This window comes from Microbacterium sp. GbtcB4 (assembly GCF_019091465.1).
Lineage (GTDB): Bacteria > Actinomycetota > Actinomycetes > Actinomycetales > Microbacteriaceae > Microbacterium > Microbacterium paraoxydans.
In genome coordinates, this window is sequence record NZ_JAGXJJ010000001.1 from 338,248 (window position 1) to 450,925 (window position 112,678).

The 112,678-nt window shown below is 70.7% G+C and carries 104 protein-coding genes and 1 tRNA gene (2 of these 105 running past the window's edge); 58 read left to right on the plus strand and 47 right to left on the minus strand.

Features of this window, described 5'->3' with window-relative positions; translation table 11 throughout:
* The 3 genes from KVS71_RS01525 to KVS71_RS01535 all read right to left on the minus strand — a co-directional run.
* Positions 1–919, minus strand: the 5' portion of a protein-coding gene (locus KVS71_RS01525) for a proline/glycine betaine ABC transporter permease (RefSeq protein WP_060923286.1). 41 nt of this gene lie to the left of the window's left edge; 919 of the gene's 960 nt are visible here — the first part of the coding sequence; it begins with the start codon at positions 917–919; its stop codon lies off the left edge, out of view.
* A complete protein-coding gene (locus tag KVS71_RS01530; protein ID WP_368874529.1) occupies positions 919–2,310 on the minus strand; it encodes a glycine betaine/L-proline ABC transporter ATP-binding protein in 1,392 nt (463 codons plus the stop codon). Before KVS71_RS01530 ends, KVS71_RS01525 begins: the two co-directional genes overlap by 1 nt.
* A gap of 331 nt (positions 2,311–2,641) precedes the next feature.
* Positions 2,642–3,835: a methyltransferase gene (locus KVS71_RS01535; RefSeq protein ID WP_217583156.1), complete on the minus strand. Its 1,194-nt coding sequence runs from the start codon at positions 3,833–3,835 to the stop codon at positions 2,642–2,644.
* Positions 3,836–4,039: 204 nt separating this feature from the next.
* On the opposite strand from KVS71_RS01535, the gene KVS71_RS01540 reads away from it, so the two are divergent.
* From KVS71_RS01540 to KVS71_RS01555, 4 genes are all read left to right on the plus strand, one after another.
* Entirely contained in the window at positions 4,040–4,429 is a 390-nt protein-coding gene (locus KVS71_RS01540; protein WP_060923259.1) for a GntR family transcriptional regulator, read from the plus strand.
* Positions 4,426–5,343 (plus strand): ABC transporter ATP-binding protein, encoded by a 918-nt coding sequence (locus KVS71_RS01545; RefSeq protein ID WP_217583164.1) that lies wholly within the window; start codon positions 4,426–4,428, stop codon positions 5,341–5,343. The genes KVS71_RS01540 and KVS71_RS01545 overlap by 4 nt, the downstream gene beginning before the upstream one ends.
* The gene (locus KVS71_RS01550; protein WP_060923261.1) at positions 5,343–6,029 is read left to right on the plus strand and encodes a hypothetical protein; all 687 of its coding nucleotides are present in this window, start codon (positions 5,343–5,345) and stop codon (positions 6,027–6,029) included. Before KVS71_RS01545 ends, KVS71_RS01550 begins: the two co-directional genes overlap by 1 nt.
* Before the next feature lie 175 nt (positions 6,030–6,204).
* The gene (locus KVS71_RS01555) at positions 6,205–7,323 is read left to right on the plus strand and encodes an aromatic acid exporter family protein (protein WP_217583166.1); all 1,119 of its coding nucleotides are present in this window, start codon (positions 6,205–6,207) and stop codon (positions 7,321–7,323) included.
* A 1-nt stretch (position 7,324) separates the two neighbouring features.
* Here KVS71_RS01555 and KVS71_RS01560 read toward each other — a convergent pair whose 3' ends face one another.
* Positions 7,325–7,915 (minus strand): transcriptional regulator, encoded by a 591-nt coding sequence (locus tag KVS71_RS01560; RefSeq protein ID WP_060923262.1) that lies wholly within the window; start codon positions 7,913–7,915, stop codon positions 7,325–7,327.
* Positions 7,916–7,985: 70 nt separating this feature from the next.
* Here KVS71_RS01560 and KVS71_RS01565 point away from each other — a divergent pair, with 70 nt between their 5' ends.
* A complete protein-coding gene (locus tag KVS71_RS01565; protein ID WP_060923263.1) occupies positions 7,986–9,284 on the plus strand; it encodes an MFS transporter in 1,299 nt (432 codons plus the stop codon).
* Between the two features lie 15 nt (positions 9,285–9,299).
* On the opposite strand, the gene KVS71_RS01570 is transcribed toward KVS71_RS01565, so the two are convergent.
* Positions 9,300–9,518 (minus strand): SCO4848 family membrane protein, encoded by a 219-nt coding sequence (locus KVS71_RS01570; protein WP_060923264.1) that lies wholly within the window; start codon positions 9,516–9,518, stop codon positions 9,300–9,302.
* Between the two features lie 119 nt (positions 9,519–9,637).
* Between KVS71_RS01570 and KVS71_RS01575 the strand changes: the two genes are divergently transcribed.
* Genes KVS71_RS01575 through KVS71_RS01590 form a run of 4 tightly spaced genes read left to right on the plus strand, consistent with a single transcriptional unit; the run spans position 9,638 to position 14,828 of the window.
* Positions 9,638–10,261: an RNA polymerase sigma factor gene (locus tag KVS71_RS01575; protein WP_231919551.1), complete on the plus strand. Its 624-nt coding sequence runs from the start codon at positions 9,638–9,640 to the stop codon at positions 10,259–10,261.
* Positions 10,258–10,713 (plus strand): hypothetical protein, encoded by a 456-nt coding sequence (locus tag KVS71_RS01580; RefSeq protein WP_025104190.1) that lies wholly within the window; start codon positions 10,258–10,260, stop codon positions 10,711–10,713. Before KVS71_RS01575 ends, KVS71_RS01580 begins: the two co-directional genes overlap by 4 nt.
* A 50-nt stretch (positions 10,714–10,763) precedes the next feature.
* Positions 10,764–12,335, plus strand: a complete 1,572-nt coding sequence (locus KVS71_RS01585; RefSeq protein ID WP_217583168.1) for a S8/S53 family peptidase — start codon at positions 10,764–10,766, stop codon at positions 12,333–12,335.
* Between the two features lie 48 nt (positions 12,336–12,383).
* Entirely contained in the window at positions 12,384–14,828 is a 2,445-nt protein-coding gene (locus KVS71_RS01590; RefSeq protein WP_217583170.1) for a CHAT domain-containing protein, read from the plus strand.
* Between the two features lie 257 nt (positions 14,829–15,085).
* On the opposite strand, the gene KVS71_RS01595 is transcribed toward KVS71_RS01590, so the two are convergent.
* From KVS71_RS01595 to KVS71_RS01615, 5 genes are read right to left on the minus strand one after another with little or no spacing between them, the layout of a single operon-like run.
* On the minus strand, positions 15,086–15,862 hold the full coding sequence (locus tag KVS71_RS01595; protein ID WP_217583172.1) for a DeoR/GlpR family DNA-binding transcription regulator: 777 nt from the start codon (positions 15,860–15,862) through the stop codon (positions 15,086–15,088).
* Positions 15,859–16,791: a class II fructose-bisphosphate aldolase gene (locus KVS71_RS01600; protein ID WP_217583174.1), complete on the minus strand. Its 933-nt coding sequence runs from the start codon at positions 16,789–16,791 to the stop codon at positions 15,859–15,861. Before KVS71_RS01600 ends, KVS71_RS01595 begins: the two co-directional genes overlap by 4 nt.
* Positions 16,788–17,732 carry a 1-phosphofructokinase family hexose kinase gene (locus KVS71_RS01605; RefSeq protein ID WP_217583182.1) on the minus strand — a complete coding sequence of 315 codons (945 nt, stop codon included), beginning with the start codon at positions 17,730–17,732 and terminating at the stop codon, positions 16,788–16,790. The genes KVS71_RS01600 and KVS71_RS01605 overlap by 4 nt, the downstream gene beginning before the upstream one ends.
* The gene (locus tag KVS71_RS01610) at positions 17,729–18,721 is read right to left on the minus strand and encodes an ROK family protein (protein WP_217583184.1); all 993 of its coding nucleotides are present in this window, start codon (positions 18,719–18,721) and stop codon (positions 17,729–17,731) included. Before KVS71_RS01610 ends, KVS71_RS01605 begins: the two co-directional genes overlap by 4 nt.
* A gap of 25 nt (positions 18,722–18,746) precedes the next feature.
* On the minus strand, positions 18,747–19,646 hold the full coding sequence (locus tag KVS71_RS01615) for a sugar isomerase (protein WP_217583186.1): 900 nt from the start codon (positions 19,644–19,646) through the stop codon (positions 18,747–18,749).
* Between the two features lie 282 nt (positions 19,647–19,928).
* Between KVS71_RS01615 and KVS71_RS01620 the strand changes: the two genes are divergently transcribed.
* From KVS71_RS01620 to KVS71_RS01630, 3 genes are read left to right on the plus strand one after another with little or no spacing between them, the layout of a single operon-like run.
* Positions 19,929–21,173 (plus strand): extracellular solute-binding protein, encoded by a 1,245-nt coding sequence (locus tag KVS71_RS01620; RefSeq protein ID WP_105948999.1) that lies wholly within the window; start codon positions 19,929–19,931, stop codon positions 21,171–21,173.
* Positions 21,174–21,204: 31 nt separating this feature from the next.
* The gene (locus tag KVS71_RS01625) at positions 21,205–22,176 is read left to right on the plus strand and encodes a carbohydrate ABC transporter permease (protein WP_217583194.1); all 972 of its coding nucleotides are present in this window, start codon (positions 21,205–21,207) and stop codon (positions 22,174–22,176) included.
* A 2-nt stretch (positions 22,177–22,178) separates the two neighbouring features.
* A complete protein-coding gene (locus tag KVS71_RS01630) occupies positions 22,179–23,105 on the plus strand; it encodes a carbohydrate ABC transporter permease (RefSeq protein WP_082750161.1) in 927 nt (308 codons plus the stop codon).
* Positions 23,106–23,221: 116 nt separating this feature from the next.
* On the opposite strand, the gene KVS71_RS01635 is transcribed toward KVS71_RS01630, so the two are convergent.
* Positions 23,222–24,385, minus strand: a complete 1,164-nt coding sequence (locus KVS71_RS01635) for an ROK family protein (protein WP_217583196.1) — start codon at positions 24,383–24,385, stop codon at positions 23,222–23,224.
* A gap of 122 nt (positions 24,386–24,507) precedes the next feature.
* Here KVS71_RS01635 and KVS71_RS01640 point away from each other — a divergent pair, with 122 nt between their 5' ends.
* The 4 genes from KVS71_RS01640 to KVS71_RS01655 all read left to right on the plus strand — a co-directional run bounded on the left by KVS71_RS01640 (position 24,508) and on the right by KVS71_RS01655 (position 28,618).
* Complete coding sequence (locus KVS71_RS01640) at positions 24,508–25,605, plus strand: ROK family protein (RefSeq protein WP_217583198.1); 1,098 nt, start codon at positions 24,508–24,510, stop codon at positions 25,603–25,605.
* A gap of 103 nt (positions 25,606–25,708) precedes the next feature.
* Positions 25,709–26,302 carry a short chain dehydrogenase gene (locus KVS71_RS01645; protein WP_217583200.1) on the plus strand — a complete coding sequence of 198 codons (594 nt, stop codon included), beginning with the start codon at positions 25,709–25,711 and terminating at the stop codon, positions 26,300–26,302.
* Positions 26,302–26,844 carry a GNAT family N-acetyltransferase gene (locus KVS71_RS01650; RefSeq protein WP_217583202.1) on the plus strand — a complete coding sequence of 181 codons (543 nt, stop codon included), beginning with the start codon at positions 26,302–26,304 and terminating at the stop codon, positions 26,842–26,844. The genes KVS71_RS01645 and KVS71_RS01650 overlap by 1 nt, the downstream gene beginning before the upstream one ends.
* A gap of 67 nt (positions 26,845–26,911) precedes the next feature.
* Entirely contained in the window at positions 26,912–28,618 is a 1,707-nt protein-coding gene (locus tag KVS71_RS01655; protein WP_217583210.1) for a long-chain-fatty-acid--CoA ligase, read from the plus strand.
* 9 nt (positions 28,619–28,627) lie between these two features.
* Here the strand turns inward: KVS71_RS01655 and KVS71_RS01660 are convergent, their stop codons facing one another.
* The gene (locus tag KVS71_RS01660; protein ID WP_025104206.1) at positions 28,628–28,927 is read right to left on the minus strand and encodes a chorismate mutase; all 300 of its coding nucleotides are present in this window, start codon (positions 28,925–28,927) and stop codon (positions 28,628–28,630) included.
* 62 nt (positions 28,928–28,989) lie between these two features.
* On the opposite strand from KVS71_RS01660, the gene KVS71_RS01665 reads away from it, so the two are divergent.
* Positions 28,990–30,216: an AI-2E family transporter gene (locus tag KVS71_RS01665; protein ID WP_217583212.1), complete on the plus strand. Its 1,227-nt coding sequence runs from the start codon at positions 28,990–28,992 to the stop codon at positions 30,214–30,216.
* Between the two features lie 165 nt (positions 30,217–30,381).
* Here KVS71_RS01665 and KVS71_RS01670 read toward each other — a convergent pair whose 3' ends face one another.
* The 11 genes from KVS71_RS01670 to KVS71_RS01720 form a co-directional block, all read right to left on the minus strand.
* On the minus strand, positions 30,382–31,302 hold the full coding sequence (locus KVS71_RS01670; RefSeq protein WP_060922328.1) for an ABC transporter substrate-binding protein: 921 nt from the start codon (positions 31,300–31,302) through the stop codon (positions 30,382–30,384).
* A gap of 34 nt (positions 31,303–31,336) precedes the next feature.
* Positions 31,337–32,056, minus strand: a complete 720-nt coding sequence (locus KVS71_RS01675) for an ABC transporter permease (protein ID WP_025104209.1) — start codon at positions 32,054–32,056, stop codon at positions 31,337–31,339.
* Positions 32,053–32,736, minus strand: coding sequence for an ABC transporter permease (locus tag KVS71_RS01680; RefSeq protein ID WP_025104210.1), 684 nt, complete (start codon positions 32,734–32,736; stop codon positions 32,053–32,055). The genes KVS71_RS01675 and KVS71_RS01680 overlap by 4 nt, the downstream gene beginning before the upstream one ends.
* A complete protein-coding gene (locus KVS71_RS01685; RefSeq protein ID WP_217583220.1) occupies positions 32,733–33,593 on the minus strand; it encodes an ATP-binding cassette domain-containing protein in 861 nt (286 codons plus the stop codon). The genes KVS71_RS01680 and KVS71_RS01685 overlap by 4 nt, the downstream gene beginning before the upstream one ends.
* A gap of 52 nt (positions 33,594–33,645) precedes the next feature.
* Positions 33,646–33,948: a DUF427 domain-containing protein gene (locus tag KVS71_RS01690; protein ID WP_060922325.1), complete on the minus strand. Its 303-nt coding sequence runs from the start codon at positions 33,946–33,948 to the stop codon at positions 33,646–33,648.
* Positions 33,949–34,083: 135 nt separating this feature from the next.
* Positions 34,084–35,520, minus strand: coding sequence for an NAD(P)/FAD-dependent oxidoreductase (locus KVS71_RS01695; protein ID WP_105948995.1), 1,437 nt, complete (start codon positions 35,518–35,520; stop codon positions 34,084–34,086).
* Positions 35,521–35,699: 179 nt separating this feature from the next.
* Positions 35,700–36,281 carry a biotin transporter BioY gene (locus KVS71_RS01700; RefSeq protein ID WP_217583222.1) on the minus strand — a complete coding sequence of 194 codons (582 nt, stop codon included), beginning with the start codon at positions 36,279–36,281 and terminating at the stop codon, positions 35,700–35,702.
* 75 nt (positions 36,282–36,356) lie between these two features.
* On the minus strand, positions 36,357–37,745 hold the full coding sequence (locus KVS71_RS01705; protein WP_217583224.1) for an MFS transporter: 1,389 nt from the start codon (positions 37,743–37,745) through the stop codon (positions 36,357–36,359).
* A gap of 69 nt (positions 37,746–37,814) precedes the next feature.
* Positions 37,815–38,918, minus strand: coding sequence for a beta-propeller fold lactonase family protein (locus tag KVS71_RS01710; RefSeq protein WP_060922321.1), 1,104 nt, complete (start codon positions 38,916–38,918; stop codon positions 37,815–37,817).
* Between the two features lie 5 nt (positions 38,919–38,923).
* A complete protein-coding gene (locus KVS71_RS01715; protein ID WP_060922320.1) occupies positions 38,924–40,210 on the minus strand; it encodes an adenylosuccinate synthase in 1,287 nt (428 codons plus the stop codon).
* A 481-nt stretch (positions 40,211–40,691) separates the two neighbouring features.
* Positions 40,692–41,831: a hypothetical protein gene (locus KVS71_RS01720; RefSeq protein ID WP_217583226.1), complete on the minus strand. Its 1,140-nt coding sequence runs from the start codon at positions 41,829–41,831 to the stop codon at positions 40,692–40,694.
* A 172-nt stretch (positions 41,832–42,003) separates the two neighbouring features.
* On the opposite strand from KVS71_RS01720, the gene KVS71_RS01725 reads away from it, so the two are divergent.
* Positions 42,004–42,705 (plus strand): Pr6Pr family membrane protein, encoded by a 702-nt coding sequence (locus KVS71_RS01725; RefSeq protein WP_368874530.1) that lies wholly within the window; start codon positions 42,004–42,006, stop codon positions 42,703–42,705.
* A 79-nt stretch (positions 42,706–42,784) separates the two neighbouring features.
* On the opposite strand, the gene KVS71_RS01730 is transcribed toward KVS71_RS01725, so the two are convergent.
* A complete protein-coding gene (locus tag KVS71_RS01730; protein ID WP_082750063.1) occupies positions 42,785–44,146 on the minus strand; it encodes an NAD(P)-binding domain-containing protein in 1,362 nt (453 codons plus the stop codon).
* A 151-nt stretch (positions 44,147–44,297) separates the two neighbouring features.
* On the opposite strand from KVS71_RS01730, the gene KVS71_RS01735 reads away from it, so the two are divergent.
* Positions 44,298–45,335: a DMT family transporter gene (locus KVS71_RS01735; protein ID WP_217583228.1), complete on the plus strand. Its 1,038-nt coding sequence runs from the start codon at positions 44,298–44,300 to the stop codon at positions 45,333–45,335.
* On the opposite strand, the gene KVS71_RS01740 is transcribed toward KVS71_RS01735, so the two are convergent.
* Positions 45,262–46,527 carry an MFS transporter gene (locus KVS71_RS01740; protein WP_105948988.1) on the minus strand — a complete coding sequence of 422 codons (1,266 nt, stop codon included), beginning with the start codon at positions 46,525–46,527 and terminating at the stop codon, positions 45,262–45,264. The two genes, KVS71_RS01735 and KVS71_RS01740, sit on opposite strands and share 74 nt — an antisense overlap.
* Positions 46,524–47,642 (minus strand): ThiF family adenylyltransferase, encoded by a 1,119-nt coding sequence (locus KVS71_RS01745; protein WP_158698488.1) that lies wholly within the window; start codon positions 47,640–47,642, stop codon positions 46,524–46,526. Before KVS71_RS01745 ends, KVS71_RS01740 begins: the two co-directional genes overlap by 4 nt.
* 319 nt (positions 47,643–47,961) lie before the next feature.
* Here KVS71_RS01745 and KVS71_RS01750 point away from each other — a divergent pair, with 319 nt between their 5' ends.
* The 10 genes from KVS71_RS01750 to KVS71_RS01795 all read left to right on the plus strand — a co-directional run bounded on the left by KVS71_RS01750 (position 47,962) and on the right by KVS71_RS01795 (position 59,376).
* Positions 47,962–49,041, plus strand: coding sequence for a MoxR family ATPase (locus KVS71_RS01750; protein WP_186326348.1), 1,080 nt, complete (start codon positions 47,962–47,964; stop codon positions 49,039–49,041).
* Between the two features lie 31 nt (positions 49,042–49,072).
* Positions 49,073–49,960, plus strand: coding sequence for a DUF58 domain-containing protein (locus KVS71_RS01755; RefSeq protein WP_144881608.1), 888 nt, complete (start codon positions 49,073–49,075; stop codon positions 49,958–49,960).
* The gene (locus tag KVS71_RS01760; protein ID WP_083370963.1) at positions 49,947–50,435 is read left to right on the plus strand and encodes a hypothetical protein; all 489 of its coding nucleotides are present in this window, start codon (positions 49,947–49,949) and stop codon (positions 50,433–50,435) included. The genes KVS71_RS01755 and KVS71_RS01760 overlap by 14 nt, the downstream gene beginning before the upstream one ends.
* Positions 50,426–51,412 (plus strand): VWA domain-containing protein, encoded by a 987-nt coding sequence (locus tag KVS71_RS01765; RefSeq protein ID WP_368874531.1) that lies wholly within the window; start codon positions 50,426–50,428, stop codon positions 51,410–51,412. The genes KVS71_RS01760 and KVS71_RS01765 overlap by 10 nt, the downstream gene beginning before the upstream one ends.
* On the plus strand, positions 51,409–52,461 hold the full coding sequence (locus tag KVS71_RS01770; RefSeq protein ID WP_060922013.1) for a VWA domain-containing protein: 1,053 nt from the start codon (positions 51,409–51,411) through the stop codon (positions 52,459–52,461). Before KVS71_RS01765 ends, KVS71_RS01770 begins: the two co-directional genes overlap by 4 nt.
* 214 nt (positions 52,462–52,675) lie before the next feature.
* Positions 52,676–56,179 carry a PKD domain-containing protein gene (locus KVS71_RS01775; RefSeq protein WP_254635344.1) on the plus strand — a complete coding sequence of 1,168 codons (3,504 nt, stop codon included), beginning with the start codon at positions 52,676–52,678 and terminating at the stop codon, positions 56,177–56,179.
* Between the two features lie 126 nt (positions 56,180–56,305).
* Complete coding sequence (locus KVS71_RS01780; protein WP_254635345.1) at positions 56,306–57,058, plus strand: hypothetical protein; 753 nt, start codon at positions 56,306–56,308, stop codon at positions 57,056–57,058.
* Positions 57,055–58,155, plus strand: coding sequence for a hypothetical protein (locus KVS71_RS01785; RefSeq protein WP_254635346.1), 1,101 nt, complete (start codon positions 57,055–57,057; stop codon positions 58,153–58,155). Before KVS71_RS01780 ends, KVS71_RS01785 begins: the two co-directional genes overlap by 4 nt.
* A gap of 27 nt (positions 58,156–58,182) precedes the next feature.
* Entirely contained in the window at positions 58,183–58,881 is a 699-nt protein-coding gene (locus KVS71_RS01790) for a phosphotransferase (RefSeq protein ID WP_217583234.1), read from the plus strand.
* 87 nt (positions 58,882–58,968) lie between these two features.
* Entirely contained in the window at positions 58,969–59,376 is a 408-nt protein-coding gene (locus KVS71_RS01795) for a pyridoxamine 5'-phosphate oxidase family protein (protein WP_060922018.1), read from the plus strand.
* Positions 59,377–59,397: 21 nt separating this feature from the next.
* Here the strand turns inward: KVS71_RS01795 and KVS71_RS01800 are convergent, their stop codons facing one another.
* Positions 59,398–60,105: a ZIP family metal transporter gene (locus KVS71_RS01800; protein WP_105948982.1), complete on the minus strand. Its 708-nt coding sequence runs from the start codon at positions 60,103–60,105 to the stop codon at positions 59,398–59,400.
* A 115-nt stretch (positions 60,106–60,220) separates the two neighbouring features.
* On the opposite strand from KVS71_RS01800, the gene argG reads away from it, so the two are divergent.
* On the plus strand, positions 60,221–61,666 hold the full coding sequence (gene argG, locus KVS71_RS01805) for an argininosuccinate synthase (protein WP_025105204.1): 1,446 nt from the start codon (positions 60,221–60,223) through the stop codon (positions 61,664–61,666).
* A gap of 52 nt (positions 61,667–61,718) precedes the next feature.
* Here argG and KVS71_RS01810 read toward each other — a convergent pair whose 3' ends face one another.
* Positions 61,719–62,423 (minus strand): GntR family transcriptional regulator, encoded by a 705-nt coding sequence (locus KVS71_RS01810; protein WP_217583261.1) that lies wholly within the window; start codon positions 62,421–62,423, stop codon positions 61,719–61,721.
* Between the two features lie 201 nt (positions 62,424–62,624).
* Here KVS71_RS01810 and KVS71_RS01815 point away from each other — a divergent pair, with 201 nt between their 5' ends.
* The 5 genes from KVS71_RS01815 to KVS71_RS01835 all read left to right on the plus strand — a co-directional run bounded on the left by KVS71_RS01815 (position 62,625) and on the right by KVS71_RS01835 (position 69,450).
* Entirely contained in the window at positions 62,625–63,251 is a 627-nt protein-coding gene (locus tag KVS71_RS01815; RefSeq protein ID WP_060922021.1) for a TetR/AcrR family transcriptional regulator, read from the plus strand.
* A complete protein-coding gene (locus tag KVS71_RS01820; protein ID WP_217583262.1) occupies positions 63,248–64,045 on the plus strand; it encodes a hypothetical protein in 798 nt (265 codons plus the stop codon). Before KVS71_RS01815 ends, KVS71_RS01820 begins: the two co-directional genes overlap by 4 nt.
* Entirely contained in the window at positions 64,042–65,877 is a 1,836-nt protein-coding gene (locus tag KVS71_RS01825) for a YhgE/Pip family protein (protein ID WP_060922022.1), read from the plus strand. Before KVS71_RS01820 ends, KVS71_RS01825 begins: the two co-directional genes overlap by 4 nt.
* A 133-nt stretch (positions 65,878–66,010) precedes the next feature.
* Positions 66,011–68,653, plus strand: a complete 2,643-nt coding sequence (locus tag KVS71_RS01830) for a penicillin acylase family protein (RefSeq protein ID WP_217583264.1) — start codon at positions 66,011–66,013, stop codon at positions 68,651–68,653.
* A 35-nt stretch (positions 68,654–68,688) separates the two neighbouring features.
* Positions 68,689–69,450: an alpha/beta fold hydrolase gene (locus KVS71_RS01835; protein ID WP_217583274.1), complete on the plus strand. Its 762-nt coding sequence runs from the start codon at positions 68,689–68,691 to the stop codon at positions 69,448–69,450.
* Positions 69,451–69,492: 42 nt separating this feature from the next.
* Here the strand turns inward: KVS71_RS01835 and KVS71_RS01840 are convergent, their stop codons facing one another.
* The 7 genes from KVS71_RS01840 to KVS71_RS01870 form a co-directional block, all read right to left on the minus strand.
* Entirely contained in the window at positions 69,493–69,972 is a 480-nt protein-coding gene (locus KVS71_RS01840; RefSeq protein ID WP_217583276.1) for a hypothetical protein, read from the minus strand.
* 702 nt (positions 69,973–70,674) lie between these two features.
* Positions 70,675–71,064, minus strand: coding sequence for a monovalent cation/H(+) antiporter subunit G (gene mnhG, locus KVS71_RS01845; RefSeq protein ID WP_144881617.1), 390 nt, complete (start codon positions 71,062–71,064; stop codon positions 70,675–70,677).
* Positions 71,061–71,330 carry a monovalent cation/H+ antiporter complex subunit F gene (locus tag KVS71_RS01850; protein ID WP_025105196.1) on the minus strand — a complete coding sequence of 90 codons (270 nt, stop codon included), beginning with the start codon at positions 71,328–71,330 and terminating at the stop codon, positions 71,061–71,063. The genes mnhG and KVS71_RS01850 overlap by 4 nt, the downstream gene beginning before the upstream one ends.
* Positions 71,327–71,920, minus strand: coding sequence for a Na+/H+ antiporter subunit E (locus tag KVS71_RS01855; protein ID WP_060922024.1), 594 nt, complete (start codon positions 71,918–71,920; stop codon positions 71,327–71,329). The genes KVS71_RS01850 and KVS71_RS01855 overlap by 4 nt, the downstream gene beginning before the upstream one ends.
* The gene (locus KVS71_RS01860; RefSeq protein WP_060922025.1) at positions 71,917–73,470 is read right to left on the minus strand and encodes a Na+/H+ antiporter subunit D; all 1,554 of its coding nucleotides are present in this window, start codon (positions 73,468–73,470) and stop codon (positions 71,917–71,919) included. The genes KVS71_RS01855 and KVS71_RS01860 overlap by 4 nt, the downstream gene beginning before the upstream one ends.
* Positions 73,467–74,045: a Na(+)/H(+) antiporter subunit C gene (locus KVS71_RS01865; protein ID WP_060922026.1), complete on the minus strand. Its 579-nt coding sequence runs from the start codon at positions 74,043–74,045 to the stop codon at positions 73,467–73,469. The genes KVS71_RS01860 and KVS71_RS01865 overlap by 4 nt, the downstream gene beginning before the upstream one ends.
* Positions 74,045–77,017 (minus strand): Na+/H+ antiporter subunit A, encoded by a 2,973-nt coding sequence (locus KVS71_RS01870; RefSeq protein ID WP_144881618.1) that lies wholly within the window; start codon positions 77,015–77,017, stop codon positions 74,045–74,047. Before KVS71_RS01870 ends, KVS71_RS01865 begins: the two co-directional genes overlap by 1 nt.
* Before the next feature lie 120 nt (positions 77,018–77,137).
* Between KVS71_RS01870 and KVS71_RS01875 the strand changes: the two genes are divergently transcribed.
* On the plus strand, positions 77,138–78,640 hold the full coding sequence (locus KVS71_RS01875) for a hypothetical protein (RefSeq protein WP_217583279.1): 1,503 nt from the start codon (positions 77,138–77,140) through the stop codon (positions 78,638–78,640).
* 13 nt (positions 78,641–78,653) lie between these two features.
* On the opposite strand, the gene KVS71_RS01880 is transcribed toward KVS71_RS01875, so the two are convergent.
* Positions 78,654–79,715 carry a LacI family DNA-binding transcriptional regulator gene (locus KVS71_RS01880; RefSeq protein ID WP_217583281.1) on the minus strand — a complete coding sequence of 354 codons (1,062 nt, stop codon included), beginning with the start codon at positions 79,713–79,715 and terminating at the stop codon, positions 78,654–78,656.
* A 60-nt stretch (positions 79,716–79,775) separates the two neighbouring features.
* Between KVS71_RS01880 and KVS71_RS01885 the strand changes: the two genes are divergently transcribed.
* Positions 79,776–81,014, plus strand: a complete 1,239-nt coding sequence (locus tag KVS71_RS01885; RefSeq protein ID WP_217583290.1) for an MFS transporter — start codon at positions 79,776–79,778, stop codon at positions 81,012–81,014.
* A 1-nt stretch (position 81,015) separates the two neighbouring features.
* Here the strand turns inward: KVS71_RS01885 and KVS71_RS01890 are convergent, their stop codons facing one another.
* Complete coding sequence (locus KVS71_RS01890; protein ID WP_144881621.1) at positions 81,016–81,660, minus strand: response regulator transcription factor; 645 nt, start codon at positions 81,658–81,660, stop codon at positions 81,016–81,018.
* Positions 81,657–82,853: a histidine kinase gene (locus tag KVS71_RS01895; RefSeq protein WP_217583296.1), complete on the minus strand. Its 1,197-nt coding sequence runs from the start codon at positions 82,851–82,853 to the stop codon at positions 81,657–81,659. Before KVS71_RS01895 ends, KVS71_RS01890 begins: the two co-directional genes overlap by 4 nt.
* A gap of 115 nt (positions 82,854–82,968) precedes the next feature.
* On the opposite strand from KVS71_RS01895, the gene KVS71_RS01900 reads away from it, so the two are divergent.
* Entirely contained in the window at positions 82,969–83,820 is an 852-nt protein-coding gene (locus KVS71_RS01900) for a GAP family protein (protein ID WP_217583315.1), read from the plus strand.
* A 35-nt stretch (positions 83,821–83,855) separates the two neighbouring features.
* Complete coding sequence (gene nucS / locus KVS71_RS01905) at positions 83,856–84,551, plus strand: endonuclease NucS (RefSeq protein WP_060923428.1); 696 nt, start codon at positions 83,856–83,858, stop codon at positions 84,549–84,551.
* 3 nt (positions 84,552–84,554) lie between these two features.
* Here nucS and KVS71_RS01910 read toward each other — a convergent pair whose 3' ends face one another.
* Positions 84,555–84,770 (minus strand): hypothetical protein, encoded by a 216-nt coding sequence (locus KVS71_RS01910; protein ID WP_217583317.1) that lies wholly within the window; start codon positions 84,768–84,770, stop codon positions 84,555–84,557.
* Positions 84,771–84,915: 145 nt separating this feature from the next.
* Here KVS71_RS01910 and KVS71_RS01915 point away from each other — a divergent pair, with 145 nt between their 5' ends.
* Positions 84,916–85,581: an HAD hydrolase-like protein gene (locus tag KVS71_RS01915; protein WP_217583319.1), complete on the plus strand. Its 666-nt coding sequence runs from the start codon at positions 84,916–84,918 to the stop codon at positions 85,579–85,581.
* Positions 85,582–85,671: 90 nt separating this feature from the next.
* Here the strand turns inward: KVS71_RS01915 and KVS71_RS01920 are convergent, their stop codons facing one another.
* Positions 85,672–85,878 (minus strand): cold-shock protein, encoded by a 207-nt coding sequence (locus tag KVS71_RS01920; RefSeq protein ID WP_017203899.1) that lies wholly within the window; start codon positions 85,876–85,878, stop codon positions 85,672–85,674.
* A gap of 481 nt (positions 85,879–86,359) precedes the next feature.
* On the opposite strand from KVS71_RS01920, the gene KVS71_RS01925 reads away from it, so the two are divergent.
* Positions 86,360–87,181: a shikimate 5-dehydrogenase gene (locus KVS71_RS01925; RefSeq protein WP_217583328.1), complete on the plus strand. Its 822-nt coding sequence runs from the start codon at positions 86,360–86,362 to the stop codon at positions 87,179–87,181.
* Between the two features lie 4 nt (positions 87,182–87,185).
* Positions 87,186–87,884: an aspartate/glutamate racemase family protein gene (locus KVS71_RS01930; RefSeq protein WP_217583330.1), complete on the plus strand. Its 699-nt coding sequence runs from the start codon at positions 87,186–87,188 to the stop codon at positions 87,882–87,884.
* 7 nt (positions 87,885–87,891) lie between these two features.
* On the opposite strand, the gene KVS71_RS01935 is transcribed toward KVS71_RS01930, so the two are convergent.
* Positions 87,892–88,329 (minus strand): SRPBCC family protein, encoded by a 438-nt coding sequence (locus KVS71_RS01935; protein ID WP_060923431.1) that lies wholly within the window; start codon positions 88,327–88,329, stop codon positions 87,892–87,894.
* Between the two features lie 150 nt (positions 88,330–88,479).
* On the opposite strand from KVS71_RS01935, the gene KVS71_RS01940 reads away from it, so the two are divergent.
* The 4 genes from KVS71_RS01940 (at position 88,480) to KVS71_RS01955 (ending at position 92,387) form a co-directional block, all read left to right on the plus strand.
* Positions 88,480–89,808, plus strand: coding sequence for a cytochrome P450 (locus tag KVS71_RS01940; RefSeq protein WP_217583338.1), 1,329 nt, complete (start codon positions 88,480–88,482; stop codon positions 89,806–89,808).
* A gap of 104 nt (positions 89,809–89,912) precedes the next feature.
* On the plus strand, positions 89,913–91,097 hold the full coding sequence (locus tag KVS71_RS01945) for a zinc-dependent alcohol dehydrogenase (RefSeq protein WP_060923317.1): 1,185 nt from the start codon (positions 89,913–89,915) through the stop codon (positions 91,095–91,097).
* Positions 91,098–91,167: 70 nt separating this feature from the next.
* On the plus strand, positions 91,168–91,413 hold the full coding sequence (locus KVS71_RS01950) for a hypothetical protein (RefSeq protein WP_105948967.1): 246 nt from the start codon (positions 91,168–91,170) through the stop codon (positions 91,411–91,413).
* On the plus strand, positions 91,410–92,387 hold the full coding sequence (locus tag KVS71_RS01955) for an SRPBCC family protein (RefSeq protein ID WP_217583346.1): 978 nt from the start codon (positions 91,410–91,412) through the stop codon (positions 92,385–92,387). The genes KVS71_RS01950 and KVS71_RS01955 overlap by 4 nt, the downstream gene beginning before the upstream one ends.
* A gap of 8 nt (positions 92,388–92,395) precedes the next feature.
* On the opposite strand, the gene KVS71_RS01960 is transcribed toward KVS71_RS01955, so the two are convergent.
* Both KVS71_RS01960 and KVS71_RS20210 read right to left on the minus strand, forming a co-directional pair.
* Positions 92,396–92,710 (minus strand): hypothetical protein, encoded by a 315-nt coding sequence (locus KVS71_RS01960; RefSeq protein WP_144881627.1) that lies wholly within the window; start codon positions 92,708–92,710, stop codon positions 92,396–92,398.
* A 137-nt stretch (positions 92,711–92,847) separates the two neighbouring features.
* Positions 92,848–92,982, minus strand: coding sequence for a hypothetical protein (locus KVS71_RS20210; RefSeq protein WP_255218720.1), 135 nt, complete (start codon positions 92,980–92,982; stop codon positions 92,848–92,850).
* 358 nt (positions 92,983–93,340) lie between these two features.
* Here KVS71_RS20210 and KVS71_RS01965 point away from each other — a divergent pair, with 358 nt between their 5' ends.
* From KVS71_RS01965 to KVS71_RS01985, 5 genes are all read left to right on the plus strand, one after another.
* Positions 93,341–93,607 (plus strand): hypothetical protein, encoded by a 267-nt coding sequence (locus KVS71_RS01965; RefSeq protein WP_217583354.1) that lies wholly within the window; start codon positions 93,341–93,343, stop codon positions 93,605–93,607.
* Positions 93,604–93,918 (plus strand): hypothetical protein, encoded by a 315-nt coding sequence (locus KVS71_RS01970; protein WP_217583356.1) that lies wholly within the window; start codon positions 93,604–93,606, stop codon positions 93,916–93,918. The genes KVS71_RS01965 and KVS71_RS01970 overlap by 4 nt, the downstream gene beginning before the upstream one ends.
* Before the next feature lie 27 nt (positions 93,919–93,945).
* On the plus strand, positions 93,946–94,419 hold the full coding sequence (locus KVS71_RS01975; protein ID WP_144881629.1) for a MarR family winged helix-turn-helix transcriptional regulator: 474 nt from the start codon (positions 93,946–93,948) through the stop codon (positions 94,417–94,419).
* The gene (locus tag KVS71_RS01980; RefSeq protein WP_217583364.1) at positions 94,416–95,219 is read left to right on the plus strand and encodes an SDR family oxidoreductase; all 804 of its coding nucleotides are present in this window, start codon (positions 94,416–94,418) and stop codon (positions 95,217–95,219) included. Before KVS71_RS01975 ends, KVS71_RS01980 begins: the two co-directional genes overlap by 4 nt.
* Positions 95,220–95,341: 122 nt before the next feature.
* Positions 95,342–96,484, plus strand: a complete 1,143-nt coding sequence (locus KVS71_RS01985; RefSeq protein ID WP_217583366.1) for a calcium:proton antiporter — start codon at positions 95,342–95,344, stop codon at positions 96,482–96,484.
* Positions 96,485–96,497: 13 nt separating this feature from the next.
* Here the strand turns inward: KVS71_RS01985 and KVS71_RS01990 are convergent, their stop codons facing one another.
* The 4 genes from KVS71_RS01990 to KVS71_RS02005 form a co-directional block, all read right to left on the minus strand.
* The gene (locus tag KVS71_RS01990; RefSeq protein WP_060923308.1) at positions 96,498–96,965 is read right to left on the minus strand and encodes a hypothetical protein; all 468 of its coding nucleotides are present in this window, start codon (positions 96,963–96,965) and stop codon (positions 96,498–96,500) included.
* Between the two features lie 64 nt (positions 96,966–97,029).
* Positions 97,030–103,755: a GEVED domain-containing protein gene (locus KVS71_RS01995; RefSeq protein WP_217583368.1), complete on the minus strand. Its 6,726-nt coding sequence runs from the start codon at positions 103,753–103,755 to the stop codon at positions 97,030–97,032.
* 121 nt (positions 103,756–103,876) lie between these two features.
* Positions 103,877–104,338 carry a hypothetical protein gene (locus KVS71_RS02000; protein WP_217583370.1) on the minus strand — a complete coding sequence of 154 codons (462 nt, stop codon included), beginning with the start codon at positions 104,336–104,338 and terminating at the stop codon, positions 103,877–103,879.
* Between the two features lie 83 nt (positions 104,339–104,421).
* Positions 104,422–104,504: transfer RNA gene (locus KVS71_RS02005), tRNA-Leu, on the minus strand.
* A gap of 144 nt (positions 104,505–104,648) precedes the next feature.
* On the opposite strand from KVS71_RS02005, the gene KVS71_RS02010 reads away from it, so the two are divergent.
* The 7 genes in view from KVS71_RS02010 to pknB are tightly spaced (at most 50 nt apart) and all read left to right on the plus strand, a layout consistent with a single transcriptional unit that may run on beyond the window.
* Positions 104,649–105,374: a DUF3662 and FHA domain-containing protein gene (locus KVS71_RS02010; RefSeq protein ID WP_060923298.1), complete on the plus strand. Its 726-nt coding sequence runs from the start codon at positions 104,649–104,651 to the stop codon at positions 105,372–105,374.
* Positions 105,371–105,892, plus strand: coding sequence for an FHA domain-containing protein (locus KVS71_RS02015; RefSeq protein WP_025102896.1), 522 nt, complete (start codon positions 105,371–105,373; stop codon positions 105,890–105,892). Before KVS71_RS02010 ends, KVS71_RS02015 begins: the two co-directional genes overlap by 4 nt.
* A 7-nt stretch (positions 105,893–105,899) precedes the next feature.
* Entirely contained in the window at positions 105,900–107,204 is a 1,305-nt protein-coding gene (locus tag KVS71_RS02020) for a PP2C family serine/threonine-protein phosphatase (RefSeq protein WP_060922719.1), read from the plus strand.
* Positions 107,201–108,586, plus strand: coding sequence for an FtsW/RodA/SpoVE family cell cycle protein (locus KVS71_RS02025; RefSeq protein WP_060922720.1), 1,386 nt, complete (start codon positions 107,201–107,203; stop codon positions 108,584–108,586). The genes KVS71_RS02020 and KVS71_RS02025 overlap by 4 nt, the downstream gene beginning before the upstream one ends.
* A 1-nt stretch (position 108,587) precedes the next feature.
* Positions 108,588–110,042: a penicillin-binding protein 2 gene (locus KVS71_RS02030; protein ID WP_060922721.1), complete on the plus strand. Its 1,455-nt coding sequence runs from the start codon at positions 108,588–108,590 to the stop codon at positions 110,040–110,042.
* On the plus strand, positions 110,039–111,784 hold the full coding sequence (locus KVS71_RS02035; protein WP_144881637.1) for a serine/threonine-protein kinase: 1,746 nt from the start codon (positions 110,039–110,041) through the stop codon (positions 111,782–111,784). The genes KVS71_RS02030 and KVS71_RS02035 overlap by 4 nt, the downstream gene beginning before the upstream one ends.
* A gap of 50 nt (positions 111,785–111,834) precedes the next feature.
* Positions 111,835–112,678 carry the 5' portion of a Stk1 family PASTA domain-containing Ser/Thr kinase gene (gene pknB / locus KVS71_RS02040; RefSeq protein WP_217583378.1) on the plus strand. 848 nt of this gene lie beyond the right edge of the window, so the window shows 844 of its 1,692 coding nt (coding positions 1–844); the start codon lies at positions 111,835–111,837; its stop codon lies beyond the right edge, outside the window.

Sequence of the window (112,678 nt, forward strand, 5' to 3'; positions counted from 1 at the left end):
CGGGCGCGGAGGCTGCGGGCTCCGACGCCACGGGGGCGGAGGGCCGGGACGAACCGCGACGCTTCAGCATGCCGAGGAGCGAGGAGCGATTCTCGCCGGGGGCACCCAGAGCGGCGGTCACCCGGTCGAGGAACACGGCGATGAGCACGACGCCCAGTCCCGCCTCGACACCCTTGGGGATGTTGATGGTCGAGATCGCCTCGACGACCATCTTCCCGAGCCCGTCGGCACCGGCCATGCCGGCGATGACCGCCATCGACAGGGCGAGCATGATGACCTGGTTGACCCCGGCCATGATGGTCGGCATCGCGAGGGGAAGCTGGATCCCGCGGAGGATCTGCCCCGGCGTCGCTCCGAAGGCGTGGCCGGCCTCGACGGTCTCCGCGTCGACGCCGCGGATGCCCAGCTCGGTCAGGCGCACGCCGGGAGGCAGCGCGAAGATCACGGTGGCGACGAGTCCGGGCACCACGCCGATGCCGAAGAACACGATCGCCGGGATCAGGTACACGAAGGCCGGCATGGTCTGCATGAAGTCGAGCACCGGCTTGAGCGTCGCGCGCACGGTCGCATTGCGCGCCGACCAGATGCCGAGCGGCACCGCGATCAGGACGGCCACGACGGCGGCGACGAGCACCAGGGCGAGCGTCTGCATCGCCGGGACCCAGAGGTCCATGGCGACGATGAGCCCGAACGACAGGATCGTGCCGATGGCGAGCTGCCACGAGCGCACGAGCCAGGCGATCAGCGCCGCGATCACGATGATGACGGCGAAGTGCGGCGTGAGGAGCAGACGGGTGAGGCCGTCTACGAGGAAGCTCACCACGAACGAGACCGCGTCGAGCAGGCCGTCGAGGTTGGCGGTGATCCAGTCGACACCGGCGGCGACCCAGTCGCCCACGGGGATGCGGAAACCGTCCATCAGCGCACCTCCTCCGTGTCGACCTGGGCCCCTGAGGCGAACCCGCCCTGGGTCCCTGAGGCGAACCCGCCCTGGGTCCCTGAGGCGAACCCGCCCTGGGTCCCTGAGCTCGTCGAAGGGCCGGGCTCGGCCGTCCACCCGTCGTCGAGCACGGCGTCGATCTCGGCCTGGGGCATGGGGGTCATCGGCAGCAGGATCTCCTCGGTCGCTCCGGGCCCGGGACCGAGCGCCGCGAGCAGCGTGACGCGCGGGATCACGCCCGCGAGGCGGCCGTCGGCATCCGTCACCGCGAGGGGCAGCGGCGACTCGACGGCGGGGACGAACAGGTTCATGAGGACGTCGTCCTCGCGCACGCTCTGCAGCACCGGCTTGATGATCGAGTCGAGGCGCGTGGCGCCCTGACGGACGAGCTTCACGGCGTCGCGATCGGTGACGACGCCCACGAGCTGGCGGTCCTTGCCGACCACGTAGGTCGCCGACATGTAGGCGTCGCGCATCTGGCGGAGCGCAGTGCGAGGACCGGCCGACTCGGCGACGACGGGGCGCGGACGCTCCATGACGTTCGCGGCGGTGAGCACCCGGGCGCGGTCGACGTCCTGCACGAACTGCTCGACGTAGTCGTTCGCCGGGTCCATGAGGATGTCCTCCGGCGTGCCGATCTGCACGATGCGGCCGTCGCGCATGACGGCGATGCGGTCACCGAGGAACATGGCCTCGTTGAGGTCGTGCGTGATGAAGACGATGGTCTTCTGGAGCTTCTGCTGCAGCTCCAGGAGCTGCTCCTGCATCTCGCGGCGGATCAGCGGGTCGAGCGCGCTGAAGGCCTCGTCCATGAGCAGGATGTCGCTGTCGGCCGCGAGGGCGCGGGCGATGCCGACGCGCTGCTGCATGCCGCCGGAGAGCTCGGACGGCAGCTTGTCGCCCTGGCCCTCGAGCCCGACGAGGGCGAGGATCTCCTCAGCCTTGGCCTGGCGCTCGGCCTTGCCGACGCCCTTGAGCTCGAGCGGGTAGGCGACGTTCGCGGCGACCGTGCGGTGCGGCAGCAGCGCGAAGTGCTGGAACACCATCGAGATGCGGTCGCGGCGGATCTCCCGGAGGCGGGCGGCCGGGATCCCGGTGATGGGGTCGCCCCCTACGGTGACGGTGCCGGCGGTGATGTCGTGCAGGCCGTTCAGCATGCGGATGATGGTCGATTTGCCCGATCCGGACAGGCCCATGATGACGAAGATCTCACCGCGGTTGACGGTGAAGCTGGCGTCGATGACGGCGGCGGTCCCCGCGTCGGCGACGGCGGCACGGCTCTCCCCGGCCTTCAGTCGACGGACGGCGGCGCTCGGATTCCTCCCGAACACCTTGTACAGATGGCGCGCTTCGAGTGCTGTTTCGGACACGTTTCCCCTGCGGCTCGGCCTTCGGGTGGCTGAGCCTGCTTCGGTCACGTCCGGGTGATCCTCACGAGGCCGTTCGACGTCTTCGCTGTGGCGGCACAGGCGGCGGATTTCGGATCCGCCGCAGAGGGGATCGACCGTACGCCCACGCCTCTTCGCCGCACAGCTCATCGAAGGAAGGACGTGACCGCGGACTGGTCTATGGGCCGTCAGGCCCGCCAACCAACGTAACGAAATGGCCGGTCAGCGGCAAATCCTGCGCCACGGAGCCGCCCGGGTTTCCGCCGCTGACCGGGGGATAGTACGAGCGCCTAGCAATCTCGGCGCACCGCGTTCACGGGCGTCGGACGGTGCGCGTCACGGTGAACTTCGGGGTGCGCCGGAGCTGCTCGGTGGGGCCGAGGAGCCGGGTCAGCTCGGTCCGATAGCCGAGGCTCGAGTTGTACACGGTGAACAGCTCGCCGCCGGGGCGGAGCAGACGCGCGGCGGCTTCGAACAGGCGGGTCGCGGCGCCGGTGTGCACGCTGGCACCGAGGTGGAACGGCGGATTCAGGAGCACCGTGTCGAAGCTCCCCGCGGCGAGCGCCGAGCCCGCGTCGTCGTGGATGACCTCGACCCGATCGGCCACCCCGTTCGCCGACGCGGTGGCACGGGCGGAGGCGACGGCGGCGGCCGAGCGGTCCGTGGCGACGACCCGGTCCCGCGGGGAGGCGAGTGCCCAGGACACGGCGAGCGCGCCGGTCCCGCAGCCGAGGTCGAGGACGCGGCGCCCGCCGTTCACAACTCCGGAAGAACGGCTGCTCTCGCCGCCGTTCCGCTCGTTCTCGGCGCGTGTCACCTCTGTTCTCCTGAGTTGTGGACCGCCCAGGCCGAGCACCTCGAGCAGGACCCGGGTGCCGATATCGAGGCGGGACCCGGCGAAGGCGCCGCCGTGGGCCACGAGGACGAGGTCGCCGTGCCGCGCGGAGACCGGGAACGGCGGCGACTCGGGCACCGGGAGCGGCTCGGAGGCGACGAGCAGCCGCGACTTCCGCTCGGCGCGCTGCGCCTGTACCTGGGCGAAGCTCCGCGCCAGGACATCGTTCTGCGCCAGAGTCATGTGCTTCACTCGACCGCCGGCGACGAGCACCACGTCAGGCGCAGCCCACCGGGCGACCGCATCCGCGATCTCCTCCAGTTCGGCGAGGGCCTTCGGGAGCTGCAGCAGCACCAGTTGTGCACCGGTGAGCAGGCCCTCGTCGAGTTCGTGCGGGGTGAACCCACCGATCCCGAGCTCCTCGGCGTTGCGGGCGAGCGCGCGGCGTCCGGTCGCGAGGTCCTGGTGCACCCGGATCCCGCGCCGCCCAGCCGCCGTGAGAGCCAGCGTGATCGCGCCGTACTCGTCGCCGATCACGACCGTCTCGGACCCCGGCACGTCGAGAGCGAGCGCCCGTTCCACCAGCAGCAGATCGGTCGCATCGTGGGCCTGGAGGTTGTCCGCCTCGACGTCGGGCCAGCGACGCAGACGACTGTAGGGGAACTCCGGCACCAGCCCACTGTACGCGGCCGGCCTCACCCCCTCCCCGTGCACAAGTTCGGAGCTGACGGCCGACACGCCGCCAGAACCGACCGTCGGGCGGCATGTCGACGGAGATCTCCGAAGCTGTGCCCGTCCACATCCAGAGGGGTTGACACCGTGGCTGGTTCCGTGGTTACTTAGTCAAGTAAGTAACCCAGCAACCACGGAGGACTCGTGATCGAAGAAGGCAAGCCGCTCTTCCTCCAGATCGCCGAGCAGATCGAGGACTCCATCCTCGACGGCTCGCTGGCCGAGGAGGCGCAGGCCCCTTCGACGAACGAGCTCGCCGCGTTCTACCGCATCAACCCCGCCACCGCCGCGAAGGGAGTCGCCATGCTCACCGACAAGGGAGTGCTTCACAAGCGCCGAGGCATCGGCATGTTCGTCTCGGAAGGCGCCAGGGACCTGCTCCTCGGCGAGCGCCGCGCGGCCTTCGCCGACCGCTACATCGACCCGCTCCTCGCGGAGGCCCGCACGCTGGGCCTCGGCGCGGAAGACCTCGCGGACCTGCTCCGTCAGCGCGCCGCATCCGCCCCCACCCCAGAAGGGAAGAACCCCGCATGACCGCCGTCATCGAGGTGCAGAACCTCACCAAGCGCTACAAGGAGAAGCGGGCGCTCGACAACGTGTCGCTCGCCCTCGAGGGAGGCTCGATCTACGGGCTGCTCGGCCGCAACGGCGCCGGGAAGACGACACTCATGTCGATCCTCACGGCCCAGAACTTCGAATCCTCCGGCACCGTGAAGGTGTTCGGCGAGCACCCGTACGAGAACGCGCATGTGCTCGGCCGGATCTGCTTCGTCCGGGAGAGCCAGAAGTACCCGGACGACGCGACCCCGCGGCACGCGTTCGCCGCCGCCCGCCTGTTCTTCCCGCACTGGGACCAGGGCCTCGCGGACGAGCTCATCGCGGAGTTCCAGCTGCCGATGAAGCAGACCATCAAGAAGCTGTCCCGCGGGCAGCTCTCCGCGGTCGGCGTGATCATCGGCCTGGCCTCCCGCGCCGAGATCACGTTCTTCGACGAGCCCTATCTGGGACTCGACGCGGTCGCCCGGCAGATCTTCTACGACCGTCTCGTGGAGGACTACGCGGAGCACCCGCGCACGATCATCCTCTCCTCGCACCTGATCGACGAGGTCGCGAACCTCATCGAGAAGGTCATCGTGATCGACAACGGCCAGATCCTCCTCAACGAGGACACGGATGCCGTCCGCGACCGCGCCGTGACCGTCGTCGGGGATGCCGCGAAGGTCGACGCCTGGGTCGGCGATCGCGAGGTGCTGCACCGGGACGAGCTCGGTCGCGTGGCCTCCGTCACCGTGCTCGGCGCCCTCACAGCCGACGATCGCGCGGAGGTGCGGGCCGCGGGCCTCGACCTCGCCCCCGTCTCGCTGCAGCAGCTCATCGTCCGCCTCACCCAGAAGTCGGAGACCCGCACCGGCACCAGAGCCGACGCCACCACGGAAGGAGTCCGCTGATGCGACGCACACTCAACGTCATCCGCCTGCAGCTCATCAACCGGCAGACCTTCGTCTGGGTGCCGCTGATCATCCTCGCCTCGGCCGTGGTGATCTCGGTCCTCATCTACGCGATGATCCCCGGCGACGCCCCCAAGTACGGCGGAGGCGGCCAGGCACCGCTGTGGTACTTCTTCGCGATCGGGCTGTCGGCCATGACGCTGACCTTCCCGTTCTCCCAGGCCATGAGCGTCACCCGGCGCGAGTTCTTCATCGGAACCCTGCTGACCGCGATCCTCGGCAGCGCGCTGCTCGGTCTGCTGTTCCTCCTCGGCGGCGCGATCGAGCTGGCCACGAACGGGTACGGCGTGAACGGCTGGGTGTTCCACCTGCCGTGGCTGTGGGAGGCCGGACCACTCGGAGCCTTCGTCGTCTACTTCACCCTCGCCCTGTTCTTCTTCGTGGTCGGGTTCACCGGCGCGACGATCTACAAGAGCTGGGGCCCGATGGTGCTCACCATCGTGGGCGTCGCCCTGGCGCTCCTCCTCGTGGGGGTCGTGTTCCTCGTGACGCGGCTCGAGCTGTGGGGAGACGTGTGGCTCGGCATCCTCGACCTCGGCGCCGTGGGCCTCGCCCTCTGGGGGCTCGTGGTCGTCGCCGTCCTCAGCGCCGTCTCCTTCCTCGCGTTCCGCCGGGCCACGCCCTGACGCAACGACCGGAATCCGCCGATGCCGCGGCCGCGCACCCCGCGCGGTCGCGGCATCCGCGTTCGGCCGCCCTCTACCCGGCGACCCGAGGCGGGGCAACCCGGTGGCCGCGCGCCGCCTGCCGCCCTATCCTCGCCAGAGATGGACCACCCGACCGCCGCGAGGAGAGGATGACGTGACGCCCGACCTTTCGCGCCTGCGCGTCCGCGAGCGCCGCTCGTACCTCGCCCGCACCGTCCGTGAGGCGGTCCGCCCCGCCCGTCTGCTCCTCGTGGCCAAGACGGCGCTCGCCGTCGGGCTCGCGTGGACGATCGCACCGCACATGCCGGGGGTCACCGACGAGTACCCGTATTACGCACCCCTGGGCGCGCTCGTGAGCATGTACCCCACGCTCATGGGGTCCATGCGGTCGAGCCTGCAGACCCTGTTCGGTCTGGCCACCGGCATCGGTCTGGCCGCGGTGATCGTGCTCACGGTCGGGCCGACGTGGTGGACGATCCCGCTCGTGGTCGGCCTCGGCGTCCTCGTCTCCGGCACCGGCTGGTTCGGCGTCGGCAAGGAGTACGTCCCGATGGCGGCGCTGTTCGTGCTCATCATCGGCGGTCAGAACGCGGACGACTACTCCCTCGGCTACCTGGCCCAGATGGGGGTCGGGATCGTCATCGGTCTGGTGGTGAACCTCCTCTTCGCCCCCGCCCCGCTCATCGGATCGGCCGAGGCGCGGGTGGAGGAGTTCCGACGACAGCTCGCCGGGCACCTCCACGACATCGGCTCCGCGGTCTCGGAGTCCTGGCCGCCGGAGACCGCACAGTGGGCCGACGATGCCGCGGCGCTCGCCGAGACCACCGCCGACCTCCGTGCCGCCCTGGCCGAGGCCGACGAGAGCGTCCGCTACAACCCGCGCGCGCGACGCCGGCATGCGGGCACCGCCCACATCCACGAGCAGCTCTCCACCCTCGACCGGATCGCGCACCTCATCCGGGACATCGCCGACGCGACGGCCGACACGATCTGGGAGCGTCCGGCGGCCATGCCCCTGGATCCTGCCCTGCCCGAGCCGTTGTCGGCGGCCTGCCACGCCGTCGCCGACGTCATCGCGGAGGACGACCCCGCCTCGAGCGCGGCGCATCGCCGCCGCGCGGAGGCGGCGCGCGCGATCCGGCTGCTGCTGGAGAAGGTCGACGACCGCACGTTCGACGTGCGCAGCTCGATGGGACCGGGCGTGCTGACGGCGATGCACCTCCGCCGCATCCTCATCCTCAGCGGCGAGCGCCTCGACGACGAAGACGAGTGAGTCAGATGGTGTCGTCGGCGACGACGATGTCCAGCTGCCAGTGACGGCCCGCGGGGTCGGTGTCGTCGTGCGCGTCGTCGGCGGCGGAGAGCACGTCATCGATCTTGTGCATCACGTCGTCGAACTCGGCCTCGGTCAGTCGGATGGTGCGCTGCACGAACGACGCGTGCACGTCGGCGGTGCGACCGGACACATACTCGGGCGTCCAGGCCACCACACGGCGGAGCAGGTCGACGTGGTCCTCTGCGAGCGCGGCCACCACCGCATCGCCGAGCGCCTCGTCCGCGACCGGATTCTCCGGACCGCCGACGGTGAGGGCGCCCTTGCGTCCCGTCCACACGCGGTCGCGACGGTCTCTGGCCTGCTCCGGAGCCTCCTCGATGAGCCCCGCCTCGGCGAGCACCCGCAGGTGGAAGCTGGCGCTGTTGGCCGGCACGTCGAGCGCGCCGGCGATGTCCGCGGCGCGCAGGAAACCGCGGCGCGCGATGAGGCGGAGGATCTGGCGGCGCAGCGGGTGTGAGTAGGCCTTGAGCATGGCCGACGTCATGAAGGCGGCGTCCTCCCGAGAGGTCTTCTCCGCGTCGTCAGCCATTCCCCGATCCTAGTCACGCAAATGCGCACGAACAGTTGCGCAATTATTCTTGCGGAACTATCGTCGAGCCATGAGCACGACGAGCACTCCGCACCGCCTGTGGCAGAACACGCGCTACCTCACCTGGCTCGTGAGCGACACGAGCAAGGGGCTCGCCTCGGCGCTCTTCGGGTTCGCGGTCCCGCTCCTCGCGCTCGTCATCACGAACGACCCCGCACAGGCCGGCATCATCGCGGGGGCGGGCATGGTGGCGCGTGTGCTGCTCACCCTCGTGGGCGGGATCATCGCGGACCGGCACCAGCGCATCGTGCTCATGCTCGTCGGCTCGATTCTGGGGATCGTGCTGGCCGGGGCCTTCACCCTGCTCGCCCTCGGCGGCGCCCTCACCTTCGCAACTCTCCTCGTGATCGACGTGCTGCTGGCCGCGCGGAGCGGCCTCTTCGACGTCGCCGGGGAGAGCGCGCTGAAGGAGATCGTCCCGGACGACGCGATGGGGCGCGCGCAGGCCGCGAACCAGGGGCGCGATGCGGCCCTTCAGCTCGCCGGCGGCCCGCTGGGCGGGCTGCTGCTCGGCGTAGGCGGCTGGCTCGTCGGCGCGGTCATGACCCTGTGCCACCTCGTCGCCGCCGTGACCGCCGGGCTCCTCGGGCGACAGGTCCGGCGCGCGGGCATCGCCGACGTCGGCGCCCTGGACGAGGACGACGGCGGCGCGCCCCCCGCGCGCCCGAACGCCTGGCGGGAGTTCCGCGAAGGCTTCGGCTGGCTGCTGTCCCGTCCCGACCTCGGCGGCGTCATGCTCATCATGACCATCGTGAACCTCGGCTTCAACGCCGCGATCACCACGGCCGTCTATGCGCTGCAGCAGGCAGGCCATTCCGAACTCCTCATCGGAACCGTCAGCGCGGCCATCGGCGCCGTAATGCTCGTCGGCGCGATCGTCGCCCCGCTCCTCGTGCCCCGGATCCCGGCGGGCGTGCTCACGATCGGCGGGCTCGCAGTGGTCGCCCTCGGCGCCGTCGTGCTGTCGTTCGCGTCGGCACCGTGGACCGTCTCCGCCGTCCTCGGTGCCACGGTGCTCCTCGTCCCCGCCCTGAACGCCGGGATGATGGGCTACTTCATGGTGGCCACGCCATCACGTCTGCTGGGGCGCGCGAACAGCGCCATGGGGGTCCTCGCGATGGGCGCGATGCCGCTCGCCCCGCTCATCGCCGGCTTCGGCCTGGCCGGGCTCGGACGACAAGGCACCATCCTCATCTGCGCGGCCCTCTGCGTGGTGGCCGCCGCCCTCGCGATCGGGAACCGCGCCCTCCGCAGCCTCCCGGTCGAGTCTCGCTGGGCCGCGCACGCCGCCCGGTACGAGGGGGACTGAGGTGGAGACACTGCGCTAGGGCGCGACCGCGAGCACGGTGATCCCCGCCGCCGCGGAGGCCACGGCCAGCACCAGCGCGATCGCGATGAGGATGCCGTGCACGCGGAGGAACGGGGTGGCCTTGCCGTTCTCGTCCCTCGCACGCGGGTCCTTCGCGACGCGGGTGTAGAACCGCGGCCAGACCAGCACGTTGAAACCGGCGTTGAGGAACAGCACGACGACGAGAGCGATCACCCCTCCACGCTAGCGAGGGCGGCGTCGCACCACGGATCCGGCCGTCGGAATTCTTGGACGGCGACATGTATCACCGAGCCCTTGCCGTGCTCCTAGTAGGTGTGATCACAATGGGCTTCATGATCGACGGTGCCCCCGGCGCCGCCTTCGATCCGGCATCCGACGACGGGCGTGCACGCTGGGAACGCGCCGCGGACCTGTTCGATGCGTGGCGCGATGGCGACGGCCGCTCGATGGACGACCTGGTACGGCTGATGACGCCCGTGCTCTGGCACGTCGTGCGCGCCTACGGCCTCGAACGCACCCTCGCGGAAGACGTCGTGCAGACGACCTGGCTCCAGCTCGTGCGTGGCCACGGCGCCATCGCCGACTCGCGTGCCGTCTCCGCCTGGCTCACGACCACCGCCCGCCGCGAGGCCTGGAAGGTCGGCAAGGCCGTTGGTCGCGTCGACACCGCGGAATCCGACGACCTGGACGCCCTGCTTCCGGAGCAGGCGTCCGCGGAGGAGCACGCCGCGCTCGACGACGAGAACCGCCGACTCTGGGCCGCCGTCCGCCGCCTTGCCGAGCGCTGCCAACGACTGCTCCGCGTGATCGCCTTCGAGGACCGTCCTGACTACGCCCGCCTCGCCCGCGACCTCTCCATGCCGGTCGGCAGCATCGGCCCGACCCGCAGCCGCTGCCTCGCGAAGCTCCGCGACCTCCTCGACGCCCCGGCCACCCGGACGGAGGGACAATCATGAGCGATGAGGACGACGCCCGACTGTTCGCCCGCCTGCGCAGCCTCTGGAGAGAGGTCGATCCGGTCCCTGCCGGGCTGATCGACCGGATGGTCGCCGCGGTCGCCGCGGACGGGCTCAACCGCGAGTACGCGCTGCTCACGCTCGTGGAAGGCCAGCTCGGCGCGGTCCGCGGCGAGACCGACGCCCTCACGCTGCAGTTCAGCGACGGCAGCACGAGCATCCTCCTCCACGTCACGACGACCGCGTCCGGGCGACGGCGGATCGACGGCTGGGTGGACACCGCCGCCGCGGAGATCCTGTTGCTGCAGGGCGAGCGCGAGCGCCGCACGACCCCGGCGGAGACCGGCCGATTCGTGTTCGACGAGGTGCCGTCCGGGCTCAGCCGCGTGCGCCTGACCGCGACGGTCGGCGACGAGACCCGCACCCTGGAGACCCCGCAGTTCGAGTTGTGACCCCGCGTCGCCGGCGCCGTCGCCGGCGATGCCCACGGAGAGGATGACCGATGGAGCAGCCCCAGGGATGGACCTGGCAGGACCGCGCGGAGGGATCGATCCGCCGCGGCACCGCCCTCGACCCCAGCACGGAACCGGTGGACGGGATCCGGGCGTTCCCCACCGCGTACCTGCCCGAGCGGCTGCTCATCACGCGCGCCCTGGACGAGCAGGAGGCGTACGACCGCGAGCTGCGCGCCTTGAGGGATGCCGCGGACTCCTTCGGCTGGCGGCTGGAGGTGGAGTCGCCGGAGCGCGAGATCGGGAACGGCGAGCTCGTGCCGGGTGTCGCGGGGTTCCTGCGGGCACGCCTGACCACGCCGGATGAGCCGACCAGGGGCGAGTCCCCCGTGGCGCCCGACGCCTGGCGGGTGCTGCAGCGCGCGCGCCGGCTGTCGCGCTCGACCATGCCGCGGACCAGCCTGGAGCACGTGCTCTCGATCGACCCGGTCGGACTCAACCCGTTCACCCGGACGAACCCGTTCACGCGGACGAACCCGTTCACGCGGACGAACCCCGTCCGCGGTGCCGCTCCCGGCGGAGGCGGCAGCGACGACTACCTGGAGCCCGGACGCGGGGCGCGGCAGCCGGTCACCTGGCTCGGCCCCGCTCCGGCTCGAGCAGCCGCTCCGAAGCGCGGACGACGACCGGTCGTGGCGATCCTCGACACCGGCTGCGGGGAGCACGCCTGGCTGCCGTCCGACATCGTCACCCGGCACGTCGAACTCGACGGCGTCCCCGTGGGCTTCACGGACGACGCCGACCCCGAACGCTACCCCGACCTGTACGGGCAGCTCGACGGCGAGATCGATGCGGTGGCCGGTCACGGCACCTTCATCGCGGGCCTCGTGCGTCAGGCCGCCCCGGACGCCGACATCCTCTCGATCCGCGTCGCCGGCGCGCTCGGGGTGGTCGACGAGAGCACGCTCCTGGAGACCGTGGCGCAGGTCGTGGAACTGCTGCGGCGGCACCGCGAGGATCCGACGACCGGCTTCCCGATCGACGTGCTCAACCTCTCCCTCAGCTACTACCACGAGACCCCGACCGACGGGCTCTTCAGCAGGACCCTGTACGAGCTCCTCGCGAAGGCCAGAGAGCTCGGCTGCGTGGTCGTCTGCTCGGCCGGCAACGACGCGATCGATCGGCCCTCGTTCCCCGCCTCGCTGTGGCCGTGGCCCGGCGCCGACAACGGGCTGCCGTCCGACGACGGCGCTCCGCACGTGTCGGTCGGCGCCCTGAACCCGTCGGCGCACTCCGTCGCCCTGTTCTCGAACGTCGGCCCCTGGGTGCAGGTGTACGCCCCGGGCGCGGCCGTGGTCAGCACCTCGCCCGCCTTCGTCGGCGGCGCGCAGGCCGCGACCCGCGCGGACATCGACGGGCTGCCGCGCGAGACGCTCGACCCGGACGACTACCGCGGCGGCTTCGCGGTGTGGAGCGGCACCTCCTTCGCCGCTCCGTACATCGCCGGTCGGGTCGCGGCCCAGCTCGGCGCCGTCCCGGCCGCGGGGGTGAAGCCCGCCGTCGCCGGGAAGGCCGTCGCCGCCGTGCTGAAGTCCCTGCCGACGCCGCACGAGAGGTCCTGACACCTCGCACCCTTCCGCACGACCGCTCCGGCACGGCATCCTGGACGGATGCCCCTGTCCGCAAGCGCGCTGCACCGACGCGGCGTCGAGGCGGCCAACGCCCGGCAGTTCACCCGCGCCAGGCGGGAACTGGAGAAGGCCGCCGCCCGCACCGACGATGCCGACCTCCGCGCCCGCATCGACGGGACGGCCGCCTACGTGCTCGCGCAGACCGGCGAGCCCGCGGCGGCGGAGGCGCTGTGCCGGGAGGCGCTGGCCAGGGACGGGCTGCAGGCCGAGACGGTCGCCCTCCTCGGCGGGCAGCTCGGCGCCCTCCTCATGCACGGGGGCCGGATGGAGGAGGCCGAGGCGAGCCTGACCGCCGCGATCGACGCCCTGGCCGCGACCGGGAGCGAGACCCCCGCGCTCGCCAACTGCCTGATGAACCGGGCGGTCGTGCGGATGCAGCGCCATCACCTGGACACCTGCATGGCCGACCTCCGCCGTGCGATCGGGATCTACGAGGCGCACGACGAACCGGACTCCCTCGCCGAGGCCACGCACAACCTCGGTTACGCCGCGCTCCTCGGCGGCGACCTCGTGTCGGCGCTGCGCCTGATGGCCGAATCCCGGCCGACGTTCGCCGCCACCAGTGCCCTCGCCACCGCCATCAGCGACCTCGACCGCGCCGAGGTGCTCCGCGACGCCGGGCTGACGACCGAGGCGGAGGCCCTGCTCGCCCAGGTGGCCGTGCAGTTCGGCGCCCAGCGGATGCGCCAGGCCCGCGGCGAGGCGGAGTTCCACCTCGCCCGCTCCCTCGTCCGGCACGATCCCCGGGCCGCCGCGCGCGCCGCGAGGACGGCAGCCCGCCGCTTCACCTCCCTCGGCAGCAGCGGCTGGGCGGCCCGCGCCGCGGCGGTGGAGCTGGAAGCCCGACAGCGGATCCGGCCCGATCGCCCGCTGGACGCCGCCGCGTGGGAGCAGGTGGCACAGGAGCTCGACCGGAGCGGCTTCCGCACCGAGGCCACGGCCCTGCGGTTGAGCGCCCGCCGCGACGGCACCGGCCGCCTCCCCCGCATCCCCGCCTCGGCCCCGACGCCGCTCCGCCTCCGCGCGCAGGAGGTCCGCGCGGCCCGCGCCGCCGGGCGCGGTCGCGACGGGGACGCGCTGCGCGCCGCCGCCACCGGGCTCGACCTGCTGTCGGCATGGCAGCGCTCGTTCGGTGCCCTCGACCTGCAGGCCTCCGTCGCCATGCATGCCAGCGACCTCGTGTTCACGGGACTCGCCGCGGCCGTCCGCCGTCGCGACCCGGCGACGCTCTTCGAGTGGTCCGAGCGGGCCCGGCACCTCAGTCAGCAGGTCGCCCCGGTCCGCCCCCCGCACGACGACGCCCTCGCCGCCGACCTCGCCGAGCTCCGGATGCTGCGTGCCGACCTCGCGGGGGCGGACTGGACGACCGACCCCACCGTCCGCGCGCTCCGCGACCGGGTGCGCGAGCGGCAGTGGTCGGCCACCGGCTCCGGGGCGATGCGGGAACGTCGGACGCTGACCGAGGCCTCCGCGCTCCTGCCGGCCGACACGGCAGTCCTGGCCTACGTCTATACCGGCGCCGGCCTGCACGGGGTGGTGGTGCAGCCGGACGGCGCGACCCTCGTCGACCTGTCCTGGTCGCGGGTGCGGACCGCCCTCGACGGCCTGCGTGCCGACCTCGACATGGCCGCGCTCACGCGGGACGGAGCGATGGGTCCGGTGACCGCGCGCGCTCTGGCAGCGCGCCTCGCGGTCCTCGACGAGGAGCTGCTCGCGCCGATGCGCCAGGCCGCCGCGGGCGCCGCGCGGTTCGTGATCACCGTTCCCGGCATCCTCGGCGGGGTGCCGTGGGCCATGCTCCCCGGCATGCACGGAGTGCCGTTCACCCTCGCGACCTCGGTCTCGCGCTGGCTCGACGGGGAGGCTTCGGCCGCCTCGACCCCGCGCGTCGGGTTCGCGGCGGGACCACGGGTGGCGCGGGCCGCGGAAGAGGTCCAGCGCGCAGCGGAATCCTGGGCGAGACGAGGGACGACCCGGACGCTGCAGGGCCCCACCGCGACCGTGACCGCCGTCACGGAGCTGGCGGCCTCCGTCGACGTGCTCCATATCGCTGCGCACGGACGCCACGCGGTCGACAATCCGCTGTTCTCCGGGTTCGAACTCGCCGACGGGGTGCTCTTCGGCTACGACGTCGACCTCATCGCCCGGGTGCCGCGGACCGTGATCCTCTCGGCGTGCGAGCTGGGTCGCTCCTCCGTGCGCTGGGGCGAGGAGGCCCTGGGCATGACGCGGGTGTGGTTGCACGCGGGCGCGGAGGCGGTGATCGCGGCCCCCGTCACGGTGCCGGACGACGACGCGTGCGAGCTCCTGACCGCGGTCCACGAGGGTCTCGCCGGCGGCGCGTCCCCCGCCGACGCCCTGGCGAGCGCCGCGCTCATGACGGGGGTTTCCGCCCCGTTCCAGTGTCACGGCAACGGATTCTGACTTTTTTCCCGGATCGAGGTATCAGAATCGCACCCGCCTTCTCCTGTTCTTCGGAAGGTGTCGAGCGAAAGGCCTCGAAGGGAGAGGCACGAGGGAGGCGCCGTCGGTTCTGGGGAAACGCCGCTGGGGAGCGGGAAGACGAGACGGACACCATCTGCTCCGGGAGCGTCGCGGTATGCAGCTGCGATGCTCCCGCAGGGCCTCGGCGATCTGGGGACGCCGAGGCCCTCGGGGCGTCCGCGTGCGGCCGGAGGGCCTCAGGCGAGGAGGACGGAGTACCCCGCGGCACGCAGCGCGTCGACAGCGGCCTGGTCGGCTCCTCGATCGGTGATGACCGTGGCGAAGAGCTCCGGCCCGCCGACGGTGGAGAAGGCCTCGGCGCCGAGCTTGCTGCCGTCGGTCACGACGACGGCCCGCCGCGCCCGCTCCGCCATCATCCGGTTCACTGCCGCCTCGCGCTCGTCCTGCGTGGTCGCCCCGGCTGCCGCGTCCATCCCGTTCACGCCGATGAACGCGAGGTCCAGCCGCACCCCGCGGAGCAGCTGCTCGACGAACGGGCCGACGAGCTCGTAGGTGCGCGAGTGGATGACCCCGCCCGTGACGACCACCTTGATCTCCGGCCGGGTCGCGAGCTGGGCGGCGATGTTCACGGCATTGGTGACCACCGTGATCCCGCCCTCCGCCGCCAGATCCTCGCGGGCGGCGAGCGCGGCCGCGATGGCCGTGGTCGTCGTGCCTCCGGAGAGCCCGACCACCATGCCGGGGGTGACGAGCGCCGCCGCGGTCTGCGCGATGCTCTCCTTCTCGTGCGTGCGGAGATGGCTCTTGTAGCGGAGCGGCAGTTCGTAGGCGACGGTCTGGGCCACGGCACCGCCGTGCGTGCGGGTGAGCAGCCGCTGCTCGGCGAGGGAGTCGAGGTCGCGGCGGGTGGTGGCCGGGGAGGCCCCGAACCGCTCCACCAGCTCCTCCACCGTGACCTCTCCGTCCGCCGCGAGGAGGTCGAGGATCGCGTGCAGTCGGGCCGCGCGCTTCACCGGTCGTCGTTTCGCGTCGAGGTCGCAGCCGTGCCCGGAACCTCTGCGACCGGAGCGGGATTCTCCGACGGCAGCAGGGCGAACAGTCGCAGCATCCGGGCGGCTTCGTCCGCGAGGGCGGCGCGGGCGGGAGCGAGGTACTTGCGGGAGTCGACGAGACGCTCGTCGGCGGCGAGCACCTCGCGGACCGCCCGCGTGAAGAAGCCGTTGAGATGGGTGGAGACGTTGACCTTCGTCATCCCGGCGCGCACGGCATCGGCGATCACGGCGTCGGCCACCCCGGACGAGCCGTGCAGCACGAGGGGCACATCCGTCCCGTCGGCGGCGGCACCACGCAGGGCCGCACGCAGGCGGGCGATGAGGTCGAGGTCGAGGGAGGCGGTGCGGTCGGTCATGGCGTGCGAAGACCCCACGGCCACGGCGAGGGCGTCCACACCGGTGGCGGCCACGAACGCCCGCGCCTCGCCCGGATCGGTGCGGACACCGGGGGCGTGGGCGCCGTCCTTCCCGCCCACCTCGCCGAGCTCGCCCTCCACGTACACCCCCGCCGCGCGGGCCCGGGCGGCGACCTCGGCTGTCAGCGCCACGTTCTCGTCGTAGGGCAGCGCGCCGCCGTCGAACATCACCGAGCCGAGCCCGAGGGACACGGCTTCGTCCACGAGCTCCGGTCGCTCCGCATGGTCGAGGTGCACCGCCACCGGGGTCTCCGCGCGTCGCGCCGCGGCGAGCGTCGCGAGGGCGATCGGCTCCAGACCGCCGTGGTAGTCGGCGCAGTTCTGCGAGATCTGCAGGATCACGGGGAGCTGTGCGAGCGCGGAGGCTCGGACGAGGCCCTCTGCGGTCTCCAGATGGATGACGTTGAACGCGCCGATGCCGGTGCCGGCGGTGGCAGCCGCGGAGACGAGCTCCCGAGCGGAGACGAGGGTCACGAAGGGTCCTTCCGGAAGGAGGCGGGGTCGGGGCGGGAGACGCGGAGCCGCTCCTCGAGCGCGCGCCAGCGGGGGGAGATGTCGCCGGCGAGCGGCATGAGGACGGCGGCTGCCGACCACGCGGTCGCGCGACGGAGGATGACCTCGGGGTTGCGCTCGCCCTCCGCGGTGAGCACGGCGCAGGCCGCGACCGCAGCGTCTCCCGCCCCGGTCGGGTTGCCGGAGAGCGGCTCGTCGAGTCGGGCGTGCAGGAGATCGGTCGGGGTGACCGCGAGCATGCCGTCGGCCCCGAGCGACAGGAGCACGAGCTCGGCGCCCCGGGCCAGCAGCGACCGCGCGCCCTCGACGGGGTCGCTGATGCCGGTGGCCTCGGCGAGCTCGGCGGCGTTGGGCTTGAGCACGGCGGCGCCGGCGTCGGCGGCGCGCAGGAGGGCCGGGCCGGAGGTGTCCACGATCACGGGGACGCGGGCGTCCGCACCCACCGCGACGAGCATCGGCACGAGCGAATCCGGCGCTCCCGGCGGAAGGCTCCCGGAGACGACGAGGACCCCGGCGCCGGGAAGCCGGTCGACGATCTCCGCGAGGAGCCCGCCCCACTCGGCATCGGTGGGGTTCACCCCTCGCTCGTTGACGATCGTGGTGTCGCCCGCGGCCTCGTCGACGAGGGCGATGCTGCGACGCGTGTCGGCCGCGACGGGCACGAGCACATGGGGCACGCCGCTGGCCGTGAGCTCCGCGGCGAACTGCGCGCCGACCGGACCGCCGGCCGTGGTCAGCGCGAGGACGGACGCCCCCTCGGCGTGTGCGACCCTGGCGACGTTGAGGCCCTTGCCGCCGGCGCGGGACGCTCCGGTCTCGGCGCGGTGCGTCCCGCCGGCGACGAGACGGTCGACCTGCCACGTGAGGTCGAGCGCGGGGTTCGGGGTGACGGTGAGGATCATGTGAGCTCCCTGGCGCGGAGGGCGGCGCCGATCAGTCCCGCGTTGCCGGACAGCTCGGCCGGGACGAGTGCGGGGAGGCGGTGGAAGCTGAGGCGGGCGGCGAGACGCGACCGCAGCTCGTCGAAGAGCGCGCCGCCCGCCCGCGACAGTCCGCCGCCGATCACCACGGCCTCGGGGGCGACCACGGCGGTCAGCTGCGCGAGCGACAGGGTGAGCGCGTCCAGCGCCGAGTCCCAGATGTCGGCGGCGACCCGGTCCCCGGCGGCCGCTCGGGCGATGACGTCCTTGGCGCCGTCCGGCGCCGTGCCCGTCGCCTCCCGGTAGCGGCGCGCGATGGCTCCCGCCGAGGCGACGGCCTCCAGACAGCCACGGGCACCGCACGGGCACACCGGTCCGTCGGCGATCGGGGAGTGCCCGATCTCGCCGGCATAGCCCCCGGCCGTGTAGGGGCGGCCGCCGACGAGCAGGGCCCCGGCGATCCCGGTGCCGATCACCAGGATCACCGCGTCGTCGTAGGCCCGCGCGCCGCCCAGCTCGTGCTCGGCCCAGCTCGCGGCACGCACGTCGTGGTCGAACGCGACGGGGAGGCCGAGACGCTCCGCGGCGAGCGCGCGCAGCGGCGCGTCCCGCCAGCCCATGTTGCTCGCGAACACGCCGATCCCTGCCGCGGCGTCGACGATCCCCGGCACCACGAGCCCGGCGGCGCGGGGCACCACGTCGGGATGCTCGTCGCGGAGCTGCGCGGCGAGCACCTGCAGCCGGTCGAGCAGCGCGGGGGTGCGGTCGACGTCGGCCGTGGGAGTCGGCGTGCGGCGGAGGCCGAGCGCCCGTCCTTCCGCGTCGAACAGTGCCGACTTGATGTCCGTCCCGCCGACGTCGAAGGCCAGGACCGGCGACCCGGCGCCGAGCGTGCGCACCGCGGCGAGCTTCTCGCCGGCCTCGTCCCTCGCGACGTCGGGGATGGCGTCCGCGGCGTCGTTCGGGGTCATCGCTCGGCTCCGGGGATCGCTGGCGTCATGCATCCAGGATGACGGATCGCGTGAGGTTGCGCGGCTGGTCGGGGTCGAGCCCACGGGCCACGGCACGGTCGAGGGCTGTGCGGTGCAAGCGCACGAGGTCGGCGAGCGGGTCGATCGCGCGGTGCTCGAAACGGGCGCCCGTGGCGCGCACCTCCGCGGCCAGTCCTTCCGGTGCCTCTCCGAACTGCCACGTCACCCGGCCCGGCGCGGCGATGGCGATCGGACCGTGGCGGTAGTCCATCGACGGGTACGCCTCGGTCCACGACTGCGACGACTCGCGCAGCTTCAGGGCGGCCTCGTGGGCCAGGCCGATCGTCCAGCCCCGCCCGAGGAACGTGTACTGCTCGGCGTCGCGCAGCTCGGTGTCGTCGCCCTCCTCGGCGAGCACGGCCGTGGCGTCGGCGATGGCCCCGGAGAGGTCCTCGCCCAGCGACGCCCGGAAGAGAGCGAGCGCGGTCGTGGCGAAGCGCGTCTGCACCACCGACTGCTCGTCGGCGAACGGCAGCAGCACGGCGTCGTCGACGAGCGCGACGAGCGGGGAGTCGGGGTCGCCGATCACGCCGATCGTGCGGGTGCGCCCCTTGATGCGGTCGACGAGTTCCAGCACCTCGGTCGTGGTGCCGGAGCGGGTGAGGGCGACGACCGCGTCGTAGCCGCGGTCGATGAAGGCCTCGGACGCCGCGAACGCATCGGTCTCGCCGTGACCGGACGACTCGCGCAGCGCGGCGTACGACTGGGCCATGAACCACGAGGTGCCGCAGCCGACGACCGCGACCCGTGCCCCGCGAGCCGGCAGCAGCGCCTGCTCGGCGGTGAGCTCGGCGGCGGTGGCCCACATCTCCGGCTGGGAGCGGAGCTCTTCGCGCATGTGCGCGCCGGGCAGCGAATCGGTCATGATGAGGCCTTTCGGACGAGTTGTTGCGTACTTGTGATTGTTTCGGGCTTAATCCGATCATAGTATTTCGTCCCAAGAGAGCAACATCTTGATTTGTTTGTTTGCCTGACAAATAATCGGGACGAGTTCCCCCGAGCCCCCGCTCGGACGATCGCGACCACCTCGGCGGCGTGATCATCACGCACCGTCGCGTGGAGTGTTCTGCGACTGTGCACCACCCCCCTCTCCGGAGAGCGGATCCCGCCCGCTGGAGCAGCACCCACAGTGAGGAATGCAATGCCCATGAACAAGTCACGGCGATACGGGGCCGCAGCGGTCGCGGCCGTCGCCACGCTGTCGCTCGCATCCTGCGGTTTCGGTGGATCGGGAGGAGACAGCGGCGGCGGCGACGACGCCAGCACGCTCGACCTGCTCGTCCCCAGCTACTCCGACGCCACGAAGGGCCTCTGGGAAGACGTCATCGACGGTTTCACGAAGGACAACCCCGACATCAAGGTCAACCTCGAGGTGCAGTCGTGGGACAACCTCGAGAAGGTCATCTCCACGAAGGTCCAGGCGGGCGAGGCGCCCGACATCTACAACGGCGGCCCTTTCGCGGGCTTCGTCGAGGACGAGCTGCTCTACCCGGTCGAGGAGGTCGTGTCCGACGACGTCTACTCCGACTTCCAGGACTCCTTCCTCGCCAACGCCGAGGTCGACGGCACGGCCTACGCCCTGCCGATGATCGCCTCCGCGCGTGCCCTGTTCGTCAACAACGACCTCCTGTCCCAGGCAGGCGTCGAGGCGCCGACCGACTGGGACTCCCTGCTCGACGCGGCGACCAAGGTGTCCGGGCTCGGCGGCGGTGTCGCGGGCTACGGCATGCCGCTCGGCTCGGAGGAGGCGCAGGCCGAGGCCGCCGTGTGGCTCTGGGGCGGCGGTGGATCCTTCGGCGACGCGTCGGAGATCACCATCGACACCCCGGAGAACCTCGTCGGCGCCGAGCAGATCAAGAAGATGATCGACGCCGGGGCGACCCAGGCCGACCCCGGCTCCACGCAGCGCTCCCCGCTGATGGACATCTTCATCCAGGGCAAGATCGGCATGCAGGTCGGCCTGCCGCCGACGGTCGGCCAGATCGCCGACAACAACCCGGACCTCGACTACTCGATCGTGCCGATCCCGACCAAGGACGGCTCGCCGTTCACCCTCGGCGTCATGGACCAGCTCATGGCGTTCGAGAACGACGGCGACAAGCAGGAGGCGATCACGAAGTTCCTCGACTACTTCTACTCGCCCGAGGTCTACGTGCCGTGGGTGCAGGCGGAGGGCTTCCTCCCCGTCACGAAGTCCGGCGCCGAGGAGCTGTCCGGCGAGGAGGCCCTCAAGCCGTTCCTCGACGTGCTGCCCGACGCGCAGTTCTACCCGTCGACCAACCCGAAGTGGTCGGCAGCGGACGGCGCCTTCAAGTCGCTGTTCGGACAGATCCAGGATCAGCCGGCGGCCGATGTGCTGAAGCAGATCCAGGACCAGGTGGACGCGGGCTGACCCGCGGAACGGAGAGGTTCGGGAATCCCCCATGAGCCAGACGACAGAATCCTCGAACCTCGCGGGGGCGGCCACCGGCCGCCCCCGCACCCCGGACGCCGGGACGGCCGTGCGCGGTCGCCCCGGCGGGCGGGACCTCCTCCAAGCGCTGCCGTGGATCGCCCCCGCGCTGCTGCTCATCATCGGCGTGGTGCTGTTCCCCGCCGGTGTCATGTTCTTCAACTCCACCCGCGACATCTCGCTCTCGGGCCTGGACAAGGGCTCGGTCGGCTTCGACAACTTCGTGACCGTCTTCACGTTCCCGGAGTTCTGGCCGATCTTCGTCCGCACGATCGTCTGGGTCGTGTCGGTGGTGCTGTTCACGGTCGTGATCTCGCTCGGCCTCGCGCAGATCCTCAACAAGGCGTTCCCGGGGCGCCAGCTCGTGCGGATGGCGGTCATCGTGCCGTGGGCCGCGTCCGTGGTGATGACCACGATGGTCTTCTACTACAGCCTCGAGCCGTACTTCGGGGTCTTCAACAAGTTCCTCTACGACATCGGGCTCTCCGACGACGCGGTGGGCTACGGCTGGACGAAGAACCCGACGACGGCGTTCGCGTGGTCGATCGTCATCGCGGTGTTCGTGTCGCTGCCCTTCACGACCTACACGATCCTCGCCGGGCTCCAGGCGGTCCCCGCCGATGCGATCGAGGCCGCCAAGATGGACGGCGCCGGAGCGGCCCGCACCTACTGGTCGATCGTCCTGCCGCAGCTGCGCAGCGCCCTCGCCGTAGCGATCCTCATCAACATCATCAACGTCTTCAACTCGCTGCCGATCCTCAAGGTGATGACCGGGTCGATCCCGGGCTACGGCGCCGACACGATCATGACGCTCATCTTCAAGTACATCGAGCTGCAGAAGAAGGTCGACGTCGCGAGCGCCCTGTCGGTCGTGGCCTTCCTCATCGTGATCGCGATCGTCGCGGCCTACGTCAAGATCGTCAAGCCCATGAAGGAGGTCTGATCATGACCGTGACCGAGACCGCCCTCGTGACCACCGCCGACTCCCGCGGACGACGCACCCCGCCCATCCCCGGCCGCCGGCGCCGCTACACCGCGGATCAGGTGTCGCTGCCCCGCGTGATCCTGCGCACCGCCGCCGGGTTCCTCGTGCTCGCGATCTTCGTGCTGCCGTACCTCATCATGTTCTTCGGATCGGTGAAGACGAAGGCGCAGATCCGCTCGGTCGACCCGACCTACCTCCCGGTGGAGTGGCACTGGGAGAACTACCTCACGATGTGGTCGACGCCCGAAACGCCGCTGCCGTACAACCTCGTCTCGACCATCGTCATCTCCGTGTTCGCGACGCTCCTGGTGCTGCTCGTGTCGCTCCCCGCGGCGTACTACACGGCCCGGTTCCGCTTCCCCGGCCGCATGGTGTTCCTGTTCCTCGTGATCGTGACGCAGATGCTGCAGCCGGCGGTGCTCACGTCGGGTCTGTTCCGGCAGTTCACCGTCCTCGGCCTCGGCGACACCTGGACCGCCATGATCTTCATCAACGCGGCCTTCAACCTGTCGTTCGCCGTGTGGATCATGCACTCGTTCTTCGCCGGCATCCCGAAGGAGGTCGACGAGGCGGCGCAGATCGACGGCGCCGGACGCCTCACGGTCCTGTTCCGGATCAACCTCCCGCTCGTCTGGCCGGGCATCGTCACCGCGATCGTGTTCACGTTCGTGGCCTGCTGGAACGAGTTCGCCGCTTCGCTGGTGATCCTGTCGACGGACAAGAACCAGCCGCTGTCGGTCGCCCTCACGAAGTTCGTCGGTCAGTACGAGACGAGCTGGCAGTACGTGTTCGGCGTCTCGATCGTGGCGATCCTGCCGGTCATCATCCTCTTCATGCTCATCGAGAAGCGTCTGGTGGGCGGCCTCACCGCCGGCAGCGTGAAGTAACCCAGTAACGCGTCCGGAACACCTGCACGACCGCGGCACGCGTGCAGGGGTTCCGGACGAGTCCGGTCGTGCACCCGTATCCGGGTCGTGCAGCCGGAACGTCGGGGATGGCGAGGTCAGGGGCGGGGGCCGCCGGCGCGGAGCTGGTCGGGACTCCACCGCACGCCGAGGACGGCGGTGAGGGCGGCCTGCGCGGTACCCGCGGACGGGGTGACACGCGGATCGGCATATCGGATGGGGACGTCGGCGGTGCCGCGGGCGGGATAGCCGCTCTCGGCGCGGACCCGCTCCAGGAACCGGGGGCCGAGCTCCGTCGCAGGACCGCCGATGACGACCTCGATGGGATCGAGCAGCGCCCCGATGAGCTTGATGGCGCGGGCCAACGCGCGGGCCCCATCGTCGATCAGTGCCTGATCCGCACGGGAGACGAGAGCGCGGACGGCCGGCACGTCCAGCGCGTCCGAGAACTCCTCCCCCAGCATCGGTCCCATCGCAGCCGCCGACTCCAGGCAGCCGCGACGGCCGCAACGACAGGGACGCGCGGCATCGCCGAAGACGACCTGCACGTGCCCGATCTCCCCCGCGCGGTCGCGCGGTCCCGGCGCGAGCTCCCCGTCGAGGGTGACCGCGGCGCCGATGCCCCCGCCGCTGTGGATGAACAGGCGGTAGCCCGAGGGGGCGGCGTCCAGCCCGGCCTCCGCGATGGCCTCGGCATCGACGTCGTTGACGAGGAGGACCGGGACGCCGGTGATGCTCTCGAAGCGGTCCGCGAGCGGGACCTCGTGCCACTCCAGCTGCACGCTCTCCAGCACCGTGCGACCGTCGGTCGTCCCCGGGACCTGCACGCCGACCGCGAGCAGCCGCGCGCCGTAGGCGGCCACCACCTCGGCGACGGTCTCGTCCAGCACCCGGTCGCGTGTCTGCGTCGTGTAGGAGACGCTGCGGCGGTCGACCTCGGAGCCGTCGAGCGCGACGAGCGCCAGGTACGCGCTGGTCGGCTGCACGACGAGCACGAGGATCAGGTGGTGCTCCGCGTCGATGCTGAGCGTGGTCGCGCGCTTGCCCCCCGTGCTCACCGCCTGCTCACCCTCCGCGATCAAGCGGTTCTCGATGAGCTCGGCGACGAGGGACGACGCGGTCGCCGCCGTGAGTCCGGTCGCCCGCGCGATGCCGGCACGGGTCTGCGAACCGGAGGCCTGGAAGACGAGCTGGAGCGCCCGTCGCAGGTTCGCTCGCCGAACCGCCGCCTGGGTGTCCAGCGCGTCGTCGTGGGTGAACATCTGCGGGTTCCTTCTCGGGGCCGAGGTCCGTCGATTGACAGCGCGCGTACCGCTCCGTACGCTCGGTCCGTTAGTTTATTCATTGAACTTAGTCAGCCCGAGCGTCGATCGGGAGGAGCATCATGCGCTACCCCCAGATCCTAGAGCGCCCCGCCGATCGGGCACGAGCCGCGCAGGCGTCGTCCAACGGCCACGCTCGCGGCATCCGGGAACGCAACCGCGCCCTCGTCCTGCGCACGCTCATGGAGCAGTCGGCTCTCAGCCGCGCGGATCTCTCCCGGCTCACCGGCCTCGCCCGCCCCACCGTCTCCGAGGTCGTGCGGGATCTGCTCGCCGACGGCGTGATCCGGGAGAGCGGACCCAGTCAGGAGTCCCGGCCGGGAAAGCCCGCCGTGATGCTCGAGTTCGACCAGCGGGCCGTGCAGGTCATCGCGCTCGACCTCTCCGCGCCCGGTGAGGTCATCGGGGCGCTGGCCTCGCCCGACGGCCGCCTCTCGCATCGCCTCCATCGGCCGCGTACCCCCGACGCCGCGGAAGCCGTCGCCGGTCTCGTCGCGGAACTGCGCAGCCTCACCGACGGGCCCGCGCTCGGGATCGGCATCGGTGTGCCCACCGGCTCCTCCGCGCTGCTCGGTCTCGGACCGCGACTCGCGGAGATCCTCGACGCCCCCGTGCACCTCTTCGACGACGCCGATCTCGTGGCCGACGCCGAGCAGCGGTTCGGTGCCGTCGGCACCGACTTCCTCCTCGTCCGCCTCGGGACCCGCATCGGCACCGCGATCCGCGTCGTCGGCGACGACGGCGCCCCGGTCGAACGATCCATCGGCGCCCGTGAGCTCGCGCACGTCGGTGCGGGTGGCGACCCCGGCGAGCTGTGCCTGTGCGGCCGCGACGGCTGCGTCCATGCGTGGGCCGCGGCTCCCGCGATCGCCCGGCGCCTGGAGACCCCGGGCGCAGACCACGCGACGGTGCTCACCGCCGCCGGCGCCCGGCTCGGCACGTCGCTCTCGGTCATCGCCGCCGCCGTCGACCTGCCCACGATCGTCCTCAGCGGTCCGGACGGGATCGTCTCCCCGGAGTTCGTGGACGCGACGGCCGCCGCGGTCCGTGCCGCCTCGCACCCCTCGCTCGGACCGGCCGTGGTGCCGAGCGCGCTCGACGACGCCGTCCTGCTGGGCGCGGCGACCCGCGTGGTGGCCGCCGAGTTCAGCCCGCGCTGACGGACGCGCCCGTCATCCGTCCTCTCCCGCCCGGAAGGGATGGGAGACTCGATCCCGCGGGGCGGCGACCCGTCGCCTCGATTCGTCCTGGGAGGGAATCCGCATGAAGGTACTCGTGATCGGCGCGACCGGCAGCATCGGCGGGGTGGTCGCCGCCACCCTCGACGTGCGAGGACACGAGGTCGTGCGGGCGTCCCGCTCCGGCGAGCAGAACGTGGACGTGACCGACCCCGCCTCCATCCGCAGCCTCTTCGAGCGGGTCGGCTCGGTCGACGCCGTCGTGGTCGCCGTGGGCTCCGTGCCCTTCAAGCCGCTCACCGATCTCGACCGCGACGACTATCTCGCCGCCTTCACCGGGAAGACCCTCGCGCAGCTCGACGTCCTGCGGGTCGCCCTCGACCACGTGACCGACGGCGGCTCCATCACCCTCACCAGCGGCGTGCTCGCGCGGGAGCCGATCGCGACGGGAGCGGCGGCGGCGATGGCCAACGGCGCCCTGGAGTCGTTCGTGATCACGGCGGCGGCCGAGGCCCCGCGGGGGATCCGCATCAATGCGGTCTCGCCCGACGTGCTGGCGAACTCCCCCGGGTACTTCTCGACCTTCCCCGGCCACCGCCCCGTCACCGACGACGAGGTCGGCCAGGCGTACGTGCGCGCGGTCGAGGGCATCGTCACGGGGCGGGTGCTCCCCGTCTGATGGCGCTCTCCCTCACTCCCGTCCCCACCCTGACCACCGAGCGGCTGGACCTCGTGCCGCTCGGACCGGAGCATCTCGACGGCACGTGGGCGGCCCTGCAGGAGCCCGAGGTGCTGCGGCTGACCGGCACCCACGCGCGCTTCACCCGCGATGGCGTCGAGACCTGGCTCCGGTCGCTCGCCGACCGGGACGACCGGGGGGATTGGGCGATCCTCCGTCGCGACGACGGCGCGCACATCGGCGAGGTGGTCCTCAGCGACCTGGACGAGGACAACGGCTCGGCCGGTTTCCGCATCGCCCTCGCCGGCCCGCGGTGGTTCGGCGCCGGATACGGGACCGAGGCGACGCGCGCGGTCATCCGGCACGCCTTCGACACCGTGGGACTGCATCGCGTGGAGCTCGAGGTGTACGCGTTCAACCCTCGGGCGCAGCGCGCCTACGAGAAGGCCGGGTTCGTCGTCGAGGGCCGGCGTCGGGAGGCGCTGCGCTGGGACGGCGAGTGGGTCGACGCCATCGTCATGAGCGTCCTCGCGGACGGGTGACTGCACGCCGAGCGGTGGTGAGCGCAAGGGGGAGGCGGAGCACAGGTCCATGTCGGAGGATGAGGGCATGACCGACGCGCCGCTGTCTTCCCGTCCCTGGCTCCGCTCCTATGCCGAGGGCGTGCCGGCCGACATCGACGAGCCGACGCAGACCCTGCCGCAGATGCTGGCCGCCGGCATCCGGCGGTACTCGCGTCGCCCCGCCCTCGAGTTCTTCGGCGCCGTCACGAGCTATCGGGAGCTCGGCGAGCAGATCGACCGCGCCGCGGAGGGACTCCGCCACCTCGGGGTCACGAAGGGCGACCGGGTGGCGCTGGTGCTGCCGAACTGCCCGCAGCACGTCGTCGCGTTCTACGCGGTCCTGCGTCTCGGCGCGATCGTCGTCGAGCACAACCCGCTCTACACCGCGCGCGAGCTGCGGCATCAGTTCGAGGACCACGGGGCCCGCGTCGCGATCGTGTGGGACAAGGTCGCCGATACCGTCGCGGGGTTCCCCGACGATCTCCGGGTCGGCCACATCGTGAGCGTCGACCTCACGGCGGCGATGCCCCTGTCGAAGCGCCTCCTGCTGCGACTCCCCGTCCCGAAGGCCCGGGCATCGCGGGCGAAGCTGACCGGCACGCCACGCGCGCGACACCTGACGCCGTGGAAGAAGCTCGTGTCGCACCGGCGGCTCCCCCGTCGCACCCCCGGGCCGTCGCTGGGCGACACCGCCGTCCTGCAGTACACGAGCGGGACGACCGGGCTCCCCAAGGGCGCTATCCTCACCCATGCGAACCTGCGGGCCAACGCGATGCAGGGGCGGGCCTGGGTGCCCGGACTCCGCGACGGCGAGGAGACGTTCTACGCCGTGCTGCCGCTCTTCCACGCCTACGGACTCACCCTGTGCCTCACGTTCGCGTTGAGCATCGGGGCGAAGGTGGTGCTGTTCCCGGCCTTCGATGTGAGCCTGGTCACGGACGCCGCCCGCACGAGTCCGCCGACCTTCCTCCCCGCGGTGCCGCCCATCTACGATCAGCTGGCCCGCGCGGCCGGACGCGGAACGGTGGACCTCTCCACAGTGCGGTTCGCGATCTCCGGGGCCATGAGCCTCCCCGTGGCGACGGTGCGACGCTGGGAGGAGGCCACCGGGGGACTGCTGGTCGAGGGGTACGGGATGACCGAGGCCTCCCCCGTCGCGCTCGGAAACCCGATGGGTCCGACGCGGCGCCCCGGTACCGTCGGCGTCCCGTTCCCGAGCACGGAGATCCGTGTCGTCGACCCCGACGACCCCGATGTCGACGTGCCCACGGGTGAGCCCGGCGAACTGCTGCTGCGCGGACCGCAGGTCTTCCAGGGGTACTGGGGGCGCCCCGGCGAGACGGCCGAGACCCTGTTGCCGAACGGCTGGCTCCGCACCGGCGACCTCGCCGAGGTCTCTCCCGACGGGTTCGTCACCATTGTCGACCGCCGCAAGGAGCTCATCATCACCGGCGGCTTCAACGTCGCGCCCAGCGAGGTGGAGAGCGCGCTGGAGGCCCACCCCGACGTCGTCGCGGCCGCCGTCGTGGGGCTCCCTCGGGCGAGCGGCGGCGAGGAGGTCGCCGCCGCAGTGGTGCTCCGCGAGGGCTCGGCGGCGGACATGGACGGGCTCCGTGACTTCTGCCGCACCCACCTGACCGCCTACAAGGTGCCGCGCCGGATCACCGCCGTCGACGACCTCCCCCGGTCGCTCATCGGCAAGGTGCTGCGGCGCGAGGTGCGCGACCGGCTGCTCGCCGAGCGCGGGGCCTGACGCGCGGGCTCAGCGCCCCTCGGCGGCCTCGGTGTGGTGGCGGATGACCTCGGCCACGACGAAGTTGAACCACTTCTCCGCGAACTCCGGGTCGAGGTGGGCGTCCTCCGCGAGCGCGCGGAGCCGAGCGACCTGCTGCTCCTCGCGGTTCGGGTCGGACGGCGGCATCGCGTGCTCGGCCTTGAGGTGTCCCACCTGCTGTGTGGCGCGGAACCGCTCCGCGAGCAGGAAGATCAGGGCCGCGTCGATGTTGTCGATGCTCGCACGCAGCCGGAGCAGTTCGGCCTTCGGATCCTCAGCGGCAGTCATGCCCCTACTCTAGAGCCGCGGATCACCCGGCCTCCGACGAGGGGCACCGCTATCGTGTGCTCATGAGCAACGACCAGTCGCCGGCCTCCGCTCCGCATGACGGCCAGGGCGGTCCCGCCCCGGACTCCGTCCCCGCCCCCGTCGACGCCGCGCTGGTCGGTGCCGCGGTGGAGGCGCCAGACGCCGCCGCGAAGCCGTCCGTCCCCGTGGTGATAGAGCCGACCACGCCCAGTCGCTCATTCTGGACGCGGATCGATCGGCCGTTCGTCTTCGGGTTCCTCGTGACCCTCGGCGGTCTCGGGGCGATCGTGATCGGCAGCGCGCTCTACAGCCTCTCCACCGTCCTCATCTACATCGCTCTCGCCCTGTTCGCCGCGCTCGGCCTCGACCCGGCCGTCCGCTTCCTCGAGCGTCGCGGCATCTCCCGTGCGCTCTCCGTCGTCGTGACCATCCTCGCCCTCATCGTCGTCGTCGCCCTCGTCCTCTGGATGATCGTGCCCATCGTCGTGGATCAGATCGCCGGGTTCGTGAAGTCGGTTCCCGGCATGATCCAGGACTTCACGAAGTCCGACCTCTACGCCACCCTCGACGACCAGTTCGGCGACCAGTTCCAGGACCTCGTGTCGGAAGTGGAGGATTTCCTCTCGGACTTCAGCAATCTCGCGACGATCGGCGGCGGGGCGCTCCAGGTCGGCGCGTCCATCGCGAGCGGTATCTCGGGCGCGATCGTGGTGCTCGTGCTGACGCTGTACTTCCTCGCGACCCTGCCGGCCATGCGCCAGGGGCTGCTGCGCCTGGTCCCGGCCCGCGACCGCGGCCGCGCCGGCGACATCTCCCAGCAGATCACCGACTCCGTGGGCGGCTATGTGATGGGGATGGTCGTCCTGGCGTTCTGCAACGCGACCCTCGCCCTCATCCTCTACACCGTGCTGGGCTTGCCGTTCCCGCCGCTCATGGCCGCGATCGCCTTCTGCGTCACGCTCATCCCGCTCGTCGGGTCGGTGCTGTTCTGGATGATCGGCACCATCCTCGCGCTGTTCACGAACCCGATCGCCGCGCTGGTCTTCGCCGCCATCTACCTCGTCTACATGCAGATCGAGGCGTACGTGCTCACCCCCCGGGTCATGAACAAGGCGGTGGCCGTGCCGGGCTCGCTCGTCGTCATCGGTGCCCTCGCCGGCGGCACGCTCCTCGGGCTGCTCGGCGCCCTCGTGGCCGTGCCCGTCACCGCCTCGATCCTCATCATCGTCAAGCAGGTGGTCGTGCCGAAGCAGGACTCCCGCACCTGATCCCACCCCCGCCCAGGGCACAACTTCGGAGATCCGGGGCGACACACCGTCAGGCCGGGGTCCTCCGCGGCGTGTCGGGCGCGATCTCCGAAGCTGTGCACGCCGGCGGTCGAGGACGACGAAGCGCCCGCCCCCTGAGGGCCGGGCGCTTCGCGGGGAGACGATTCAGACGAGGTCGTTGTCCGTCAGCCACTGCTTCGCGATGTCCTCCGCCGACTTCTGGTCGACCGTGCTCTGCACGTTGAGGGCGACGAGCTCCTCGGCGGTCAGCTTGGCGCTGATGCCGTTGATGACGTCGGCGATCTCGTCGGCCACGTCGCTGGAAGCGATCGGGACGACGTTCGAGGCCAGGATGATGTTCTCCGGGTCTTCCAGCGCCACGATGTCCTCGGTCTGGAATGCCGGATCGGCCGAGTAGATGTCCGCGACCTGGATCTCGCCGGCGAGCAGCGACTCCAGCGTCGTGGGACCGGTAGCGGAGAACGCCAGGTCGACGCCGTAGACCTCCTTGGCCGCCGCGGGACCGTACGGACGCTGCTCGAACTCGGGAGCCGCGCCGATCGTGACCGGGGTGGTGACGTCTGCGAGGTCGGCGATCGAGGTGAGGTCGTTCTCCTCGGCGAAGCTCTTGAGCACCGTGTAGGTGTCCTGGTCGGAGGCCTCGGCGTAGTCCAGCGCGGTGAGGCCGTCCGGGAGCGCGTCCTTCAGGGCCGCGTAGACGTCGTCCGGGCTGGTGGCGGTCGCATCCTTGTCCAGGTACTCGAGCAGGTTGCCCGTGTACTCGGGGAACAGGTCGATCGCCCCGGACTCGACGTCCGGCATGTAGGCGTCGCGCTGGCCGATGCTGAACTGGCGGTCGACGTCGAAGTCGGCGGCCTCGAGCGCCTGCGCGTAGATCTCGGCGATGATCTCGTTCGAGTAGTAGGCCTGCGAGCCGATGACGATGGTGTCGCTGCCACCACCGTCGCCGGCGTCGTCGGTGGGCGCGTCCAGCGGGTTGCTGTTGGCGCAGCCGGAGAGGGCGAGGGCGGCGGCGAGCGCGACGCCGCCGGCAAGGGCGAGGCGGGACTTTCGTGCGGTGAACATGGACTTCCTCTTCTCTGGGGGACGATGCTGTGGTTCAGGCGGGGGCGGCCGCGGGGGCGGTCGCCCGAGCGCGGCGTCGTTGCGGACGGGTGCGCACACCGCGGGGCACCGCGGCGTGCTGGGCGAGCGCGAGCAGGAGGTCGACGAGGAGCGCGAGCACCGCGACGAGGATCGCGCCGCCGAGCACCTGGTCGAAGCGGCGGAGCGGGATGCCCTGGATGATCGGCCAGCCGAGGCCGCCGAGGTTCACGTAGGCCGCGATCGTCACCGTGGCGATGACCTGCAGCAGCGCCGAGCGGAGGCCGCCGACCAGCAGCGGCATGCCGAGCGGCACCTCGACCTTCCAGAACACCTGCCAGCCGGTCATCCCCATCGCCCGCGCCGCGTCGATGGTTCGGCGGTCGACCGCCTCCAGGCCCGTGTAGGCGCCGGCCAGCAGGGACGGGATCGCCAGGACGACGAAGGTGATGATCGCCGCGAGGGGCGTGCGCAGCACCCCGAGCAGGAGCACCAGCAGCACCATGAGGCCGAAGGACGGGATGGCGCGGGCCGCTCCGGAGACGGCGACCGCGATCTCCCGCCCTTTCCCGGTGTGCCCGATGAGCCAGCCAAGCGGTACGGCGATCACCGCGGCGATCAGCACGGAGACCACCGTGTAGAAGACATGCTGGCCGAACAGGACGGGGAGGGAGTACGTCCCGACCCAGCGGTCGGGTGAGAACAGCCAGGCGAAGGCCTCGGTGAACACGTTCATGCGGCCGTCCTCAGCGTGATCGTCCGCCGCGCAGCGGCAGGGGTGGCCGCCGCCCGCGTCCACGGCATGAGGGCCCGCCCGAGGAGGACCAGCAGGAGATCGATGACCAGGGCGATGACGACGACGGCGACGATGCCGGTGAAGACCTCGGCGAGGATGCGGCGCTGGAGGCCGTTCGTGAACAGGTAGCCGAGGTTCGTGACGCCGACGAGGATGCCGACCGTCGCGAGCGAGATGGTGCTCACCGCCGCCACTCGGAGGCCCGCGAGGATGACCGGCCCGGCGAGCGGGAAGTCGACCGTCCAGAAGCGGCGGAACCCGCCGTAGCCCATCGCGACCGCCGACTGCCGGATCGCGGGGTCGACCGAGTCCAGGCCGTCGGATACCGCGCGGACGAGGATCGCGATCGCGTAGATCGTCAGGCCGATGACGAGGTTGGCCGGGCTGCGCGCCGGGTAGCCCGCCACCGACGGCAGCAGGATGAGGAGGGCGAGGGAGGGGATCGTGTAGAGCAGCCCGGTGAGGACGATGACCGGACCCTTCACGAGCTGATAGCGCCAGGCCACCCACCCCAGCGGGAGCGCCAGCACGAAACCGAGCACGATCGCGATCGCGCTCTGCTGCAGGTGCACCGCGGTGAGCTCGAGGATCAGCCCGAGGTTGTCGCCGACCCAGTTCACGGGGCCGCCCTCACCGTGTCGGCTTCGTCGACCGCGCCCTCCGGCGCGTCGACGATCGCTCCCTGCGTGCGCCCCTCGGAGTCGACGACGACGGTTCCCCGCGGAGTCTGCTTGAGGTGCAGCGCACGGCGGCCGCGGTCGGCTCCGATGAAGGACGAGACGAAGTCGTCGGCCGGGTTCTCGATGATCTCGCTCGGGCTGCCCACCTGCACGATCCGGGCGCCCTTGTCGAGGATGACGACCTGGTCGCCGAGGAGGAAGGCCTCGTCGATGTCGTGCGTGACGAACACGACCGTCTTGTCGAGCTCGTGCTGCAGCCGCAGGGTCTCCTGCTGGAGGTCGGCGCGCACGATGGGGTCGACCGCACCGAACGGCTCGTCCATGAGGAGGATGTTCGGGTCGGCGGCGAGTCCGCGGGCCACCCCGACGCGCTGCTGCTGACCACCCGACAACTGACTCGGATACCGCTCGGCGAGCGCCTGGTCGAGGCCGACGGTCGTGAGCAGCTCGCGAGCGCGCTCATGCGCCTGCTTACGCTTCACCCCGTTCAGCCGCAGCACGGTGGCCACGTTGTCGATGACGGTGAAGTGCGGCATGAGCCCGGAGTTCTGCATCACATAGCCGATGCGCCGGCGCAGGGCGACCGGGTCGCCCGACAGCACGCTCTCCCCGTCGATCTCGACCTCCCCCGACGTCGGCTCCACCATGCGGTTGATCATCCGGAGCAGGGTGGTCTTCCCGCAGCCGGACGATCCGACGAACACGGTGGTCTTGCGGGAGGGCAGCACGAGGCTGAAGTCGTCGACGGCGAGCGTCCCGTCGGCGAAGCGCTTCGTGACGTTGCGGAACTCGATCATGAGGGTGTCTCTCCGACGGTCGTGCGGACGTGCGGTCGTGCGTCGTGCGGGACTAGGCCGAGACCTCGACGCCCGGGGCGAAGGCGACGTAGCCGGAGAAGTCCTTGCCGACCCGGTCGAACGCCGACGGATACGGATGCGGATACGACCACGCGAGATCCTTGTGCAGCTCCCCGTCGACCTGGACGGAGTAGTACTGGCACTCACCCTTCCACGGACACGTGTACGGGGTGGGGCTCTCGACGAGGGCGTCCGGCGCGACGGATGCCGGCGGGAAGTACCAGTTCCCCTCGATGCGGATGAGGTCGTCCTGGTCGGCCTCGGCGATGACGTTCCCTGCGAGTACAGCCTTCATGGTCCTGCCTCCTCGGATGTGGGTTCGAGCGTATAAGACGGGTGCGACATCCGGCACCGGGTTGCGCGCGGGGTCGTCAATCTGGGACACAATGCGCGTTCTGTTCGTCACGCGACCGGAATCGGATTGCCCGGATCAGGCCGAGTCGCGGCCGTAGCCCTCCAGCAGGCGCAACCAGATCTCGCTGATCGTGGGGTAGGAGGGCACGGCGTGCCAGAGTCGGGCGATCGGGACCTCGCCGACGATCGCGATGGTCGCGGCCTGCACGAGCTCGGCGACCTCGGGGCCGACGAACGTCGCACCGACGACGACGTCGCGGTCGGTGTCGACGACCAGGCGCGCCTGCCCGGCGAAGCCATCCTCGTACAGGCTCGCGCCCGCCACCCACCCGAGGTCGTAGTCGACGACCCGGACGGCGGTGCCCGCGTCCTTCGCTGCCGCCTCGGTGAGGCCGACGGACCCGACCTCCGGGATCGAGAAGGTGACCTGGGGCACCGCGGCGTGGTCGGCCGTGGCGGCGTGACGCCCCCAGGGTGCGTCATCCACACTCTCGCCCTTCGCCCGCGCGACGATGACGTCGCCCGCGGCACGCGCCTGGTACTTGCCCTGGTGGGTCAGCAGCACGCGGCCGTTGACGTCGCCCACGGCGTAGAGCCAGTCGTGCCCGGGGACACGGAGGGTGTCGTCGGTCTCGATCCAGCGGCCCGGCTCAAGGCCAGCCACGTCGAGCCCGATGTCGGCGCTGCGCGGAGAGCGCCCGGTCGCGACGAGCACCTCCGCCGCGGTCACCGTCTCCCCGTTGTCGAGGGTGATGGTCACCCGGTCCCCGTCGCGGTGCACCGCCGTCGTGCCGGTGTCGGTGCGGACGTCGACGCCGAGCTCACGCAGGCCGTCGGCCACGCGCTCTCCGGCGAAGGGCTCCATCCCGCCCAGCAGCCCGCTGCGCGCGAGCAGCGTCACCGACGAGCCGAGCGCGGCGTACGCGGTGGCCATCTCGACCGCGACCACGCCGCCACCGATGACCGCGAGACTGTCGGGCAGCTCCTCGGCGCTGGTCGCCTCGCGGCTCGTCCAGGGCGAGGCCTCCCGCAGGCCCTCGATCGGCGGGATGACCGCATCCGAACCGGTGCTGATGGCGACGGCGTGACGCGCGCGCAGCACCCGGGTGCCGCCGTCCTGGTCGGTCACCGTGACCTCGCGCTCCCCGGTCAGCCGGCCGTGACCCCGGGCGAGGTCGATGTGGGCGGACTCCAGCCACTTCACCTGCCCGTCGTCGGACCAGTTGCTCGTGAAGGAGTCGCGGCGCTCGAACACGGCGCGGACATCGAGGGCCCCGGTCACGGCCTGCGCGGCGCCCGCGACGTGCTGCGCGGCACGGAGCGCCTGGGCCGAGCGGAGCAGCGCCTTCGACGGCATGCACGCCCAGTAGGAGCACTCCCCGCCGACGAGCTCGCTCTCCACGATGATCGCGGTGAGACCGCCCTGCACGGCACGGTCCGCCACGTTCTCCCCGACCGGACCACCGCCCAGCACGATGAGGTCGTATTCGTCGGTCTTGTCGGCAGCAGTCATGCTCGCCCCTCTCGTGGCCGCGGCGGCCCGTGGCCCAGTCTCGCTCATGAGGAACGTCGAGTCACGGGTGAGTTGTTCCCGTCCGCCGATATACCCGTCCTTCGCGGTGTCGGATCCGGTTTCCGACCTTCCGGGTGCACGACGGGGAGTCGACGGGATGAGCAGGGGCGGCCCGAGGGTCAGGCGACGACGGCGGGGCGCGCGGGACGCGTGTCGGCGAAGGCGCGGGGATAGGCGCGACGGAGGGCCATGACGATGAGGGTGGCTGCGGTCACCTTGATGAGGTCGCCGGGCAGGAAGGCCAAGGTCGAGAGGGCCGTGAGGTCGAGGGGGACGCCGGTGACGAGAGCCTGGACGGGGATGCCGAAGGCGTAGACGACGAGCACACCGCCGACGAAGGCCGCGAGCGCGGTACGCCACCAGGTCGGGCGACCGGTGCGCATCAGCAGTCCGATGACGACGACGCCCACGATCCAGCCGAGCAGGTACCCCGCCGTGGGGCCGACGAAGACCCCGAGACCTCCGCGCCCACCCGCGAGCACCGGGAGTCCGACCGCCGCGAGCAGGAGGACGAGGGCGACCGACCACGGTGCGACCCGCGGGCCGAGGACGAGACCGGCGAGCATGACGGCGAGCGTCTGTCCGGTGATGGGCACCCCGCCGGGCAGCGGGACGACGACCGTGCCGAGCACGATGATGAGCGCGGCGAAGACGGCGACGCGGCCGAGGGTCGCGGAGGTGTCGCGGGGGGTGGATGCCATCGGGTGCTCCTTCCTGAACGGCGTTCACCTGAACACCGTTCACCAGGGTAGAGGTGCCCGCACAGCCCGCGCAAATCACTCCGCAGCGGGCTCCGTGCTCCTTGTCCGCGGGGCGAGGACGGCCGCCGCCGCACCGATCACCGCGGCGAGCGCGAAGACTCCCGCGAACGCATCCACGCCGGCTACGGCCCCGAGCGTGACGAAGAGCGAGCCCGTGACGGCGAGGGCGAGCGCGCTCCCGAAGGAGTCGGCCACGGTCATGGCTCCGCTGTTGAAGCCCTGTTCCGCCGGGGAGGACATCGCGAGGACGAGCGCACTGGATCGCGGGCTCATCAACCCCATGCCCGCACCCGCGACGACCCAGGCGAGGGCGGCGAGCAGCGGGGCGGTCTGCGTGACCGTGATCACCAGGATCAGGGCGATCCCGACGACCACGAGGATCGTCCCCGCCCGCACCGCGGTCACGCTCGACAGGCGCTCGCCCATTCGCCCCTGGACAGTCGCCGCCGCCGACCAGGCCAGCGCACCCCCGGTCAGCGCGAGCCCGGCGAGGCTCGGCGACAGCAGGTACCGATCAGTGAGCAGGTACGGCAGGTAGATCTGCGCCCCGAAGAACGCCGCCGCCCCGAGACCACGGACGAGGATCACCGACGGCAGGCCCCGGCGGGCGACGAGCGCGCCCCGCGGAAGGAGCGGGCGCACCGCCGCGATCGCGATCACCACCGCGGCCGCCGACAGGAAGGGCCCGGCGACCGGGACCTCGCCCACGAGGTCGAGGGCGAGCACAGCGGAGGCGGCGAGCACCGACCACCCCAGCCGCCCGAAAGCCCACGGCGTGGTGGCGTCTCCGCTGCGCGCGAGCCCGCGGAGGGCCGGGAAGACCATCAGCAGCGCGAGCACGACGAGCACCACGACCCCGAGGAAGACCCAGTGCCAGCTCCACACCTCCGTGACCGCACCCGCGATCGTCGGACCGATCAGGGAGGGGACGACCCACGCGGCGGCGAACCCCGCGAAGATCGCCGGATGCAGGGACGTCGGGTACACCCGGGCGACCACGACGTAGAGAGCCACCATGAGTCCGCCGTTGCCGAGCCCCTGCGCGAAGCGTCCCGCGACGAGCACCTCCATGGTCGACGCGAGCCCCGCGACGAGCAGCCCCACGGTGAACAGGGCGGCGGAGGCGTACAGCGGCACCACGGGACCCCGCCGATCGGACCAGTTGCCGGCGACCACCATGCCGATCACGCTCGTCGCCAGCGGTCCGGCGAAGGCCAGCGCGTACAGCCGCTCGCCGTCGAGATCGGAGCTGACCGCCGGCATCACGGTGGTGACCGCCAGCGATTCGAAGGCGCCGAGGAACACGAGGGCGCACGCGCCGATCGTGATCCAGACGTACTCGCTGCCGAGGATGCGGGGCGGAGCGGGCGTGGACGGCGCGGTGCGCCCGGTCTCGGTCGTCATGAGGACGACGCTAGAACCTCAAGAATGGTTGAGGTCAAGCCTCTAAAGAAGAGTACGACCGGCCCGGTGTCAGCGGAGCGGGAGGATGCTCGTCGGCGCGGGAGCCTGCGCCTCGTGCCGGATTCCGAGCGGGACCCCGGTGCGGTCGTCGAGGTCGAGCAGCGTGACGGTGTCGGAGCGCTGACCGGCGACGAGGAGCTTGCCCTGGTAGACGAGGTGGTGTCGCGGCCAGTCGACTCCGGAGTCGGCGAGCGCGACCGGTTCCAGGGCCTCGCCGCTGCCGCGCACTCGCAGCGCCGCGATGGTGTTGCTGCCGCGGAGGGCGGTGTAGAGGAACTGGCCGTCCTTCGAGCGGGCGAGCTCGGCGGGGAAGTCCACGCCGATCTGCGCGATGGGGCTCGCCGGAGCCGAGGAGACGACGCCCCAGGTGCCGTCGGCGGCCGCCGCAAGTGTGAAGACCTCGCAGGAGTACTCGGTCACGACATGCAGGTGACCACTCGGATGCACGACCATGTGGCGCGGACCGGTGCCGCGCGGAAGCACGACCTCCTGATCGAGGACGAGCCCGGTGCCCTGCAGGCGCCAGAACCGGACGAGATCGAAGCCGAGGTCGGTCGTCGCCACGCGCCCGTCCGGCAGGAAGGCTGCGGCGTGCGCGTGCGACGCGCGGCCCGCGTCGCCGTACGGGTCGACCGCCGCGACGCCGTCCCCGGCGGGAGTCGCCGGTGCCGCATCCGGATCGCCGTCGCCGAACAGGGCGGCGCGCAGGGCCGCGGCGGCATCCTCCTTGGCCGGCACGAGACGACCATCGGCGGCGAGTGCGAACCGGACGACCCGCCCGTCGCCGTAGCAACTGGCGACGAGCGTCTGGCCGTTCGGCGACACTGCGAGATGACAGACGCCGTCCCCCGTCGCCACCGGATCGCCGAGCGGCGTCAGCGCCAGCTCCCCGGTGCGCGCGAACGCCTGCACGGCGGCATCGCCCTCCAGCGCCGCGTACACGACGTCGAGGGACGGATGCGCCGCCAGCCACGACGGCGACGGCGTCTGCGTCACGGGCCCGCGGTAGGCGAGCGTCGTGGCCTCCCGACCCTCGTCGCCTGCCAGCACGCCGATCCCCTCGGCGGAGCCCTCCATCGCCGGGCCGTAGCCCCCGAGCCAGAACCGCGTCATGCCGGTCAGTCGAGCAGGTCGTGGCGCACGATCACCTGATCGCGCTCCGGACCGACGCCGATCACCGAGATGCGGGTGTTGCTCATCTCCTCCAGCGCGAGCACGTAGTCCTGCGCCGTCTGCGGAAGGTCCTCGAAGGTGCGCGCGGTCGAGATGTCCTCGCTCCACCCGGGGAAGTACTCCAGGATCGGCTTCGCGTGGTGGAAGTCGGTCTGGTTCACCGGCACCTCGTCGAACCGCTCCCCGTCCACGTCGTAGGCGACGCACACGGGGATCTTCTCCAGGCCCGTGAGGATGTCGAGCTTCGTGAGCACGAGGTCGGTGATGCCGTTGATGCGCGTGGCGTACCGGGTGATGGGGGCGTCGTACCAGCCCACGCGGCGGGGACGCCCGGTGGTGGTGCCGAACTCGAAGCCCTGCTTGCGCAGCCAGTCGCCCTGCTCGTCGAACAGCTCGGTCGGGAACGGACCGGAGCCGACGCGGGTCGTGTAGGCCTTGACGATGCCCACGATGCGGTCGAGGGCGCCGGGGCCGACCCCGGAGCCGGTCGAGGCGCCGCCGGCCGTGGCCGAGGACGAGGTGACGAACGGGTAGGTGCCGTGGTCGATGTCGAGCATCGTCGCCTGACCACCCTCGAACACGACGACCTCGCCGCGGCTCAGGGCCTGGTCGATGAGGTAGCCGGTGTCGGCGACCATCGGACGCAGACGCTCGGCGTAGGAGAGCAGGTCGTCGACGATCTCGTCGCAGGTGACGGCGCGGCGGTTGAAGACCTTCACCAGGAGGTGGTTCTTCTGATCGAGGGCGCCCTCGACCTTCTGGCGCAGGATGTTCTCGTCGAAGAGGTCCTGCACGCGGATGCCGACGCGGTTGATCTTGTCGGCGTAGGCCGGACCGATGCCGCGGCCGGTCGTGCCGATGTTGCGCTTGCCGAGGAAACGCTCGGTGACCTTGTCGAGCGTGCGGTGGTACTGGGTGATGATGTGCGCATTGGCGCTGACCTTGAGCCGCGAGACGTCGATGCCGCGGGCGGACAGGGCCTCCAGCTCGGAGAAGAGCACCTCGAGGTCGATGACCACGCCGTTGCCGATGACCGGGTTCACGCCCGGCGACAGGATGCCGGAGGGCAGCAGGTGGAGGGCGTACTTCTCATCGCCCACGACGACGGTGTGCCCGGCGTTGTTGCCGCCGTTGAACTTCACCACCCAGTCGGTGCGCTCACCGAGCAGATCGGTGGCCTTGCCCTTTCCTTCGTCGCCCCACTGCACGCCGACGATAACGATTCCTGGCATGGGTAACCCCCTGGATGATGCCTCGCGCCGGGATTCCACCGGCGGATGAGCTGGCCCGATCGGGCTCTCCCATCCTATCGGCAGGCCTCCGACAGCCCTCGGAAGCGCGATACGGGACGGAATACGCACCGGCCCGAGGCCCTGGAGGCGCGGTTTCGATCCCGTATCAGGCGCTGGCGCGCGTTCGTCGACGAAGGCTCACCGAGGACCAGCACTTCCGCTCACGAGGAAGGGACTCGTAGCGATTCCGGCACGACCTTCGCCTGTGCGATCCCACGGGGACCGCCTGGTGTGGTGTGGACCGAGCCCACGAGATCGGGTGGCGGCCATGTGGTGCGGCGATCTTCGCCAACTCACGAGGGCTCACTCTCACGCTCCCGAAAACGTCAAGATCGTATGACACCCGTCTTCTCCCCTCGCACTGGCCAGGAAGCTTGCCCTCCGAGCGGCCCCACCGACGCTATCGTGCGAAAACTCGCGTTCACCGGACCTTGACGAAGTAGTCCGATGACAGGAGCGCGACGGGCATCTCGCTCGCGCGAGCCGTCGATTTGCGGTGGTTGTCAGGATCCGCCTGAACAGGAACGAACTCGGAGGGGACCCAGGCCCCCGGCTCCGTCCATGAAGCGCTGACGCTCGTCGCGGGCATGTTCGAGCGATAGACCATGCCGCCGCTCAGCTCGCGATGCGCACCCGCGGTCAGATGCGGGCGGACGAGGTCGGCGTACTCCGTGGAGAACCAGCTCAGCCACGGAGGGCTCTGCGGCAGCCCCGGCCACTCACCCCATTGCGGCAGCGCCATCGTCGGTGAGAAGCGGGACTGCGTGACCTCGGCGTACGAGAAGAAGCTGCTCGAACGCCGTGCCAACTCGATGAAGAAGCTCTCGAAGGCACTGACGAACCGAGGCTTGGAGAGCGCCGCCGCGTCGAAGACGAGCCGGACGCGCTGCTGTTCAGCGATGGACTGATCGGACCACCCACTGACAAATCCCGAGATGAGCGGCTTCCGCCCTCGGAGGACCAGTCTGCTGCGGTCACCATCCTCTCGGTAGATGCGGTCGACCCCTTCCGCCCCCTCCGCTGCGAGCTTTCCTCGTAGTGGCTCGCTGAACCCGAACACGGTGGGCAGTGCGGCCGGAAGATGCTCCTTCGCCGACTCGAGATACATCTGGGCAAACGAAGGGCTTTCCTCGTCGAAGCGCCGGAACCACTCGACGTGCAGGAACTTCTCGCGGCTGGGCCCGGTCCTCCGTGACACGTATCGAGGGTCGGACGTCTCCTCCACGACGACCTGTGGGTCGTGCACGACCCCTCCCACCACCCCGGCAAGCTCATCCGCGAAACGCAGCGCGTGTCCGATATGCGGCTGCGCAGAACCTTCGACGACGACTGCGTACCGGAAGCGCACGTTGTCGGGGAGACCGGTGGGAACACTGTCCATGTCTTCGCCGCCGACGTCGTGGGGCCCGTCGACGATGAAGCAGTACTCCCCTGAATCATGAGTGAAGGCCTGAACGAGCCCCTCGCCAGCGATCTCGCTCGCTGTGACTGAACTCGTCCCGGTCTGCACCTCGGACGGTGCGAGCCGGAGCTTTCCATACACTTCGATGTCGTACGACATGACTACCTCCGGCGGGTCCGTGGCCTTCGTGACGCCATCTCGACCATCATTGCCGAAGCTTGTCCGCCGGGGAAGCGCGATACGGGACGGAATCTGCTCCTCCCGGGGTCGCCGGAGGCACGGTTTCGATCCCACACCCGGGGGGGGGAGGCACGGTTTCGATCCCGCTACAGTGGCGACGGAGGTGGCGATGATGCGGTGGTGGCCCTACATCCGACTCGCGGCGGCGGCGCTCGCGGTGGCGGCGATCGTCGCGCAGCTCGTGCGCACCCTGGAGATCGCCCTCGCCGCAGACACCGCGTGGGGCGCGCACCTGCCCACCGTGTTCGCGAACTTCTTCAGCTTCTTCACGATCCTCTCCAACGTGCTGGCAGCGGTGGTGCTGGCCGTCGGCGGGGTATGGGGGCTGACGCACCGCGACGCGAGAGTCGAACCGACGTGGCTGGCGACGCTGCTCGTGTGCGCGAGCACCTACATGATCGTCACGGGCGTCGTCTACAACACGCTGCTCCGCGGGATCGCGCTGCCGCAGGGGGCCACGGTCGCCTGGTCCAACGAGGTGCTGCACGTCGTCATCCCGCTCGTCCTGCTCGCCGACGTGCTGTTCGCGCCGCGTCGTCGTGCCCTCGGCTGGGGCACCGTGGGGATCGCCGCGCTCTTCCCGATCGCGTGGGTGGTCTACACGCTGCTCCGCGCGAACCTCGTGACCGCACCCGCGACCGGGAACCCGTGGTGGTACCCGTACCCCTTCCTCGATCCCGCGCTGAACGGCGGCTACGGCGGCGTCGCGCTCTGGGTGCTCCTCATCGCCGCGATCATCCTCGCCACCGCCGCGCTCGTCGTGGGGATCGGGCGGCGTCGGGCCCGGCGGTGACCCACCCCTTCCCGTGCGCCCCACCCCCTTGCGAACGTACGAAAAGGGGTGGGACGGCCGGAAGGGGGTGGGACGGCGATCAGACGAGGAGCGCGTCGGCCTCGAGATAGCGCTCGAGGGAGTCGTCGAGCTCGTCCAGCCACGGGGTGTGGTGTGCGGCGGCGAGCGTCCCGGTCATGACCGAGGGGTACACGCGGTCGCGGTAGCCCATGATGTCGGCCTTCTTGTCGTGCTTCCAGGCGAGGAAGATCTCCACGACGCGATCGAGGTCGAACGCCGGATAGTCGGTGCACTCCAGCAGGTCGCGGATGTAGTCGGCCTGGAAGCGGATCTCCGTCGCCGCCGAGTCGATCTCAGCGAACCGCTTCCGCCACGCGGCGATGGACGCGGCACGCTCGCCCTCGTCGGGCAGGGCGATCCGGCCGAGGATGACGTCGCGCACGAACCACGCCTGCGCGTCGAACATGTTGAAGGTGAACCACTGGTCCTGTGCGCCGAGGTAGGCGAGGCGCGGGTTGCCCTGCCAGAGCACGCCCCGGTACAGCCCGTCGGGGTAGACGTTGTTCGGCGAGGACAGGGCGAGCTCCGCGGGCAGGAACGGGTACTTGTGCAGGTAGCCAGTGCAGAGGATGACCGCGTCCACCTCCTTCGAGGTGCCGTCGGCGAAGTGCACGGTACGGCCCTCGAAGCGCTCGACGCACGGACGCTCCTCGAAGCCCTCCGGCCAGTCGTATCCCATCGGCGCGGTCCGGTAGCTCGCGGTGACCGAGCGGGCGCCCATCTTGAACGCCTGGCTGCCGATGTCCTCCGCCGAGTAGCTCGATCCGATCACGAGCACGTCCCGCCCGGCGAGGGCCTCCGCGCCCCGGAAGTCGTGCGCGTGGGCGACGGATCCGGGGAAGGTCTCGATGCCGTCGAAGTGCGGCACGTTCGGGAAGGAGAAGTGACCGCTGGCCACGACGACCCGGTCGAACTCCTCTGTGGTCGTGCGTCCGGTGGGCAGGTGCTCGCTGGTGAGGCGGAACACCTCACGCTCCTCGTCGAACTCCACCCAGCGCACCGCGGTCTCGAAACGGATGAGGTCGCGCACCTGCGTCTTCGCGAGACGCCCGGCGATGTAGTCCCACAGCACCGGACGCGGCGGGTACGACGAGATCGGCCGTCCGAAGTGCTCGTCGAAGGTGTAGTCGGCGAACTCCAGGGCCTCCTTCGGGCCGTTCGACCACAGGTTGCGGTACATGCTGGAGTGCACGGGCTCGCCGTACTCGTCCAGCCCGGTGCGCCAGGTGTAGTTCCACTGGCCGCCCCAGTCGGCCTGCTTCTCGAAGCAGACCAGTTCGGGGATCTCCGCCCCCGCACGGGCCGCGGACTCGAAGGCCCGCAGCTGCGCCATCCCCGAGGGGCCGGCGCCGATGATCGCTACTCGTTCACTGTTCGTCACGTATCGTCCTCAAACTCTTCCGTCATGTATCGGGCGCAGCCGTATCCGGGAGAGGAGGACAGTTCTTCCCCGGTGGGAGCGGAACGCTCGACCCGCCCGGACAGTGGCTGCTCTTCGACGTTAGCAGTGCCCCGCGGCGACGCTGGCGGGAATGCGACGACGGCTGTCGCTTCCGCGCATCGCCGATGTCGGCGGCCGGTGCCAGGATCGGACGGTGCGACAGGACATCGGGGCATCAGAGCGGCTCGACCCGCCGGGCACGCCGACGCGATCGCGTGGCGCACTGGTGCTGCTCGCGGCCGCGGTGACGGTCGTGCTCTGGGCCTCGGCCTTCATCGGGATCCGTGGCGCGGGGCCGCACTACGACCCCGGGGCCTTGGCGCTGCTGCGCATGGCCGTGGGCACCCTCGTGCTGACGATCATCGCGCTGCGGCACGGCATCCGGCTCCCGGAGCGCCGCCACTGGCTGCTGATCGCCGTGTGGGGAGTCGGATGGTTCTGCATCTACAACCTGGCCCTCAACAGCGCCGAACGCACCCTCGACGCCGGAACCGCCGCGATGGTCGTGAACCTGGCGCCGCTCATGGTCGTCGTCTTCAGCGGTCTCTTCCTCCGGGAGGGATTCCCCCGCCCCCTGGTGATCGGCGCCCCCATCGCCTTCCTCGGGGTGGTCCTCATCGGCATGAACTCCACCAGCAGCACCGGCCCCGACCTCACGGGCCTCCTGCTGGCCCTTCTCGCCGCGGTCATGTACGCGGGGTGCACCCTGCTGCAGAAACACCTGCTCACCTCGGGGGCCGACGCCACCACGCTGACCTGGCTCGGGGCGGCCGCCGGCACGATCGCCCTGATTCCCTGGCTCGGCGCGTTGATCGCCGACGTGCAGACGGCGCCCCTCGACGCGACGCTGTGGGTGGTCTACCTCGGCATCTTCCCCACCGCCATCGCCTTCACCACCTGGGCGTACGTGCTGCAGCGCAGCACCGCGGGGAAGACCTCCGCGACGACCTACGTGGTCCCGGCCCTCGCCATCCTCCTGTCGTGGCTGATCCTCGGGGAGGTGCCCACCCCGCTCATGTTCGTGGGCGGCGCGCTGTGCCTGCTCGGCGTGCTCATCACGCGTCTGCGATGGCACCCGCGGACAGGGGAAGCGGTTCGACCTGGTCGAACTCGCTCCTCCGGGGAATAGCTCCGACCGCCCTGGAGAGCGCAGCGGCCACCGCCGTGCCCGCGAGGATGGCGAGAGGCACCCCGACCGCAAGGTAGTAACCGGCGTACTCCAGAAGCGCTCCGGCCAGCAGAGGCGCGGCACCGCCGGCGAGCGCTCCGAGCAAGGACGAAAGCGACAGCACGCGACCCCGGATCTGGTCGGGGATGATCAACGCGAGGTACGACCCCTGCACGGCGTTGAGAGGTATCAACGGCATCGAGGCGACGAAGCCGATGACCGCCACAGCGGGAACGCTCTGAGTAACGAGAAGAGCGGTGAACGCCAGAGTGATCATGCAGATCGATAGGCGCACGATCGCGCGCCCGCTGTATCGGCGGAGTATCCATCCCGCGACGGCTCCACCTGCGAGCACGCCTGCGCCCTGCATGGTCTGGATGGTTCCGATCTGCCACGCGGGGGTGCCTGTCTGTTGCTGGCTGAGCACGATGGTCATTCCACAGGCACCCAGGCAGAAGTTGACCAGCACGATCAGACCGATGAGGGTTCGCGGTTGACGCCACACCGCCAGCCAACGACGACCTGCGGCGAGCGATCGCACCCCTGCTTCGTCACCGAGGCCCTCGGGGCTGAGGTCCTTACGTATCGCGAGGGCGGATCCGACTTCTCCGAGCCGAGCGACCGCCGAGACGATCAGCGGCAACGAAGGGTGCACACCGAAGAGCAGCCCCGATACCGGTGCCGCCGCAAGCCGGATGGCTGCGTCGCGAGACTGGTTGGCTGCGGATGCCTCGGCCAGGAATCGCTTCCCGACGATGCGCGGGAGCGCGACGTCCGTGACCGTGAAGAAGAGCCCCACGACGAGCCCCTCTCCTGCCGCGATGACGATGAGCGCAGCTGTCGTCAGCGTGCCCGTGACGTACATCGCCGACAGCCCTGCGTAGATCGCGAACGCGGACGCGCCCGACCAGATCATCAGCCTTCGGGCGTCGAACCGGTCGGCGAGAACGCCACCAGGAAGGGTCGACACCGCCCGCGCGACGGCCGAGACAGTGCCGATCAGCCCTGCGAGAAAGGCGTCGGATGTGACGTAGTAGCCGAGAAGAGTGAAGGCGAAGGCCCCGATGCTCAGGCCGACTTGGGTGAGCGTGTCACCGGCGAACCACGCCCGATAGTCGCGGACGCGCCAGAGACCCAGCCGAGGCGGATTCACAGCGGGTCGGCATCGAAGATGTAGTCGAACTGGGAGTCGCCCGATCCGCACGTCGGGCAGCCCGGGTGTCGATCCCAGTTCATGATGATGCGGAGCGCTCCTGAGATGTAGTTCACCTCGACCTGTCGGCCGAGACCCAAAGGGGCCGCGTATCCGGTGATCAGGCGCATCGCCTCGTCCACGCCGAAGGACGTGAGCCTCTGAATGTGCGGCGCGATCGCCGCGGTCGCCGCGTCTCTCGCCGGCGACATCAGTGCATGGAACTGCCGCAGGAAGCCATCCGTGTTGAGTTCGTCGAAGATGTGCAAGCAATCGAGGCAGCCGGACTCTCGCGGAACCACCGAGAAGAAGCGGCCGCTGGTGTGCTGAGTGAGCATGATGACGACGGGGATTCCGAGCCGCACCGCCGCGGCGTTCGCACGGCGTTGGGCAATGAACCGAGGCTCATCGATGGCGCAGATGATGACGTCGGCTCCCCGCGCGACCCGAATGATGTCGTCCACCGAGGCGACCTTCAGATCGAACACCTCGACATCGACGTCCGGAGCGAACGCTCGACAATACTCTGCGCTTACATCGGTCTTCTTCCGCCCGATATCACTCGTCCGGAACAGAGTCTGCCGGTTGAGGTTGCTCTCATCTACGACGTCGTAGTCGAGGATGGTGAGCTTACGGAGGCCGCACGCCAGAAGCTGCGGGAGGCTTGCGCTTCCGCCCCCTCCGAGCCCGAGCAGAACGACATGAGACTCGCGGAGAACGTGCTGGGCACGATTCGCCGCTGCCTGCGTATTCTCGGCGGCGGCCGCAAAGAACGTCTGATTGGCCTCCAGCCGAACGGGCAGGCTGTCGTAAGAGCACGCGTCCTCGATGAGGCCGCTTGCGTCGAGATACTGGATCCCCTCGCGCACGTCGTCTTCAGACAGGTCGCCGAGGGCTTGGCACGCCTCTCGAAGGACCTCGCCGTACTCACGCCTGCCGTCGAGCAGCGGTAACAGGACGCGCAATTGGCCCTGCGGGTCGGTGAGCTCCTTCGTGATCCCCTGCTGCGCGCCGATGCGGACGACATCGTCAGCGAGCCAATAGATGGGTAGCGCTCTTTTGATCTGCGGTCGCATGAAGTTCCTTCCGGCCCCGTATCGCTCGACCGAGGAGGCCGAGCGATACGGGGTGGCGTGCGCGTTCTCAGAGAACACCCCAGCTGATGTCACGTTCCTTGGTTGCCCGAACTGTGAACGACATAGCTCCTCCTCTCGCATAGTCGGGTCGGTATCTAACGAGCCAAGTATCAGCGGGTAAAACGTTGCATGTCAATGGAGGCGTTGGAGCAGGCTCATCCGGCCGCTTAGCGGCGACCTCCGCGCAGGTTGCGATTACGCTGGTCGGCGGAGGGGCGCGCCGTGCGGGCCCGCGTGTGACCGAGGGAGACGAAGACCGATGACCGACGCCGACGCGCCGACCCCGCCGACGATCTCCGCACCCCCGCCACCGCCCGCGTCCGCCGCGCCGATCGCCGCAGCGGCCCCCGCCGCCGCTCCGACCGACGCCGAGATGGCGCGCGCCGGTTCCGTGCTGCAGACGATCTCCGACGCGTACTCCGCGAAGATGGTGGGCCAGGAGCGCCTGCGCACCAGCCTGCTCGTGGCGCTCATCGCCGGCGGTCACATCCTCCTCGAGAGCGTGCCTGGCCTCGCCAAGACCACTGCCGCCAGCACGCTCGCGGACACCGTGAAGGCGAAGTTCAAGCGCATCCAGTGCACGCCCGACCTCCTGCCGAGCGACATCACGGGCAACCAGATCTACGACGCCGCGACGGGCAGCTTCCGGACGGTGCTCGGCCCCGTGCACGCGAACTTCGTGCTGCTCGACGAGATCAACCGCTCCAGCGCCAAAACCCAGAGCGCCATGCTCGAGGCGATGCAGGAGCACCAGACCACCATCGGCGGCGAGATCCACCCGCTGCCGAAGCCGTTCCTCGTGATCGCGACGCAGAACCCCATCGAGCAGGAGGGCACGTACGAGCTGCCCGAAGCGCAGATGGACCGGTTCCTCCTCAAGGAGATCGTGGAGTACCCGAGCCCGGCGGAGGAGTTCGAGATCCTCAGCCGCATCGACTCAGGCGTGCTCGACCCCGACCGGCACGTGCACAGCGCCGTCACGCTGGACGACGTGCACCTGCTGCAGGACGTCGCGAGCCGCATCTACGTCGACCCCGCGATCCGCAACTACATCGTGTCGATCGCGTACGTGACCCGGAATCCCGCGCCGTACATCGGGGACGAGCGCGCCCGCTTCATCAAGTACGGCGCGAGCCCGCGGGCCAGCATCGCCTTCCTCCAGGCCTCGCGCGCCCTCGCCCTCCTCAGCGGCCGGACCCACGTCCTTCCCGAGGACATCCGCGCCCTGCGACACCTCGTGCTGCGGCACCGCGTGCTGCTGACGTTCGAGGCTGACGCCGAGGGCATCCGCAGCGAGGAGATCATCGACCAGATCTTCGCCGCCGTGCCCACCCCCTGACCCGTCGACACGTTCAGGGATCCCGCGCCAGATGCCCAGCCTCATCACGCAGGTGAAGAGCAAGCTCTTCATCCACTCGAACCGCAAGTCGCTGCACGCGCTCGACGGCGCCTACGCGTCGTTGCTGCACGGGCGGAGCCTCGACTTCGAGGACCTGCGCAAGTACGAGTACGGCGACCAGGTGCGCGACATCGACTGGCGCGCGACCGCCCGCCTCGGCACCCCGTTGGTCAAGCGGTCACGGGCCACGCGCATGCACACGGTGATGTTCGTCGTCGACACGGGACGCTCGATGACCGCTCTCGCCGCGGACGAGCGCTCGAAGAAGGACCTGGCGATCCTGGCGACCGGAGCCCTCGGCGTGCTGACGCTCCGGCACGGCGACGACTTCACGGTCGTCTACGGCGACGCCTCCCGCGTCCGTCGCCTGGCACCGGGGCGCAGCGAGGGCGCCCTCGAACACGCGCTGCGGACGATCGACCGCGCGGTCGACGACGCGGCGGCCCCCAGCGATCGCGACGCCCTGCTGTCCTTCGTCACGCGGACGATCGCACGGCGCATGATCGTGGTCGTGCTCACTGACGAGGCCCCGGTCACCACCGAGACCGAGCGCCTGCTTCGCCGCCTGCGGGTGCAGCACGACGTGCTCTGGCTCACCCTGCGCGACGCCGAACCGGTGCTCGACCACCGTTCCGCCCGGCTGCGCGCCGACGTCGACAGCCTCTGGGAGGTCCCCGATTTCATCCAGGGCGACCGGGCGATCGTGAACGAGCTCGGTGCGCAGCGGGCGGCCGACGCCGCCCGGCTCGCCGACCTGCTCACGAGGATGGAGATCAGTCACGCCGCGCTCGACGGTCAGGACGACGCCGTTCCGCAGCTGCTGCACCTGTTGAACCGGAGGTCCGATGCCCGGTTCTGACGAGCTCTACCCGCCTGCGCAGTACGGGTGGGGATGGATGCTGCTCGCGCTCGGCATCCTCGCCCTGCTGATCGTCGGCGCGTGGCTGCTGTTCCGGCTCACTCGCCCCCGCACCGCCGCCTCCGGAGCGGCCGCGGATGCCGGTCAGCCGTCCACGCTCGACGTGCTGTCCGCTCTGCGCTCGGAGTACCTCGACCGCATCGATCGCGTCGAGCACGACTACCGTGACCGCCACCTCTCCGCGCGGCAGGCGAACCTGGAGCTGAGCCGCGTCGTGCGCACGTTCGTCAACGAGTACAGCGGCCTGGAAGCACCGGTGCTCACCCTCGACGACCTCGTCTCCCGCGGCGTGCATCCTGCGCTCATCGATGCGATGGGCCGCCACTACTATCCGAGCATCTTCCGGCAGGGGCCCGCCATCGATCCGGCCGCCGGCGCCGAAGCCGCCAGGACGGTGGTACGCGCGTGGCACTAGCGAACGTCTGGATGCTGGTCCTCGCCGCGGCGGTCGTCGTCGCCGCGGTGGCGATCGGTCTCGCGGTCGGCCTGCGCCGCCACCGGGACCGGCGCGCCGCGGACACCGCTCGCGTGGCCAGGGCGGAGCGGCTGCGAGCGCTGCCGTCCTTCCGCCAGGCGCTGTCCCGTCGCGCCGTCGCCCTGACGGGTCTGCTCGCCCTCGGTGCGGGGGCCGCGCTGGTCGCCGGCGTCGTGGCCGCGCGTCCGATGTCCGCCCAGACCGTCCAACCCGTCGACACGAGCCGCGACATCATGCTGTGCCTGGACGTGTCGGGGTCGATGTCGGAGGTCGACGTCGAGGTGCTCTCGGTGTTCGACGAGCTGCTCGACGGCTTCGAGGGCGAGCGCATCGGCCTGACGATCTTCAACAGCTCTCCCGTACAGATCTTCCCCCTCACCGACGACTACGACTTCATCCGCGGGCACCTCGCGAGCATGATGTCGAGCTTCGACTACGTGGATGAGATCCCGGAGCACTGGCTGGGCACGCTCAACGGCGACGGCGCCTCCCTCATCGGCGACGGACTCGCGGCCTGCACCATGGGCTTCGATCACCCGGACGACGACCGGTCCCGGTCCGTGATCTTCGCGACGGACAACGAGATCAACGGCGCCTCGATCGTGACGCTCGATGAGGCCGCGGCGTATGCGGCCTCGAAGGATGTCCGGGTGTTCGCGATCAACCCGGTCGAGGGCAAGGACGCCGCCGTCAGCGCCGAGCTGGCCGCCGCCGCCGAGGCCACCGGGGGCGCCGCCTACGGGCTCCGCGACACGACCACGGTCGGGGACATCATCGACGAGGTGCAGAAGCAGGAGGCCACGGCACTGCGCGGCGAGGCGCAGGTGGTCTGGACGGACACTCCGAACCTGTGGATCGCCGTCCTGTCGGTCCTCGCGCTCGGCTTCGTCGTGCTGGTCTGGAGGGTGCGCCTGTGATCTTCCAACCCGTGCTCCCCGTGTTCCTCATCCTGCTGCTGTGCGCCGGTGTCGCCGGCGTGGCCGTCTGGATGCTCGTGCGTGCGCCGCGTGCCGGGGGCGAGGTCGTGACCGACCGACGCGCTCTCGCCGTGCATCGGTCACTCTGGGCGCTGCGCCTCGTGATGGTGCTCGCCTGCGCCGTGATGCTGCTGCGGCCGGGGCTCCCCGGCGGCTCCACGCAGACCCTGGCGACCGACACCGACATCGTGCTCGTCGTCGACACCACCGCGAGCATCGTGGCCGAGGACTGGGACGACGGCGCCCCCCGGCTCGACGGTGTGCGCGCCGACGTGCGCGCGCTCGTGGAGGAGTACCCCGGAGCCCGCTTCGCCCTCCTCACCTCGGATGCGGCCGCCGAGCTGCGGATCCCGCTGACCACCGACACCACCGCCCTGCTCGGCTCACTCGACGTGCTGCGCCCCGAGGTCACGAGCCAGTCGCGCGGCAGCTCGATCGGCGTGGCCGCTCCGCTGCTGAGCGAGACCCTCGCCGCCGCGGCGGAGTCGTCGCCGGACCGTTCGCGGATGGTCTTCTACTTCGGCGACGGCGAGCAGACCACGGGGTCCGCCCCGGAGTCCTTCGCCGACAGCGCGCGCTACACCGACGCGGGTGCCGTCTTCGGGTACGGCACGACGGAGGGCGGTCCCATGCGCGTCACGACGGGCGGGCTCGACCAGAACGGCTCCGAGTACATCCAGTACCAGGGTGCGGATGCACTCTCCGTCATCGACGAGGGAAACCTCGAGACGATCGCCGGGCAGCTCGGCGTCGGCTACGAACACCGGGAGGCGGATGTCGCCCCGTCGCTCCCCGCCGCACCGTCGAGCACCACCGCCTACGCCGACGCCGGCGAGGTGGGGAACGTGATCGAGCTGTACTGGGTCGCGGCACTCGTGGTCCTCGCCGCGCTGGGGGTGGAACTCACCCGCGCGACGATCCTGGTCGCCCGACTCCGAGGTCTTCGCGCGCCTCGCGCGGGGCGGCCCGCTCCGCTCGACGCCCCCTGACAGCACGCGAGACCCCAGGATCCCTGCGGGTACGGCGTGTACTCCGCTCCCGGCGATGGTATTGTGTTACCCGTCGGAGGCTTCTGCGCCTTCGACGGGGGTTCGTCGGAACGAACCGCCGCGGTCCGAGCATCTCTGGGGGAGCTCTCGCGGTCGATCGTCCGACGATGACGTGCCGACGTGGGGTCGGCCATCGAATGACTGGGGAACACACATGGGGAACAGTGCTGTCTGGAAGAGCGCGCGCACGGGCGTGGCCGGAGTGATCGCGGGGGTGATGGTCGCCGCGGGGCTGGTCGCCCTCGGCGGCGGAGCCGCCGCGGCGGCCGACGATCCGCGTGGGATGCCTCAGCTGCTGCAGCGGGACGAGAACGTCGTCACATCCGATCCGATCCCGACCGTGCAGATCGACAACGGGTATGTCTGGGCCCAGACGACGATCGGGTCCATCGTGTACGCGGTCGGCAAATTCGACAACGCCCGCGAGCCGAAGGCCCCTCCCGGGACCGCACTGACGGCACGCTCGAACGTGCTCGCCTACAACATCGACACCGGTGCGCTGCTGCCGTTCGCCCCACAGGTGAACGGCGTGATCAAGGCCGTCGCCGCCTCGCCCGACGGCTCCCGCATCTACATCGGCGGCTCGTTCAACAAGGTCAACGGCAAGGACCGCTGGAACATCGCGGCGATCGACGCGAAGACCGGTGAGCTCGTCCCGGGCTTCGTGCCTTCCATCGGCGGATCCGGCGTCTACGCGCTGGCGACGTCGGGGACGACCGTCTACGCCGGCGGCCTCTTCACCCAGGCCAACGGCACGCCGCGGAAGAACCTGGCCGCCTTCGACACCACCAACGGCGCGCTCCGTCCCTGGGCTCCGCAGACCGACCTCCAGGTCGATGCCATGGTCATGGACCCTGCGGGCGCGGACACCATCGTGGGCGGACGCTTCTCCCAGGTCAACGGCAACACCGAGATGCGCGGCAGCGCCTCCGTCGACAAGACAACCGGAGCCCTGAACACCGAGTGGGAACTGGCCAAGACGGTCAAGAACGGCGCCGGATCGGGCATCTACGCCGGCAAGGCCGGAACCTTCGGTCTCGCCACCGACGCGACCGGCGTGTACGGCACCGGCTGGGGCTTCGCCGACGCCGCGACGGGCAGCCTCGAGGGCACCTTCGCCGCCGAGGCCGGCACCGGCAAGGTGCGCTGGATCGCGGACTGCATCGGCGACCACTACGGCGTCTACTCCACCGGCAAGGTCGTCTACACCACCAGCCACACCCACACCTGCGTGACCCTCGGGCTCCACCCGGAGCAGGCTCCTCGCATCCACCGCTACTCCGAGGCCTACACCGCCGACGCCAGGGGGACGCTTGCTCCCCAGCCCGCGGCACCGGGCCGCAAGGACTGGGGCGGCACGCCGGCGCCGTCGCCGTACGCGTGGTCTCCGGACTGGGCGGTCGGCGTGACGACCGGTCTGGGTCAGGCCGGCCTCTCCATCACCGGCACCGGGAACATGATCTCCATCGGCGGCGAGTTCCGCTCGGTCAACAACGGGCAGTTCGAAGGACTCGTGCGATTCTCGACGACTCCTCCCGGCGGCCCGAAGGACGGACCCCGCCTCTCCGGAGACAAGTGGGAGCCGACCGCGACCTCGCTCGTACCCGGCCACGTGAAGGTCTCGATCCCGTCCAACTGGGACCGGGACGACCTCACGCTCACCTATGAACTGCGCCGCGCCGGCTCGACCGCGCCGCTGTTCACCACGAAGGCGGACTCCACCTGGTGGAACCTGCCCGCCATCACCTTCGAAGACACGACGGCTCCGGCCGGCTCGCAGCAGAGGTACACGTTCACAGCCACGGACGGCGACGGCAACACGGTCACGAGCAAGACGGCGACCGTCACGGTGGCCGGTTCGACCCCTCCGTACTCCGACGCCGTGCTCGCCGACGCACCGCAGCTCTACTACCCGCTGGGAACCGTCGGTCAGGACGTGGCCGGCACGAACAACCCCATCTTCCGCGCGGGGGCGAAGCCGTCGACGTCGGGCGTGCCGAAGGGAGTGGCGGGTGCCACGGCCCTCGACGGCACCGAGACGGGGCGCGTCGACACCACCACCAAGATGCCGACGCCCGGGGCGTACTCGGCCGAGATGTGGTTCCAGACGTCGACGACCAGCGGCGGTCTGCTGTTCGATTTCGAGAGCTCGGCCGCGGGCTTCTCGAGGAACCACGATCGCAACGTGTACATGTCGAACGACGGGCGCCTGAACTTCGGGGTGTACAGCGACGGCACGAAGGTCATCACGACGAAGTCGGCATACAACGACAACCAGTGGCACCACGTCGTGGCCTCGGTGAGCCCGGAAGGCATGAAGCTGTTCGTCGACGGGCAACTCAACGATCAGATCACCGGAGTGACCAAGGGCCAGGACTACGAGGGCTTCTGGAAGATCGGCAGCGGCAAGCTCGCCAACTGGCCGAACACCCCGAAGTCGGTCTCCCTCACCGGCAACGTCGACGAGTTCGCCGTGTACCCGTACGGACTGACCGCCGCACAGGTCAAGACGCACTACCTGGTCGGCAAGGGCTCGACAGCTCCGGTCGCCGCCTTCACCACAGCCGTCGCCGGGCTCGATGTCGCCTTCGACGCGAGCACCTCCGTGCCGCCGGGGACCACCACGATCTCGGACTACCGCTGGGACTTCGGGGACGGTACGACGGGTACGGGCAAGACGCCGTCGCACGCCTACGCGAAGCCCGGCACGTACGTGGTCAAGCTCACGGTCACCGACAGCCAGAACCTCGTGGGCTCGGTCGCGAAGCGTGTCGTCGTGCAGGGCGCCAACGCGCTGCCCACGGCTTCGTTCACGCTCTCGGCCTCGGGGCTGACGGTGACGGCCGACGCGTCTGCGTCGACGGACGCCGACGGCACCATCCGCAGCTACCGCTGGGACTGGGGTGATGGCACGACCGGTGAAGGAGCATCGGCGACGCACACGTACGCGACGGCCGGGACGCGCACGGTCACCCTCACGGTGACGGACGACATCGGCGGCTCTGCCACGACCACGCGGGAAGCCGTGGTGGCGGAACCCGCGCCGCTCGCGAGCGACGAGTTCGACCGCACGGCCGGTCCCGGCTGGGGTGAAGCCCTCACGGGCGGAGCATGGAAGATCGCCGGCGGGTCCGCAGCCGCGGCCAGCGTCGCCGAAGGCTCAGGGCAGCTGAAGCTGGCCGCGGGAGACACCCGCCACGCGACGCTGAACGCACCGTCGGTGCCGAACCCGGCGTTGGAGACGACCTTCCGCGTCGACCAGCCGTCCAGCACGGGAGGCTCCTACATCGGGGTCATCGCCCGCGACTCGTCCGCCGGCCGGTACCTCGTGCGCGCGTGGCTCCGCCCGGACGGCACGGTCTGGCTCGTGGCGCACAGAGACGGCACCGTCCTCGCGACCCGGGCCCTGAACGGCGTCACGGTCACCCCGGGCACCACCTACACGCTCAAGGCGGCCGTGACGGGGGCGGACAAGGCCTCCCTCGTCGCGAAGCTCTGGACGAGCGATGCCGCGGAGCCCGCCGACTGGCAGCTGCGGGCGACCGACACCGCCCCGCTTCCGGCAGGTGGCGTGGGTCTCAGCGGCAGCCGCTCGGCGAGCGCGACTGCGCCCCTCGGCGTGTCCTTCGACACGTTCCGCGTCAAGGCGGCGGAGTAGCCGGACAGGCACTCCCCGTCACGAACGCCGGCCTCGATCGGGGCCGGCGTTCGTCGCACACGCCGGCCCGGACGGACCGTCGCGGATAGGATGTTCAGACGCCGACGACAGGGGAGGAGGTGGGTCGTGACGCTTGCGCAGGACGACGCCGCCGCAGCCCTCCTCCGCTCGAACCGCCGTCGACGCCTCATCCGCCGCTGGGTCGCGATCGGGACGATCCCTCTCACCCTCGCCGCCCTGCTCTTCGTGGGCAAGCTGCTGAGCATGTACGCGTTCGCCCACCAGGCCATCACCGCGTACGTCGTCGACGACTTCGCCGGCTCCGAGGCCTCGGCGCGCGGACAGGACGTCCTGAACTGGTTCGAGCCGTACAAGGCGCCGTACAACATCGGCACCGCGATGGCCGGCGCCGAGGAGCTCCCTGCCGCCCGCGCGGAGCTGGAGCGCTCACTCGACCTCGCGACCGGGCTCGAGGTGTGCCCGGTCCGGATCAACCTCGCCCTCGTGATCGAGCGGATGGGCGATGCCGCCAGGGCCGAGGGAGAGGGCGCCGCCGCGACAGCTCTCTACGGCGAGGCGCTGACTGTCACCGTCGAGACCCCGGAGGAGTGCCACAGCGAAGAGGCGCAGCAGCAGTCCCCCGATCCCGAGCGCGACATGGCGGACACCCTCGACAGCACCGAGGACCGCCTCAAGCAGAAGCAGCAGGAGCAGGAGCAGCAACAGCAGCCCCAGGAGGAGCAGGAACAGCAGGAGGAGCCGCAGCCGTCCGAGGACAAGCTGCAGGATCTCCAGGACAAGCTCGAGCAGGGGACGCAGGAACGCGATCAGCAGCAGGGCGACGAACCCGGCGGCACCGGAGCGGACAAGCCGTGGTGAGCGATCACGAGCGGCAGCGCGCCCGGTATGTCGGCGGCACCGAGGGCGCCCCGCCCGTCCCGCCGCCCGGGGGCTATCGCGGCGCCCGGCGGCAGCAGCAGATCGGTCCCACGCCGCCCGTCCTCTCCCCGCTGCCGCCCCAGGAGAAGAGGCCAGCGGCGAACGCCCTCGGCTGGATCGCCCTGGTGGCCGCCATCCTCTTCGTCCTGATCCTGTTTGGCACGCTCGTGGTCGGCGGCACCGACCTGCTGTACGGCGTGACGATGATCACACTGCAGCTCGTGGTGCTCGGCGTGATCGTCGCCGCACTCTTCACCACCGGCGGGCGCCGCCTGGGCATCGTCGCCCTCGTTCTCACCATCTTGTTCAACGTCGCGACCGTCGGGGCGCTCAGCGCGCTGCGCACCTCGGCATCCGGCAACTACGAAGGCGTGAAGACCGCGGAACAACGGCACGCGGAGGCCTACCCGGGCATCAAGGGCACGGCCCCGCAGGAAGCGCTCACCCAGCAGTCCATGGAGGAGGTGCGCGCCGAGGCCGACGCTCTCTTCACGGACATCCGGGAGCGGCTCTCCGCCGACTTCGGGTTCACGTGGGTTCAGGTGGGTGACGAGGACATCCGGCCGGAGCGCAACGGCTACGGCGGGGAGTCGATGCTGTCCGAGTACACGTCCGCGGCCTGGGCGACCGAGCAGCCCGTGCAGGGCTACGCGCGCAAGCTCGAGGTGATGGCCGCGATCGACGAGGTGGTGGCGGCGCACGGCCTGTGGAACCTGTACTCGTTCAACGACCCCGCGAACTCCGGCATCGACCCGTCCATGATCGCCAAGCTCTACGGCAGCGACGACCCGCGCACGCAGACGACATGGGAGTACTACACGGAGAACTACCCCGATCCCCTGCGCTTCTACGCGAACATCTACGATCTGTCGAACGATGCCGACGGCGGCTTCCGCGCGTCGCGGGAGGCACAGAGCGCACGCACGGGCGAGCCGGTCGAGGGGCTCCAGCTCGTGGTCATCGCCGGCAAGGTGTTGAGCGAGGCCGACCGCGCGGAGTTCGAGAAGCGGCTGCAGGACTACCCCGGCTTCGAGTGATCACCCGCCCGGTGCGAGGATGACGGGATGAGGCAGGGAGCGGTCGGCGCGGTGCGGCTCGTCGAGCGCGGCGGACGACGGCTGGTCGAGAAGCGCCTCGCCGATCCGGCACGGCACCAGAACGAGCTTCGGGCCCTCCGCGGTCTCGTCGGCTCCGGACTCCCGGTACCCGAGGTGGTCGAGGAGCGGCCGGGCGCGATCCTCATGACGGAGCTCCCCGGCGCCCGCCTCGACGACGCCGACGCCGAGGCCCGGCTCGCGGGCCTCGGGGCATCAGCGCCCCTGCTCCGTGCCCTGCATCGGCTCGCCGCTCCGGACGACCTCCTTCCCGCACCCGACGATGCGACGATCATCGAGCGGTACCGCGCCGCCGGCGGGCCTCGCCTCCCGCTGCGCATTCCGCCGTCGTCCGGGGTCGTCTTCTGCCACGGCGACTGGACCGACGGCAACCTGCTCGCGCAGCACGGACGTGTCTCCGGGGTCGTCGATTGGGAGGCGGCGCACTGCGGCGACCCGCTGCGGGAGCTCGCCCGAGCCGCGTGGGGAGCCGCCAGGAAGGACCCGCGGTCCGAGCGGGCGCTCATCGATGGCTACGGCGCCGATCCCGACCGTGTCCGCGCGTGGTACCCGGTGATCGCTGCGGAGCTGTGGCTGTGGTTCGCGGAAGCCGGCCCTCCCGCGTACCTCACTGCGCTCACCGCCGAGCTGGAGGCATGGTCGTCCTGACACGTCACCGGGTGATTCGGGTCGGGTGCCCTCGATGATCTGCGGCGCCGTGGCTACACTGGCGGCACAGGGGGAGGGAGTGTCCGCATGATCCACGAACTCGACGAGCAGCAGTCCTACGAGTTGCTGGCGACCACCACGGTGGGCCGCATCGGATTCGTCGACGAGGGCCTGGTGCAGATCCATCCGGTGAACTTCGTCGTCTCGGGGCACGAGCTGCTCCTGCGCACGTCACCGGACGGCCACCTGGCGACGCTCTCCCGCGAGTCCGCCGAGGTCTCGTTCGAGGTCGACTACCACGATCCGATCGGCGGCCTGGGGTGGAGCGTGCTGATGCACGGTGTCCTGTCGCAGGTGCCCGAGGAGGACGCTGCCGGGGCGGCTGCGCGGGTGCACCCGTGGGCCGGAGACGACCGGGACCTCCCGCTGTCGTTCCGTATCGAGCGCATCACCGGCCGCAGCGTCCGTCGCGACGCCCGCACCGGCGGCGTCTGAGCCGCAACCCCCTCGATCCGTTCAGGACGCGAAGGCGAGACCCGCGGCGAGCGCGAATCCGAGGACGGTCGCCAGCCCCGTGGACTCCTTCGCCTTCGACTGCGCCTCCGGGACCATCGAGTCCACCAGCATGACGAGCAGGGCGCCCGCGGCGAAACCGCTCGCCCCGGAGCGGAAGACCTCGCCGGTCACGCTGGCCAGTGCGAATCCGGCGACGGTGGCGAGCGCGCACACCACGGCGACCCCGGCCCACAGGAGCAGCACCCTGCTCCGTCGCATGCCGCCGTCGAGCAGGTCGGCGGCGGAGCCGATGGACTCCGGGAGGTTCGAGACGAGGATGGCGACGACGAGCGCGATGCTCACCGGCTCCCCCGAGGCGAGACCGATGCCGAGGACGAGCTGCTCCGGGATCCCGTCGAGGAGGGCCCCCACCGCGAGCTGACCTCCCCCAGCTTCGCCCTTCTTCCTGGCAGCCCTGGCGTCGAGGATGCGGGCGGCGATGTAGTAGCTGAGGGCACCGAGGGCGACGCCGGTGACGAGCGGGATGGGACCGCCGCGGTCGAGCCCCTCCTCCCAGAGCTCGAAGGCGATCGAGGCCATCAGGGCTCCGGCGCCGAAGCCCAGGACGATGCCCAGCCACCGCGGCGGCCAGGTGCGCATCATCGCGAGCACCGCACCGACGAACAGCGGCGCCGCCGCGACGGCTCCCCACAGAATCGCTCCACCCATGCGCCCATCTTCCCGTCGACCCACCCCTTTTCGCGCGAGCCACCCCCCTGCGTGCGTGCGAAAGGGGCCGGAACACACGAAAGGGGGTGGGTCGCGCGCCGATAGACTGGGAGCCATGTCCAAGGTCCTCCAGTCCCTGCCCGTCGGCGAGCGCGTCGGCATCGCCTTCTCCGGAGGACTCGACACCTCCGTCGCCGTCGCCTGGATGCGCGACAAGGGCGCTGTGCCCTTCACCTACACCGGCGACCTGGGGCAGTACGACGAGGACGACATCGCCTCGATCCCCGGACGCGCGCTGGAGTACGGCGCCGAGGCCTCGCGCCTCATCGACTGCAAGACGGCGCTGGTCGAGGAGGGCTTCGTCGCACTCTCCTGCGGTGCCTTCCACATCCGCTCCGGCGGCAAGACCTACTTCAACACCACGCCCCTGGGCCGCGCGGTCACCGGCACGCTGCTCGTGCGCGCGATGCGCGAGGACGGCGTCGACATCTGGGGCGACGGCTCGACCTACAAAGGCAACGACATCGAGCGGTTCTACCGCTACGGTCTGCTCGCCAACCCCCGCCTGCGCATCTACAAGCCCTGGCTCGACGCGGACTTCGTCACCGAGCTCGGCGGTCGGCAGGAGATGAGCGAGTGGCTCGTCGCACACGGCTTCCCCTACCGCGACTCGGCCGAGAAGGCCTACTCGACGGACGCGAACATCTGGGGCGCGACCCACGAGGCGAAGACGCTCGAGCACCTCGACGTCTCGCTGGAGACCGTCGACCCGATCATGGGCGTGAAGTTCTGGGATCCGTCCGTCGCCATCGAGACCGAGGACGTCTCGGTGACGTTCGAGGGCGGCCGTCCGGTCGCGATCAACGGCGTCGAGTTCAGCGACCCGGTGGCCCTGGTGCAGGAGGCGAACGCGATCGGCGGGCGCCACGGCCTCGGCATGAGCGACCAGATCGAGAACCGCATCATCGAGGCGAAGTCGCGCGGTATCTACGAGGCCCCGGCCATGGCGCTGCTCTTCATCGCGTACGAGCGCCTCGTCAACGGCATCCTCAACGAGGACACCCTCGCGACGTACCACGAGCAGGGTCGACGCCTCGGCCGCCTCATGTACGAGGGCCGCTGGCTCGAGCCGCAGTCGCTCATGCTCCGCGAGTCCATCCAGCGCTGGGTCGGCTCGACGATCTCGGGCACCGTGACGATCCGCCTGCGCCGCGGCGACGACTGGACGATCCTCGACACGGTCTCCCCGAACCTGTCCTACGGGCCGGAGAAGCTGTCGATGGAGCGCGTCGGCGACGCCGCCTTCGGCCCCGTGGACCGGATCGGCCAGCTCACGATGCGCAACCTCGACATCGCCGACTCCCGTGCGCGCCTGGAGCAGTACGCGGGCCTCGGCCTCGTCGGCGGCGCGACGGGCGAGCTCGTCGGCCGGGTCACCGCCGGCGAGTCCGCCGAGATCACCGAGTCCGTGCACGGCTCGATCTCGGAGGCCGACGAGAACCTCGCGGACGCCGTCGACACCGCTTCCGAGCGCGCGGCCTTCGACTCCGGCACCGACTGAGCACACGGGACGGGCGCCGCGGTCACCGGGGCGCCCCTCCCGCGTCCGGCGATCAGGACGCCGCGGCGAGCGGGAGAGCCGGCGTCACCGCACGGTCCACGATTCCCGGCAGCACATCGTCGAACAGGTCCATGAGGGCGGTGCGCATCGCCGTGGCGTCGCGTTCGGCGAGCACCACGGCGATCCGGGCGACCGACGTACGCACATCCGACCAGTCGAAGATGCTCCCGGCACGACGGGCGACGCACTCGAGAAGCGTCCCGAGACTCCCGACGAGCTCAGCCCGCTCCGTGTTGCCCTCGATCCGGGCGAAAGCGACGGCGAGAGCGCGCAGGCCGCCGCCGAAGGCCGAGCCGTCCCGCCACCGCACCGCCAGCGCCACATCGTCGACGAGCTCGTCGAGATACGCGAGGTCGTCGGTGCGGAGCAGCGCCATCGTGCGCCGGACCGAGCCGATCCAGACGTCGCCGAACAGAGCCACCACATCGCGCGCCCGGTCGCCATCGAGCGCGGTCACCCACCGTGTGCCGTCGCGGCGCACCGCGATGAGGCCGGCGGCGGCGAGGCCGTCCAGGGCCCGGCGGACCTCTGCCGGCCCGGCACCGAAGGCGGCCGCGAGCCCGCGCTCGTCCACCCGTGTCCCCGGAGCGAGCGCGCCCGAGACGACCGCATCGGTCAGCCTGCCCTGCAGACCACCGTGCCGATCCCCCGCCGGTGCCCCGCTCCCGGCATGCACGTCGTTCTTCTTCTCGATCATGGCGTCCCCCCGCCGTTCCATGACCGATCCCGCCGGAGTCCCGGTCCGGACCGGTCTCTCCTCTGAGAATGCGCCGAAGCGCGACGCGTAACATACCACGGTGCACCCCGGAGGAGACTCGACGGCCGGCCGCGGGAGCAGCACACTGCGAGGTTGCTGAATTATCTTGCACAGCTCTGTGCATGTTATTACCATGGACGGATGACCACTCGCGCCCTTCGTCGCGACGCCGCGGAGAACCGCGCCGGCATCCTGTCCGCGGCCCGCAGCGCCCTCGCCACCGACCCGCACGCCTCCCTCGACGCGATAGCCAGGGCCGCGGGCCTGTCCCGCCGCACCCTCTACGGGCACTTCGAGGATCGGGACGCCCTGATCCGGGAGCTCGTCTCCACCGGCGCCCAGCGCTTCAACGCCATCGCGGCCTCCATCGACGAGCCGGACGCCCGCCTCGCCCTGGCCCGGCTGGCCGCCCGGCTCTGGGAGGAGGCGGCGCACATCCAGGTCGCCGCCGCGCTCGCCCTCGACGAGGCGCACGTGGAGCACACCGCCGCCGCCCTGGCGCCGCTGCGCCGGAGTGTCGCCGCCCTCGTGCGAAGGGGGCAGCAGGACGGCAGCTTCCGGACGGACCTCGCCGGTCCCACGCTCGCCCGGCTGATCGAGGAGATGGCGCGCACCGTCGTCTCCCGCACCGACGTGCAGAGCAGCGGCGCCGAGGACCTCGCGGTCCGGGCCGTGCTCAGCATCGCCGGACTCTCCTGGCGCGAGGCGGACGAACTGCTGAGCGCCCACCCGGACATCGCCGCCGACCATGAGGAGGTCCGCGCATGAGGATCACACTGCACGACGTCAGCAAGGGCCGCGCCGGCCAGGCGCTTCCGTCCATGAGTCTCGAGTTCCACTCCGGCGCCGTCCGCTACGCGCTCGCGGAGACCGAGCAGCGGCCGACCGTGCTCGGCCTCATCGCGAGCGGGCGGATGCGTCCGGACACGGGCCGCGTCACGATCGATGCGGCGGCGAGTCCGAAGGAGCTGCGCCGCCGCGTCGCCCTCGTGGACGCCCCGGACGTCAGCGATCCGCACCCGGACATCACCCTCGCCGGGGTGGTCGGCGAGGAGCTGATGTTCGCCGGACGTGGCGCGACCCCGCTCCACGCTCGCCGCTGGCTCGGGCGGGTCGGATACCAGGAGCTCGCCTCCGTCCCCATCGGCTCGGTCGACCCGGCCGCCCGCGTGCGCATCCTGTGCGAGCTCGCCGTGCTCCGCGAGGGCGTCGAGGGCATCGTGCTCGTCGCCCCGGATCGTCACGGCGGCAGCCCGGACGGATGGTGGCGCATCGCGGCCGAGTTCGCGGACCGCGGGTACGCGATGCTCGTGATCGTCGGCGGTTCCGCCGCCGTCGCCCTCGAGCGCATGCACGAGTTCGATGCGATCAACGCGTCCGGACCGATCGAGCCTCTGGTGCTCGAGCGTCCGGAAGCGACCGACGATCCCGAGGAGAGCGAACCCGCGCCGGACGAACCAGCGACCGAAGACGAACCCACGACCGAAGACGACCCCACGACCGAAGACGACCCCACGACCGACGACGAACCCACGACCGACGAGGAAGGAGAAGCGCGATGAAGGTTCCCGCCATGATCGCCGCCGAGCTCCGCCGCCTGACCGCGAGCCGGATGGGCATCCTCGCCCTCGTGGCCCTCATCTGCGTGCCGATCCTCTACGGCGGCCTCTACCTCTGGGCGAACCAGGATCCGTACGCGAAATTCTCCGAGGTCCCCGTGGCCCTGGTGGTCGACGACGAGGGCGCTCCCGCCCCGACGACCGGCACGGAAGCGGCGACCGATGAGACCGTCAACTACGGCGAGGACGTGGCGGAGAACCTCATCGAGGGGAACGCCTTCGACTGGCAGCGTATGACCGAGGACGAGGCCGCCGATGCGCTGCGCCACGGCGAGGTCGATTTCACCGTGACGATCCCCTCGGACTTCTCCGCCGCCCTCACCTCCGCCGCAGGCGACGATCCGCATCAAGCCCGAATCGAGCTGGAGACCAACGACGCGAACAACTACCTCGCCTCGTCGATGGGATCGCAGGCCGTCGAGAAGATCCGCAGCTCCGTCGCCGAGATGGTCGGCAGCGAGGCCGCGGAGCGACTGCTGACGGGCCTCAGCGACGTGCGCGACAACCTGATCTCCGCGACCGACGGCGCCACACAGCTCGTCGACGGCGCACGCAGCGCCGCCTCCGGGAGCACGACGCTCGCCGAGGGCACCGCGAAGCTCGCCGATGGCTCGGCACAACTCGCCTCCGGCGCCAAGACGCTCGCCGACGGTGCCCAGCAGGTGAGCGCGGGCAACCGCCAACTCGCCGACGTCGCCGATCGGGCCGGAGCCGCGGTGCAGGAGGCGACGAATGCGCTGCCGCAGGTGCGCGCGGACATCACCGACGTCCTCACCGAGCAGGGACTCGCACCCGAGGAGATCGATGCGGTGCTCGCCCGCCTGGACCCTCTCGGCGCCCGGATCGAGGAGGGCAACGCCCAGGTGCAGGACGCCGTCGGGAAGGTCGACCAGCTCGCCGCCGGGTCTGCGTCCGTGGCATCGGGGGCGAGCGAGCTCGCCGGCGGCGCCGGCACCCTCGCGACGGGAGCGGCCGCGGCGAACTCAGGCGCCGCCCAACTGCGCGACGGCCTGCAGACGCTGTCCTCCGGGACCGCGGAGCTGCGGGACGGGCTCGCCGACGGCGTGCAGGCGATCCCCGCCTCCACCCCCGGCCTGCGCTCCCTGCAAGCCGACACGATCGCGGACCCGGTGAAGGTGTCCAGCGACAAAGTCGCCTCCGCCGAGGACTACGGCGCGGGCCTCGCCCCCTTCTTCGCCGCCCTCTCCGCGTGGATCGGCATCTACGCGCTGTTCCTCATCGTGAAGCCGATCTCCCGTCGCGCCGTCACGGCGCTGCACTCCCCGATCCGGATCACGCTGGCGGGCTGGCTGACCCCGGCGATGCTCGGTGCCGTGCAGATGCTCGGGTTGATGGGCATCCTGGCGCTGACGCTCGGTTTCACGTTCGACCATCCGCTCGGCACGCTCGGAGTGATGATGTTCGCCTCGGCCACGTTCGCCGCGATCATCCTCGCCCTCAACGTCTGGCTCGGCTCCGTGGGGCAGTTCCTCGGCCTCGTGCTCATGGTGCTGCAGCTCGTCACAGCGGGCGGCACGTTCCCCTGGCAGACGCTGCCCGCCCCACTGGCCGCGCTGCACCATGTGCTGCCCCTCGGCTACGTCGTCGATGCCATGCGACAGCTCATGTACGGCGGCGACTACGCCCGCGCGGGCTGGGACCTGGCGGTGCTCGGCGCCTGGCTCGTCGGAGCGCTGCTGCTGGCGATGATCGGGGTGACCCGCATGACGCATCGCCGGACGCTCCGCGATCTGCAGCCCAGCCTCATCGGCTGAGCCCTCCCGCTCGCCGCGGACCGCCCCGCGGCGAGCGCGGGGCGGCTATGATGCGAGAGCGCGTACCCGTGAAACGCGTACTGGGGCTCGGTGGGACTGAGTCCCACCTGGCTACCCGAAAGAGTTCTCGACGATGATGACCGATTCGACGGCGTCCGCTGTTTCCCCGCGTCCTTCTCTGGCCGCCCGCATCGGACGCATCGCGTTCGTCGTGATCGCCGCGCTGGTGGTGGTGGCCGTCGCAGGCGCGTTCTTCGTGACCTGGACCATCCAGCGCTCCTTCCCGCAGACCTCCGGGTCGACCGCGCTCGCAGGGCTGAAGGCGGACGTCACCGTGCAGCGCGACGCCAGCGGCGTGCCCACGATCACCGCCGACTCCTCGGACGACCTCTTCTTCGCCGAAGGTTTCGTGCACGCGCAGGACCGGTTCTTCGAGATGGACTTCCGCCGACACGTCACTTCCGGCCGAGTCGCCGAGCTGTTCGGCGCCTCCCAGGCCGGTACCGACGCATTCCTGCGCACGCTGGGCTGGCGCACCACCGCCGAGGCCGAGGTGGAGGCGATGGACGACGTCACCCGCGGCTACTACGAGGCCTACGCGGACGGCGTCAACGCCTACCTGTCCTCCCGTTCGGGCGCGGAGCTGTCGCTCGAGTACGCGGTCCTCGGGCTGCAGAACCCCGACTACGAGCCGGAGCCGTGGGAGCCGGCGGACTCGGTGGCGTGGCTGAAGGCGATGGCCTGGGATCTCCGCACCAACGTCGAGGACGAGACCGAGCGCGCACTGCTCGCGGGGCAGCTCGCCGACGACCCGGACGCCGACGTGGACGGGCTCCTCGGCACGCTCTACCCGGACTACCCCTTCGACCGGAACCCGGTGATCGTGCCCACCATCTCCACCGTCCCGCCGCTGGAGACCGGCGCCGAGCCCGCGGCGTTCACGGGGTCCGAGGGCGACGGCGAGGCGCAGCAGGCGCTCACCACGGTGGAGTGGAAGGAGACCTCCTCCGTCATCGAAGCGGCGAGCGTGCTCGTGGGCGATGTCGGCGAGGGCATCGGCTCCAACTCCTGGGTGGTCTCCGGCGACCTCACCGAATCCGGCATGCCGCTGCTCGCCAACGACCCGCACCTCGGCGCCTCGCTCCCGTCGGTCTGGTACCAGGTGCAGCTCAAGTGCTCGACGGTGGACGAGGACTGCCCGTTCGACGTGGGCGGTTTCTCGTTCTCCGGCCTGCCCGGCATCGTCATCGGCCACAACCAGCGCGTGGCGTGGGGCTTCACCAACCTCACCACCGATGTCACCGACCTGTATGTCGAGCGCATCGAGGGCGACTCCTACTGGCGGGACGGCGAGCTCGTGCCGCTGGAGGAGAGCACCGAGACCATCGAGGTCGCCGGCGGGGACGACATCGAGCTCACCATCCGCTCCACCGTGCACGGACCGATCATCTCCGGCCTCACGGGCGACTTCACGGCGATCGCGGACGATCCGACGCCTGGGCTCACCGCCGGGGGCAGCGTCCCCGCCGTCCCGGGCTCCGATGCCGCCGAGTACGCCGTGAGCCTGCGGTGGACGGCGCTCGACCCGGGCACGACCGCGACGGCGATCTTCGCGCTGTCGACCGCCCAGGACTTCGAGGACTTCCGCCGCGCGGCCTCCCTGTTCGACGTGCCGGCGCAGAACCTCATCTACGCCGACGTCGACGGCAACATCGGCTACCAGACCCCCGGCCGCCTCCCGATCCGCGGAGCCGGCGACGGCTGGATGCCGCAGCCCGGCTGGGACAGCAGCTACGACTGGACCGGCTACATCCCGTTCGAGGAGCTGCCCGTGTCGTACAACCCGAGCTCGGGGTACATCGTCACCGCCAACAACGCCATCGTCACCGACGACTACGAGCACTTCCTCTCCCGGGACTGGGACCAGGGCTACCGCGCCGCCCGCATCGCCCACCTCATCGAACGACGCGCCGCCGCCGGCCCGCTGACTGCGCAGGACATGCGCGACATCCAGATGGACGGCGAGATGTGGATCGGCAAGCAGCTCGCCGCCGCGATGGGGGACATCGAGGTCGAGGGCGAGGGGCCGCAGCAGGCCGTCGAGCTGCTCCGCGGCTGGGACGCGCAGAACAGCGCCTCCTCGGCCGGAGCCGCGTACGCGAACGTGCTGTGGTCGAACCTGGTGCAGAACATCTTCGCGGAGCGCGAGCAGCCCCTGCCCATCGACGGCCAGGGCCGCCTGTTCACCGTCGTCGGAGCGATGCTCGATGACCCCGAGGACCCGCTGTGGAGCAACCCGCGTCTCGACGTCGAGGGGCGAGACGCGATGCTCGCGCTGTCGGCTGAAGAGGCGTACGACGAGCTGTCCGGGATCCAGGGCACGGATGTCGCCCGATGGAACTGGGGCGACCTGCACGCCCTGACACTCACCAGCGACACCTTCGGGTCGTCCGGCATCGCGCCGATCGAGGCCCTGTTCAACCGTGGCCCGTATCCGGTCGGGGGCGGGGCTTCCGTGGTCGATGCGACCGGGTGGCAGCTCGGCGTCTCGTACGCCACCACCACCGTCCCGTCCATGCGGATGGTCGTCGACCTCGCGGACTTCGACGACTCGACCTGGATCCACCTCACGGGCGCCTCCGGCCACGCGTTCCACGAGCACTACGTCGATCAGACGAAGGACTGGTCCACGGGAGTGCAGCGGCCATGGGCGTTCACTCCGAAGGCCGTGAAGGCGGCCGCGGTCGACACCCTGACGCTCACCCCCGCCGGCTGAGAGGCGCGTGGAGGGTGCTCGGCTAGCGTGGACAGGTGCCCACCAGCTACCTCGCCCCGAAGGGGACGCCGGCCACCCTCCTCGAGTTCGAGCACGAAGGAGCGACCCTGATCGCCGAGACCTTCGGCGACGGACCGCCCACCTACCTCCTGTTGCACGGCATCGGCATGGGCCGCAGCGTCTACCTCGACCTCACGCAGCGGCTGCGAGGGCGGGTGATCGCGCTCGACCTCCCGGGCTTCGGTGAGGCCCCCGAGCCCACGCGCACGCTGACCATGCAGCGGCACGCCGACCTCGTGGCCGCGTACCTCCGTCACGTCGACGCGGATCCGGTCGTGGTGATCGGGCACTCGATGGGGAGTCAGATCGCCGCGGAGCTCGCCGCCCGGCATCCCGAGCTCGTCGCCGGCGTCGTGCTGGCCGGACCCACCGTCGACAAGGCGGCCAGGAACGTCGGCGCGCAGGCCCGATACCTGCTCCAGGACCTCGTGGGCGAACGGCCGCTCGTGATCTGGCGCGGCGCCCGCGAGTACCTCCGCGGCGGCCCGCACCTGATCCGCAAGATGCGGGCGACCATCGTCCACAAGCCGGAGAAGGCCTTCGTCCGCATCGCCTGCCCGGTCCTGGTGCTGCGCGGCGAGGACGACCCGCTGGCCCCGATGAGCTGGTGCCAGGTGATCCTGGATGCGATCCCCGGCGCGGAGCTGGCCGTCATCCCCGACCACGGCCACGGCACCCTCATCAGCGACTCCGAGCCCGCCGCCCGCCTCATCGAGGCCTTCGCCGCCCGCACCTGACCCTTCGAATCGCTGCCCGCGCCCCTCGGGTCCGTCGGCCGTTCATAACTCAGGAGATCGCGGCGCGTTGGGGCGGTTCGGCGGCTGAGGCAGGCTGCGGCTGCCCTTTCTCCTGAGTTGTGAACGGCGAGCGCCGACGAGCCGGGGGCCGAGCGCCTCCAGAACCTCCCGCAGCGCCACTCGCGTGCCTGCGGGGTCGGAGAGGATGTCAGCGGCGAGCGGCCGGATCGTGACATAGCCGAGACGAGCGGCCGCCATGTCCCTCGCACGATCCCGCTGCTGCTTCGCCCATCCCTCGTGAAAGGCGCGGCTATCGCACTCGACGATCAGCCATCCATCGACGACGAAGTCGACTCGACCCACGCCGGGGATGTGGACCTGTGTCTCGAATGAGGCACCGAGCGACCGGAGGAGGAGCCGCACGAACGTCTCCGGCCCCGACTCGGATGACGCGTCGGCCAGGGCGAGCACTGCGCCGAACCGCTGCGGCAGCCGAGCGAAGATCGCGCGCAGTTCGTCCATCGTGATGAGGCGCTGATGGAGGAGGCTGTCCAGGGTGGCCACCGACGCCCGAGGCGACTGGCATCGGACGGCATTGCGTACGGCCGTATCCAGGGACGTGACGTGCAGCGCACTCGCCGCGCCGTCCTCTGCCCAGTGCACCCTGTGAACGTCCGCGTCTCGACGCCCCAACCGCGAGCTATGGGGATCGACCTGCACGTGCACCCCGTGGGCCGCGAGCACGAACACCCCGAGCAGCTGAAGAAGGGAGACGCAGGTGACGCGACCTCCGATGCGCACGGCCTCCGCGACGACAGGATCCACATCCGGGCGGGCGTATCGGTCCCGACGCAGTCGCAGAAGCCGCCCGCTCCGCACCAGGGCGGTCAGCTCACGCCCCCTCAGCCCCGCGGAGCGAAGATCCGCTCGAGTGAAGACCGTGGAGTCGAAGACCTCTGTTGCGCGCTGGGGTCTGGAGTGGGCGATCACATCCCGGAGGATGCCCGGCGCGACACGGCGGGACGGGGAGTGAGGCCGGATGTGGAGTGTCCGCTCCGGATCGCGAGGCGGTGGAGGAGAAGTGGGGGCCGCGCACGGCGTTCACAATTCAGGAGTATCCATCCCCCATCCGACCTGAGCGCACGCGCGGCCCGATGACGCCGCAGATCTCCTGAGTTGTGAACCGACAGCGGGCGGAACCGGCTACGTCGGCGGCGAGGGCGGTCAGCCGGCGGCGGGAGGGGTCTGCTTCGACTCGGCGAGCTCGTCGACGACGAGACCCCGCTGCTCGATCGTGCCGTTGCGGTAGGCCTGGCGACCGACCATGTGCGCGGACAGAGGCGCGGTCGCGAACTGCATGAGCACCACGGGGGCGACGAGCACGAGGCCGAACAGCACACCGCCGACGGACCGCTGCGACAGAGCGATCGCGACGCAGATCAGCAGTAGCCCGAGCACCTGCGGCTTCGTCGCGGCGTGCAGTCGCGTGGGCACGTCGCGGAAATGCAGGAGCCCCACGGACGCGGAGAGGCAGAGGATCGCCCCGAGCAGGATGAGCACGAGCACCGCCCCGTCGACGACGGCGTCAGGGATCATCAGACCGAACACGTTCATGGTGTCGTGTTGTCCCTTCTCGCGACGAACCGGGCGACCGCGATCGATCCGAACACACCGACCGCCGCGATGATGAGGAGCACGGGGATGTTGCGGGTGTGGCCGTTGATGGCCATCTCGGCGCCGAGCACGCACATGACCTCGGTCAGCAGCACGTCGGCGGCGACGGCACGGTCGAGGATCGACGGACCGCGGACGATGCGGATGACGGCGAGGATCGCGGCCACACCGAACACGGCGAGGATGATGAGGAGCAGGGTGTTCATCGGGCACCGCCGATCGTCGCGGGGTCGATGCGGCCGGCACGCTCGTCGGCCTTGAGCGCCCGGTACTGGGTCGGATTGCCGAGCGCCCGGACGATGCGCTTCTCCCAGCCGAGCACGCCCTGCCGCTGCTTCTCGACATCCTCCCGGTTGCGCACGCCGATCACGTGCAGGTAGAGGATCCCGCGGTCGCGATCGGCCTCGACCACCAGGGAGCCCGGGATGAGCGACGACACCACGGCGACGTGCGTCATGACGAGGTCGTCGGCATAGCGAAGCGGCACCGCGATGATGGCGGTGCCGGGCTGCCGGCGGAAGTCGAACACCTGCACGGTCACCGAGAGCGCGCCACGGAGGATCGCGAAGAGGAACTGCACGACGAACAGCGCGCCGTACCAGAGGTTGATGCGCCCGGAGAGCTCGACCGTGGGCAGGCGGAACACCCGCGTCACGAAGATCGCCACCACGAGCCCCGTGAGGAAGGAGAGCACGGTGAACTGGGCCCACAGCAGCATCCACAGCACGATCAGCCAGGCGAGGAACGGCAGCTGCATGCCGATGTCCCGCCAGACGCTCTTGGTCTCGGGGCTCATCCCTCCACCTCGTCTTCCAGCTGGACGAGGTTGACCGGCTGCAGCAGGCCCGCCCCGATACGGTCGCACAGAGCGTACAGCGGTCCGGCGAAGATCGTCAGGGCCACCGTCACGGTGACCATCCCGGCGGTGGCCACGGTCATGATCCTCGGGATGTGCCGGCGCTCCTGCTGCTCATCCGCGGCGGGGGCTCCGGTGAGGTACGAGATGCGCCCCTCGGTCTCGGTCGAGTCCTCCTCCTCACGCCAGAACGCGAGGTTCCAGGCCCTCATGAGCGCGTAGAGGGTGAGCAGCGACGTGATGATGCCGCCGAAGATGAGCACGATCATGAGCGGAGTGCCCACGGAGGCCGCGGCCTCGAACAGGGCGAACTTGCCGATGAACCCGGAGAACGGAGGCAGACCACCGAGGTTGATCGCGGGGATGAAGTACAGCAGGGCGATGACGGGGGCGATCTTCAGCAGGCCCTTGACCCGGAGGATGGAGGTGCTGCCGGCCCGGCGTTCGATGAGTCCCACCGCGAGGAACAGGGTGGTCTGCACGACGATGTGGTGGACGATGTAGTACACGGTCGCGCCGATCGCCGCCGGGGTCGCGATCGCGAGACCGAAGATCATGTAGCCGACGTGGCTGACGAGCGTGAACGACAGGATCCGCTTGAGCTCGGCCTGCGCGACGGCGCCGAGGACGCCGACGATCATCGTCGCCAGCGCGATGATGAGCAGCAGCGTGTCGATGCTGTTCGAGGCGAAGAGCTGGGTCTCCGTCCGGATCAGCGCGTACACGCCGACCTTGGTCAGCAAGCCGGCGAACACGGCGGTGACCGGCGCGGGGGCCGTCGGATAGGAGTCGGGCAGCCAGAACGACACGGGGAAGATCGCGGCCTTGATCCCGAAGGCGACCACGAGCATGAGGTGCAGGACGAGCTGCGTGTCCTGCGGGAGCTCCGACATCCGCTCGGCGATCTGGGCCATGTTGACCGTGCCGAGGGCGCCGTAGATCATCGCGATCGACGCGAGGAACAGGATCGACGACACGAGAGAGACGACGATGTAGACGGCACCGGTGCGGATGCGGGACTCGGTGCTGCCCAGGGTGATGAGCACGTAGGAGGCCACGAGGAGGATCTCGAACCCGACGTACAGGTTGAACAGGTCGCCCGCGATGAAGGCGTTGAAGATGCCGGCGGCGAGGATCAGGTACGAGGGGTTGAAGATCGAGATCGGGGTCTCATCCGCCCCGTCGGCCACACCCTGACCGATCGAGAAGAGGAGGACCGCGAGCAGCACCACGCTGGAGACGAGCACCAGGAGCGCGGCGAGACGGTCGACGTAGAGGACGATGCCGAACGGCACCGGCCATCCGCCCACGGAGACCGCCAGGGGGGAGCCCGCGTCGACGACGACGAGCAGCACGGCCGCGATGACGGACACGACCGCGAGCGTGGCGACGGTGACGAACACCTGCAGGCGCGCGTTGCGACCGAAGACGAGGGTGATCGCCGCACCGAGGAGCGGCAGGGCGACGAGGAGCGGGACGAGCGTGGTCATGGCCTGCCCTCCCCGTCTGTCGTGTCGTCGTCCCGGTCTGCAGCGCCGTCGGGTTCGGGCTCCGGCTCGGGCACGTAGGGCGCGTCATACGGCGCGTCATCGTGGATGGCCGGGTTGTCGCGCATGTGCAGGACGGTGATCGGCGCGGTCTGCACGCCCACGAAGTCGGTCGTGGCGTCGTCGTCGTCCGTCTCGGACTCGTCGTCCATGAGGTCTTCGTCTTCGTCGGTGCGCGCGCGCAGCGCGATGTCGGCCTCGTCGTCCTCGACCGTGTCCGCCTGGCCGAGCTGCCACGACCGGTAGATGAGCGCGAGCAGGAACGCGGAGACCGCGAACGTGATGACGATGGCGGTGAGCGTCAGGGCCTGCGGCAGCGGGTCGCTCAGATCGCCCTCGGTACCGAAGAACGGCGCGTTGCCCGGCACGCCCATCACGATCAGGAGCAGCAGGTTCGTGGCGTTGCCGAGCAGGAGGAAGCCGATGAGGACGCGGGTGAGGCTGCGCTCCAGCATCGCGTACACGCCGCAGGCGAAGAGCACGGCCATGATCGCGATGAGGGCGAGCGAGACGTCCATCAGCCGTTCCCCCCGGTCCGCGAGGAGAAGTCGACGGCGGTGCTCTCGCCGGGGCGGAGCGCCGCCTGCCGGTCGACCTCCGCACCGAGGCTGCGCAGCACGTCGAGCACGAGCCCGATCACGACGAGGTAGACGCCGATGTCGAAGATCGTCGAGGTGACGAACTCCATGTGCCCGATGCCGGGGATCTCCCACTCCCAGAAGGTGCTGGTGAGCGGTGCGAGGCCGAAGAACAGCGGCACGACCGCGGTGCCCACGGCGAGGATCAGGCCCGTGCCGAGGAGGCGACCGGCATCGGTCGGCGCCGCGGCGCCCAGTTCCCAGCGCCCTCCCGCGATGTAGCGCATGACGAGCGCCATGCCGGCGACGAGCCCGCCCGCGAAGCCGCCGCCGGGGAGGTTGTGCCCGGCGAAGAGCAGGAAGATCGACACGACGATGATCGTGTGGAACAGGATGCGGACGATGACCTCGAGCAGGATCGACCGGTTCTCCGGCTTCATCTTCTGGCCGCCGACGAGCCAGGCGCGCGGCGCCGATCGGTTCTCCGCGGTCTGGAAGCGCACGCCGTCCGTGGTCTCCACGAGTGGCCGACTGCGCGCGGACTTCCGCACCGAGCGTGGCAGCGTCTTCGTGGCGGCGAGGAGATCGGCGCGGTGCGTGACGAACACGAGTGAGGCGACACCGGTCGCGGCGAGCACGAGCACGGAGAGCTCGCCCATCGTGTCCCAGCCGCGGAGGTCGACGAGTGCCACGTTCACGACGTTCTTGCCGTGGCCGATCTCGTACGCGATCTCCGGGAAGATCGCCGAGATCGGGTCGGCCACGCGGGACTGGGTCGCGACGACGGCCACGAACGCCATGGTGAGGCCGACGCCGATGCCGAGGAGAGCGCGCGGGATGCGGCTCACGGAGGCGTTGTGCTCGCCCATGCGCGCCGGCAGTCGGCGCAGGACGAGCGCGAAGGTCACCATCGTCACCGTCTCGACGAGGATCTGGGTGAGCGCGAGATCCGGTGCGCCGCTGGTGGCGAAGAGGACCACCATGCCGAGACCGGTGACCGAGGCGAGCACGACGCCGGTGTAGCGCTTGCGGGCGCGCACCGCCACGACGCCGGCCACGGCCATGATCGGGGCGACGGCGAGCTGGGCCGGCGTGTGCCACAGCGAGAGCTGATAGCGGTCGATGTCGCTCGCCACGAGCGCGGTGACCTCGGCGGCGACGAAGACGACGAAGATCGTCCCCACGTACACGGGCAGCGAACCGCGCTGGGTGAGCGTCGTGCTCAGCACCGACAGCCGGTCGATGCCGCGCATCACCACGTAGTAGGCGTCGGCCGCCGTGAACGGCAGCAGTCGCGGGCGCCGGTCCCACCCGGTCCGCCTCGTGAGGAGGAAGAGCCCGATGCCGAGCAGGATCGAGAGGATCGAGATGCCGAGGGCGGGCTCGAGGCCGTGCCAGAGCGCGAGGTGCCCCGGTCCCTCGACGGCTGCCCCCTCGTGGTCGAGTCCCGGCGTCGCGGTCAGCGCATACGGCTGGAGGGCGACGTCGAGCGCGGGGGCGCCGATACCGGCGGCGAGCGTCACTCCGGCGAGGATGATCGGCGCGGAGAGGAAACCCACCGGGGGGTCGGGCCAGACCGTGTCCGGCTGCCGCTGTCCTTCGGCATCGCGCTTGGTCCAGAACGCCCCCCAGAGGAAGCGGACGCCGTATGCCGCAGTGAGCATGGATCCGAGAGCGACGCCGATCAGGGCGACGAGGCCCCACGCCGACCCGCCCAGCGCATCGTCCAGCAGCGCCGTGAGCGTCGACTCCTTCGCCACGAATCCGATGGTCGGAGCCACCCCGGCCATCGACGCCACGGCGATGAACGCGGCCGTGGCCATGACCGGTGCCTGGCGGCCGACGCCGGAGAGCTCGGTCACGTCACGCGTGGAGAGCTGCCGGTCGATCACGCCGACGATGAGGAAGAGCGCCGACTTGAACAGCGCGTGCCCGATCACCAGCGCGAGGCCGGCGAGCGCCGCCGCCTGCGTGCCGTAGCCGACGACCACCGCGAAGAAGCCGAGCTGGCTCACGGTGCCGAACGCGAGCACGCGCTTGAGGTCGGTCTCCCGCAGCGCCTGGATGCCACCGAGCAGCATGGTGAGGATGCCGAGCGTGAGCACGATCGGCCGCCACGTCGGGCTGAAGGCGAAGATGGGCGCGAAGCGGGCGATGAGGTAGATGCCCGCCTTCACCATGGCCGCGGCGTGCAGGTAGGCGCTGACCGGGGTCGGGGCCGCCATGGCGCCGGGAAGCCAGAAGTGGAAGGGGAACAGCGCCGACTTGCTGATGGCGCCGATCAGGAGCATGACGATCGCCGCATCGACGATGGGGCCGGTCGGCGCGATGGCGAGGATCTCCCGGATGCTCGACGTCCCGGTGTCGACGACGAGCAGCACGACGCCGACGAACATCACCAGTCCGCCCAGGGTGGTCACGAGGAGGGCCTGCAGCGCGGCACGGCGGCTGGCGGCGCGGCGACGGTAGTGACCGATGAGGAGGTAGGAGAGGATGCTCGTGGCCTCCCAGAACATCACGAGCATCACGAGGTCGTCGGTGAGGACGAGGCCGTACATCGCCCCCGCGAACGCGAGGAGGACGCCCGCGAACTGCCCGATGCCGGCGGCCTCGTCGTGGAAGTACCAGCGGCAGTAGAGGAGCACGAGCGCGCCGACGCCCGTGACGATGAGCGTGAGAACCCACCCGAGGACGTCCATGTTCATGGACAGGTTCAGTCCGAGCTGCGGGATCCACGGCACCGAGACGAACGGCACGGGGCCGTCGAGCACCTGCGGCGTGAGCACGAGCGCGTGCACGAATGCGGCAGCCGGGACGAGGGCGGCGACGGCGAAAGCCTGAGCTCCCAGCCAGCGCACCAGAACGGGCATCAAGAGCGACCCGAGAAGGAACACTGCGAGGAGCATCAGCATATACGCGGCTCCTCGGGGCTCGTCGGCCGTGCGGCTCAGGCGGGCGGTGTCGGTCCAGTTTACCGGGCCGAGACGCCTGTCGGCCCCGCGAGCTCCGAGATCGCATGTCAGAGTGGTCGCATGCGGCGGGTCTGGGGACGCGAACTGGCGGGGTGGGCGGCCGCGCTGGCGCTGGCGCTCGTCGCCGTCGGACACCTCGTCTCCTCGCCGCGCTCGGTCCTGATGTTCGACGACGGGGACTCGCTGATCGTGGCCCTCGTCGGCCGATCGGTCCTGGATGGGGGCGGGGGCGACTGGGCGCTGTCCAGCGTGCTCTTCCTCCCCGAGATCGCGGTGTTCACGGCCCTCGACGCCGTGCTGCCGTTCGACGTGAACGGCGTGCTCGCGGCCAACGCGGTGGTCAACGTCCTCGCGCTCTACGGGGCGATCCGTCTCGCCGCCGGGCGGCGCGTCGAGGGTCGCGCATCGGTCGCCTGGGCGGTCGGCGCCCTCGCCGTGTTCTGTCTCCTCATCGTCACGGAGTCCTCGCCGTCACGAGACGCGCTCGAGCTCGCGTCGCTGGTGCTGACGACGACGTACTACTCCGCGACCGTCGTGGCCGTCGTACTGGCCGTCGGCCTGTGTCGGCGGTTCCTCGATCGCCCTGCCGGCACCGTCGCGCTCCCGCTCGGACTCGGGGTGGTCGCGGCGGTGGCGACCCTCAGCAATCCGCTGTTCGCCGCCTGGGCCACGGTGCCGCTCTCCCTCGTCCTGGGCGGCCTCTGTCTCACCACGCTCGCTATCCGGCGCCGCGGTCTCGCGCTGATCGCGTCGCTGGTCGGCGGCAGCATCCTGGGCTTCCTCGGTCGCATTCCCTTCTCGGCATGGATCGCGAACTCCGGTGCCGGCTACATCCAACCGGCGGAATGGATCCACTCCGCCGCGTACTACGCCGGCCTCGCGATCGATCGGCTGTCCTCCCCCGGCGGGGTGCTCGGCGCGATGGCCGTGCTGGCGCTGATGGTCCTCGCGGTCGTGCGGTCGGCCCGCTCGTCGGACGCGGGTGACCGCCTGGTGACCACCGCCGCCTGGGCACTCCCGCTCGTCGTGCTCGTCGGCGGCATCGCGGCGGGAACCCACGCAGCGCGGTACCTGCAACCTCTCGCCTTCGCCCCGGTCCTCGCCCTCGTCACCCTGCCGCGCGTCCGGATGCGGCGAGCCACGCTGCCGCGGGTCGTCTCCGCCGTCGTCGCCATCGCCCTTCTCGCCGGCGGCTCCGTGTCCGTACCCCGCATCGTGCAGGCGGCGAGCGCGCCCGACGCGGACCTCGCCTGTGTGACGGACTGGGTGGATTCGTCAGGGCGCACCGGTGCCGGACAGTTCTGGACCGTCCGGCTCCCCAAGCTGCACGCGGCCGATCCGGCCCGGCTCGTGCAGGTCGATCATGAGCTCCGCGGTTACGCGTGGCTCGTCGATCGTCGCGACTTCGCGGCGGGGGAGGTCTCGTTCCTCATCGAGGATGCGCAGACGGTGGCGTGGAACCTGCCGACCGCTGCGGCCCCGACAGCCGTCATCGCGTGCGGGCGGTATCGCATCCTCGACTACGCGCCGGCGACGCTTCCTCTCGGGCCCGCCCACTCCTGACCGGTGCGCGCCGTCAGCGCGACGGAGGCGGTGCGGTCGTGGTGCCGGCGCGGAAGACGCAGTGCAGGTCCTGCGTGACGCCCGGCTCACCGCGCAGCATCCGGGCGACCTGCTCTCCCGCCGCCCTGCCCTTCTCCACCGCCGGCTGCACGCTCGTGGTGAGGGTGAGATCGCCGAGGCCGTCGAGGGGGATGCCGTCGAAACCCGCGACCGAGAGGTCTTCGGGAACGCGGAGTCCGAGCTCCTCCGCGGCGCGGATCACACCGACGGCCAGCAGGTCGCTCTGCGCGAGCACCGCGGTCGGGCGGGTGTCGGCATCGGTGAGCAGCATCCGCCCGACGAGGATGCCCTCGTCGATGAGGCTGCCCGAGGCCGAGATCGCCGGAGCGTCAGGGAAGACCTCCCGCATGCCGGCCAGGCGGTCGACCGTTACGTCGACGGTGGCGTGGGCCAGACGCTCCGGCGTGATGAGGGTGCGCTCGCGCTCGGCGTCCAGCGAGAGCGTGACGAGCGCGACGTCCCGGTGTCCGAGGTCGCGCACGTGGCGGGCGATCTCGGCGGAGGCGGCGACGTTGTCCAGGGTGATGCGCGGGACGTCGAGCCCCGCGTCCCCCTCGATGACGACGACGGGGAGACCCCGTCCACGCACGATCTCGAGAGACGCGCGGGTACGGCCCGAGCAGCCGATGAGCACCACCGCGTCGACGGGGGCGCTCGCGATGGCCGAGCCGTCCTCGCCGGGCTCGTCGCGCATGAGGAGGATGCCGGCGCTGAGATCGGTCAGGCCGTCGGTGAGGCCGTCCATCATGGCGGTCGTCACGGGGTCGAGGAAGGCCGCGCGCAGGTGCCCCTCGAGGACCACCGCCACGATGCCGCTGCGACCGCGACGGAGGGAGGCGGCGCGCGGGTCGGGCCCCGTGTAGCCGAGGTCGGTCGCGGCGGCGAGCACCCGGTCGCGGGTGGCGGGTGCGACCTTGGCCTTGCCGCTGAAGACGACCGACGCGGTCGAGGTGGCGACCCCCGCCTCGCGAGCCACATCGGCGATCGTGGGCCGGCGCGGCGTCTCCCTGGTCATACTCCGAGGATAGCCCGGTTCGGTCGCGCAAGGTCGAATCGATTCGATAGGCTGTCCGCCATGGACACCGCCCTCACCCGCTCGCAGTTCGTGCGCTGGCGCACCGCGATCTTCGCCATCTTCCTCGCCAGCGGACTCTCGATTGCGACCTGGGCGTCCCGCGTGCCGGGGATCAAGGAGGCGCTCGACCTCGACAACGCGCAGGTCGGCCTCATCCTGCTCGGCATGGGCGTCGCGTCCATCCTCGGCATCTCCACGAGCCCTGCCGTGATGGCGCGGACCGGTGCGCGGCGCGGCATGCTCCTGGCGATGCTCACGTTCGCCACGGGCATCGCCCTCGTCGGCCTCGGCGCGACCGTCTTCGGGTCGGTGCCTGTCGTCCTCATCGGCATGGTGCTCTTCGGCTTCGGCAACGGCTGCGTCGACGTCATGATGAACGTCGAGGCCACCGCCATCGAACAGCAGATGGGCCGCACCATCCTGCCGGTCTTCCATGCGTTCTTCAGCTTCGGCACCGTGCTCGGCGCCGGCATCGGCGCCCTCGCCGCTGCCCTCAAGGTCGACGTCGGCACGCACGCGGTGTCGATGGGCGTCCTCATCGCCGTCATCGCCGTCGTCTGCTTCTTCCAGGTGCCCGTGCGGGAGGCCGCTCTCGACCCCGAGGACCACGAGAAGCCCCCGTTCCGTCAGCGGATGCACATCGCGCTCGAGGCCTGGCGCGAGCCGCGCACGTACCTGCTGGGAACCGTCATGCTCGGCATGTCCTTCGCGGAGGGCGGCGCCAACGACTGGATCGCCCTGGGCACCGAGCAGGGACACGGCTTCGCGGAGGGCACAGGGGCCGTCGCCCTGGCGGTCTTCTCCGTCGGCATGACCGTGGTCCGCCTCTTCGGCGGGCCGCTCGTGGACCGCTTCGGCCGGGTGCTGGTGCTGCGCATCCTGGCCGCGACCGCCGCCACCGGAATCCTCCTGTTCATCCTCGCGCCCACGCTGCCGCTGGTCCTCGTCGGCGCGGCGCTGTGGGGCATCGGCGCGTCGCTCGGCTTCCCCCTCGGCATGTCGGCCGCGGCGGACGATCCGGCCAAGGCCGCCGCACGGGTGAGCGCGGCCGCGACCATCGGCTATGTGGCGTTCCTCGGCGGCCCGCCGGTGCTCGGGGTCATCAGCGAGCACATCGGACTGCTCAACACGCTCTTCATCCTCGTCGCGCTCGTGGTGCTCTCGGGTCTGTTCTCCGGCGCCGCCCGACCGCTGCGCGCCGAGGAGAAGGCTCCGGCGGTCCCGACCGTCGAGCGCTGACTCAGTCCTCGACCCCGCGGACGAGCGCGGCCGCGTGCGACCGGCTGCGCGCGCCGAGCTTGGTGAGGACGTTCGAGACGTGCGTCTTCACCGTCGGGATGGAGATCCGCAGGCGCGCGGCGAGCTGGGCGTTCGACCACCCCTGCAGGATCCCGTCGAGGACGTCGCGCTCCCGGGGCGTCAGCTCCGGCAGCGCGAACGTCGTCATCGGCGTGGGCTCCGGAGCGGACGCCGCCACTGCCGCGAGCGCGCGGCGGGTGACCCGCGGGTCCAGCGCCCCGTCTCCGACGGCGACGGCGCGCACCGCCTGGACGAGAGTCGGCGCATCGACGGTCTTCAGGAGGAATCCGACCGCTCCCGCCCGGATCGCCGCGAGCACGAGCTCGTCCTCGTCGAAGCTCGTCAGGACGAGCACATCCCCCAGTCCGCGCTCGACGATCTCGCGGGTGGCCGAGACCCCGTCGCGCCCCGGCATGCGCAGATCCATGAGGACGACATCCGGCCGGAGCGCCGCGGCATTGCGCACGGCCACCTCGCCATCCGCGGCCTCCCCGACGACAGTGATGTCGTGCGTCTCCAGCATGATGCGCAGGCCGGCCCTGATCGCGCCGTGGTCGTCGGCGAGCAGCACGGTCGGTGCGGTCATGACCGACCCCCCACCGGCAGTCGCGCCTCGACCAGCCAGCCGTCGGGTTCCGCACCGGCGCGGAACGTCCCGCCGAGGGCGGTGATGCGCTCCCGCAGCATCTGCAGCCCCCACCCCTCGCCGCCGTGCCCGGCGGTGACGGTCGGCGCGCCGCCCCGCGAACGCACCGCGACGCGGGCCTGCTCGTCGACCGGGCCGATGGTCACCTCGACCACGGCACCGTTGGCATGGCGGACACAGTTACCCAGTGCCTCGCGCACCACCCGCACGACCGCCTGCTCTCCGCCGCCGCCGAGCGCACCCGGGTCCTCGACGGCGAGGCGCACGTCCAAGCCCGAGCGTCGGGCCTCCGCGGCGAGACCCGCGAGGTCGGCCCATCCCGGGGTCGGCGCGAGCGCCCCGTCGCCGCGGCGCAGCACCCCGATCATGGTGCGCAGGGCTCCGTGCGCGTCCAGCCCGGCATCGCGCACGGCCTGCAGAGCGGCGCGATCGTCCCCCCGCGTCGGGGGCGCTGCGAGCGCCGCCTCCGCCCGGATCGCCATGGCCATCACATGCCCGGCCACCACGTCGTGCAGTTCGCGCGCCATCGCCTCGCGCTCGCGCTGGACGGCCTGCGCCCGGTCCCGGGCGGCGGTCGCTGCGGCGTCCTCCGCCCGCTGACGGTGAAGGTCGGCCAGCTCGTGCGCCTGCGACACCGCCACCGCCCACCAGTAGTCCGTACCGAAGATCGCGCCGAACTGCACCGCGAACAGCACCGCGACCGCGGGAGTCGCCGCCGAGACGAGCAGGGCGGCGAGGAAGAGGGCGACGGTCGCCACGCCCAGGAGCACGAGCAGCACGCGGCGCCCGCGGGGGCCGGCGAGGAAGGCCGCCGTCCACAGCACGTCCAGCAGCACCACGAGCGTCCCGACGCCGCCGACGGTGAGGAGGTCGGCGACGAAGAGCCCGGCGACGAGCGCGAGCACCGTCCACGGATGACGCCGCTTGCCGAGGGCGAGAGCGCAGGCCGGGATCGCGAGAACCAGCGCCCACCACGGCGAGACATCCTCCGGCAGCAGGGAGAACGGTCCCCAGATGCCGTGGAACCCGAGCGCCGCCATGACCGTCGCGAGAGCGGCCATGCCCAGCGGGTCCACCCACCACCGGTGCCGCCGGTACCAGGCGGCGGGCCCTCCGTCGGCCGGATCGTGCATGCCCTCATGCAATCACGGCGCGGACGGCGTCGCATCCGACCAAAGGATGAGAGCATCCGGACGACCCCGACTTTCGCCCGATCCGCGCATGCCGAGCCGTCGCAATCGTGGAGGCATGGAACTCTTCGGCGGGCTCCCGCTGCCCCTCTCCCTCGCCGTGCTCGCGCTCATCGACGGCCTGAGCGTCGGGACGCTGCTCATCCCGGTCTTCCTGCTGCTGCATCCCGGCCGGGTGCGCGCCGGACGGATCCTCCTCTATCTCGCGACGATCGCCGTGTTCTATCTCGTGGTCGGCCTCCTCTTCCTCTGGGGCCTGGTGAACCTCGTCGACGTCGCCTCCGCCTTCCTGAGCTCTCCCGCGGGCATGATCACCCGTCTCGTCGTCGGCGCCGCCCTTCTCGTCACCGCCTTCGTGATGCCGACGAAGCCTGCGGAAGCGGCGCCGGGCGGAGCGCGCGGGGCCACCACCGCGGCGACCGGCTCCGGCGACCCGGGCAGCGAACCGCTGTCCGGGTCGATCGCCCCGGCACACCCACCCGTTCCCTCGACCGCCACCGCGACGACCGCACCGCGTCCCGGTCGGATCGCTCGGTGGCGGGAACGCCTGCTCGACCCGCAGACCCGGGGGTTCGCGGTCATGGCCGTCGCCATCGCCGCCGGACTCGTGGAGGTCGCGACGATGCTCCCCTACATCGTGGCGATGACGATGCTCGCGGACGCCGGCGTCGACACGCCGCTCCGGGTGCTCTCCCTCGCCGGGTACTGCGCGCTGATGATCCTCCCGGCGCTCGTGCTCCTCGTGCTGCGACTGGTGGCGGCCCCGCTCGTGCAGCGCCCACTGGAGCGCTTCGCCGCCTGGATGGAGCGGACGGGCGCGGAGAACACGGCGTGGATCATCGGCATCATCGGCTTCCTCATCGCCCGGTCGGCCGCCACCGAGCTGGGACTCTTCGACGCGATCTTCTGACCGCGACCCCGGCGACGACGAAGTAGGCTCGTCGGGTGCGTCTCGTCATCGCCCGCTGCTCGGTCGACTACACCGGCCGACTCAACGCCCACCTTCCGCTCGCCACCCGCCTGCTCGTGCACAAGGGTGACGGGAGTCTGCTCGTGCACTCCGACGGCGGCAGCTACAAGCCGCTGAACTGGATGAGCCCGCCGTGCGTGCTCGCGACCGAGGAACCGGGCGAGGAGGAGGCCGGCGCCGGCGTCGTCGAGGTGTGGCGCGTGACCCACAAAAAGACCGGCGATGCCCTCCGCGTGCAGATCTACGAGGTCATCCACGACTCCAGCCACGAACTCGGGATCGACCCCGGGCTGCAGAAGGACGGCGTCGAGGCCGACCTGCAGCGCCTGCTCGCGGAGCAGGTGGACCGCGTCGCCGAGGGCGCCACCCTGGTCCGTCGCGAGTACCCCACGGCCATCGGCCCGGTCGACCTGCTGGTGCGCGACGCCGACGGCGTGGCGATCGCGGTCGAGGTCAAGCGCCGCGGCGACATCGACGGCGTCGAGCAGCTCACCCGTTACCTCGAGCTCCTGGGACGCGACCCCCACCTCGCCCCGGTGCAGGGCGTGTTCGCCGCTCAGGAGATCAAGCCGCAGGCCCGCGTGCTCGCCGAGGATCGCGGCATCCGCTGCCTCGTGCTCGACTACGACGACATGAAGGGCATCGAGTCGGGCATCCCCCGCCTCTTCTGACCCTCAGCGCGTCGAGACCAGGCGCGGCCGCGGGCCCTCCAGCCGCGCGATCGCGATCTTCACCTCGGTGAGCTCGCGCTCGATCCGGTCGAACTTCGCGTCCACCGCGGAGAAGCGCGCGTCCATCCGACCGATCATCCAGCCGAATCCGCTGATGATCGCGACGAGAGTCGTCGCGGCCGTCGCCAGCATCGTGATGACTTCCACCGACACGTACATGGCCCCCATTCTCACCCGTGATCCCGCCGCTGTCACGACTCTAGATCGGCGTGAAGGGCCTTCCCGCGTTCGGTGGATGAACCCGTTTCGTGCACACCTGTGCAGGACGGGCGGGCACCCGTTCGCGGGACCGTAGGCTGGAGGCATGCCCTCTTCGCCTTACTCGTGTGTGCTCTGGGACGTCGACGGGACCATCGTCGACGCCTCGGTCGGGATCCTGCGTCGCCTGAACATCGCCCTGACGCACTTCGGCCACCCGGCGCCGACGCGCGAGGAGCTCGTGCACTGGATCGGCCCTCCCATGTTCCAGTCCTTCCAGGACCAGGCGGGGATGACGCCGGAGCAGTCGGCCGAGGCGGTGGCGTTCTACCGCACCCTCGGCAAGGCGGACGGGTACACGACCGACGTGCAGACGTATCCGGGGGTCGCCGAGCTGATCCACGACCTGCACGCGGCGGGAGTCCCCCAGGCGACGGCGAGCTCGAAGCCCGAGAACCAGGTCGACGCGCTGGTCGATCACTTCGGACTCCGGCCGTCGTTCCTCACGACCGTGGGCGCGACGCCGGACGAGGCCACGCTCGCGTCCAAGACGGACATCGTGGCCGAGGCGCTGCGCCGGCTGCGCGCGCTCGGTGCCGACACCTCCCGCCCGGTCCTCGTGGGCGACCGGCACCACGACGTCGAGGGCGGTCTCGCCAACGGCGTGCCCGTGATCTTCGTGGGCTGGGGATTCAGCGACCCGCACGAGGGCGACGACGCGGCGTTCCGCGTCACGAGCGTCGACGAGCTGCGCGCACTCCTGCTGCCCTGACCGGCCCCAGGCCGTCAGGAAGACGAAACTCCCCGCCGGGTCAGCGCCTGCGCGTGATTCCGACGGGGAGTTCCCGGTGTTGCTTCCGCCTCAGACGGGGCGGATGTTCTCTGCCTGCAGGCCCTTGGGGCCCTGCGCCACATCGAACTCGACCCGCTGGTTCTCTTCGAGAGAGCGGTAGCCGGATGACTGGATGGCGGAGTAGTGCGCGAAGACGTCAGCGCCTCCGTCGTCGGGGGAGATGAAGCCGAAGCCCTTCTCCGAGTTGAACCACTTGACCGTGCCCTGGGTGCTCATGTACTGCCTGTTCTGCTGATGTAGAAGCCGACGCAGGGGTGCACCGACATCGCTAACGCTAGTGGAGGGGACCCCCGGCGGAATAGCCGTTGCGAGAAGGTAATCCAAATGTTGCACGAGCGGACACGCCCGGAAAATGGTGTGGCCCTCACCGCGGGGGGAGCGATGAGGGCCGAAGACGACCGGAGGGTGCGTCAGAAACAGCCTAACCCCTCCGCGCGCTTCTTGTCCCCCTTTTGGGGGACAAATTTGAAAAATGTTCGTGGCGGACGGCCGGGTAGCGGCCCTCTCGAGGAGTTCATTGGGGACTGAACTACTCGAGAGGGCCCAATCGCATGCACGGATCGCCCGGCCCGTGGGGAGGGCCTCCGCCTCCTGGGGAGAGGCGTAGACGATCGATCCCCTTGCATGCACTTTCACCATAGGGGAGGACGCGATCTCCCGCCATGGACCTTGACAGACGCAGGGGTAGCCTGATTCGGTGACCATGCTGAACAAGGACATGACGCTCTGCATCTCGCTGTCCGCGCGGCCGAGCAACAACGGCACGCGCTTCCACAACCACCTGTACGAGGTCCTCGGTCTGAACTGGATCTACAAGGCGTTCGCGCCGACCGATCTGGCGCAGGCCATCGCAGGGGTGCGCGGCCTCGGCATCCGCGGGTGCGCGATCTCGATGCCCTATAAAGAGGACGTCATCGCGCTCGTCGACCGCATGGACCCCTCGGCACAGGCCATCGACTCCGTCAACACGATCGTGAACGACGACGGCGTGCTCACGGCCCACAACACCGACTATGCGGCGATCGCGCAGCTGATCGCGGAGAACGACCTCGACCCGGCATCGTCGGTCCTCCTCCGCGGTTCGGGCGGCATGGCGAAGGCGACGGCCGCCGCGTTCCGCGACGCCGGCTTCACGGACGTGACCGTCGTCGCCCGGAACGAGACGGCGGGACGCGCCCTCGCCGAGCTGTACGGGTTCGCCTGGCGTGCGGAGGTCGGAGACGCGACGGCTGACGTGCTCGTAAACGTCACCCCGATCGGCATGGCCGGGGGCGCGGAGGCGGACGCGGTCGCCTTCCCGGAACCGGCCATCGCCGCCGCCGCCGTCGTGTTCGACGTCGTCGCCCTGCCCGCCGAGACGCCGCTCATCGCCGCCGGACGGGCCGCGGGCAAGACGGTGATCACGGGCGCCGAGGTCGCGACGCGACAGGCACTGGAGCAGTTCGTCCTGTACACCGGCATCCGTCCGTCCGCGGAGCAGGTGCGCGCCGCCGAGGAGTTCATGCGGGCGGGGGCGTGACCCGATGAAGACCATCGGCGTGCTCGGCGGCATGAGCTGGGAGTCGTCGCTGGAGTGGTACCGCCTGGCCAACGAACGCGTCCGCGCCCTGCGCGGCGGACACCACTCCGCCCGCATCCTGCTCGACTCCCTCGACTTCGCCGACATCGAGGCGATGCAGGCTCACGACGACTGGGACGCCGCCGCCGGACTCCTCGCCGCCCGCGCACAGGCGCTTCAGACCGCCGGCGCCGAACTGCTCGTCCTCGCGACGAACACCATGCATCTGGTCGCCGACCGCATCGCTGCCGCCGTCGACATCCCGTTCCTCCACATCGCGGACGCGACGGCCGCCGCGGTGACCGACGCGGGGCTCGGTCGGGTCGGGCTGCTGGGCACCGCCTTCACGATGGAGCGGCCGTTCTACGCCGCACGCCTCGCCGCTCACGGCATCGAGACCATCGTGCCGGAGGCGGACGACCGCCGCGTGGTGCACGCGGTCATCTACGACGAGCTCGTCCACGGGATCATCCGCGACGAATCGCGCCGTCGCTACGTCGAGGTCATCGACCGGCTCATCGCCCGCGGCGTGGGCGGCGTGATCCTCGGGTGCACGGAGATCGAGCTCCTCGTCTCCGCGGCGGATACATCGGTGCCGGTGTTCCCGACGACCGCCCTGCATGTGGAGGCGGCCGTCGCGGCCGCGATGGCGCCGACGCGCTGAACGCGTGTCAGGACGCGCGGCCCTCGGCGAGGTAGCCGAGCCGGTGCAGCGTCTCCGCATTCCGCCAGCGGAGCATCGGCGTGGTCAGGAATCGGGGCAGGATCGTCGCCGGGCCCTTGACGGGCTCCTCGTCGATGCGCACCTGGCATCCCGTCGGGGTCGTCCGCGCGCGGATCGTCACCTGCGCCTCTCCTACCGGCCAGCCGCGCGCCCGCATGACCGCACGGTGCGGCGGGTGCCACTCCACCAGTTCGGTGGTGTCGTCCAGGAGCGCGGGCCACGTGCCGACCGAATGGTGCAGCTGGGCCCCGGCCGCGGGCCAGGAGTCGTCCACGTCGCGCATGCGGGAGGCGCCGACCACCCACGCGGGGTAGAGCCAGCCGTTCGCCAGCACGCGGAACACGTCATGGGTGGTGCACGTCAGGTCGCGGGTGTTGGTGGCCATGGTTCCTCCGTTCTGCCCCCATCCTGCGCGCCGCGAACCTCACTCGGGCAGGTGCTTGACATCGGCGACACCGACCGTCCCGGCTAGCACAATCGGTCCGAGGACGCCTCCCCCTTGGGCTGCCGCACGGGCGCGTGACAGGGTCGGATCATGCTTCAGCGACTGACTTCCCGACTCTCCGACGGTGTCGACGCGGCCCTGCACGAGGACTCGCCGGCGCTGCTCACCCGCGGCTACGACTTCGGCGAGCGCATCTGGCGCCGAGTCCGCCCCGGCGCCCGGTCGGCCCCGATGCGCCTCCTCGGGCACCCGGCGGCCTTCGTCCGCGGTGCCGAGGGTGTGGAGCTGTTCTACGACGAGAGCCGCATCGCCCGTGCCGGCGCCATGCCGGGGATCGTCCGCGAGCCCCTGTTCGGGCACGGTTCCGTGCACGCGCTCGACGGCACCGCCCACCGCCACCGCAAGGCCACCTTCGTCCAAGCCGCGTACGAGGATGCGCAGGTCGAACGGCTCACACCGTTCCTCGAACGGGAATGGGCGGCCGAGCGCGAGGAGTGGCGCGCCGGCGGCACCCGCAGCGCCTACGACGCGGCCGTCGGCGCCTTCGGGCGCGCCATGATGCGCTGGGCCGGGCTCCCGGGCACGCCGGCGGCGCAGACCCGCTGGGCCGCGCGCCTCGCGCAGATCGTGGACGGGTTCGGCGCCCCCTACTCCCCCGCCTACGTCGAGGCGTTCGCGAACCGGATCTTCTCGGACCGTCATGCGCGCCGCCTCATCGAAGCCGTCCGCGCCGGCGATCTGGCGGCGCCGGAGGGCACCGCGCTCGCCCTGTGGGCCGCGCATCGCGACGAGAACGGCGAGCTTCTGCCCGCCCAGGTGGCCGGCGTCGAGCTGCAGAACAGCATCCGTCCGATGATCGCCGCCGCGCGGTTCGTGGCCTTCGCCGCGAAGCAGCTGCACGACCACCCCGAGTGGCGTACCCGGATCGCAGCGGAGACGACGGAGCGCGGCGCCCTGGTCGGGGGCACGCTGGCCGTCCTGTTCGCGCAGGAGGTGCGGCGGACCGGACTGTTCGTGCCGATGCTGCCTGGTCGTACCATCGCCGAGGTCGAGATCGACGGCGTCACGGTCCCGGAGGGCGGCCGGGTCGTCCTCGACATCCTCGGCACGAACACCGACGAGCGGTCGTGGTCCCACCCGGAGCGCTTCGCCCCCGAGCGGTTCACCGACGTGGACGACTACGAGGAGATCACGACCTTCGTCCCCCAGGGCGGGGGCGACGTCGCCTCCGGCCACCGCTGCCCCGGCGAGAAGCTCGTCATCGCCGGGCTCTCCGCCGCCGTCGCCGTCCTGAGCGACCCGGAGCTGACGGTGCTCGACGAGGGGCTCGACGTGAATCGCCGCCGCCTGCCCACCAAGCCCACGTCCGGAGCGCGGGTGCGCGCCTCCGGCTCCGGGCGCGGCTGCCCCTTCCACTGAGTCCCGGGGATCGCACGTCGTCCACGGCCTGTCAACCGGGTGGCCATGCTGCGGCGCGCCCGAGAGCGTGGAGGGACGACGGACATCGAGACGTGGAGGACATGATGAAGGCACTCACCTGGCAGGGCAAACGGAACGTGACGGTGGAGGAGGTCGCCGACCCGGTCATCCAGCAGCCGGCGGACGCCATCGTCCGGATCACCTCGTCGGCCATCTGCGGATCCGACCTGCACCTCTACGAGCTCCTGGGGCCGTTCCTCGACCGCGGCGACATACTCGGGCACGAGCCGATGGGCGTCGTGGTGGAGGTCGGCGCGAACGTCACGAAGCTGAAGCCCGGTGACCGCGTGGTGATCCCCTTCAACATCTCCTGCGGGGTGTGCTTCTTCTGCCTCCGCGGGCTGCAATCGCAGTGCGAGACGACCCAGGTGCGGAAGTACGGCAGCGGCGCAGCTCTCTTCGGCTACACCAAGCTCTACGGCCAGGTCCCCGGCGGGCAGGCCGAATACCTCCGCGTGCCGCTAGCGGACTACAACCACATCCCGGTCGCACCGGACCTGCCGGATGAGCGCTACCTCTTCCTCAGCGACATCCTGCCGACGGCCTGGCAGGGCGTGGAGTACGCGCAGCTTCCCGAAGGCGGGACCCTCGCGGTGATGGGTCTCGGCCCCGTCGGGCAGTTCGTCAGCCGGATCGCCCGGCACCGCGGCAACCGCGTCATCGCCGTCGAACCGGTGGCGGAACGACGGGCGATGGCGGAGCGGCACGGCATCGAGACGCTCGACCTCACCGACACGACCGTGGAAGAGATCCGCGACGCGACCGAGGGACGGGGTGCGGATGCCGTGGTGGATGCGGTGGGCCTGGAGGCGCACGGCAACAGCGGTGTGGAGTTCCTGCAGAAGGCGGTCGGCCTGCTGCCCGATCCCGCAGCGCGGCAGATGCTCGACAAGGCCGGGGTGGATCGGCTCGCTGCCGTCTACGCCTCGATCGACGCCGTCCGCCGCGGCGGGACGATCTCGCTGAGCGGTGTGTATGCGGGCGATGCCGACATCCTGCCGATGAAGACCCTCTTCGACAAGCAGATCAGCCTGCGGATGGGCCAGTGCAACGTGAAGAACTGGATCGACGATCTCCTCCCGCTCGTCGAGGACCCGTCGGATCCGCTGGGCGTGATGGATCTGACGACGCATCACGCGGCGCTGGAGGACGCCCCGGAGCTGTACCGGACGTTCCAGGAGAAGAAGGACGGCTGCATCAAGGTCGTACTGCACCCCTCCGCCGCCTGACGGGTCGGTCGAGGGACTCTTCGAGCAACCGCGGTTGACAATCTGCCTGTCAGCAACCTAGGTTGACAGCATGGAGTCCCTCGACATCGCCCGCGCCGCCGCGGACACGACCGATCCGCGTGCCGGGCTGCGCGCCGTGGCCTCGCTGCGGACCCTCGCCGACGCTCTCGAGCTGCGGCAGGTGGAGGCCGCCCTTCGCGCCGGGATGAGCTGGCAGGCCATCGCAGACGCCCTCGGCGTCACACGACAGGCCGCGCACAAGAAGCACAGCCGCCGCATCGACCCGACCATCCCGGTCCCGCGGCGGAACGCATGAGCCGCTTCACGCAGGCGGCCGCCACCATGCACACGCTGTCGCTCGCGGCGATGGAGGAGGCGTCGCGCCTCGGCGTGCACGACGCGGACATCGATCATCTGCTGCTCGCTCTCACGCTCGATGCGGACACCGGCGGGCAGGTGCTCCGGAGGGCCGGGATCCGCCTCGATACCGCCCGGGCGGCCGTCGAGGCGCAGCACGCGGGCCAGCTCCTCGCCATGGGGATCGATGCCCCGGCGGTGGGTCCGGGTCGCATCGTCTTCCATGAGACCGACGGCTACGACTGGACTGAGCGTGCCCTCGCCGTGCTCCGAGCCGCGTCTCAGGGAGGTCGCCGCGGGGACTCCGCCGCCGTGCTTCGTGCCCTGCTCGCAGAACCCAGCGGCCTGATCGCCGCCATCCTCGGTCGGCTCGCCGTGACGGAAGACGACCTCACGGCCCAGCTCGACGAGGTCGAGGGCACCGCGCGCTCCCCTCAGCCGGGCCGAAAGCCGGTGGCCGGGGGGATCACCGGGTCCCGCTCGATGTTCGTGCCGGCCGCGGAATCCGAGGTCCGGGCGGTGCTCGCCGATCCTGAACGGCTCCCGGAGTGGGAGCAGAGCGTCGCCGGCGTCCTCCCCGCCGGGAACGACGGCCCCTGGGAGGCATTCGCCCCGACCACGGCGCCGGACGGACGGCCCCTGCGCCGCAAGCCCGAGTTCCATCGCCTCCGTGTGATGCGGGAGGAGGAGTCCGGGGCGCTCACCTGGCGCTTCGAGTACCCCGACGCGCCCCATGCGAATCCGCGCGCCCTCACGATCGCACTCGAACCGGCCGCGGGCGGGACGCAGCTCCGCGCGACGATGACGTGGGAGACCAGGCCCCGCGGTCCGGTGCGACGGGCACTGCGGGCACCGCTGCGTCCGCTCTGGCGCGGCCTCGTCTTCATCCAGCTCGCGCAGGTCGAGAGCGGGATCAGCCGCCTCTTCCGCTGAGCGTCGGCTCAGTCGCCCTCGTGCCGCGGACCGACGCCCGGCTCCCTGCTGTGGGTCGACTCGTAGGCGGGCTCCGGCGGGTTCTTCGACGACGGGTCGACGCGGGCCGCGTTTCCGGCCCCGGCGTCCGCACCGGCGCCGCCGGCGGGCACGTCCTGCAGGGCGTCGGGGTCGTCGCCGCCCCGTTCGGCGAGATGTGCCGCGATGCCCTCGCGGGACGGTTCCTCCTCGGACTCGGCGGCGGCGTCCTCCTCCGCGAGCCGCAGAGCCTCCTCCGACAGCAACGGCTCGTCCGGGTACATGAAGGCTTCCGGATTCGACATGACGCGCTCCTCTCGTAGCGGAGACTCCAGAGTGCGTCGGATCCGCGCTGAGGACAAGGCCCGTTGACAGCTCGCCGTCGCCCCGGTATCCCCGGTGGGCGCAGCGGAGGACCGCCACGCCCACCGGGCCGGAGCCCTCAGCTCTTCGCGCCCTTGCGAGGCTTGAGGAACTCGTCCGGGGCGTTCTTCGCGCGCTTCGCCGCCCGCTTCTCCTTGAGCGAGAGCTGCGGCGCCTTCTTTCCTGCGCGACCCGGTGTGGACTTTCCTGACATGGCGCTTCCCCTTTGTGACTGGCTGGCGTAACCCCCGACCATACCCGGAAGCACAGGGAAGTCAAATTTCCCGCTGAACGGGAGAAAAACGCGCCCGGGAATCGCTCAGGACCCCACTCGACGAGCGGATGACCCAGCCACTTCTTTTGAATGACTCAAAATAACGTGGTACCGTCGAAGGACAGCAACCGGCCAGGCCGACCGCTCCGCACGCCCCTCACCGGGCCGCCGGCGGAGCGCGCCACCGCACCACGCGCACCGACCCCGGGGAGACCACCCCGCCGTCCGACGTGCGTCTCACGAGGGACCCCCGTCCCTCGGCGCGAGCCTGCCCATACGCCCCGAGAGAGGAACACCCATGCCAGAGACACGACCCACCGAGCAGCGCAGGACGGGGTTCACCTCGATGCCGCACGCCCTCGGCCGCGGCGGCCGCGAAGACATCGTCTGGGAGGCGCTCGAGCGGGTGGACGGCAAGCCGGCGCCCGCGATCGGCGTCATGCAGGCGGCGATGGGCACGGAGGCGCAGATCCACCTGACCGCGGACGTGATCCGCGCCTACCTCGATGCGCACGGCCTTCGGGACACCCGGGAGTGGGCGGCACGCCAGGGCGGTGCCGCATGAGGCGCCGGCTCCGCGCGAAGACCCAGGAACCGGCCGACGCCGTGCTGCGGCTGCAGCCGGCGGAGCTCCATGACACGGCACCGTTCGCCCCCGGTGACGATCGCTTCGTCGCCGAGCTCGCCTCCCCCGGCCTCGGGGCGTGCTCGTTCGTGCTCGGCCCGCAGGGCACGCCCCCGCCCGCGTGGATCGTGCTCGACTACGCCGACGGGCAGCAGCGACGGTGGCGGCGCGCGCGGCGCGCGGGCGGTCGGCACTTCTTCACGCTCGCGGAGGACACGGCGAGCGCGGGATACGTCACAACTGTTGCCTGAGGCAACTTTGAGGCGTACCATGGACACATGACCACCGGCGAGGACGTCGCCGGCATCCACCTGGCCCTCGTCCGCGTGGTGTCGGAATGGAGTGAGAGCGACCTGCAACGTCAGGTCGCGGAAGCCGTCGACGTCGCCCTCGATCCGTCCGCCATCCGCGCGCTCTACCTGCTCGGGATGAACGGGGGTGCGATGGGCTTCGGCGACCTGGCCGCGCACGCGACACTGTCGCGGCCGACCACGTCGAAGCTCGTCGCCCGCATGGCGGCGCAGGGCGTCGTCGATCCCGTGCGCTCGGGACGCACGGTCGAGGTGCGCCTCACGGACGCGGGCCAGACGGCCTATGCGCGCCTGGTCGAGGCCGGCCATCGCATGGTCGACGATGCGCTCGCAGGCTGGTCACCGGACGAGATCGACGGATTCCGCCGCCAGCTCGGCCGCTTCGTCACCGCACTGTCCGGCACGCCGCCGGTCGTGTCCATCAAGGAGGAAACCCCATGACCCGCACCTATGTCGTCACCGGATCCGCATCCGGGATCGGCGCCGCCACCGCCGAGCTGCTCCGCTCCCAGGGCCACACCGTCATCGGCGTCGACCTCGCCGGCGTCGAGGTCGACGGAGATCTTTCCACCCACGAGGGGCGTCTGGCCGCGGCGAGCGCCGTGGTCGAGGCGGCCGACGACGGGATCGACGCCGTCATCGCCTGCGCCGGCATCTCGGCTCCGATCTCGAAGACGATGTCCATCAACTTCTTCGGCGTGACCGAGTTCCTGACCGCGCTCCAGCCCACGCTGAGCCTGGCCGACGCACCCCGCGCCGCCGTGGTGTCGTCGATGGCCTCGCTGCAGCCGGTGTCGCCCGAGCTCGTCGACGCCGCCCTCACCGGCGACGAGGCGCGCGCGATCGAGATCGGCGACCGCCTGGCCGCGACGCCCGAGGCCGGGTTCCTCAACTACTCGTCCAGCAAGCGCGCCCTCTCGCGCTGGGTCCGTCGCGAGAGCGTCACCCCGGCGTGGGCGGGAGCGGGCATCCCGCTGAACGCCGTCGCCCCCGGAACCGTCACCACGGCGATGACGGCCGGCCTGCTCGACTCGCCCGAGGGCCTGGCCATGGTGGACGCCGCCGTGCCGATGCCGCTGAACTACCACCAGCCGGCGTCCTCCATCGCCGAGCTGCTCGTCTGGCTGACCAGCCCGGCCAACACCCACATGGCGGGACAGACGATCTACTGCGACGGCGGGGCCGACGCCGTGCTGCGAGGCGACGACATCTGGTCCTGGAACGACGCACCGCAAGGCTGAGTCCGGCTCTGCTCAGCCGCTGTTCCGGGAGCGCGGGTATCCTGGAGGTGTCTCCGGCACCCGGAGCAGCGGACGAGGGAGCAGTACCCGCACACGACGACTGACTCATGAAGGAGTCCGTCATGATCCGGTCGTTCATCACCCGCACCGACGTGCTGCGCGTGGCGCTGGGGTGGGCCGCGTTCGCCGCCCTGCTGGCCCTGCACCCGCTGCTCGCGCCGCCCGTGCCCGGACCCCTCCTCGTCGTCGCCCTCCTCGTGATCGTCGCCGTCATCCTCGTGTGCGCGTTCGGCGTCGTGAAGCAGGCGGAGGCCCTCGCCCACCGGCTGGGCGATCCCTACGGCTCCCTGGTGCTGACGCTGTCGATCGTGCTCATCGAGGTGATCCTCATCTCGGCCGTCATGCTCGGGCCGGGCGAGCACGCCACGATCGCGCGGGACTCGGTCATGGCCGTGTCGATGATCATCCTCAACCTCGTCATCGGCCTGGCCCTCCTCCTCGGTGGCCTCCGCCATCGGGGGATGGCGCACAACCGCACCGGCACATCCGCGTACCTGTCGATGCTCGTGGTCCTCGTCGCTCTGGCGTTCGGCCTCCCCGGTCTCATCGGTGACAACGGTGCGTACACGATCGGGCAGGAGATCCCGATCATCCTGCTCACCCTCGCTCTCTACGCGTTCTTCCTGTTCCGGCAGATGGGTGCGCAGGCCGACGACTTCACCGAGGTGGACGAGCGACTGGGGTCGGGGGCCCGCGCTTCCGAGGGCGCGGCGGCGCCGCGGACCCCCATCCGCGAGGTGCTCGCGGCCCACCGCGTCGAGGTGCTGACCCGCCTCGTGCTCCTCGTCGTCACGGTGGTCCCGATCGTGCTGCTCTCGCACGACATGGCGGCCCTGCTCGACGACGGTCTCGGCCGGCTCGGCGCTCCGGTCGCCCTGGCGGGACTGCTGATCGCGGGCATCGTGTTCCTCCCCGAGTCGATCACCTCGATCCGCGCGGCCCTGAACGGCGAGGCGCAGCGCGTGAACAACCTCTGCCATGGCGCGCTCGTGTCGACGGTCGGCCTCACCATCCCCGCTGTCCTCCTGATCGGCATGCTCACCGGGCAGGAGGTGGTGCTCGCCGAGTCGCCGGCGAACCTCCTCATGCTCGCCGTGACGCTGCTGCTGTCGGTGACGACGTTCGCGGCGAAGCGGGTCACCGCGATGCACGGCGCCGCGCACCTGGTGACCTTCGCCGTCTACGTCCTCATCCTCTTCAGCTGAGCCCCTCAGCGGGTCAGGATGCCGCGCCCGCTCCGCGCAGCGCGCAGCGGAGGTCGCTCGGCGGCACGAAGTCCGCGGTGAGGGACCAGTCGGCCTCCTCGCCGGCGGGGACCTCCACCGTCACCTGACCGGACCCGACGACCGTGGCCGCATCGGTGGTGAAGAACACGGTCACGACGTAGGCGGCATCCTCGTCGGTCGGATTGCCGACCACGCCCTCCGCCGTACCGCCGTCATCCTCCGTGGTGCAGGTCGTGATCTGGGTGCCGGCGCGCACCTCCGGAGCGTCCGGCACATCCTCCGGCACGCTCGTCGCTCCGACGACCCCCTCGTCTTCACCGGGGATCTGCGGCGCCCCTTCCGCGGCCGTGCGCGTCGGGGCCGGATCCTCCGCGGCGGGCGTGCAGCCGCTGAGAAGGAATCCGAGAATCAGGATCGGGGCCGCGAGGCGGGCGATGCTGCGGCGGCGTGTGGACATCATGGGCTCCTCCTTCGACCAGGAGCGGCCCGTGGCGGGCGATCACCCGCCACGGGCCGCCTCTCGGTCAGCGCTGTTCCTGCTCTTCCTCTCGCCGTCGCATCCGCGTGAGGCCCAGGCCCAGTCCGGCGAGGACCATCACCCCGCCCAGCAGCAGGCCGCCGGCGGCGAGCGTGCCACCCGTGACCGCGAGTCCGGTCGGCGGCGTCGGCACCACGCGGGTGACCGTCTGCGAGGTCGGCGGATCGATCGGCCCTGCCGGCGTGTTGCCGGTCACGGTCGCGACGTTGCGCACCTCACCGCGACGCACGTCCGCGGGGTCGATCGTGTGCGGAGGCACCGTGCACGTCATCTGCTCCCCGGAGGCGAGGCTCGTCGCCGGGCAGGTGACCGCACCGGCCGTGGGGTCCGACACGACGATGTCGGAGACCGTCTGCGCCCCGGTGTTGGTGACGATGATCGTCCACTCCACCCGGTCGCCGAGGTCGATGAGCCGGTTGGCGTTCACGTCGACGGTCGTCGCCCGCTTCTCGATCGCGAGGGAGTTGGTCCCGTCGAACGGCACCTCCACGGTCGAGGGCGGTGACACCGGCGGTTCACCCGAGGGCGGCGTGCCGGTGGCCGTCGCGGTGTTGGTCAGCCGTCCGGAGTCCACGTCCGCTTGCGTGGTCGTGTAGGTCGCCGCGCAGGTCACCGTTTGGCCCGGAATGATGCGGGCGGCGTCGTCCGGGCAGGTGATCGCCGACAGCTCGCCCTCACCGGAGAAGTCCGTGTCGTCCACCGCCACGTCCGCCAGGGTGACATTTCCCGTGTTGGTCACGACGAAGGAGTACTCCAGAGTCTCCCCCACGGTCGTCATCACGGCCGGGGTCGCCGACTTCACGATGCTGAGGCCCGGAGTCGACAGTGCGGGGACGCGCGCCTCGGACGGCGGCGACACCGGGGGCTGCAGGTCCCCGGGCGGCACACCGGTGGCGGTCGCGGAGTTCGTCACCTGGCCGGCGTCGATGTCCTCCTGCGTCAGCACATACGTCGCCGTGCAGATGAGCTGGGCACCGGGGGCCATCGACGCGGTCCCGGGCGGGCAGTCGATCGCCGACAGCGGACCCGTCCCGGAGAAGTCGCCCTCGGTGATCGTGACGTCCGTCAGCGTGACATTGCCGGTGTTGGTCACCACGAAGGAGTAGGTGATGTCCTGGCCCACGACGTAGGCCGCTGCCGTGTCAGGGCTGGCCGACTTCACCACGGCGATCGCCGGGTTCCGGTCACCGGGCAGTTCCACCGTCGACGGAGGCGTGAGCGGCGGCTCGCTGGTCGGCGGACCCGTCGGCGGCTCTCCCGTCGCGACGGCCGTGTTCGTGAGCTGCCCTGCATCGACATCCGCCTGGGTGACCACGTACGGCGCCGTGCAGGTCACGGTCGCACCGGGGGCCAGCGAGGCGGCCGCGGCCGGACACGTGATGACCGGCGCGGTTCCCGTCCCGGAGAACGACACCTCGTCCACGCCGACATCCGTCATCGTGACGTTGCCCGTGTTGGTGATGAGGAACGAGTACGTGATGGTCTGCCCTGCGGCGCTGATGCGCGTGAGGTCCGCGGTCTTCGCGACCGTGAGGGCCGGCAACCCCTCCGAGGGCACCTCGACCGTCGACGGCGGCGAGACGGGCGGCTGCCCCGACGGCGGTGTCCCCGTGCCGGTGGCGGTGTTCGTGACGCCACCCGCATCGACGTCGGCCTGGGTCACGACGTACGGCGCGGTACACGTCACCTCCGCTCCCGGAGCGAGCGACTCCGCTCCCGCAGGACAGGTCACCACCGGAGCCGTGCCGGTGCCGGTGAAGGAGACCTCGTCCACACCCACGTCCGTCAGCGTGACGTTGCCCGTGTTGGTGAGGAGGAAGGAGTACGTGATCGTCTGGCCCGCCGCAGTGATCTCGGTGCGGTCGGCCGTCTTCGCCACGGTCAGCGCGGGTGCCGGGTCGCCGGGGACCAGCACGGTCGAGGGCGGTGACACGGGGGGTTCGCCCGAGGGCGGCGTGCCGGTCACGGTCGCGGTGTTCGTCACCCCGCCGCCGTCGAGGTCGGCCTGCGTGACCACGTACGGCGCGGTGCAGGTGACCTGAGCACCCGGCGCGAGCGACGCGGCCCCCGCCGGACACGTCACGACCGGAGCCGTGCCGGTGCCGGTGAAGCCCGTCTCCTCGACCGTCACGTCGGCGATCGTCACGTTACCCGTGTTGGTGATGAGGAACGAGTACGTGATCGTCTGACCCGCTGCGGTGATCGTCGACCGGTCGGACGACTTCACGACCGACAGGCTCGGCGACGGCTCCGACGGCACCTCGACCTCGGAAGGCGGCGACACCGGCGGCTCCCCCGACGGGGGAGTACCGGTCGTGGTCGCGGTGTTCGTCACACCACCCGCATCCACGTCGGCTTGCGTGACGACGTACTCCGCCGTGCAGGTCACCTCGTCCCCGGGAGCGAGCGACGCCACCGCGGCCGGGCACTCGATGACCGGCGGGGTCCCGCTGCCGGTGAACGAGGCCTCCGTCACCTCGACGTCCGTCAGAGTGACGTTGCCGGTGTTCGCGACGAGGAAGGAATAGGTGATCGTCTGGCCGGCGGCCGTGATCTCGGTCCGGTCCGCCGTCTTCGACACCGACAGGCCCGGCGACGGCTCCGACGGCACCTCGACCTCGGAAGGCGGCGACACCGGCGGCTCCCCGGACGGCGGCGTGCCCGTCACGGTCGCGGTGTTGGTGACTCCACCGGCGTCGATGTCCGCCTGCGTGACGACGTACTCCGCCGTACAGGTCACCTGCGCACCGGGAATCATCGTGGCGGCACCCGCAGGACAGGTCACGACCGGAGCAGGACCCGTACCGGTGAAGGTGCCCTCCTCCACCGTGACGTCGCGCACCGTGACATTCCCGGTGTTCGTCACCAGGAACGAGTAGGTGATCGTCTGTCCCGCTGCCGTGATCTCCGTCCGGTCAGCGGTCTTCGCCACGGTCAGCGCCGGGGCCGGGTCACCGGGGATCTCCACCGTCGTCGGCGGCGACACCGGTGGCGTCCCCGACGGCGGTGTGCCCGTCGCCGTCGCCGTGTTCGACAACTGCCCGGCGTCGATGTCGGCCTGCGTCAGCGTGTACGTGGCGGTGCACTCGACCTGCGCCCCCGGTGCGAGCGATGCGGCCCCCGCCGGACACGAGATCGCCGACACCTCTCCCGAGCCCGTGAACGCCGTCTCGTCCACCGTCACGTCGGTGAGGGTCACGTTGCCCGTGTTCGTCACGACGAACGTGTAGGTGATCTCCGTCCCCACCGTGTAGCCGGCAGCGGTGGAGGGGTCGGCCGACTTCACGACGGTGATGCCGGGCGTCTCGATCGACGGCACCTCGACCTCCGACGGCGGCGACACCGGCGGCTCGAGGGTTCCGGGCGGGTCGCCCGTCACGGTGGCGGTGTTCGTCACGCCGCCTGCATCGATGTCGGCCTGGGTCACCTCGTAGGTCGCGGTGCACGTCACCTGAGCTCCGGGTTCGAGGGACGCGGCCGCTGCGGGGCAGGTGACGACGGGAGTCGCACCGGTACCCGAGAACGACACCTCGTCCACGATCACGTCCGCGATGGTCACGTTGCCCGTGTTCGTCACGAGGAACGAGTAGGTGATGACGTCCCCCGCGGCGGTGATCTCCGTCCGGTCGGCCGTCTTCGCGACCGTGAGGGCGGGCGCGCCGGGCACCGTGACGATCGCCGTGGAGGGTGCGGACACCGGCGGCTCGAGGTCGCGCGGCGGCGTGCCCGTCGCGGTGGCGGTGTTGGTCACCTGACCCGCGTCGACATCCGCCTGCGTCGCCTCATAGGACGCGGTGCAGGTCACCTGGGCGCCCGGAGCGAGTGTCGCCGCGGCGGCCGGGCAGGTGATCTCCGGCGCCGTGCCCGTGCCGGAGAACGCGGTCTCGGTCACGGTGATGTCGGTGAGGGTCACGTTGCCCGTGTTCGTCACGAGGAAGGCGTAATCGACGGTCGCCCCGGCGGCGGTGATCGACGTCGGATCGGCCGTCTTGACGAGAGTGATCGCGGGCGTCTCGTCCGCGGGGACCACCACGGTCGAGGGCGGTGACACCGGTGGTTCGCCCGTGGGCGGCTCCCCGGTCACGGTCGCGGTGTTGGTCACCCCGCCCGCGTCGATGTCGGCCTGGGTCACCACGTAGGGTGCGGTGCACGTCACCTGCGCGCCCGGGGCCAGGGAGGCGGCGGCCGCGGGGCAGGTGACGACGGGGGCGGTACCCGTCCCGGTGAACGACGTCTCCGTCACGCCGACGTCGGCGATCGTCACGTTCCCCGTGTTCGTGATGAGGAACGAGTAGGTGATCGTCTGTCCGGCCGCGGTGATCTCCGTGCGGTCCGCCGTCTTCGCCACCGTGAGCGCCGGGGCGGAGGCGACGGGGATCTCGACCGTGGACGGCGAGGACACCGGTGCCGTACCGGTCGGCGGCGTGCCCGTCGCGGTGGCCGTGTTCGTGAGCGCCGAGGTGTTGTAGTCCGCGGCCGTCACGGTGTAGCTCGCGGTGCAGGTGACCTCGGCCCCCGGCACGAGGGAGGCGGCGCCGGCGGGGCAGGTCACGTCGAGGACTCCGGTGCCGGAGAAGGACTCCTCGTCGATGCCGACGTTCGTCAGGGTGACGTTCCCGGTGTTGGTGACGAGGAAGGAGTAGTCGATCGTCTGCCCGGCGCCGGTGATCGCGGTCGTCTCGGAGCTCTTCTCCAGCGAGATCGCCGGAGCCGGGTCCACCGGCACGCGCACGGTCGAGGGCGGAGACACCGGAGGCGTCAGCGACCCGGGCGGCACACCGGTGGCGGTCGCCGTGTTGCTGACCGATCCCCCGTCCACGTCCGTCTGCGTCAGGGTGTAGCTCGCACGACAAGTCGTCTGCGCACCCGGGGCCAGGGGGGCGACCGGGCACTCGATCGTCGACAGGGAGCCGGAACCCGTGAACGCCGTCTCGTTCACCGCGATGTTCGAGACGGTCACGTTGCCCGTGTTGGTGACGATGAACGAGTAGTCGATCACCTGTCCGACCGTGAAGTCGTCCGGTCCGGACGGGGTCGCCGACTTCACGACCGTGAGCGCCGGGGTGCGGGTCGTGGTGACCGTCGCGGTGCTCGGGTTGCTCTCCACGCCGGTGTTGGCCTCGGAGGTTCCGGTCGCGAGCGCGGTGTTCGTCACCGTGCCCGCGTCGATGTCCGCCTGCGTCAACGTGTACGCCGCCGTACAGGTCGTGTTCTGCCCCACGGCGAGCGTCGTCGCCGCACAGTTCACCGCCCCGAGCGTCCCCGTGCCGCTGAACGCGGACTCGCGGATGCCGAGCCCCGAGACGGCGACGTTGCCGGTGTTCGAGACCGCGAACGAATAGGTCACCGTGTCCCCCGCCGCGCTGGCGGTGGTCGGCGTGACCGTCTTCGTCAACGCCAGAGAGGGCGCCGGAGCCGTGATCGTGACGGCGTAGTCCTCCACCTCACCCGGACCGCCCGTCCCCGTCGGGGTCGCCGCGGTCAACCCTGTCCCGCTCTGGATGCGGAATCGGGCGAACGTCTGCCCGCCCACCGTCTGCGAGGCGATGCCGGACCAGTTCAGCGTCACCGACGAGCCGTCCGCCGTGCCCGCCGGGACCGTCGCGGTGGCACCCTCGTTCGCATCGAACACGCCGTTGCGGTTGAAATCGATCCAGCCGACCAGGGTCGCCGGCACACCCGGCACCTTGTTCGACGCCAACACCGACACCGAATAGGTGTTCGTCACGCTGGCCATGATCGGCCCGAACGACGCCACCCCCGTCTCGTCGTTGATGGTCTGGTTCGGGGCCGTGCCGCCGACCACGTTGTCGCCCGTCGCGTTCGCGCTGTACTGCATCGCCGTCTCGGCATCGGCCGACCATCCCAGATACGTCGCCGCATTCAGCTCATGGGAGACCGAGCCGTAACTGGCCGGCGCATCGCCGAAGTCGTCGGGAATCGTCGTACAGGAGGGGTTGAAGCCGTCGATGCCCTCGCCACCGCTCTGCGCGCGGTAACCGCGCACGACGATGTCGCTCGTCCCGGTCGTGTCCCCCGGACCACAGCGAGGAGTCGGCGTATCGAGACCGCCGTTGGTGTTGAAGTTCTCACCCGCGGTGAGGACGGTGGGGGTCGCCGCGAGGTTGATCCGCAGCTCCCCCGCGGCCGTGAAGGTCATCGGGCGGCACGTGATCTGCACGGAGGATGGCCATCGAACGCCCTGGCCGACGAAGGTCGTGCCGGTGATGCGATGCGCGAAGGTGTTCGCCGGACACGTCGCGGTGGACACATTCCCGCGGCTCTGATCGTAGACCGGCCCATCGATCCAGGTGGGGTTCACCGTTCCCGTCACGACGCCCGTGTTGCTCACCGTGATGGTCGAACACTGCAGCGCGAATCGAGTGAGGATGGCGTTCGCTCCGGACGGTGCCTCCGCGGTCCTGTTCTCCGTCCGGACGCCGGTGAGTACCGAGTTCGCCGGGCACTCCGTCGGTGCCGTCAGGTCCTTGTCCGTACCGACGATCGGACCCTCGTAGGAGACGCCGAGGTACAGCTGCGCCGGGTCGCCCGGGGCCGCCGTCGCCGGGAGCACGGGCGCGACGAGGGATCCCAGCACGAGGGCGAGCATGGTCGCCACCGCCCACGGGCGTCGCGGCGACAGCAGCCGCCGTCGCGTTCTCCGGTCCTTCTTCTCTTCGCGCTCGGAATTCGTGTGCAGAGAGAACTGCATGAACACTCCCCTGTTCCGTGCCCAGTCCACCCACCCCTCCGAACTGGGATACGGCTGAGAGTAGGGCGGCGCTTGACGGAACTCCAGGCCACCTTTCGTCGCTAAAGGATGAGGACTTTGGTCACTGACCGGGAGAGGAAGGCGACTCGAGTCGACGGCGCAGAGCCGTCGCGCGTTCCTCGAGTTCCGCACGGATCTCGTGGGCGGCGAGCGAGCCGCCGGAGAGGAAACCGGCCTCCAGCGCCTCCCGCCACCGGCGGTTCACCTCGTCCAGCTCACGGGTGAGGCGCTCCCTCTCCTCGGCCGAGATCGGCTCCGGCGGGACGGCACCCTCCGCCTCGTCCTCCGGCACGACGTACCACCGGAAATCCTCGCGACCGCGCGCATTGTTGAGTCGCCAGAGAAGGAGGAGGGAGAGAAGGAAACCTGCTCCCCCCGTCGCGATCATCACCCACGCGAACCCGGGCGTCTCGTCCAGCATGCCGAAGCCGTACCAGAGGAGCAGCAACGCCGTCAGCGCCAGGGCCCCGGGGAAGACGATGCGGACGACGATCAGTCCGACGGTGTGCATCCAGGGGCTCATGCGGGAGACCGTTCGTGGGTGTTCGCGGGGAAACAGAAAGAGCCGGTCAGACTCTGACCGACTCTTTCATGAATGTCTCGCTGTGCGCGAGGGGGGACTTGAACCCCCACGTCCATAAGGACACTGGCACCTGAAGCCAGCGCGTCTACCATTCCGCCACTCGCGCGAGCGTCTCGTTCCGAAGAACTCAACTTTCCGAGGATATCACGCGTTTTCGACCGCGTTGCACACCCCGGCAGGGGCGTCGGCGGCGTTCCCCCAGGTCACCTGGCTACGATGTCCCTACCGGTCGGCATGCCAGAGGAGCCCAGTGGGACTACTTGACAGCTTTGAGAAGGGTCTCGAGCGCGCAGTGAACAGCGCGTTCGCGAAGACCTTCCGCAGCGGCATCCAGCCCGTGGAGATCGCTTCGGCGCTGCGACGCGAGGCGGATACCACTGCGGCCGTGGTGAGCCGCGACCGCATCATCACGCCCAACAACTACGTCGTGCGCCTCAGCCCCGACGACGCGGAGCGCATGCGCGGGCTCGGCGGCGCGCTGACGGACGAGCTGCACGCCCTCCTCACGAAGCACGCGAAGTCGCAGGGGTACAGCTTCGCCGGCCCTCTGTCCATCACGCTCGAAGCGGACGACAAGGTCGCCACCGGCACCGTCCGCGTCACCTCGGGCACCGTCGAGGGACGCGTGAGCTGGCAGGCCGTGGTCGACGTCGACGGGCGCCGGCACACCCTCACCCGTGCCCGCACGGTGATCGGCCGCGGCTCCGATGCCGACATCACCATCGCCGACGCGGGCTCGAGCCGTCGTCACGCCGAGATCCTCTGGGACGGCGAGCGCGCCATGCTCCGCGACATGGGGTCCACGAACGGCACGAAGGTGGACGGGCAGAAGCTCCGCGAAGCCGCCCTCCCCTCCGACACCACGATCACGATCGGTCGCACCGATCTCGTGTTCCGCATCGTCCCCGTCGCCACCCCGTCGCGGTCGTCCCGACCGGACGACGACGCGACCCGCGTGTTCGGAGCCCTCGGATGAGCGAACTGGTCCTGCTCCTGCTCCGCATCGGCTTCCTCGTGCTGATGTGGTTCTTCGTGTTCGGGGTCGTCTACTCCCTGCGCGCCGACCTGTTCGGAGTGCGCGCCCGCAAGCTCCCCGCCGAGGCGACCGCGGGAGCACCCGCCGCCGCTCCTGCCGCGGCCCCGGCCGCCCCGCCCCGTCCCTCGTCGGCGCGACCGTCGACCGGTCCCGCGACCGTGGCGACGGCGAAGCGCCTCGTGATCACCTCCGGACCGAAGGCGGGTCTCGAGCTCCCCCTCGGCTCCGACGCGATGACGATCGGCCGCTCCAGCGAATCCGCCCTCGTGATCCGGGACGACTACACCTCCAGTCACCACGCCCGACTCCTGCTCCGCGGTGACACCTGGGCGATCCAGGACCTCGACTCGACGAACGGCACGTTCGTCGCCGGCCAGCGGGTGACGGGCGGTCCGGTCTCCCTGAGCCTCGGCACCCCGGTCAAGGTCGGCGCGACGACGTTCGAGTTGAGGGCCTGACGCCGGCATGGTCTTCGAAGGCTCGAGCGCCGCGATCTCCCACACCGGGAAGGTCCGCTCCAACAACCAGGACTCCGGGTACTCCGGGGCGAACCTGTTCGTCGTCGCCGACGGCATGGGCGGACACGCGGGCGGCGACGTCGCCTCCAGCATCGCCATCCAGCGCATGGAGCCGCTGGACCAGCCGTACTCCTCCACGGAGGACGCGCAGGCCGCCCTGCAGGCCGCGGCCACGACCGCCGCGGGAGACCTCATCCGCGCGGCAAAGGACCGCCCGGAGCTCGCCGGACTCGGCACCACGCTCAGCGCCATCATCATGGTCGACGAGTACGCCGTCATCGGCCACATCGGCGACTCCCGCATCTATCTCTACCGCGACGATGCGCTGACGCAGATCACCGCCGACCACACCTTCGTGCAGCGCCTCGTCGACTCCGGCCGCATCACCCCGGAAGAGGCCAGGTACCACCCGCGGCGCTCCGTCCTCATGCGGGTGCTCAGCGACATGGACGCCGACCCCGAGCTCGACATGTTCGTCATGCACGCGCAGCCCGGCGACCGCTGGCTGCTGTGCTCCGACGGTCTCTCGGGAGTGGTGGACGAGGCCCGCATCCTCAAGGCCATGCAGCTCGGGCTCGCGCCGGGGCGCACGGCCGACAACCTCCTCAAGCAGGCCCTCGACGGCGGGGCCCCCGACAACGTCACGATCGTGATCGTCGATGTGGGCGGACAGCACCCCGTCCATTCCGGCACCGCCACGATCGTCGGCGCGGCATCGAACCCGTCGGGTGTCTACGTGCCGCCGGTGCGGGCCCCGCGGAGCAACTGGCTGCACCCGGTCCGCCAGGCTGCGAACGAACCGAGCCACTTCGAGCCGGCACCCGAGTACCTCGAGGAGCTGATCGAGGAGGACCGCCGTCGCGCCAAGCGCCGCCGGCTGGGCTGGATCGCCGGAACGCTCGTGGTGCTGGCCATGCTGGGCTTCGCCGCGTTCGCCGCCTACAGCTGGACGCAGACGCGCTACTTCATCGGCGCGGATGAGGACAGCGTCGTGATCTTCCAGGGTGTGCAGCAGAACATCGGTCCGATCACGCTGTCGACACCGGTCGAGGACACCGAGATCCTCCTCGCCGACCTACCCCCGTACCAGCGGGCCTCGGTCGAGCGCACCATCAGCGCGCGCTCGCTCTCGGACGCCATGGCCATCGTGGACCGTCTCCGCACGGGCGCCGAGGCGAACATCATCGAGCAGACCCCGTTGCCCACGCCGCTCCCCTCCCCGAGCGCGACGCCCTCGGGAGGTGCGGGGTGAGCACCGACGTCCAGGCCGACACCACGGTCATCAAGGCTCTGCGCCGCCTGCGCATGCCGCAGACGCAGCGCAACCGCGAGTTCTGGCTGCTCCTCTTCGCCTGTGCGATCAGCGGCGCCGCCCTCACCCTCGTCCAGCTCGGCGCTCTCGGCACCATCGACCCGATGATCCTGGCGATCGGCGGCGGGCTGGCGGCCCTGGCCTTCGCCCTGCACATCGTGCTGCGCTTCGTGGCAGCCGACGCCGATCCCTTCGTCGTCCCGATCGCGACGCTGCTCACCGGACTCGGCGTCGCGATGATCTACCGGATCGACATCGCCTTCGCGAACACCGGGTGGAACGCCTACTCCACCAAACAGCTCGCCTGGACCGCCATCTCCCTCGCCGGAGCGATCACGGTGGTCATCCTGCTGCGCAACTACCGGATCCTGTTCCGGTACACCTACATCTTCGGCCTCGCCGGAATCCTCCTGCTGCTCCTGCCGTTCGTCCCCGGCCTGCGGATCCCCGATGCGAACGCGCAGGTGTGGGTCTCGCTCGGCGGCATGTTCGCCTTCCAGCCCGGAGAGCTCGCCAAGATCTGCCTGGCGATCTTCTTCGCCGGCTACCTCGTGCGGACGCGGGAGAGCCTGACGTCGGTGGGCAAGCGCGTGCTCGGGATCACCTGGCCGCGCATGCGCGAGCTCGGACCCGTGCTCGTCGTCTGGCTCGTCTCCCTCGGCATCATCGTCGTCCAGCGCGACCTCGGCACCGGAACGCTCATCTTCGGCATGTTCGTGGCCATGCTCTACGTCGCCACCGGCAAGACGAGCTGGGTGCTCATCGGTCTCGGCCTCGTGGTCGCGGGCGTCGCCGTCGCGTCCCAGATCCTCAGCTACGTGCAGGGTCGTTTCATCAACTGGCTGTTCCTGTTCGACTCCTCCAAGGTCGACCCCGACGTCGCCGGCTACCAGCCCATGCAGGGGCTGTTCGGTCTCGCCCGCGGCGGCCTCATCGGCACCGGATGGGGGCAGGGTCGCCCGGAGATCACGCCGCTCGCGCACAGCGACTACATCATCACGAGCCTGGGCGAGGAGCTCGGCCTCATCGGGCTCTTCGCGATCCTCTGCCTCTACATGGTGTTCGTGAGCCGCGGCGTGCGCATCGGGCTCGCCGGTCAGGACGACTTCGGCAAGCTGCTCGCCACGGGCCTGTCGTTCACCATCGCGCTGCAGGTGTTCATCATGGTCGGCGGTGTCACGCGGGTCATCCCGCTGACCGGCCTGACCACCCCGTTCCTGGCCGCCGGCGGCTCGTCGCTCGTCGCGAACTGGCTCATCGTGGCGCTCCTCCTCCGCATCTCCGACGGCGTCCGCCGTCAGCCCCGGGTGGTGATCGGCTGACATGACCAAAGAGCTCCGCAGACTCAGCATCGTCATGCTGTTCATGTTCATCGCGCTGTTCGCCGCGACGAGCTGGATCCAGGTCGTCGAGACGGACGGCCTGTCGCAGAACCCGCACAACAAGCGCACCCGGCTGGACAGCTACGAGATCCAGCGCGGCGCGATCATCGTCGACGGCACCGCGATCGCCAACTCGGTCCCCAGCGACGACCAGTACCGATTCCAGCGCGTGTACACCGACGCCGAGATGTGGGAGCCCGTCACCGGCTACTTCAACCCCGCTCTGGGCTCGGCCACCGGCATCGAGGAGGCGATGAACGCCGACCTCTCCGGCACCGGCTCGAACGCCTTCTTCGCGGAGATCGAGCGCATCCTCTCCGGCCAGCCTCAGCGCGGATTCAGCGTCGAGCTCTCGTTGAACACGGCAGCGCAGCGCGCCGCCACCGAGGCCCTGGACGGCCTGCAGGGCGCCGTCGTGGCGATGGACCCGAAGACCGGGCGCATCCTCGCGCTGGCGTCCACTCCCGGCTTCGACACCAACAGCATGGCGACCCACGACGCGAACGCCGCCAACGCCACCTACGACCAGCTCGTGGCCGACCCCGGCAAGCCGCTGTCGAACCGCGCGATCGCCGGTGACCTCAATCCCCCGGGCTCGACGTTCAAGATCGTCGTGGCGGCGGCCGCCTACGCCAGTGGCGAGTGGACGCCGGAGTCGACCCTCCCCAACCCCGCCTCGTACACGCTGCCGGGCTCGAACAGTCGTGTCTCCAACGCATGGGGCGGCACCTGCGGCTCCGGTGCGACGGTCACGATCGCCGAGGCGATCCGTCTCAGCTGCAACATCCCCATGGCCGAGCTCGCCGTCGAACTCGGCGACGACACGATCCGGGAGATGGCGGAGAAGTTCGGGTTCAACCGCAGCTTCGACATCCCGCTCACCTCGACGCCCTCGAGCTACCCCCAGGGACTCGACGACGCGCAGACCGCCCTCACCGGATTCGGTCAGGGACAGGTGACCGCGACGCCCCTGCAGATCGCCATGGTCTCGGCCGGCATCGCCAACGACGGCGTCGTGATGAACCCGCAGATGGTCGACGCCGTGATCGGCAACGACCTCTCGGTGATCCGGTCGTTCGACAGCACCGAGTTCGGTCGCGCCATGGAGCCGGACGTGGCGGACGAGGTGACCTCCGCCATGGTCGCCAGCGTCTCAAACGGCGCGGCGCAGGGTGCAAGAATAGACGGGGTCGACGTGGCCGGTAAGACCGGAACGGCGGAGAACGGAAACAGGCCGCACACGCTGTGGTTCACGGGGTTCGCCCCCGCGGACGACCCCGCGGTCGCGGTAGCGGTCGTCGTCGAGAACGGCGGCGGACAGGGTCAATCAGGAAGCGGGGACACCATCGCCGCTCCGATTGCGAAGAAGGTCATAGAGGCGGTGCTGGGCAGATGAGGCCGACGCAGGGTGTGTCGTTCGGTGGTCGCTACGAGCTGCAGTCGCGGATTGCGATCGGTGGCATGGGCGAGGTGTGGGAGGCGACGGATCACGTCATCGGACGCACCGTCGCCATCAAGATCCTCAAGGACGAATACATGGGGGACCCCGGGTTCCTCGAGCGGTTCCGCGCGGAGGCGCGTCACGCCGCGCTCGTCAACCACGAGGGCATCGCCAGCGTGTTCGACTACGGCGAGGAGAACGGCAGCGCCTACCTCGTCATGGAGCTCGTTCCGGGTGAAGCCCTCTCGACGATCCTCGAGCGGGACGGCGCGCTGAGTGCCGACAAGACGCTCGACATCGTCGCGCAGACCGCTTCGGCCCTCCAAGCCGCGCACGCGGCGGGTCTCGTGCACCGCGACATCAAGCCCGGGAACCTCCTCATCACGCCGGACGGCCGCGTGAAGATCACCGACTTCGGTATCGCCCGCATCGCCGACCAGGTACCGCTCACGGCGACCGGGCAGGTCATGGGCACGGTGCAGTACCTGTCGCCGGAGCAGGCATCGGGTCACCCTGCCTCCCCCGCGACCGACACGTACTCGCTGGGCATCGTCGCGTACGAGTGCCTCGCCGGCAAGCGCCCCTTCACCGGCGAGTCGCAGGTCGCGATCGCCATGGCGCAGATCAACGAGCAGCCCCCGCCGCTTCCGCCGACGGTCCCGATCCCCGTGCAGAACCTGGTCATGGCGATGATCGCGAAGAAGCCGGCGGACCGCCCGTCCTCCTCGGCCACGGTCGCCCGCGCGGCCCAGGCCCTCCGCCGCGGAGACCTGAACTCCGCCGCCATCGCCGTGCCCGCCATCGCGACGGGCGGCATCGCCGGGGACGACGACGCCACGCGGATGCTGACCGCGACCGGCGACGACGGCACGACGCGAATCCTGCCCACCACCGCGCAGCTGCCCACCGACGAGGCCGCGGCGGAGGAGCAGGAGAAGAAAAAGAAGAAGAAGAGTGCGTGGACCTGGCCGCTGATCGCGCTCCTGGTCCTGCTGCTCATCGTCGTCGCCGGCACGCTGTGGGCGCTGTTCGGCAACCAGGGCAAGGACGCGGACCCCGACCCCACCGGGTCCGCGAGCCGCACCCCCACGCAGACCCAGACGCAGACGCCCTCGCAGGAGCCCACGCCCGACGAGACCCGGGTCGACGTGACCGCGCTCGGGCTCAACGGCATGGACTGCGGCACGGCGACCGCGACCCTCAAGGAGGCCGGGTTCTCCGACATCGCCTGCGGTGAGGGCGACCCCGCCCCGAGCGACGGCGACGTCGGCAAGGTCTACCGGGTGCAGCCGGAGGGGAACGTCGCGACGACGACCCCGATCGCTCTCACGGTCTACGCCGGCCGCACGCCGCTGCCGACGCCGACGGACGAGCCGACGATCACCGGCGACCCGATCGCCGGCAGCACCGTGACGATCTCCTGGGGCACCGGTTTCACCTGCCCCAGTGGCACCACGCTGTCCGGCTACGTCGTTTCCCTGCAGAACGGCACCTTCGCTTCGGGCGGGCCGAACTTCCAGCCGACGGAGCGCAACGCGCAGGTGACGGTCGGGGACGCCGTGGGGAAGCAGCTCATCGCGACGTATCAGGGCCTGTGCTCCGGGGGCGACCAGCGCACGTCGAACGCCTCCCCGCCGCTGTCCGTCACGATCGTGGCCCCGGAGGACGGCGAGGGTGACAGCGAGGACGGCGCCTAAGGGTAGCCTGAGTATCCAGTCCAGCCGCAGTCGTTTCCAGGGGGTCATCCGTGTCCACAGAGCCACAAGTCATCGCGGGCCGGTACCGCGTCGACGAGCTCATCGGGCACGGCGGGATGGCGAAGGTGTACCGCGGGTACGATCTGACGCTCGGCCGCGAGATCGCGATCAAGATCCTCGACCCTGAGCTCGCCCGCGACACCAGTTTCCGTACGCGGTTCCGTCTGGAGGCGCAGTCGGCGTCACGCATGTCGCACCCGTCGATCGTGCGGGTGTATGACGCCGGCGACCCCTCAACGGTCGACAGCTCCTCGGACGAGCCGCCGTACATCGTGATGGAGCTGGTCAAGGGCACCCTGCTCAAGAAGATCATCGCCGATGGCCCCGTGCCCGTCGAGGATGCGGTGCGCTACGTCGACGGGATCCTCGAGGCGCTGGACTACTCGCACCGCGCCGGCGTCGTTCACCGCGACATCAAACCGGGCAACGTCATGGTCACCGACAAGGGCCAGGTGAAGGTGATGGACTTCGGCATCGCCCGCGCGGTGTCCGACTCCTCCTCGACCGTGGCCGAGACCACCCAGATCATCGGCACCGCCGCCTACTTCTCGCCCGAGCAGGCCAAGGGCGAGCCGGTCGATGCTCGTGCCGACCTCTACTCCACAGGCGTGGTGCTCTACGAGCTGCTGACCGGACGGCAGCCGTTCCGCGGCGAGTCGCCGGTCGCCGTCGCCTACCAGCACGTCAGCGAGACACCGGTCCCGCCCTCCGAGGTCAACGAGGAGTCGCCCGCAGCCCTGGACCCGATCGTGCTGCGCGCCCTCGCGAAGGACCCGTATCAGCGGTATCCGGACGCCGCCCACTTCCGCGCCGCTCTGGACGCCGCGGTGACCG

Bases quoted from the DNA above. Each gene is read 5' to 3' on its own strand.
- KVS71_RS01800 (WP_105948982.1), bottom strand. From the start codon at position 60,105: ATGGGTGGAGCGATTCTGTGGGGAGCCGTCGCGGCGGCGCCGCTGTTC.
- KVS71_RS01830 (WP_217583264.1), top strand. From the start codon at position 66,011: ATGATGACCGATTCGACGGCGTCCGCTGTTTCCCCGCGTCCTTCTCTG.
- argG (WP_025105204.1), top strand. From the start codon at position 60,221: ATGTCCAAGGTCCTCCAGTCCCTGCCCGTCGGCGAGCGCGTCGGCATC.
- KVS71_RS01760 (WP_083370963.1), top strand. From the start codon at position 49,947: ATGCCCGGTTCTGACGAGCTCTACCCGCCTGCGCAGTACGGGTGGGGA.
- KVS71_RS01695 (WP_105948995.1), bottom strand. From the start codon at position 35,520: ATGACTGCTGCCGACAAGACCGACGAATACGACCTCATCGTGCTGGGC.
- KVS71_RS01710 (WP_060922321.1), bottom strand. From the start codon at position 38,918: ATGACGCGGTTCTGGCTCGGGGGCTACGGCCCGGCGATGGAGGGCTCC.
- KVS71_RS01875 (WP_217583279.1), top strand. From the start codon at position 77,138: ATGCGGCGGGTCTGGGGACGCGAACTGGCGGGGTGGGCGGCCGCGCTG.
- KVS71_RS01990 (WP_060923308.1), bottom strand. From the start codon at position 96,965: ATGATGTCCACACGCCGCCGCAGCATCGCCCGCCTCGCGGCCCCGATC.
- KVS71_RS02015 (WP_025102896.1), top strand. From the start codon at position 105,371: ATGAGCGAACTGGTCCTGCTCCTGCTCCGCATCGGCTTCCTCGTGCTG.
- KVS71_RS01995 (WP_217583368.1), bottom strand. From the start codon at position 103,755: ATGCAGTTCTCTCTGCACACGAATTCCGAGCGCGAAGAGAAGAAGGAC.
- KVS71_RS01910 (WP_217583317.1), bottom strand. From the start codon at position 84,770: ATGTACGTGTCGGTGGAAGTCATCACGATGCTGGCGACGGCCGCGACG.
- KVS71_RS01660 (WP_025104206.1), bottom strand. From the start codon at position 28,927: ATGACTGCCGCTGAGGATCCGAAGGCCGAACTGCTCCGGCTGCGTGCG.
- KVS71_RS01675 (WP_025104209.1), bottom strand. From the start codon at position 32,056: ATGAACGTGTTCACCGAGGCCTTCGCCTGGCTGTTCTCACCCGACCGC.
- KVS71_RS01655 (WP_217583210.1), top strand. From the start codon at position 26,912: ATGACCGACGCGCCGCTGTCTTCCCGTCCCTGGCTCCGCTCCTATGCC.
- KVS71_RS01945 (WP_060923317.1), top strand. From the start codon at position 89,913: ATGAAGGCACTCACCTGGCAGGGCAAACGGAACGTGACGGTGGAGGAG.
- KVS71_RS02000 (WP_217583370.1), bottom strand. From the start codon at position 104,338: ATGAGCCCCTGGATGCACACCGTCGGACTGATCGTCGTCCGCATCGTC.
- KVS71_RS01810 (WP_217583261.1), bottom strand. From the start codon at position 62,423: ATGATCGAGAAGAAGAACGACGTGCATGCCGGGAGCGGGGCACCGGCG.
- KVS71_RS01870 (WP_144881618.1), bottom strand. From the start codon at position 77,017: ATGCTGATGCTCCTCGCAGTGTTCCTTCTCGGGTCGCTCTTGATGCCC.
- KVS71_RS01745 (WP_158698488.1), bottom strand. From the start codon at position 47,642: ATGCGACCGCAGATCAAAAGAGCGCTACCCATCTATTGGCTCGCTGAC.
- KVS71_RS01915 (WP_217583319.1), top strand. From the start codon at position 84,916: ATGCCCTCTTCGCCTTACTCGTGTGTGCTCTGGGACGTCGACGGGACC.
- KVS71_RS01735 (WP_217583228.1), top strand. From the start codon at position 44,298: ATGCGACGACGGCTGTCGCTTCCGCGCATCGCCGATGTCGGCGGCCGG.
- KVS71_RS01855 (WP_060922024.1), bottom strand. From the start codon at position 71,920: ATGAGCCCCGAGACCAAGAGCGTCTGGCGGGACATCGGCATGCAGCTG.
- KVS71_RS01985 (WP_217583366.1), top strand. From the start codon at position 95,342: ATGATCCGGTCGTTCATCACCCGCACCGACGTGCTGCGCGTGGCGCTG.
- KVS71_RS01545 (WP_217583164.1), top strand. From the start codon at position 4,426: ATGACCGCCGTCATCGAGGTGCAGAACCTCACCAAGCGCTACAAGGAG.
- KVS71_RS01685 (WP_217583220.1), bottom strand. From the start codon at position 33,593: ATGATCGAGTTCCGCAACGTCACGAAGCGCTTCGCCGACGGGACGCTC.
- KVS71_RS01880 (WP_217583281.1), bottom strand. From the start codon at position 79,715: ATGACCAGGGAGACGCCGCGCCGGCCCACGATCGCCGATGTGGCTCGC.
- KVS71_RS01720 (WP_217583226.1), bottom strand. From the start codon at position 41,831: ATGTCGTACGACATCGAAGTGTATGGAAAGCTCCGGCTCGCACCGTCC.
- KVS71_RS01940 (WP_217583338.1), top strand. From the start codon at position 88,480: ATGCTTCAGCGACTGACTTCCCGACTCTCCGACGGTGTCGACGCGGCC.
- KVS71_RS01585 (WP_217583168.1), top strand. From the start codon at position 10,764: ATGGAGCAGCCCCAGGGATGGACCTGGCAGGACCGCGCGGAGGGATCG.
- KVS71_RS01635 (WP_217583196.1), bottom strand. From the start codon at position 24,385: ATGTTCACCCACGACGACGCGCTGGACACCCAGGCGGCGGTTCGGCGA.
- KVS71_RS01960 (WP_144881627.1), bottom strand. From the start codon at position 92,710: ATGTCGAATCCGGAAGCCTTCATGTACCCGGACGAGCCGTTGCTGTCG.
- KVS71_RS02020 (WP_060922719.1), top strand. From the start codon at position 105,900: ATGGTCTTCGAAGGCTCGAGCGCCGCGATCTCCCACACCGGGAAGGTC.
- KVS71_RS01750 (WP_186326348.1), top strand. From the start codon at position 47,962: ATGACCGACGCCGACGCGCCGACCCCGCCGACGATCTCCGCACCCCCG.
- KVS71_RS01575 (WP_231919551.1), top strand. From the start codon at position 9,638: ATGATCGACGGTGCCCCCGGCGCCGCCTTCGATCCGGCATCCGACGAC.
- KVS71_RS01815 (WP_060922021.1), top strand. From the start codon at position 62,625: ATGACCACTCGCGCCCTTCGTCGCGACGCCGCGGAGAACCGCGCCGGC.
- KVS71_RS01890 (WP_144881621.1), bottom strand. From the start codon at position 81,660: ATGACCGCACCGACCGTGCTGCTCGCCGACGACCACGGCGCGATCAGG.
- KVS71_RS01840 (WP_217583276.1), bottom strand. From the start codon at position 69,972: ATGGACGAACTGCGCGCGATCTTCGCTCGGCTGCCGCAGCGGTTCGGC.
- KVS71_RS01580 (WP_025104190.1), top strand. From the start codon at position 10,258: ATGAGCGATGAGGACGACGCCCGACTGTTCGCCCGCCTGCGCAGCCTC.
- KVS71_RS01700 (WP_217583222.1), bottom strand. From the start codon at position 36,281: ATGGCATCCACCCCCCGCGACACCTCCGCGACCCTCGGCCGCGTCGCC.
- KVS71_RS01900 (WP_217583315.1), top strand. From the start codon at position 82,969: ATGGAACTCTTCGGCGGGCTCCCGCTGCCCCTCTCCCTCGCCGTGCTC.
- KVS71_RS01825 (WP_060922022.1), top strand. From the start codon at position 64,042: ATGAAGGTTCCCGCCATGATCGCCGCCGAGCTCCGCCGCCTGACCGCG.
- KVS71_RS01615 (WP_217583186.1), bottom strand. From the start codon at position 19,646: ATGACCGATTCGCTGCCCGGCGCGCACATGCGCGAAGAGCTCCGCTCC.
- KVS71_RS01620 (WP_105948999.1), top strand. From the start codon at position 19,929: ATGAACAAGTCACGGCGATACGGGGCCGCAGCGGTCGCGGCCGTCGCC.
- KVS71_RS01715 (WP_060922320.1), bottom strand. From the start codon at position 40,210: ATGCCAGGAATCGTTATCGTCGGCGTGCAGTGGGGCGACGAAGGAAAG.
- KVS71_RS01965 (WP_217583354.1), top strand. From the start codon at position 93,341: ATGCCAGAGACACGACCCACCGAGCAGCGCAGGACGGGGTTCACCTCG.
- KVS71_RS01795 (WP_060922018.1), top strand. From the start codon at position 58,969: ATGATCCACGAACTCGACGAGCAGCAGTCCTACGAGTTGCTGGCGACC.
- KVS71_RS01630 (WP_082750161.1), top strand. From the start codon at position 22,179: ATGACCGTGACCGAGACCGCCCTCGTGACCACCGCCGACTCCCGCGGA.
- KVS71_RS01550 (WP_060923261.1), top strand. From the start codon at position 5,343: ATGCGACGCACACTCAACGTCATCCGCCTGCAGCTCATCAACCGGCAG.
- KVS71_RS01645 (WP_217583200.1), top strand. From the start codon at position 25,709: ATGAAGGTACTCGTGATCGGCGCGACCGGCAGCATCGGCGGGGTGGTC.
- KVS71_RS01950 (WP_105948967.1), top strand. From the start codon at position 91,168: ATGGAGTCCCTCGACATCGCCCGCGCCGCCGCGGACACGACCGATCCG.
- KVS71_RS01610 (WP_217583184.1), bottom strand. From the start codon at position 18,721: ATGACCCCGAACGACGCCGCGGACGCCATCCCCGACGTCGCGAGGGAC.
- KVS71_RS01590 (WP_217583170.1), top strand. From the start codon at position 12,384: ATGCCCCTGTCCGCAAGCGCGCTGCACCGACGCGGCGTCGAGGCGGCC.
- KVS71_RS01565 (WP_060923263.1), top strand. From the start codon at position 7,986: ATGAGCACGACGAGCACTCCGCACCGCCTGTGGCAGAACACGCGCTAC.
- KVS71_RS01860 (WP_060922025.1), bottom strand. From the start codon at position 73,470: ATGACCACGCTCGTCCCGCTCCTCGTCGCCCTGCCGCTCCTCGGTGCG.
- KVS71_RS20210 (WP_255218720.1), bottom strand. From the start codon at position 92,982: ATGTCAGGAAAGTCCACACCGGGTCGCGCAGGAAAGAAGGCGCCGCAG.
- KVS71_RS01640 (WP_217583198.1), top strand. From the start codon at position 24,508: ATGCGCTACCCCCAGATCCTAGAGCGCCCCGCCGATCGGGCACGAGCC.
- KVS71_RS01920 (WP_017203899.1), bottom strand. From the start codon at position 85,878: ATGAGCACCCAGGGCACGGTCAAGTGGTTCAACTCGGAGAAGGGCTTC.
- KVS71_RS01690 (WP_060922325.1), bottom strand. From the start codon at position 33,948: ATGAAGGCTGTACTCGCAGGGAACGTCATCGCCGAGGCCGACCAGGAC.
- KVS71_RS01885 (WP_217583290.1), top strand. From the start codon at position 79,776: ATGGACACCGCCCTCACCCGCTCGCAGTTCGTGCGCTGGCGCACCGCG.
- KVS71_RS01935 (WP_060923431.1), bottom strand. From the start codon at position 88,329: ATGGCCACCAACACCCGCGACCTGACGTGCACCACCCATGACGTGTTC.
- KVS71_RS02035 (WP_144881637.1), top strand. From the start codon at position 110,039: ATGAGGCCGACGCAGGGTGTGTCGTTCGGTGGTCGCTACGAGCTGCAG.
- KVS71_RS01865 (WP_060922026.1), bottom strand. From the start codon at position 74,045: ATGGACGTCTCGCTCGCCCTCATCGCGATCATGGCCGTGCTCTTCGCC.
- KVS71_RS01790 (WP_217583234.1), top strand. From the start codon at position 58,183: ATGAGGCAGGGAGCGGTCGGCGCGGTGCGGCTCGTCGAGCGCGGCGGA.
- KVS71_RS01980 (WP_217583364.1), top strand. From the start codon at position 94,416: ATGACCCGCACCTATGTCGTCACCGGATCCGCATCCGGGATCGGCGCC.
- mnhG (WP_144881617.1), bottom strand. From the start codon at position 71,064: ATGAACGTGTTCGGTCTGATGATCCCTGACGCCGTCGTCGACGGGGCG.
- KVS71_RS01650 (WP_217583202.1), top strand. From the start codon at position 26,302: ATGGCGCTCTCCCTCACTCCCGTCCCCACCCTGACCACCGAGCGGCTG.
- KVS71_RS02030 (WP_060922721.1), top strand. From the start codon at position 108,588: ATGACCAAAGAGCTCCGCAGACTCAGCATCGTCATGCTGTTCATGTTC.
- KVS71_RS01775 (WP_254635344.1), top strand. From the start codon at position 52,676: ATGGGGAACAGTGCTGTCTGGAAGAGCGCGCGCACGGGCGTGGCCGGA.
- KVS71_RS01665 (WP_217583212.1), top strand. From the start codon at position 28,990: ATGAGCAACGACCAGTCGCCGGCCTCCGCTCCGCATGACGGCCAGGGC.
- KVS71_RS01625 (WP_217583194.1), top strand. From the start codon at position 21,205: ATGAGCCAGACGACAGAATCCTCGAACCTCGCGGGGGCGGCCACCGGC.
- KVS71_RS01850 (WP_025105196.1), bottom strand. From the start codon at position 71,330: ATGAACACCCTGCTCCTCATCATCCTCGCCGTGTTCGGTGTGGCCGCG.
- KVS71_RS01820 (WP_217583262.1), top strand. From the start codon at position 63,248: ATGAGGATCACACTGCACGACGTCAGCAAGGGCCGCGCCGGCCAGGCG.
- KVS71_RS01705 (WP_217583224.1), bottom strand. From the start codon at position 37,745: ATGACGACCGAGACCGGGCGCACCGCGCCGTCCACGCCCGCTCCGCCC.
- KVS71_RS01895 (WP_217583296.1), bottom strand. From the start codon at position 82,853: ATGCACGATCCGGCCGACGGAGGGCCCGCCGCCTGGTACCGGCGGCAC.
- KVS71_RS01930 (WP_217583330.1), top strand. From the start codon at position 87,186: ATGAAGACCATCGGCGTGCTCGGCGGCATGAGCTGGGAGTCGTCGCTG.
- KVS71_RS01605 (WP_217583182.1), bottom strand. From the start codon at position 17,732: ATGATCCTCACCGTCACCCCGAACCCCGCGCTCGACCTCACGTGGCAG.
- KVS71_RS01975 (WP_144881629.1), top strand. From the start codon at position 93,946: ATGACCACCGGCGAGGACGTCGCCGGCATCCACCTGGCCCTCGTCCGC.
- KVS71_RS01755 (WP_144881608.1), top strand. From the start codon at position 49,073: ATGCCCAGCCTCATCACGCAGGTGAAGAGCAAGCTCTTCATCCACTCG.
- KVS71_RS01955 (WP_217583346.1), top strand. From the start codon at position 91,410: ATGAGCCGCTTCACGCAGGCGGCCGCCACCATGCACACGCTGTCGCTC.
- KVS71_RS01970 (WP_217583356.1), top strand. From the start codon at position 93,604: ATGAGGCGCCGGCTCCGCGCGAAGACCCAGGAACCGGCCGACGCCGTG.
- KVS71_RS01670 (WP_060922328.1), bottom strand. From the start codon at position 31,302: ATGTTCACCGCACGAAAGTCCCGCCTCGCCCTTGCCGGCGGCGTCGCG.
- KVS71_RS01560 (WP_060923262.1), bottom strand. From the start codon at position 7,915: ATGGCTGACGACGCGGAGAAGACCTCTCGGGAGGACGCCGCCTTCATG.